Source organism: Mesorhizobium sp. NZP2234, assembly GCF_013170765.1.
In the GTDB taxonomy this organism is placed as follows: domain Bacteria; phylum Pseudomonadota; class Alphaproteobacteria; order Rhizobiales; family Rhizobiaceae; genus Mesorhizobium; species Mesorhizobium loti_D.
Genome location: NZ_CP033364.1, coordinates 1,835,001 through 1,946,663 on the forward strand (window position 1 = coordinate 1,835,001; position 111,663 = coordinate 1,946,663).

Annotated in this window: 106 protein-coding genes, 1 tRNA gene and 2 rRNA genes (2 of these 109 running past the window's edge); 55 read left to right on the forward strand and 54 right to left on the reverse strand. The window is 63.6% G+C overall.

Annotated features, from left to right (window positions below):
• From EB230_RS08985 to EB230_RS08995, 3 genes are all read left to right on the forward strand, one after another.
• Positions 1-1,013 (forward strand): 23S ribosomal RNA (locus EB230_RS08985); it begins 1,785 nt to the left of the window's first position.
• 153 nt (positions 1,014-1,166) lie between these two features.
• Positions 1,167-1,281 (forward strand): 5S ribosomal RNA (gene rrf / locus EB230_RS08990).
• A gap of 228 nt (positions 1,282-1,509) precedes the next feature.
• Positions 1,510-1,586: transfer RNA gene (locus EB230_RS08995), tRNA-Met, on the forward strand.
• Positions 1,587-2,134: 548 nt separating this feature from the next.
• Here EB230_RS08995 and EB230_RS09000 read toward each other — a convergent pair.
• Entirely contained in the window at positions 2,135-2,932 is a 798-nt protein-coding gene (locus EB230_RS09000; protein ID WP_172372089.1) for a hypothetical protein, read from the reverse strand.
• 165 nt (positions 2,933-3,097) lie between these two features.
• Between EB230_RS09000 and EB230_RS09005 the strand changes: the two genes are divergently transcribed.
• Complete coding sequence (locus EB230_RS09005; RefSeq protein ID WP_056568248.1) at positions 3,098-3,880, forward strand: DeoR/GlpR family DNA-binding transcription regulator; 783 nt, start codon at positions 3,098-3,100, stop codon at positions 3,878-3,880.
• A 438-nt stretch (positions 3,881-4,318) separates the two neighbouring features.
• On the opposite strand, the gene EB230_RS09010 is transcribed toward EB230_RS09005, so the two are convergent.
• The 6 genes from EB230_RS09010 to EB230_RS09035 all read right to left on the reverse strand — a co-directional run bounded on the left by EB230_RS09010 (position 4,319) and on the right by EB230_RS09035 (position 10,033).
• Positions 4,319-4,825 (reverse strand): L-2-amino-thiazoline-4-carboxylic acid hydrolase, encoded by a 507-nt coding sequence (locus EB230_RS09010; protein ID WP_056568253.1) that lies wholly within the window; start codon positions 4,823-4,825, stop codon positions 4,319-4,321.
• Positions 4,826-4,909: 84 nt separating this feature from the next.
• A complete protein-coding gene (locus EB230_RS09015) occupies positions 4,910-5,686 on the reverse strand; it encodes an ATP-binding cassette domain-containing protein (RefSeq protein ID WP_065005526.1) in 777 nt (258 codons plus the stop codon).
• Positions 5,683-6,480, reverse strand: a complete 798-nt coding sequence (locus EB230_RS09020; protein WP_065005527.1) for an ABC transporter ATP-binding protein — start codon at positions 6,478-6,480, stop codon at positions 5,683-5,685. The genes EB230_RS09015 and EB230_RS09020 overlap by 4 nt, the downstream gene beginning before the upstream one ends.
• Positions 6,477-7,307 (reverse strand): ABC transporter permease, encoded by an 831-nt coding sequence (locus EB230_RS09025; protein ID WP_056568261.1) that lies wholly within the window; start codon positions 7,305-7,307, stop codon positions 6,477-6,479. The genes EB230_RS09020 and EB230_RS09025 overlap by 4 nt, the downstream gene beginning before the upstream one ends.
• On the reverse strand, positions 7,304-8,290 hold the full coding sequence (locus EB230_RS09030; RefSeq protein WP_056568264.1) for an ABC transporter permease: 987 nt from the start codon (positions 8,288-8,290) through the stop codon (positions 7,304-7,306). Before EB230_RS09030 ends, EB230_RS09025 begins: the two co-directional genes overlap by 4 nt.
• Before the next feature lie 132 nt (positions 8,291-8,422).
• Positions 8,423-10,033, reverse strand: coding sequence for an ABC transporter substrate-binding protein (locus EB230_RS09035; RefSeq protein WP_172372092.1), 1,611 nt, complete (start codon positions 10,031-10,033; stop codon positions 8,423-8,425).
• A gap of 367 nt (positions 10,034-10,400) precedes the next feature.
• Between EB230_RS09035 and EB230_RS09040 the strand changes: the two genes are divergently transcribed.
• Complete coding sequence (locus EB230_RS09040) at positions 10,401-11,588, forward strand: Xaa-Pro peptidase family protein (RefSeq protein ID WP_056568270.1); 1,188 nt, start codon at positions 10,401-10,403, stop codon at positions 11,586-11,588.
• A 155-nt stretch (positions 11,589-11,743) separates the two neighbouring features.
• Here EB230_RS09040 and EB230_RS09045 read toward each other — a convergent pair whose 3' ends face one another.
• Genes EB230_RS09045 through EB230_RS09055 form a run of 3 tightly spaced genes read right to left on the reverse strand, consistent with a single transcriptional unit; the run spans position 11,744 to position 14,246 of the window.
• Positions 11,744-12,169, reverse strand: coding sequence for a cupin domain-containing protein (locus tag EB230_RS09045; RefSeq protein WP_056568274.1), 426 nt, complete (start codon positions 12,167-12,169; stop codon positions 11,744-11,746).
• A gap of 5 nt (positions 12,170-12,174) precedes the next feature.
• On the reverse strand, positions 12,175-13,038 hold the full coding sequence (locus EB230_RS09050; protein ID WP_056568278.1) for a phosphoenolpyruvate hydrolase family protein: 864 nt from the start codon (positions 13,036-13,038) through the stop codon (positions 12,175-12,177).
• Positions 13,039-13,049: 11 nt separating this feature from the next.
• Positions 13,050-14,246: a Tm-1-like ATP-binding domain-containing protein gene (locus tag EB230_RS09055; protein ID WP_172372094.1), complete on the reverse strand. Its 1,197-nt coding sequence runs from the start codon at positions 14,244-14,246 to the stop codon at positions 13,050-13,052.
• A gap of 51 nt (positions 14,247-14,297) precedes the next feature.
• On the opposite strand from EB230_RS09055, the gene EB230_RS09060 reads away from it, so the two are divergent.
• The 7 genes from EB230_RS09060 to EB230_RS09090 all read left to right on the forward strand — a co-directional run bounded on the left by EB230_RS09060 (position 14,298) and on the right by EB230_RS09090 (position 21,008).
• On the forward strand, positions 14,298-14,993 hold the full coding sequence (locus tag EB230_RS09060) for a TetR/AcrR family transcriptional regulator (protein ID WP_056568280.1): 696 nt from the start codon (positions 14,298-14,300) through the stop codon (positions 14,991-14,993).
• A gap of 357 nt (positions 14,994-15,350) precedes the next feature.
• Positions 15,351-16,667 carry an ABC transporter substrate-binding protein gene (locus EB230_RS09065; protein WP_172348494.1) on the forward strand — a complete coding sequence of 439 codons (1,317 nt, stop codon included), beginning with the start codon at positions 15,351-15,353 and terminating at the stop codon, positions 16,665-16,667.
• Positions 16,668-16,735: 68 nt separating this feature from the next.
• Positions 16,736-17,641 (forward strand): sugar ABC transporter permease, encoded by a 906-nt coding sequence (locus EB230_RS09070; RefSeq protein WP_056568286.1) that lies wholly within the window; start codon positions 16,736-16,738, stop codon positions 17,639-17,641.
• Between the two features lies 1 nt (position 17,642).
• Positions 17,643-18,602 (forward strand): carbohydrate ABC transporter permease, encoded by a 960-nt coding sequence (locus EB230_RS09075; RefSeq protein ID WP_172372097.1) that lies wholly within the window; start codon positions 17,643-17,645, stop codon positions 18,600-18,602.
• Positions 18,599-18,823, forward strand: coding sequence for a hypothetical protein (locus EB230_RS09080; protein ID WP_056568293.1), 225 nt, complete (start codon positions 18,599-18,601; stop codon positions 18,821-18,823). The genes EB230_RS09075 and EB230_RS09080 overlap by 4 nt, the downstream gene beginning before the upstream one ends.
• The gene (locus EB230_RS09085; protein WP_172372099.1) at positions 18,820-19,923 is read left to right on the forward strand and encodes an ABC transporter ATP-binding protein; all 1,104 of its coding nucleotides are present in this window, start codon (positions 18,820-18,822) and stop codon (positions 19,921-19,923) included. The genes EB230_RS09080 and EB230_RS09085 overlap by 4 nt, the downstream gene beginning before the upstream one ends.
• Positions 19,923-21,008, forward strand: a complete 1,086-nt coding sequence (locus tag EB230_RS09090; RefSeq protein ID WP_172372101.1) for an ABC transporter ATP-binding protein — start codon at positions 19,923-19,925, stop codon at positions 21,006-21,008. The genes EB230_RS09085 and EB230_RS09090 overlap by 1 nt, the downstream gene beginning before the upstream one ends.
• 48 nt (positions 21,009-21,056) lie before the next feature.
• Here the strand turns inward: EB230_RS09090 and EB230_RS09095 are convergent, their stop codons facing one another.
• Positions 21,057-22,043: an AraC family transcriptional regulator gene (locus EB230_RS09095; protein WP_172372104.1), complete on the reverse strand. Its 987-nt coding sequence runs from the start codon at positions 22,041-22,043 to the stop codon at positions 21,057-21,059.
• A 91-nt stretch (positions 22,044-22,134) separates the two neighbouring features.
• Here EB230_RS09095 and EB230_RS09100 point away from each other — a divergent pair, with 91 nt between their 5' ends.
• Positions 22,135-23,349 carry an MFS transporter gene (locus EB230_RS09100; protein WP_056568305.1) on the forward strand — a complete coding sequence of 405 codons (1,215 nt, stop codon included), beginning with the start codon at positions 22,135-22,137 and terminating at the stop codon, positions 23,347-23,349.
• A gap of 37 nt (positions 23,350-23,386) precedes the next feature.
• Here the strand turns inward: EB230_RS09100 and EB230_RS09105 are convergent, their stop codons facing one another.
• Positions 23,387-23,965: a TetR/AcrR family transcriptional regulator gene (locus tag EB230_RS09105; protein WP_210261340.1), complete on the reverse strand. Its 579-nt coding sequence runs from the start codon at positions 23,963-23,965 to the stop codon at positions 23,387-23,389.
• A 97-nt stretch (positions 23,966-24,062) separates the two neighbouring features.
• On the opposite strand from EB230_RS09105, the gene EB230_RS09110 reads away from it, so the two are divergent.
• Positions 24,063-24,971: an SDR family oxidoreductase gene (locus tag EB230_RS09110; RefSeq protein ID WP_056568311.1), complete on the forward strand. Its 909-nt coding sequence runs from the start codon at positions 24,063-24,065 to the stop codon at positions 24,969-24,971.
• A gap of 16 nt (positions 24,972-24,987) precedes the next feature.
• Here EB230_RS09110 and EB230_RS09115 read toward each other — a convergent pair whose 3' ends face one another.
• Complete coding sequence (locus tag EB230_RS09115; protein WP_056568314.1) at positions 24,988-25,335, reverse strand: GFA family protein; 348 nt, start codon at positions 25,333-25,335, stop codon at positions 24,988-24,990.
• A gap of 201 nt (positions 25,336-25,536) precedes the next feature.
• Here EB230_RS09115 and EB230_RS09120 point away from each other — a divergent pair, with 201 nt between their 5' ends.
• On the forward strand, positions 25,537-26,826 hold the full coding sequence (locus tag EB230_RS09120) for an amidase (RefSeq protein WP_172372108.1): 1,290 nt from the start codon (positions 25,537-25,539) through the stop codon (positions 26,824-26,826).
• 26 nt (positions 26,827-26,852) lie between these two features.
• On the opposite strand, the gene EB230_RS09125 is transcribed toward EB230_RS09120, so the two are convergent.
• The 5 genes from EB230_RS09125 to EB230_RS09145 all read right to left on the reverse strand — a co-directional run bounded on the left by EB230_RS09125 (position 26,853) and on the right by EB230_RS09145 (position 31,103).
• Positions 26,853-27,170 (reverse strand): hypothetical protein, encoded by a 318-nt coding sequence (locus EB230_RS09125; protein ID WP_244494007.1) that lies wholly within the window; start codon positions 27,168-27,170, stop codon positions 26,853-26,855.
• 101 nt (positions 27,171-27,271) lie between these two features.
• Positions 27,272-28,264: a hydroxyacid dehydrogenase gene (locus EB230_RS09130; RefSeq protein WP_246738927.1), complete on the reverse strand. Its 993-nt coding sequence runs from the start codon at positions 28,262-28,264 to the stop codon at positions 27,272-27,274.
• 2 nt (positions 28,265-28,266) lie between these two features.
• Entirely contained in the window at positions 28,267-28,983 is a 717-nt protein-coding gene (locus tag EB230_RS09135; RefSeq protein ID WP_172372112.1) for a FadR/GntR family transcriptional regulator, read from the reverse strand.
• A gap of 2 nt (positions 28,984-28,985) precedes the next feature.
• A complete protein-coding gene (locus EB230_RS09140) occupies positions 28,986-30,155 on the reverse strand; it encodes a mandelate racemase/muconate lactonizing enzyme family protein (RefSeq protein WP_056568326.1) in 1,170 nt (389 codons plus the stop codon).
• 60 nt (positions 30,156-30,215) lie between these two features.
• A complete protein-coding gene (locus EB230_RS09145; protein ID WP_010911615.1) occupies positions 30,216-31,103 on the reverse strand; it encodes a sugar phosphate isomerase/epimerase in 888 nt (295 codons plus the stop codon).
• A gap of 399 nt (positions 31,104-31,502) precedes the next feature.
• Between EB230_RS09145 and EB230_RS09150 the strand changes: the two genes are divergently transcribed.
• From EB230_RS09150 to EB230_RS09160, 3 genes are all read left to right on the forward strand, one after another.
• Positions 31,503-32,558: a sugar phosphate isomerase/epimerase gene (locus tag EB230_RS09150; RefSeq protein WP_056568335.1), complete on the forward strand. Its 1,056-nt coding sequence runs from the start codon at positions 31,503-31,505 to the stop codon at positions 32,556-32,558.
• A 144-nt stretch (positions 32,559-32,702) separates the two neighbouring features.
• The gene (locus EB230_RS09155; protein WP_172372115.1) at positions 32,703-33,890 is read left to right on the forward strand and encodes a Gfo/Idh/MocA family oxidoreductase; all 1,188 of its coding nucleotides are present in this window, start codon (positions 32,703-32,705) and stop codon (positions 33,888-33,890) included.
• 210 nt (positions 33,891-34,100) lie between these two features.
• Positions 34,101-34,952 (forward strand): sugar phosphate isomerase/epimerase, encoded by an 852-nt coding sequence (locus EB230_RS09160; RefSeq protein WP_056577920.1) that lies wholly within the window; start codon positions 34,101-34,103, stop codon positions 34,950-34,952.
• Positions 34,953-35,105: 153 nt separating this feature from the next.
• On the opposite strand, the gene phnE (EB230_RS09165) is transcribed toward EB230_RS09160, so the two are convergent.
• The 13 genes from phnE (EB230_RS09165) to phnG form a co-directional block, all read right to left on the reverse strand.
• The gene (phnE, locus tag EB230_RS09165; RefSeq protein WP_056577966.1) at positions 35,106-36,473 is read right to left on the reverse strand and encodes a phosphonate ABC transporter, permease protein PhnE; all 1,368 of its coding nucleotides are present in this window, start codon (positions 36,471-36,473) and stop codon (positions 35,106-35,108) included.
• 89 nt (positions 36,474-36,562) lie between these two features.
• A complete protein-coding gene (phnE, locus tag EB230_RS09170; protein WP_172372117.1) occupies positions 36,563-37,534 on the reverse strand; it encodes a phosphonate ABC transporter, permease protein PhnE in 972 nt (323 codons plus the stop codon).
• Positions 37,535-37,589: 55 nt separating this feature from the next.
• Complete coding sequence (gene phnD / locus EB230_RS09175; protein ID WP_056577916.1) at positions 37,590-38,498, reverse strand: phosphonate ABC transporter substrate-binding protein; 909 nt, start codon at positions 38,496-38,498, stop codon at positions 37,590-37,592.
• A gap of 100 nt (positions 38,499-38,598) precedes the next feature.
• Complete coding sequence (phnC, locus tag EB230_RS09180) at positions 38,599-39,456, reverse strand: phosphonate ABC transporter ATP-binding protein (RefSeq protein ID WP_056577913.1); 858 nt, start codon at positions 39,454-39,456, stop codon at positions 38,599-38,601.
• Positions 39,457-39,586: 130 nt separating this feature from the next.
• Positions 39,587-40,297 (reverse strand): DUF1868 domain-containing protein, encoded by a 711-nt coding sequence (locus EB230_RS09185; RefSeq protein WP_056577911.1) that lies wholly within the window; start codon positions 40,295-40,297, stop codon positions 39,587-39,589.
• 89 nt (positions 40,298-40,386) lie between these two features.
• Positions 40,387-41,004: a DapH/DapD/GlmU-related protein gene (locus tag EB230_RS09190; RefSeq protein WP_056577910.1), complete on the reverse strand. Its 618-nt coding sequence runs from the start codon at positions 41,002-41,004 to the stop codon at positions 40,387-40,389.
• A complete protein-coding gene (phnL, locus tag EB230_RS09195) occupies positions 41,001-41,708 on the reverse strand; it encodes a phosphonate C-P lyase system protein PhnL (protein ID WP_056577908.1) in 708 nt (235 codons plus the stop codon). The genes EB230_RS09190 and phnL overlap by 4 nt, the downstream gene beginning before the upstream one ends.
• A gap of 69 nt (positions 41,709-41,777) precedes the next feature.
• Positions 41,778-42,554: a phosphonate C-P lyase system protein PhnK gene (phnK, locus tag EB230_RS09200; RefSeq protein WP_056577906.1), complete on the reverse strand. Its 777-nt coding sequence runs from the start codon at positions 42,552-42,554 to the stop codon at positions 41,778-41,780.
• Entirely contained in the window at positions 42,551-43,450 is a 900-nt protein-coding gene (locus tag EB230_RS09205; RefSeq protein ID WP_172372119.1) for an alpha-D-ribose 1-methylphosphonate 5-phosphate C-P-lyase PhnJ, read from the reverse strand. The genes phnK and EB230_RS09205 overlap by 4 nt, the downstream gene beginning before the upstream one ends.
• Complete coding sequence (gene fosX, locus EB230_RS09210) at positions 43,447-43,866, reverse strand: FosX/FosE/FosI family fosfomycin resistance hydrolase (protein ID WP_056577902.1); 420 nt, start codon at positions 43,864-43,866, stop codon at positions 43,447-43,449. Before fosX ends, EB230_RS09205 begins: the two co-directional genes overlap by 4 nt.
• Entirely contained in the window at positions 43,863-44,975 is a 1,113-nt protein-coding gene (locus tag EB230_RS09215) for a carbon-phosphorus lyase complex subunit PhnI (protein WP_056577900.1), read from the reverse strand. The genes fosX and EB230_RS09215 overlap by 4 nt, the downstream gene beginning before the upstream one ends.
• A gap of 2 nt (positions 44,976-44,977) precedes the next feature.
• A complete protein-coding gene (gene phnH, locus EB230_RS09220; RefSeq protein ID WP_056577898.1) occupies positions 44,978-45,589 on the reverse strand; it encodes a phosphonate C-P lyase system protein PhnH in 612 nt (203 codons plus the stop codon).
• Positions 45,589-46,050, reverse strand: a complete 462-nt coding sequence (gene phnG, locus EB230_RS09225) for a phosphonate C-P lyase system protein PhnG (RefSeq protein ID WP_056577964.1) — start codon at positions 46,048-46,050, stop codon at positions 45,589-45,591. The genes phnH and phnG overlap by 1 nt, the downstream gene beginning before the upstream one ends.
• Positions 46,051-46,170: 120 nt before the next feature.
• Between phnG and phnF the strand changes: the two genes are divergently transcribed.
• Complete coding sequence (gene phnF, locus EB230_RS09230) at positions 46,171-46,920, forward strand: phosphonate metabolism transcriptional regulator PhnF (protein ID WP_056577962.1); 750 nt, start codon at positions 46,171-46,173, stop codon at positions 46,918-46,920.
• 15 nt (positions 46,921-46,935) lie between these two features.
• Here the strand turns inward: phnF and EB230_RS09235 are convergent, their stop codons facing one another.
• The 6 genes from EB230_RS09235 to EB230_RS09260 form a co-directional block, all read right to left on the reverse strand.
• A complete protein-coding gene (locus tag EB230_RS09235; protein ID WP_172372121.1) occupies positions 46,936-47,952 on the reverse strand; it encodes a zinc-binding alcohol dehydrogenase family protein in 1,017 nt (338 codons plus the stop codon).
• 123 nt (positions 47,953-48,075) lie between these two features.
• Positions 48,076-49,044 carry an ABC transporter permease gene (locus tag EB230_RS09240; protein ID WP_056577896.1) on the reverse strand — a complete coding sequence of 323 codons (969 nt, stop codon included), beginning with the start codon at positions 49,042-49,044 and terminating at the stop codon, positions 48,076-48,078.
• Complete coding sequence (locus tag EB230_RS09245) at positions 49,041-50,594, reverse strand: sugar ABC transporter ATP-binding protein (protein ID WP_056577894.1); 1,554 nt, start codon at positions 50,592-50,594, stop codon at positions 49,041-49,043. The genes EB230_RS09240 and EB230_RS09245 overlap by 4 nt, the downstream gene beginning before the upstream one ends.
• A 167-nt stretch (positions 50,595-50,761) precedes the next feature.
• Positions 50,762-51,757 (reverse strand): ABC transporter substrate-binding protein, encoded by a 996-nt coding sequence (locus EB230_RS09250; protein ID WP_056577892.1) that lies wholly within the window; start codon positions 51,755-51,757, stop codon positions 50,762-50,764.
• Positions 51,758-52,086: 329 nt separating this feature from the next.
• Positions 52,087-53,085, reverse strand: coding sequence for an aldo/keto reductase (locus tag EB230_RS09255; protein ID WP_056577890.1), 999 nt, complete (start codon positions 53,083-53,085; stop codon positions 52,087-52,089).
• Between the two features lie 124 nt (positions 53,086-53,209).
• Positions 53,210-54,715: an altronate dehydratase family protein gene (locus EB230_RS09260; protein WP_056577888.1), complete on the reverse strand. Its 1,506-nt coding sequence runs from the start codon at positions 54,713-54,715 to the stop codon at positions 53,210-53,212.
• Positions 54,716-54,971: 256 nt separating this feature from the next.
• Between EB230_RS09260 and EB230_RS09265 the strand changes: the two genes are divergently transcribed.
• The 6 genes from EB230_RS09265 (at position 54,972) to gndA (ending at position 60,940) form a co-directional block, all read left to right on the forward strand.
• A complete protein-coding gene (locus tag EB230_RS09265) occupies positions 54,972-55,883 on the forward strand; it encodes a GntR family transcriptional regulator (RefSeq protein WP_056577886.1) in 912 nt (303 codons plus the stop codon).
• 222 nt (positions 55,884-56,105) lie between these two features.
• Positions 56,106-56,462, forward strand: a complete 357-nt coding sequence (locus EB230_RS09270; RefSeq protein ID WP_056577885.1) for a hypothetical protein — start codon at positions 56,106-56,108, stop codon at positions 56,460-56,462.
• Between the two features lie 97 nt (positions 56,463-56,559).
• Complete coding sequence (locus EB230_RS09275; protein ID WP_056577883.1) at positions 56,560-57,096, forward strand: copper chaperone PCu(A)C; 537 nt, start codon at positions 56,560-56,562, stop codon at positions 57,094-57,096.
• Between the two features lie 39 nt (positions 57,097-57,135).
• A complete protein-coding gene (locus tag EB230_RS09280) occupies positions 57,136-57,654 on the forward strand; it encodes a YcnI family protein (protein WP_056577881.1) in 519 nt (172 codons plus the stop codon).
• 73 nt (positions 57,655-57,727) lie between these two features.
• Positions 57,728-59,335: a copper resistance CopC/CopD family protein gene (locus EB230_RS09285; protein WP_172372124.1), complete on the forward strand. Its 1,608-nt coding sequence runs from the start codon at positions 57,728-57,730 to the stop codon at positions 59,333-59,335.
• Between the two features lie 180 nt (positions 59,336-59,515).
• Positions 59,516-60,940, forward strand: coding sequence for an NADP-dependent phosphogluconate dehydrogenase (gndA, locus tag EB230_RS09290; RefSeq protein WP_172372127.1), 1,425 nt, complete (start codon positions 59,516-59,518; stop codon positions 60,938-60,940).
• 58 nt (positions 60,941-60,998) lie between these two features.
• On the opposite strand, the gene EB230_RS09295 is transcribed toward gndA, so the two are convergent.
• Positions 60,999-62,042 (reverse strand): LacI family transcriptional regulator, encoded by a 1,044-nt coding sequence (locus tag EB230_RS09295; protein ID WP_172372129.1) that lies wholly within the window; start codon positions 62,040-62,042, stop codon positions 60,999-61,001.
• 393 nt (positions 62,043-62,435) lie between these two features.
• Here EB230_RS09295 and EB230_RS09300 point away from each other — a divergent pair, with 393 nt between their 5' ends.
• The 7 genes from EB230_RS09300 (at position 62,436) to mgrA (ending at position 69,819) form a co-directional block, all read left to right on the forward strand.
• On the forward strand, positions 62,436-63,674 hold the full coding sequence (locus EB230_RS09300) for an ABC transporter substrate-binding protein (protein WP_056577872.1): 1,239 nt from the start codon (positions 62,436-62,438) through the stop codon (positions 63,672-63,674).
• Between the two features lie 82 nt (positions 63,675-63,756).
• The gene (locus EB230_RS09305) at positions 63,757-64,650 is read left to right on the forward strand and encodes a sugar ABC transporter permease (protein ID WP_056577870.1); all 894 of its coding nucleotides are present in this window, start codon (positions 63,757-63,759) and stop codon (positions 64,648-64,650) included.
• Positions 64,643-65,578 (forward strand): carbohydrate ABC transporter permease, encoded by a 936-nt coding sequence (locus tag EB230_RS09310; RefSeq protein ID WP_056577868.1) that lies wholly within the window; start codon positions 64,643-64,645, stop codon positions 65,576-65,578. The genes EB230_RS09305 and EB230_RS09310 overlap by 8 nt, the downstream gene beginning before the upstream one ends.
• Positions 65,579-65,580: 2 nt before the next feature.
• The gene (locus EB230_RS09315; RefSeq protein ID WP_056577866.1) at positions 65,581-66,684 is read left to right on the forward strand and encodes an ABC transporter ATP-binding protein; all 1,104 of its coding nucleotides are present in this window, start codon (positions 65,581-65,583) and stop codon (positions 66,682-66,684) included.
• A gap of 51 nt (positions 66,685-66,735) precedes the next feature.
• Positions 66,736-67,482: a sugar phosphate isomerase/epimerase gene (locus EB230_RS09320; RefSeq protein WP_172372131.1), complete on the forward strand. Its 747-nt coding sequence runs from the start codon at positions 66,736-66,738 to the stop codon at positions 67,480-67,482.
• A gap of 11 nt (positions 67,483-67,493) precedes the next feature.
• On the forward strand, positions 67,494-68,636 hold the full coding sequence (locus EB230_RS09325) for a Gfo/Idh/MocA family oxidoreductase (RefSeq protein WP_172372133.1): 1,143 nt from the start codon (positions 67,494-67,496) through the stop codon (positions 68,634-68,636).
• A gap of 136 nt (positions 68,637-68,772) precedes the next feature.
• Entirely contained in the window at positions 68,773-69,819 is a 1,047-nt protein-coding gene (gene mgrA, locus EB230_RS09330; protein ID WP_056577860.1) for an L-glyceraldehyde 3-phosphate reductase, read from the forward strand.
• A gap of 91 nt (positions 69,820-69,910) precedes the next feature.
• Here the strand turns inward: mgrA and EB230_RS09335 are convergent, their stop codons facing one another.
• On the reverse strand, positions 69,911-71,008 hold the full coding sequence (locus tag EB230_RS09335; RefSeq protein ID WP_172372136.1) for a trypsin-like serine protease: 1,098 nt from the start codon (positions 71,006-71,008) through the stop codon (positions 69,911-69,913).
• A 423-nt stretch (positions 71,009-71,431) separates the two neighbouring features.
• Here EB230_RS09335 and EB230_RS09340 point away from each other — a divergent pair, with 423 nt between their 5' ends.
• On the forward strand, positions 71,432-72,526 hold the full coding sequence (locus EB230_RS09340) for a serine protease (protein ID WP_172372138.1): 1,095 nt from the start codon (positions 71,432-71,434) through the stop codon (positions 72,524-72,526).
• Positions 72,527-72,815: 289 nt separating this feature from the next.
• Here the strand turns inward: EB230_RS09340 and EB230_RS09345 are convergent, their stop codons facing one another.
• The 3 genes from EB230_RS09345 to EB230_RS09355 all read right to left on the reverse strand — a co-directional run bounded on the left by EB230_RS09345 (position 72,816) and on the right by EB230_RS09355 (position 76,223).
• The gene (locus EB230_RS09345) at positions 72,816-73,526 is read right to left on the reverse strand and encodes a hypothetical protein (protein WP_056577854.1); all 711 of its coding nucleotides are present in this window, start codon (positions 73,524-73,526) and stop codon (positions 72,816-72,818) included.
• On the reverse strand, positions 73,523-73,903 hold the full coding sequence (locus tag EB230_RS09350; protein ID WP_056577958.1) for a hypothetical protein: 381 nt from the start codon (positions 73,901-73,903) through the stop codon (positions 73,523-73,525). Before EB230_RS09350 ends, EB230_RS09345 begins: the two co-directional genes overlap by 4 nt.
• A gap of 118 nt (positions 73,904-74,021) precedes the next feature.
• Positions 74,022-76,223: a caspase family protein gene (locus tag EB230_RS09355; RefSeq protein ID WP_172372141.1), complete on the reverse strand. Its 2,202-nt coding sequence runs from the start codon at positions 76,221-76,223 to the stop codon at positions 74,022-74,024.
• Between the two features lie 244 nt (positions 76,224-76,467).
• Here EB230_RS09355 and EB230_RS09360 point away from each other — a divergent pair, with 244 nt between their 5' ends.
• The gene (locus EB230_RS09360) at positions 76,468-76,872 is read left to right on the forward strand and encodes a Fur family transcriptional regulator (RefSeq protein WP_056577850.1); all 405 of its coding nucleotides are present in this window, start codon (positions 76,468-76,470) and stop codon (positions 76,870-76,872) included.
• A 234-nt stretch (positions 76,873-77,106) separates the two neighbouring features.
• Here EB230_RS09360 and polA read toward each other — a convergent pair whose 3' ends face one another.
• Positions 77,107-80,070: a DNA polymerase I gene (polA, locus tag EB230_RS09365; RefSeq protein ID WP_172375031.1), complete on the reverse strand. Its 2,964-nt coding sequence runs from the start codon at positions 80,068-80,070 to the stop codon at positions 77,107-77,109.
• A 421-nt stretch (positions 80,071-80,491) separates the two neighbouring features.
• Between polA and EB230_RS09370 the strand changes: the two genes are divergently transcribed.
• The 8 genes from EB230_RS09370 to EB230_RS09405 all read left to right on the forward strand — a co-directional run bounded on the left by EB230_RS09370 (position 80,492) and on the right by EB230_RS09405 (position 87,511).
• Complete coding sequence (locus EB230_RS09370) at positions 80,492-81,877, forward strand: M20/M25/M40 family metallo-hydrolase (RefSeq protein ID WP_172372144.1); 1,386 nt, start codon at positions 80,492-80,494, stop codon at positions 81,875-81,877.
• Between the two features lie 77 nt (positions 81,878-81,954).
• Complete coding sequence (locus EB230_RS09375; protein WP_172372146.1) at positions 81,955-82,575, forward strand: ribonuclease D; 621 nt, start codon at positions 81,955-81,957, stop codon at positions 82,573-82,575.
• An 86-nt stretch (positions 82,576-82,661) separates the two neighbouring features.
• Positions 82,662-82,865 carry a hypothetical protein gene (locus EB230_RS09380; RefSeq protein ID WP_056577956.1) on the forward strand — a complete coding sequence of 68 codons (204 nt, stop codon included), beginning with the start codon at positions 82,662-82,664 and terminating at the stop codon, positions 82,863-82,865.
• A 108-nt stretch (positions 82,866-82,973) separates the two neighbouring features.
• Complete coding sequence (locus EB230_RS09385; RefSeq protein ID WP_027056594.1) at positions 82,974-83,228, forward strand: GlsB/YeaQ/YmgE family stress response membrane protein; 255 nt, start codon at positions 82,974-82,976, stop codon at positions 83,226-83,228.
• A 25-nt stretch (positions 83,229-83,253) separates the two neighbouring features.
• On the forward strand, positions 83,254-83,400 hold the full coding sequence (locus tag EB230_RS09390) for a hypothetical protein (RefSeq protein ID WP_027031097.1): 147 nt from the start codon (positions 83,254-83,256) through the stop codon (positions 83,398-83,400).
• 284 nt (positions 83,401-83,684) lie between these two features.
• Entirely contained in the window at positions 83,685-84,065 is a 381-nt protein-coding gene (locus tag EB230_RS09395) for a hypothetical protein (protein ID WP_056577842.1), read from the forward strand.
• A gap of 353 nt (positions 84,066-84,418) precedes the next feature.
• Positions 84,419-86,677, forward strand: coding sequence for a transglycosylase domain-containing protein (locus EB230_RS09400; RefSeq protein WP_172372149.1), 2,259 nt, complete (start codon positions 84,419-84,421; stop codon positions 86,675-86,677).
• An 81-nt stretch (positions 86,678-86,758) separates the two neighbouring features.
• Positions 86,759-87,511: an SDR family oxidoreductase gene (locus EB230_RS09405; protein WP_056577838.1), complete on the forward strand. Its 753-nt coding sequence runs from the start codon at positions 86,759-86,761 to the stop codon at positions 87,509-87,511.
• 9 nt (positions 87,512-87,520) lie between these two features.
• Here EB230_RS09405 and EB230_RS09410 read toward each other — a convergent pair whose 3' ends face one another.
• Positions 87,521-88,441, reverse strand: coding sequence for a zinc-binding dehydrogenase (locus EB230_RS09410; protein WP_172372151.1), 921 nt, complete (start codon positions 88,439-88,441; stop codon positions 87,521-87,523).
• Positions 88,442-88,546: 105 nt separating this feature from the next.
• Here EB230_RS09410 and EB230_RS09415 point away from each other — a divergent pair, with 105 nt between their 5' ends.
• Positions 88,547-89,353 carry a helix-turn-helix transcriptional regulator gene (locus tag EB230_RS09415; RefSeq protein ID WP_172372154.1) on the forward strand — a complete coding sequence of 269 codons (807 nt, stop codon included), beginning with the start codon at positions 88,547-88,549 and terminating at the stop codon, positions 89,351-89,353.
• On the opposite strand, the gene EB230_RS09420 is transcribed toward EB230_RS09415, so the two are convergent.
• Together EB230_RS09420 and EB230_RS09425 are read right to left on the reverse strand one after the other, a co-directional pair.
• Positions 89,354-91,138, reverse strand: a complete 1,785-nt coding sequence (locus EB230_RS09420; RefSeq protein ID WP_056577832.1) for a cation:proton antiporter — start codon at positions 91,136-91,138, stop codon at positions 89,354-89,356.
• Positions 91,139-91,359: 221 nt separating this feature from the next.
• Complete coding sequence (locus EB230_RS09425; protein WP_056577830.1) at positions 91,360-91,809, reverse strand: host attachment family protein; 450 nt, start codon at positions 91,807-91,809, stop codon at positions 91,360-91,362.
• 429 nt (positions 91,810-92,238) lie between these two features.
• On the opposite strand from EB230_RS09425, the gene cysG reads away from it, so the two are divergent.
• From cysG to EB230_RS09460, 7 genes are all read left to right on the forward strand, one after another.
• A complete protein-coding gene (cysG, locus tag EB230_RS09430; RefSeq protein WP_172372156.1) occupies positions 92,239-93,705 on the forward strand; it encodes a siroheme synthase CysG in 1,467 nt (488 codons plus the stop codon).
• Positions 93,702-93,995, forward strand: a complete 294-nt coding sequence (locus EB230_RS09435) for a DUF2849 domain-containing protein (protein WP_140772068.1) — start codon at positions 93,702-93,704, stop codon at positions 93,993-93,995. Before cysG ends, EB230_RS09435 begins: the two co-directional genes overlap by 4 nt.
• Positions 93,996-94,040: 45 nt before the next feature.
• On the forward strand, positions 94,041-95,711 hold the full coding sequence (locus EB230_RS09440; protein WP_056577824.1) for a nitrite/sulfite reductase: 1,671 nt from the start codon (positions 94,041-94,043) through the stop codon (positions 95,709-95,711).
• Positions 95,686-96,450, forward strand: a complete 765-nt coding sequence (locus tag EB230_RS09445) for a phosphoadenylyl-sulfate reductase (RefSeq protein WP_172372159.1) — start codon at positions 95,686-95,688, stop codon at positions 96,448-96,450. Before EB230_RS09440 ends, EB230_RS09445 begins: the two co-directional genes overlap by 26 nt.
• 166 nt (positions 96,451-96,616) lie before the next feature.
• Positions 96,617-97,150: a DUF934 domain-containing protein gene (locus EB230_RS09450; RefSeq protein ID WP_056577820.1), complete on the forward strand. Its 534-nt coding sequence runs from the start codon at positions 96,617-96,619 to the stop codon at positions 97,148-97,150.
• A gap of 96 nt (positions 97,151-97,246) precedes the next feature.
• Positions 97,247-98,854, forward strand: a complete 1,608-nt coding sequence (locus tag EB230_RS09455; protein WP_172372161.1) for a GMC family oxidoreductase N-terminal domain-containing protein — start codon at positions 97,247-97,249, stop codon at positions 98,852-98,854.
• Between the two features lie 183 nt (positions 98,855-99,037).
• Complete coding sequence (locus tag EB230_RS09460) at positions 99,038-99,658, forward strand: DJ-1/PfpI family protein (RefSeq protein ID WP_172372164.1); 621 nt, start codon at positions 99,038-99,040, stop codon at positions 99,656-99,658.
• 171 nt (positions 99,659-99,829) lie between these two features.
• Here the strand turns inward: EB230_RS09460 and EB230_RS09465 are convergent, their stop codons facing one another.
• On the reverse strand, positions 99,830-100,852 hold the full coding sequence (locus EB230_RS09465) for a fatty acid desaturase (RefSeq protein WP_172372166.1): 1,023 nt from the start codon (positions 100,850-100,852) through the stop codon (positions 99,830-99,832).
• Positions 100,853-100,986: 134 nt separating this feature from the next.
• Positions 100,987-101,187 carry a hypothetical protein gene (locus EB230_RS09470; protein WP_056577812.1) on the reverse strand — a complete coding sequence of 67 codons (201 nt, stop codon included), beginning with the start codon at positions 101,185-101,187 and terminating at the stop codon, positions 100,987-100,989.
• 228 nt (positions 101,188-101,415) lie between these two features.
• Between EB230_RS09470 and grpE the strand changes: the two genes are divergently transcribed.
• Both grpE and EB230_RS09480 read left to right on the forward strand, forming a co-directional pair.
• On the forward strand, positions 101,416-102,048 hold the full coding sequence (gene grpE, locus EB230_RS09475) for a nucleotide exchange factor GrpE (RefSeq protein ID WP_056577811.1): 633 nt from the start codon (positions 101,416-101,418) through the stop codon (positions 102,046-102,048).
• A 113-nt stretch (positions 102,049-102,161) separates the two neighbouring features.
• Positions 102,162-102,794 (forward strand): trimeric intracellular cation channel family protein, encoded by a 633-nt coding sequence (locus tag EB230_RS09480; RefSeq protein WP_172372168.1) that lies wholly within the window; start codon positions 102,162-102,164, stop codon positions 102,792-102,794.
• Between the two features lie 58 nt (positions 102,795-102,852).
• Here EB230_RS09480 and EB230_RS09485 read toward each other — a convergent pair whose 3' ends face one another.
• The 6 genes from EB230_RS09485 to EB230_RS09510 all read right to left on the reverse strand — a co-directional run bounded on the left by EB230_RS09485 (position 102,853) and on the right by EB230_RS09510 (position 109,959).
• Positions 102,853-103,728, reverse strand: coding sequence for a GNAT family N-acetyltransferase (locus tag EB230_RS09485; RefSeq protein WP_056577807.1), 876 nt, complete (start codon positions 103,726-103,728; stop codon positions 102,853-102,855).
• A 286-nt stretch (positions 103,729-104,014) separates the two neighbouring features.
• A complete protein-coding gene (locus EB230_RS09490; RefSeq protein WP_056577805.1) occupies positions 104,015-106,303 on the reverse strand; it encodes a PAS domain-containing hybrid sensor histidine kinase/response regulator in 2,289 nt (762 codons plus the stop codon).
• 136 nt (positions 106,304-106,439) lie between these two features.
• Positions 106,440-107,429, reverse strand: a complete 990-nt coding sequence (locus tag EB230_RS09495) for an MDR family oxidoreductase (protein WP_056577803.1) — start codon at positions 107,427-107,429, stop codon at positions 106,440-106,442.
• Positions 107,430-107,487: 58 nt separating this feature from the next.
• A complete protein-coding gene (gene lspA, locus EB230_RS09500) occupies positions 107,488-107,985 on the reverse strand; it encodes a signal peptidase II (RefSeq protein WP_056577801.1) in 498 nt (165 codons plus the stop codon).
• A 13-nt stretch (positions 107,986-107,998) separates the two neighbouring features.
• The gene (locus tag EB230_RS09505) at positions 107,999-108,856 is read right to left on the reverse strand and encodes an RNA methyltransferase (protein ID WP_056577799.1); all 858 of its coding nucleotides are present in this window, start codon (positions 108,854-108,856) and stop codon (positions 107,999-108,001) included.
• A gap of 17 nt (positions 108,857-108,873) precedes the next feature.
• Positions 108,874-109,959 (reverse strand): class I SAM-dependent rRNA methyltransferase, encoded by a 1,086-nt coding sequence (locus tag EB230_RS09510; protein WP_056577797.1) that lies wholly within the window; start codon positions 109,957-109,959, stop codon positions 108,874-108,876.
• Positions 109,960-110,094: 135 nt separating this feature from the next.
• Between EB230_RS09510 and EB230_RS09515 the strand changes: the two genes are divergently transcribed.
• The 3 genes from EB230_RS09515 to EB230_RS09525 form a co-directional block, all read left to right on the forward strand.
• Positions 110,095-110,784: a YafY family protein gene (locus EB230_RS09515; protein WP_056577795.1), complete on the forward strand. Its 690-nt coding sequence runs from the start codon at positions 110,095-110,097 to the stop codon at positions 110,782-110,784.
• Positions 110,785-110,857: 73 nt separating this feature from the next.
• Positions 110,858-111,238 (forward strand): VOC family protein, encoded by a 381-nt coding sequence (locus EB230_RS09520; protein ID WP_056577793.1) that lies wholly within the window; start codon positions 110,858-110,860, stop codon positions 111,236-111,238.
• Positions 111,235-111,663 carry the 5' portion of an EVE domain-containing protein gene (locus EB230_RS09525; RefSeq protein ID WP_056577791.1) on the forward strand. The gene runs 9 nt beyond the window's last position, so only the first 429 of its 438 coding nucleotides appear in the window; it begins with the start codon at positions 111,235-111,237; its stop codon lies off the right edge, out of view. The genes EB230_RS09520 and EB230_RS09525 overlap by 4 nt, the downstream gene beginning before the upstream one ends.

Here is a 111,663-nt window from a genome sequence, read left to right on the forward strand (position 1 = left end):
GCAAGCTCTGAATCGAAGCCCCAGTAAACGGCGGCCGTAACTATAACGGTCCTAAGGTAGCGAAATTCCTTGTCGGGTAAGTTCCGACCTGCACGAATGGCGTAACGACTTCCCCGCTGTCTCCAGCATAGACTCAGTGAAATTGAATTCCCCGTGAAGATGCGGGGTTCCTGCGGTTAGACGGAAAGACCCCGTGCACCTTTACTATAGCTTTACATTGGCATTCGTAGTGGCATGTGTAGGATAGGTGGTAGGCTTTGAAACCTGGGCGCCAGCTCAGGTGGAGCCACCCTTGAAATACCACCCTTATTACTATGGATGTCTAACCGCGGCCCGTTATCCGGGTCCGGGACAATGTATGGTGGGTAGTTTGACTGGGGCGGTCGCCTCCTAAAGAGTAACGGAGGCGCGCGATGGTGGGCTCAGAACGGTCGGAAATCGTTCGCTGAGTGCAATGGCATAAGCCTGCCTGACTGCGAGACTGACAAGTCGAGCAGAGACGAAAGTCGGTCATAGTGATCCGGTGGTCCCGCGTGGAAGGGCCATCGCTCAACGGATAAAAGGTACGCCGGGGATAACAGGCTGATGACCCCCAAGAGTCCATATCGACGGGGTTGTTTGGCACCTCGATGTCGACTCATCGCATCCTGGGGCTGGAGCAGGTCCCAAGGGTATGGCTGTTCGCCATTTAAAGCGGTACGTGAGTTGGGTTCAGAACGTCGTGAGACAGTTCGGTCCCTATCTGCCGTGGGTGTAGGAATATTGAAAGGATCTGTCCCTAGTACGAGAGGACCGGGATGGACGGATCTCTGGTGGACCTGTTGTGGCGCCAGCCGCATAGCAGGGTAGCTATATCCGGACGGGATAACCGCTGAAGGCATCTAAGCGGGAAACCCACCTTAAAACGAGTATTCCCTGAGAACCGTGGAAGACGACCACGTTGATAGGCCGGGTGTGGAAGAGCGGCAACGCTTGAAGCTTACCGGTACTAATAGTTCGATCGGCTTGATCGTTCTCATTCCTTATGCTCATCACTCCCAATCGGGACGATGAAGGCACAACAAGACCAGCGAAAAAGCCCCGAGAGGCGACCGACAGCTCCGCTGCCGACGTCTCTCTATGCTTCTTCGCTCAAAAAGCTTCTCGAACAACGTGCGTTTTGCCGACCTGGTGGTTATGGCGGAGCGGCTGCACCCGATCCCATTCCGAACTCGGCCGTGAAACGCTCCAGCGCTGATGGTACTTCGTCTCAAGACGCGGGAGAGTAGGTCGCTGCCAGGTCTGCTAAACGCACGTTCGTCTCTCATCCAGGATCAAAATGATCCGGACGCAGAGAAATCTTCTCTTTATGAACAGGCCCGCCAACGGGATCTCGGGCCGCGAAAGCGGCCCTTTCATTTGGTGAGCCATCTACCTATCTGTAGGCCATCCTATTCGTAGGTGTGCGCTTACCGCCAAAGCAAGCAAACGCTTGCTAAGTTCGGCAAGCAAACGCTTGCCTAGGGTTGACGCGGGGTGGAGCAGCCCGGTAGCTCGTCAGGCTCATAACCTGAAGGTCACAGGTTCAAATCCTGTCCCCGCAACCAAATCAAAAGAGCCCGCCTTGTGCGGGCTCTTTTGTATTTGGCCGTGGTGGCCGACCGATTTTAACCCGTCATCAGAGCCCCGCAAGGCGGCAAAGCCGACGCCGCGGGACAGAAACCCAAATCCCGTCCCCAAAACCAGACAATAAACGGCCCGCCCGGCATCCCGCCGGCGGGCCGTTTTGCTATCCGGATGAACCACAACACCCAAATCAGCCCGCCTGGCTCACAGCCCGCGGGCCGCTCCCGTCCTGGAAGGCGGCCGCCGCCATCAACCCGCTCCCCGGATCCGGGTGCTCAGCCTCCGCTGACGCCGCCGCAAAGCGCAGACCCTTCCGAAGCCGGACCCAACGCCCGACCCAACGGCGAAAGCCGAATCAGAGCGACCATCCCAAACCAAGCCCAGACGAATCTAGCCGCTCAGGGTCTTTCCCTCCCGCCTTCACCGCGCGGAGAACCAGAAGATCGGCCCACCCAAACAATCGCAATCCAAGCTCCAAGACGGCGACAGCGTCACGCTTCTCGCCTCAGGCAAGGGCGGAAAGCCGGGCCTAACGGAGCCCGGCCGATGCCAGTCGCATCAAGGCTTCACGGACATCGACGCGCCGATAGGTTTCGGTGACGAGGCCGTCCCGTCTCAACTCTTGGCGGCGGCGTTCGACAAAGGTGCGTTCCTCGGCGGTCAAATCGTGCTCGCGCTTGCGAAGCCAGTCCTGGTAAGACGAGTCGAGTTCCTTGACCGGCTTGGCCGCCGTTGAAAAAGAAGCCGGCCGGCTCCCGGTGTAACGCGGTCGCAAGGCACTGTTGGGGTTGTATTCGGTTCGCTTGTCGTTGCCAGAAATGACGAGGTCGGGATCCGGGACCCGGCCCGACGGGCTGTAGACGAATGCCGAGGCGATGCGGTCCAGCGCGGCATCGACTTCCTTCGGCCGATGGACTACCTCGCGCGGCGGGCGGTCGGGAACGGCCAGCCTTGTGATGCCGCGATCATTGATGGCGTCGAGCACCTCGCGATGATCACGCGAGGTGATCACCTCACGCCTGGCCGGCCAGAAATCATACGGTGCATGCGCGCCATAGCCCTTGCCGATGTGGAAGGCATAGATCTCCGGATAGACCGTGAGTTCGGTGCGCCGGCTTGGCTTGGTGTCGTAGAAGGAGGTGATGGCGATCTGCAGCAGATGGGTGGCACCGATGCCGCCAAGCGCATCGTCGATCACCAGGCCGAACCGGTCATGCGGGGTCCAGTCCGGCAAGGCCTGCGAGATCGAAGCGGGCTTGCCATCGATCTCGACGTCGAACATATCAGCCTTCAGCAATGTCACGACATGCATTGCGATCTCCGTCATTTTGCGACGATTCGTCAGAATCGTCATCTGATCAGCAGCGCTTGCGCTTGTCAGCCGGCATCCGGCTTGACCCGTTCGAATCGAGGCAAATCAGCCGGGCCTCGCGAGACTCTTTCCCATCTGCTTCGGCATGGTTAATAGTGTCGACTTCGCGGAGGATCGATCATGGAACAAAGCCGGCTATCGAAGAAGGAGCGGCATGAGCTCATTCTGTCGGAAGTGCGGCGCTCGGCCTCCATCCGTATCTCCAGGCTCGCGACTCGCCTTGGTGTCGCCGGCGAGACGATTCGGCGCGATCTCATCGAGCTCGGCGACGCGGGGCTGCTCAATCGAACCTATGGCGGCGCGACGATCTCGCTGGTGACGTCCGAGCCGGTAATCGCCGAGCGCAGCCAGACCATGATCGAGGAGCGCGCCCGTATCGGGCGTGGCGTGGCCGGACTGGTTGAGAAAGGCCAGGTCGTGATGATCGACGGCGGCTCGACGACTTACGAGGCGGCGCGCAATCTCTCGCAGCTGAGGCGCGACTTGACCATCATCACCAACTCCATCGGCGTGGCCTCGGTGGCCGGCGCCAATCCAACCTTCCGGGTTATCCTGTGCCCCGGCACCTATGACAGTCGCGAAGCCAGCGTGCTCGGCGAGGACACGGTGGAATTCGTCAGGCGCTACAATGCCGATGTTGCGATCATCGGCGCCTCGAGCCTGTCCGTGGACGGGCCCAGCGACATGATCTCGGGGGCGGCCGCCGTGAAACGGGCAATGATCGCACGAGCGCTGTCGACAGCGCTTGTGGTGACCCACGACAAGTTCGGTCGCAACAGCCTCGAACGCGTATGCGCAATCGGCGAGCTTTCCGACATCGTCACCGATCGCGAGCCGCAGCCGGCGCTACGCGCCGTCATCGAAGCGGCTGGGACGGAACTCCACGTCCTGGGCGGCGGCTGAACGGGGCCGTCCGACTATCTAATGCGTCGCCAGCAATTTGGGTCGCAGCCAGGCCGTGATGGCGTCGAAGTCGATCGGCCTGGTCGTGTCGACGTCGAAGAGCGGCCCGCGCCGCAGCGGCTTGGCGCGCTTGGCGAGTTCGATCAGTTCGGGGATATAGGCCGCACCGGGATGGCCGGCGGGCGCCGGTCGAGCCTGGCGTGACTGGACAGGGCCAAGGGCTAAACCGGAATCGCTTGCGGCCCCGCCGCCAGCGCCTGCAGGCCAGCGCCGACCACACCGGCGTCGTCGCCGAGCTGGGCGGGTTCGACCTGACATTGATACCTGGGCGCCAGCGCCGGCGCGCGGCCGAGTTCTGCGTGTGCCGCCCGGCCGAGGCCTCCGCCTGCAAACGCTCGGCCTGACCTGAATCCCGCCGCCCCTTAGACTCTGGATCGCCTAGCCGGCATCGCGGTTGGTCAATGCGATGTGGCAGCAGCAGGAGCCGTGGCCGGGCGTCCAGGTGACGTTGTCGAAGCGCACGCCGGTCGTCTCGAACAGGCCACGGTCGAAGGCGCCGGCGATGCGGCAGAGCGTGGCGAGCTTTTCATCGCCAACGCCGGCCTCGACCCAGGCATCCTTCAGCGGGCAGCGCTTAACCTTGAAGGCGATGCGGTCATCGCCGCGCTCGACATCGGTCGGATACATCTGGCCGCCATCAGGGCTGACGGCCAGGAAGGCCTCGCCGATGGCGCGCGCGTCATTAGCGCCGAAGCTGGCGAAGGCCGCGGCCGCCACCTCCTTGCCGCGCTGTTCGATGGCGCGGATCATGATCGCCTCCGCCCTTTCCGGGCCCAGCTCTCCGGTCAGTTCGTCGAGGAAAAGGCGATAGAGATCGGCGCGGTTGCGGAAGGCGGTATCGAGTTCGCGCGACAGTTTCTCGGCTCTGGCTTGCGGATCAGTCATGATGTGTCCTGGTTTGTTGTTTGACCATGATCTCTGGACAAAACGGTTCCCGTCTGTCCGAGAAAACCGGGTCCCACTTTCGAATCATGGTCTGGTCCTGTTCAATCTCGGCGCCGCCGCCACCAGCGCCTTGCCGATGGCCGATTGCGGTGCATCGATGACGGCACGGGCGTCGCCGCTCTCGGCAATCCGTCCGGCATCGAGAAGGATGACGCGGTGGGCGGCGGCGCGGACGACGCCGAGGTCATGGGAAATGAAGAGATAGGCGATCCGTTCCTGCCTTTGCAGGTCAAGCAACAGATCGAGGATCTGTCCGCGCACCGAGACGTCGAGCGCCGAGACCGCTTCGTCAAGCACGATCAACGACGGTTTCGTGGCGATGGCGCGAGCGATGGCCACACGCTGCCGCTGGCCGCCGGAAATTTCATGGATGGCGCGGGGCGCCAGATCGGCCGTCAGCCCGACGCGCTCGAGCAAGGCGGCGATGCGCCGCGGGCGCTCGGTGCGGGAGGCGACTCCATGGATGCGCAAGGGGTCATCGAGAACACGCGCCACCGTGGCGCGCGGGTTAAAGGCGGCGAGTGGATCCTGGAACACCATTTGCAGGCGAGCGCGGCGTGCTCTCAGTGTCGCTCCGCGCAAGGCCAGGAAGTCATCGCCCTCGAATTCGATGCGGCCGGCATCCGGTTCGATCAGGCGCAGCACCAGCCGCGCGATCGTCGACTTGCCGCTGCCGGAGGGGCCGGCCAATGCCAGTGTTTCGCCGGGTTCGATATGAAAAGAGATATCGTCGGCCGCGATGACGGTCTTGCCGCCGCGACGGTAGCGTTTGGTGAGGTTGGACACCGAGAGCAAGCTCATCCGTGGAGCTCGCTTCGATTCAGTAGCGGTTCAGCGTCGAGCCCGATATGGGCGTCGAGCAAGGCGCGGGTGTAAGTTTGAGTTGGAGCGCCGACAATCCGTGCCGTCGCGCCAAGCTCGACCAGCTGGCCGTGGCGGAAGACGGCGATGCGCTCGGCGAGCTCTGCCGCCAGGGCGATGTCGTGGCTGATGAACAGCAGCGTCATGCCGTCCTCGGCCGCCAGCCGGCGGATCAAAGCGACGATCTCGGCCTGCACGATGGTGTCGAGCGCGCTGGTCGCTTCGTCGGCGATCAGCAGCTTCGGTCCGGCAGCGATCGCGGCGGCGATCGCCACGCGCTGCTTCTGGCCGCCGGAGAGCTGATGCGGAAAGGCACGCAGGGCCGAGTCCGGGTCGGGCAAGTGGACGCGTTGGAGCAAGGTTCTTGCCTTCGCGTATGCCTGAGGCCAGGCAAGGCCGAGATGAGTGCGGGCGACTTCGGCGATCTGTTTGCCGACGGTCATGACAGGATCGAGACTGGCGGAAGGGTCCTGAAAGACGAAACCGATGTCGCGACCGCCGAGGGGAGGTTGGCCATGGCCGGGCCATTCAAGTCTCCCACCAACCAATGATGAAGCCGGCAGCAACCCCGCGATCGCCAGCGCCAGCGTGCTCTTGCCGGAGCCGCTTTCGCCGATGATGGCAAGGCGCTCGCCGGCCATAATATCGAAGCTGACGTCCTTCAGCGCCGCCACCTCGCTGCCGTCGCGGCGGTAAGTCACCGTCAGGTCGCGGATCGACGCCAGCACGGTCACGACAGGCCTCTTCTGACCGCCGTCGTTTCGACGATGCCTTCGCCGGCCAGATAGACGCCGAGTACCGTCAACACCAGCGCTATTCCTGGGACGATCGACAGGAAGGGCGCGGTGCGCAGCACGGCGCGGCCTTCCGCGATCATCCCGCCCCAGGTGACGAGGTTGGGATCGCCGAGGCCGAGGAAGGACAAGGCCGCCTCGGTGAGGATCGCGGCGGCGACGATCACCGAGGACATTGCCAGAACCGGCGGCAAGGCGTTGGGCAGCACCTCGCGAAAGGCGATCGCCAGCGGATGCATGCCGATGGCGCGGGCGCTGGCGACATAATCGCGCTCGCGAATGGAGAGGACTTCGGCGCGGGCAATGCGAGCCGGTCCGGTCCAGGTGCCGAGCGCTATCGCCGCGACGACAATGCCGAGCGATGGTCCGACGACGCTGACGAAGGCCAGCGCGAGCAGGAAGCTCGGCACGGTCTGGAAGGCGTCGGTGATGCGCATCAGAACCTCGTCGGCGAGGCCACCGGCAAAGCCTGCCAGAGTGCCTATCACCGCGCCGATGGCGAGTGCCGCCGCCGCTGCTGCAAGGCCGACGGCCAGGGAGGTGCGGGCGCCATGGAAAAGCTCCGCCAGCACGTCGCGGCCGAGCCGGTCAGTGCCGAGCGGCAGCGACCAATCCTGGAAGGGTGGCAGCAGCGCCGGGCCGGCGATGGCTTGCGGGTCGCCGGGAAACAGCAGCGGCGAGAAGAGCGCCATCGCAATCAGCGCGGCCAGAAGGATGGCACCGGCGACGGCCTCGGGCGTGCGCAGGAAGCGGCGCAGCGGGTTCATGCGCTGGCCTCGCCAGCACCGACGCGCGGGTCGAGGAAGGCATAGGCGATGTCGACGAGAAGGTTGATGATGATGACCAGGACGGCGCTGGTGAGGATGATGCCGAGCAGCAGGGGCGTATCGCGCGAAGCCACCGCTTCCTGCGCCAGCCGGCCGAGGCCGGGCACGGAAAAGACGCTCTCGATAACAACGCTGCCGCCGAGCATCTGCGCCGACTGCAGGCCAAGCATGGTGACCAGCGGCAAGAGCGCATTGCGGGCGACGTGGGCGAGCACGATGCGGCGGCGCGACAGCCCCCTGGCGCGGGCGGCCAGCACGAAATCCTGGCGCCAGGCCTCGGCCATGCCGGCGCGCATCATGCGCAGGTAGAGCGCCAGATAGATGAAGCCAAGGGCGCAAACCGGCAGGACAAGATGGACGGCGATGTCGGCCGCACGGTCGAGACCGGTCTTGTCGGAGGCGAGGCTCTCAATGCCGCCGATCGGCAGCCAGCGCAGGTCGACGGCAAAGATCACGATCAGCACCAGGCCGAGCCAGAAACCCGGCACGGCATAGAGCGCCAGCGAGCCGATCGAGAGGAAGCGGTCGCGGAAACTGCCGGGGCGGGCACCGGCATAGATCCCCAGTGTCGAGCCGAGGCCGAAGGACAGCGCGGTAGCGCTGACCATCAAGAGAAGCGTGTTGGGCAGACGCTCGAGGATGACGTCGCGGATCGGCCTGGAGAAGGTTACCGACTGGCCGAGATCCAAATGCAGCAGCGCCCAGAGGTAGTTGGCGAGCCGCGTCAGTTCCGACTGGTCGAGACCCCAGCGATGACGCAGCAATTCGATCATGCCGGCGTCGCCGCCGGTCGAGACGATGTATGCGTCGACCGCATCGCCGGGTGCGGCCTCGAGCAAGAGGAAAGTGCCGATGACGACGATCAGCAGCACGAAGACACTGCCGAGGAGGCGGCGGCGGATGAGGGTGAGGGCGCGGGTCATGGTCGCCTTACCCTCTCCACAAGGGGGAGGGTGAGGTTGGCGCTGTCCGGCGGGACAGAGGGGGGCACGAAGGAACTCTCATTCTCGAACCTTGAGCACCCGGATTTGCGACGCGCAAGCCTGCAGGGAACGCTAGCCAGCCAGATATGTGTCCGCCCAGTTCGAGACAGCCCAGCGCGGATTGTTGGCGATGTTGCCCACCGTGTCGCGCGCGACGCTGATGAAGCTCCATTCGGCGACGTTGATCAGCGGCAGGTCGGCTGTCACCTCCTTCTGGAACTCCTTGTAGAGGTCGGTGCGGGCCGTGGTGTCGAGCGTTTCCGAGGCCTTGGTGATCAGCGCGTCGAGCGCATCGTTCTTGTAGCCGCCCTGGTTGGAGAACGGCACGCCATCGGGAATGCCGCTCTGCACCAGGATGGTGGTCGAGATCGCCGGGTCGCCGCGGAATACGGGCGGGCCGACGGCGAGATCGAAGGCATGGTCGGTGTAGACGGCCTTGATGTGCGCGGCGGAATCGTTGTTGACCAACTGCGCGTCGATGCCGATGGCTGCCAGTGCCTGGCGCAGATAGTCGCCGAACTGCTTGGTCTCGTTGAAATAGGGCGCCGGCAAAAGTTTCAGCGTGAAGCGCTTGCCGTCCGGGCCTTTCTTGTAGCCGGCTTCGTCGAGCAACGCGTTGGCCTTGGCGACGTCGAAGGCATAGGTCGGCACGTCGGCGGTGTAGAATTGCGGATCGTTCTTCGGCACCGGACCGGTGGCAGTCGCGGCATAGCCGAGGAACACCGTCTTGACGACGAAGTCCTTGTCGATGGCGTGCGCGATGGCCTGGCGCACTTTCAGATCGGCCAGTTCCTTGCGGCGATGGTTGATCTCGACGACGAGCTGATAGGTCAGTCCCTCATAGCCCTTGGAGATCACCTTCAGGCCGGGCACCTTGGAGATGCGGTCGAGGTCGGCCAGCGGCACGGCGGAGAAGGCGGCGAGCTGGATCTCCTCGGCTTCGAGCGCGCTCGCCGCCGAGGTGCGGTCGGGCAGAACCTGGTAGATGATCTCGTCGAGATAGGGCTCGTCCTTCCCCCAGTAATCGGTGTTCTTGATCAGCCGATAATACTGGCCGGCCTTGTACTCGCCGAACCTGAACGGGCCGGTGCCGATGGGGGCGGTGTTGGCCGGGTTGTCCTCGATCTTGCCGACTTCGTAGACGTGTTTCGGCACGACACTGCTCAGCGCCGGCAATGAGTTGCGGATCAGCTGGAACGGGGTCGGCCTGGCGAATTTGAAGACGGCGGTGAGATCGTCAGGCGTCTCCACGCTGGCAAGGTCCTTGAACACGGTGCGGCCGAGATTCTGCAGCGGCTTCCAGATCTGCAGCGCCGAGAAGGCGACGTCGGCGGAGGTGAACGGCTTGCCGTCATGCCATTTGACGCCTTCGCGCAGTTTGAACGTCGCCGAGAGCCCATCGGCGGAACCTTCCCAGCTCAGCGCCAGGCGTGGCGCGAGCCCGTCCTTGCCATCGAAGGAGGCTTCGGCCAGCGTTTCGACGATCTTGCTGGAGATGAAGAAGACGCCGTTGGAGGCGACGATCGCCGGGTTGAGGTTGCGCGGTTCGGAGTCCGCGGCCAATACCAGCCGTCCACCCTTCTTCGGCGTCTGCGTCCAGCCCAATGTCGGCATGGCCGTGGAGGCCAGAAGCATCGCCGAGCCGGCAAGCATCGTGCGTCTGGAAATCGTGGAACCTGGCATGATCGAACTCCGTCCTCTCCGCGACCCCTTCGGGCGCGACAACACCCCTCGAATGCCGGCGTCGGCATCCTTGCGGCGGCGATTATGAGCCTTGCCGAGGGTTTCGCCAGAGACGGAATTGGCGCATCCTCGCTTGGCTTTGAAATTTTCGTCCGCTGGACCAGTTTGACAGAACGGATCCAGGTTCGCCAATCTGGTAGGACCAGATTTGGCGCATATGCGACAGATGACGAGTTGGTGACCGTCCAGCAGCGCCGTTCGTGTATTTCTGGCTAGACCAGAGTGGGCGAAATGGTGCAGATTTGATCCACAGCCAAGGGATATGGGCGAAACAGCATCGATCCCAGGCAAATTCGGGGAGAGAGATATGAATATTGCGCCGGGCAAGAATGCCGTCAGCAATATCCCATTTGACCAGGCGAGGGTCGACCGGCTGATGGAGGAGGCCGGCATCGATGTGCTGCTCGCAACTTCCAAGCACAACACCCAGTACCTGCTCGGCGGCTACAAGTTCATCTTCTTCGCCGCCATGGATGCGATCGGCCACAGCCGTTACCTGCCCATCGTCGTCTACGAAAAGGGCGGCCCGGATCACGCGGCCTATATCGGCAACCGCATGGAAGGCGGCGAGCACCAGAACCATCCGTTCTGGACACCGACGCTGCACGCCGCCTGCTGGGGCACGCTGGACGCCGCCAATCTTGCCGTCGAACATCTGCAAAAGATCGGCAAGGCCGGTGCCCGCATCGGCATCGAGCCCGGCTTCCTGCCGTCGGATGCCTACACGCTGATCCGCAAGGCGCTGCCGGAAGCGAAACTGATCGACGCGACCGACATGCTGGAACGCATGCGCGCCATCAAGACCGACGCCGAACTGGAGAAGTTGCGCACCGCCTCCGAACTGATCACCGATTCCATGCTGGCGACCATCGGCTGGGCGCGCGAAGGCACGACCAAGGTCGAGATGATCGAACATTTGCGGCGCGAGGAAACCAATCGCGGCGCGCATTTCGAATATTGCCTGCTGACGCTGGGTTCAAGCCACAACCGCGCCGCCTCACCGCAGGCTTGGAAGAAGGGCGAGGTGCTGTCGATCGATTCCGGCGGCAATTACCACGGCTATATCGGCGACCTCTGCCGGATGGGCATTCTGGGTGAACCGGACGCCGAGCTGGAGGATCTGCTGGCCGAGGTCGAGGCGGTGCAGCAGGCGGCGTTCTCGAAGGTCAGAGCGGGCACGCTGGGCGGTGACATGATTTCGCATGCCGAAGGCGTGCTGAAGAAATCCAAGGTCGCGGCCTATACGGATTTCTTCGCCCACGGCATGGGCCTGATCACGCATGAGGCGCCATTCCTGATGACCAACCATCCGGTGACCTATGAAGGCACCTATGCGGCCAAGCCGCTGGAAAAGAACATGGTGCTGTCGGTCGAGACGACCATGCTTCACCCGACACGCGGCTTCATCAAGCTGGAGGATACGCTTGCGGTGACGGACGCTGGCTATGTGATGTTCGGTGATCGCGGCAGGGGATGGAACCGGGGTGGTCTTTAACGTCGAACGCCGCCGCCGCCCTCATCTGCCTGCCGGCATCTCTCCCCGTAGAACGGGAGAAGGGTGCAGCGTCGATAGCAGCGCTTTCTCCCAGTCACTATACGGGGAGAAATGTCCGGCAGGACAATGAGGGGCAGCGCTGCCCTCGCATAAATCTAGTCGGTCAGTTGCCCCGCTGGGATCAGCCTGAAATCCGGCAACTCACGCAGCACCAGTTCCGGCCCAGCCGGTGAATAGACAACGAAGAGCTGCATCGGTTCATCGCCAGTGTTCAGAGTCGAATGAAACCGGCTTTCCGGCACATAGATGGTGCAGCCGGGGCCGACCTTCGCCACCACCGGATTGCCGTTCTCGTCCTCGACCATCTGCTCGCCATGGCCCGAGATGACGAAGATGATTTCTTCCGCGCCCGGATGGTTGTGGCGGGTGTGGCCCTTGCCGGAAGGCAGGTCGACGACGCCGCCGGAAAAGCGGGTAGCGCCATTCACTTCCGGTGCCACCGTCAGCGCCAGCCTGCCCCAGTCGAAGCCGAAGGCGCTGACGTCCTTCGGATAGACAAACACCTTGCTCTTGTCCGTCATCTCTCTCATCCCTTCTTTTTCTTCGTGGTCGCTGTGTCGCCCAGTGTGACAGCCTTGAAATCGGCCGTCTGTCTGGCGATCGCGGCTTCCGCCGGCAGCCGCTCCATCGAACTCGCGCCGTAGAAGCCATGCAGGCCCTTGGCGCGAGACAGAATGTAGCGGGCGTCATCCGGCATCGAGATCGGGCCGCCATGGCAAAGCAGGATGACATCCTTGCGCACCGAGCGTGCCGCCTCGGCGATGGCGTCGATCGCGACCACGCAGTCGTCGAGCGACTTGGCCGAGGTGGCGCCGATCGAGCCGCCCGTCGTCACGCCCATATGGGCAACGACGATGTCGGCGCCGGCCTTGGTCATGGCGCGGGCCTCGTCGGGGTTAAAGACATAGGGCGTGGTCAAGAGGTCGAGCTTGTGCGCCTCGGCGATCATGTCGACCTCGAGCCCGAAGCCCATGCCGGTTTCCTCGAAACTCTGCCGCATGGTGCCGTCGAACAGGCCGATGGTCGGAAAGTTCTGCACACCGGAAAAGCCCATCGTCTTCAGCTCGGCCAGAAGCAGCGGCATGATGACGAAGGGATCGGTGCCGTTGACGCCGGCCAGCACCGGTGTCTTCTTGACCACCGGCAGCACCTCATAGGCCATTTCCTTGACGATCTCGTTGGCATTGCCATAGGCAAGCAGGCCGGCGGCGGAGCCGCGACCGGCCATGCGATAGCGGCCGGAATTGTAGATGATGATCAGGTCGATGCCGCCGGCTTCCTCGGCCTTGGCCGACAGGCCGGTGCCGGCGCCGCCGCCGACGATCGGCACGCCCTTGTCGATCATTCCACGGAATTTCTTCAGTATGTCCTTGCGCGGTATTGCGGGCATTTCTTGGAACCTCAGTGTCTGGCTATTTCGAGAAAAGCCGCGACCGCGGCCCTGGCGAATTCGGGGTCGTTGATGTGCAATGGCAAGCGCGTGACGCGGCGGTTGGCGCTTGGCTTGATCGAGCGCTCGATGGCTTCGAACAACACAGCGTCGGCCTGTTGATCGAAGAAGGCACCGCCCTCGATGTCGAGTGCCGAGACGCCTTTTTCAGGAATGAGAAAATGCACCGGCCCCTCGCAGAGGGAGAGCCTGGTGCCGATCCACTCACCGATCGCGCGGCATTCGTCCGCGCTTGTGCGCATAAGCGTGACGTTGGGATTGTGCTCGTAGAAAAGCCGGCCGCGATCGCGTTCCGGTATGGTCGACGGCGCCCAGAAGTTGACCATGTCGAGCGCGCCGACCGAACCGACATAGGGTAGCTTGCTGCGGGCGATCGCGCCGAAGCGATCCTCCGTTGCCGGCAACACGCCGCCGAACAGGAGGTCGCAAACCTCGGTCGTGGTGATGTCGATGACACCGGACAGCAGGCCGCTGTCGGCCAGCTTTTCCATGCTGCGGCCGCCGGTGCCGGTGGCGTGGAAGACCATGCAATCATATCCGGAGCGGAGCTGATCGGCGATCGCCGTCACGCAAGGCGTGGTGACGCCGAACATGGTGAGCCCGATCGACGGCTTGCCGTCGGGCGCCGGCGCCGGGCTTGTCGCCATGCCCGATATCGCCTGGGCGGCGTTGTGCAGCACGACGCGGGAAAGCCTATTCAGCCCCGCCATGTCGGTCACCGATGGCATCATGATGATGTCGGAGACGTCGACATAAGGCGCCGTGTCACCGGAGGCGAGCGTCGAGACCATGAGTTTCGGCAGACCGAGCGGCAGCGCACGCATGCCCGACGTGATGATTGAGGTGCCGCCGCCGCCGCCTATGCCGATTACGGCGGCGATGTCGCTTCGCGATCGGACGAAGCGGGTGAAGGCGGTGCCCATGGCGGCAACCGCGGCGCCACGGTCATCGCCGCCGAGCACGGCCGCGCTGCCGTCAGGATGATGACCGGCCACCTGCTTCGCGCTGATGTCGACGGGAACGCTTGAAGCACGTGTTCCGACATCAACGCGAGAAACGGCAGCGCCCGTGGCGGCGATAGCGTCCGCCAGGAAGGCAAGTTCCTCGCCCTTGGTGTCGGCGGTGCCCACGACGTAGATGCGCTTCATGGGCGGTTCCCAGGTCATTGCAAATTTTTGAGACGCGCGTATCATATTGATATGGATATCTCACGTCAACGAGCCACTGCACGCGACGACACGGAGCGGGGAAGCGGCCAGGCCGCCGAGCGTGGACCCCGGGCGCGCACGAAACGCCTGATGCTTGAGACGGCGATACGGCTGATGCAGGCGGGCGTCACGCCGTCGGTGAGCGAGGTGGCGGAAGCGGCGCAGGTTTCCCGCGCCACGGCCTACCGCTATTTCCCCAGCCAGGCGGCATTGGTGCAGGCCGTCGTCGACGAGGGGCTGGGACCAATCCTGACCTGGCAATCGACCTCTGCCGACGCCGAGCGCAGGGTCGCGGATCTGTTCGACACGGCGATGCCGCGCATCGAGGCTTTTGAGGCGACGTTCAAGGCGGCGCTGAAACTGTCGCTCGATCAATGGGCGCGACGCCAGGCCGGTACGCTGGGCGGCGAGCCGGCCTTCACGCGCGGTCATCGCGTCGATTTGCTGCAGCAGGCGATCGCGCCGCTCAAGGGCCATTTGCCGCCGCGCGACTTCAAGCGTCTGGCGCAGGCGCTGTCGCTGATCTTCGGCGTCGAGGTGCTGATCGTGCTCAAGGATATCTGGGGTCTGGACAGCCGCAAGACGCGGTCCGTCGCGCAATGGGCGGCAGGCGCCCTGGTGCGCGCGGCGGTGGCGGAATCGATTGGTGATGGAGGCGACGACGGCTCAGGGGTGGCCATGAAGTAGGATCTATCTGGTTCGACCAGATTTGCATGTCGACTATCAATATTATCCCTGACGCAGGGAGCTGTGCAACACCCTTGCGTATCATTGAGTAGGAAAATCATTGGAAAACAGGCAGATAAAGCCTGGATTCCGTCGGAATGGCCAGCCCCGTCTTCCAAGAAAGGGCTTGACGACGACGCAAAATTGGTAATACCAGATTAGAAAAGAAAAGTGGATCAAGTGAGGGCTGCGATCCATTTTCCGGCAGGGCGAGGAGGCCCGGAACCGGAAAGGTGCGATCACGGGAGGAACTACCAGGGCCGGCTTCGTCGCCGGCTCGTACGACAAGGTAGAATGCGCACAAGGGAGGAAATCATTATGCGCAAGTTAGTGACCAGCATGCTTGCTGGTATCGGCTTAACGCTTGCCTGCGGAACGTCCGTCTACGCGCAGGAAAAGTCGCTCACCATCTTCTGGGCGGAATGGGATCCGGCCAATTACCTGCAGGAACTCGGCAACGAGTACGAGAAGGAAACCGGCGTCAAGATCACGGTGGAGACCACGCCGTGGGCCGACTTCCAGACGAAGGCCTTCACCGAGTTCAACGCCCATGGTGACGCCTATGACCTGGTCGTCGGCGACTCGCAATGGCTGGGCGCCGGCTCGACCGGTGGCCACTATGTCGACCTGACGGACTTCTTCAAGAAGCACGATCTCGGCAATGTCATGGCGCCGGCGACGGTGAAATATTACGCCGAATATCCCGGCAACAGCGGCAAGTACTGGGCCATTCCGCTCGAAGGCGACGCCGTCGGCTGGTCCTACCGCAAGGACTGGTTCGAGGATCCCAAGGAGAAGGAAGCGTTCAAGGCCAAGTATGGCTACGACCTCGATGTGCCGAAGGATTTCAAGGCGCTGCGCGACATAGCCGAGTTCTTCTATCGGCCCGACCAGAAGCGCTACGGCATCGCGATCTATACCGACAATTCCTATGACGCGATGGCAATGGGCTTCGAGAACGCGCTGTTCTCCTACGGCGGCGAGCTGGGTGACTATGCGACCTACAAGGTCGATGGCCACATCAATTCCGACAAGGCCGTAGCCGCGCTCGACGCCTACAAGGAACTCTACAAGTTCACGCCTCCCGGCTGGGCCAAATCGTTCTTCGTCGAGGACAACCAGGCGATCACCGAGAACCTGGCGGCGATGAGCATGAACTTCTTCGCTTTCTTCCCCTCGCTGATCAACGAGGCCTCGAACCCGAACGCCAAGAACACCGGCTTCTTCGCCAACCCGCCGGGACCGAATGGCGACCAGTTCGCCGCACTCGGAGGTCAGGGCATCTCCGTCATCTCGTACTCGAAGAAGCAGGACGAGGCGATGAAGTTCCTTGAATGGTTCATCAAGGACGAGACCCAGAAGAAGTGGGCGGCCCTTGGCGGCTACACCTGCAGCGCGGCGGTGCTCAAATCGCCGGAATTCCAGAGCGCAACGCCTTACAACAAGGCCTTCTACGAGACCATGTTCAAGGTGAAGGACTTCTGGGCTGTGCCGGAATACGCCGAACTGCTGCAGCAGCTCAACCAGCGCATCTACCCCTACATGATCGGCGGCGACGGTACCGCCAAGGAAACGCTGGACGCGCTGGCCGCAGACTGGAACGCGACGTTCAAGAAGTACGGCCGCGTTCAGTAACAATCATGCCTCACGGAGGGGGCGGTGGTGCCTCCTCCGTTTCTTTTTCTGCAAATGGGAGAGGGGTCTTGGCGACCACGATGATCACAACGCTGGACAGGTCCTCGCGGGCGGCCACGCGCGGCCTGAGCGACATTTCGATCCGCAACCTCTTCATTGTTCCGACGGTCCTGTTCCTGATCGTCTTCAACATCTTTCCGCTGATCTATTCGCTTGGCTATTCCTTCACCGACTTCCGGGCCTCGACCAACGCGCCGGCGAATTTCGTCGGGCTGCAGAATTATCGCGACCTGCTCAACGATCCCTATGTCTGGTCCAACTTCGCCATCACGGCGAAATACGTCATCATCTCGGTCGCCGGTCAGCTGCTTGTCGGTTTCGGCGTGGCGATGCTGCTCAACCGCGACATCCCGCTAAAGGGCCTTATCACCACGCTGCTGCTGCTGCCGATGATGCTGTCGATGGCTGTTGTCGGCTTGTTCTGGAAGCTTCTCTACGACCCGTCGTGGGGCGTCATCAACTATGCGCTTGGGCTCGGCAATTTCGAGTGGCTGGCCGATCCCAAGATGGCGCTCTACGCCGTCGCGCTGACCGACATCTGGATGTGGTCGCCCTTCGTCATGCTGTTGTCGCTGGCAGGGCTCTCGGCGGTGCCGAAGCATCTCTACGAGGCCGCCGCGATCGACCGCGCCGGGCCGTTCTATACGTTCTTCCGCATCACGCTGCCGCTGGTGGCGCCGATCCTGATGATCGCGGTCATTTTCCGCACCATGGAAGCGTTCAAGACTTTCGACCTCGCCTACATCCTGACCAGCCAGCCGACGGCTGAACTGATCTCGATCCGGCTCTACAAGATGGCGTTCCAGGAATGGCAGACCGGGCGCTCCTGCGCGATGGCCTACATCGTGCTGATCATGGTGCTGGCCATCACCAACATCTACGTCAAATACCTCAACAAGGTGAAGGAGCGCTGAGATGGCTGCCGTGCGCACCTCTTCCGAGATCGGCTTCAACCGCGTCGCCATCGTCGCCGTGCTGGTGGTGACGATCATCTTCCTCGCTCCAATCTACTGGATCGCCTCGACGGCATTCAAGCCGCGCAACCTGGCCACGACCATCCCGCCGACGGTCGTCTTCCAGCCGGAAATCTCGCCTTTCGTGAAGCTGTTCACCAAGCGCTCGCAATTGCGCAGTCCGCCGACGCCCGAAGAGTATGCGGCGGCGCCATGGTGGGAGCGGGTTGTTTTCGATGGCGGCGAGAAGATCGTGCGCGACGGCAAGGGCCAGGTGCAGTGGTCGGGCTATCCGAGCCGTTTCCTGAATTCGCTGATCATCGCCATCACCTCGACGGTGCTGGCGGTCGGCATGGGAACGTTCACCGCCTACGGCTTCTCGCGCTTCAAGGTGAAGGGGGAGGCGGATCTGCTCTTCTTCATCCTGTCGACACGCATGCTGCCGCCGGTGGTGGTGGCGATCCCGATGTTCCTTATGTACCGAGCGGTCGGCCTCAACGATACCCATGTCGGCCTGATCATCCTCTACACCGCCTTCAACCTGTCCTTCTCGGTGTGGCTGATGAAGGGGTTCATGGACGAGATCCCGAAAGAATATGAGGAAGCGGCCCTCGTCGACGGCTATACGCGCATGGAAGCCTTCTTCAAGATCGTGCTGCCGGAGGCCGCCACCGGCATCGCCGCCACCGCGGTGTTCTGCTTCATCACGGCATGGAACGAATACGCCTTCGCGCTGATCATGACCAATCGCCGTGCGCAGACAGCGCCGCCCTTCATCCCCAGCCAGGTCGGCTCCGGCCTGCCCGACTGGACGGTGATCGCCGCCGGGACGTTCCTGTTCCTGCTGCCGGTCGCGATCTTCACCTTCCTGCTCCGCAATCATCTGTTGCGCGGCATGTCCTTCGGAGCGATCCGCAAATGAGCTTTCGCGCCATCAATCAGAAATATCTGGAGCCTGGTTCGCAGGTGCTCATGGTGCTTGGCATCGTGGCACTGTGCCAGCCCTGGAACATGCTGCTGCACACATACGGCCTGACCATCATCCTGATCGGGCTGATCGGCTTCAACATCACCTCGAAGATCGCGCCTGAGGAGGAGGCCGGCACCGGCCATGCAGTGCGAAATCCGGGAGCAGAGCATTGACCCAGATCGAGCTTCGCGGCGTCCAGAAATTCTTCGGCGCCGTCCAGGTCATCAAGGACCTCAACCTCAAGATTGCCGACAATGAGTTCATCGTGCTGCTCGGCCAATCGGGCTGCGGCAAGACGACGACGCTGCGCGCGATCGCCGGGCTGGAGACGATCGACGAGGGCGACATCCTCATCGACGGCAAGCCGGTCCAGCATCTGAAGGCCGCCGACCGTGACATCGCCATGGTGTTCCAGTCGTTCTCGCTCTATCCGCATATGAGCGTCTACGAGAACATCGCCTTTCCCTTGCGCGCCACGCGCAAGAGCAAGGCCGAGATCGACAGCGAGGTGCGCTCGGTCGCCAAGACGCTGCAGATATCGGATTTGCTTGGCAAGAAGCCATCGGCGCTGTCGGGCGGCGACATGCAGCGCGTCGCCATCGGCCGGGCGCTGGTGCGGCGGCCCAAGGCGATGCTGATGGATGAGCCGATCGGCGCGCTCGATGCCAAGCTGCGCGAGGAGATGCGGGCCGAGATCAAGCGGCTGCACATCAAGCAGGGCTCAACCACGATCTATGTCACGCACGACCAGATCGAGGCGATGAGCCTCGCCGACCGCATCGTCATCATGCATGAAGGCGTGCTGCAGCAGGTGGGCACGCCCGACGAGGTCTATTCGCGCCCGGCCAATCTGTTCGTGGCGCAATTCGTCGGCAGCCCGGTGATGAATGTCGCCGACGCGGCGGTGGCTGAAAAAGCCGCGTCCGCATCGGTGACGGTCGGCGACGCGGCCACCGGCTTCGAGTTTCCGCGCGCGCTGCTGTCGAAGCTCAACGGCCATGCTGGCGGCCAGCTGGCGCTCGGCATCCGTCCGGAAGGCGTGCTCATTCGCCGTGACGCGGCCGACGGCTTCATGCCCGTCGAGACGCAGATCGTCGAACCGCTCGGGTCCTTCGATATCGTCGACCTGAAGGTCGGCTCCAAGATGCTGCGCGCGCGTACCAAGAGCGGCTTCATCTCGGGGCCCGGCGAGAAGGTCTTTGCGCGCATCGATCCGACGCAGGCGCATTTCTTCGACAAGGCAAGCGGCAAGTCGCTGGAAGTGAGATTGTGATGGCCCATATCCAGCTCAAGAATATCTCCAAGAGTTTCGGTAATCACACGGCCCTGACCGGGCTCGATCTCGACATCGCCGATGGCGAGTTCTTCGTGCTGCTCGGCGAGACGGGCGCCGGCAAGACGACGACGCTGCGGCTGATCGCGGGCCTCGAGAAACCGAGCGAGGGGCAGGTCCTGATCGACGGCGTCGACGTTGCCGACTGGGGCGCGGCCGAACGCGACGTGGCGCTGGTGCTGCAACAATATTCGCTCTATCCACGCTACACGGTGCGGGAAAACCTCGAATTCCCGCTGAAGCCGAAGATCCGCCGGCTGCCCGATGCCGAGATCAAGGATCGCGTCGACCGCGCTGCCCGCACACTGCGCATCGAGCACCTGCTCGACCGCAAGACCGACCGCCTGTCCGGCGGCGAGATGCAGCGTGTCTCGATCGGCCGCGCCATTGTGCGCAAGCCGCGCGTGTTCCTGATGGACGAGCCGCTGTCGGCGCTCGATGCCAAATTGCGCGAGGCGCTGCGCACGGAACTGAAGAACCTGCAGATACAGCTGGGCGCCACATTCCTGTTCGTCACCCACGACCAGATCGAGGCGATGTCGATGGGTGACAAGGTTGGCGTGCTCAACCATGGCCGCATCGTCCAGACCGGCACGCCGCACGAGATCTACAACAATCCCCGCGATACCTATGTGGCGAGCTTCGTCGGCTCGCCGCCGATGAACCTCATCGATGGCAGGCTGGTCAACAACCGCGCGGTGATGGCGCCGATGAATTTCGAGCTGCCGCTTTCTGGGGGAGCCAAGACGAGTGCGGCGACCGACGGTCGCCCGCTCGTCTTCGGCATCCGTCCCGAAGATGTCTATCTGGAAAGCGGCGCTCCGGTCGAGGCGCGTGTCCATGACGTGGAAAATCATGGCGTCGAGAAGATCCTGACGCTGCGCGTCGGCGAGACAACACTGCGCGCCACGGTGCCGGCCAGGACCGATGTCGCGATCGAACAGCCGGTGCGTTTTGCCTGGAACCCGGACAAGGTGGTGCTGTTCGACAAGGGCAGCGGTGTCAGCTTGCGCCACGCCGGGTGAAGCGCTGTTTCTGATCAGCCGGGTAGCCTTGCAACGAAGGACATCGGCTCAACTGGCCTGGCGGATTTCGGCCTGTTCCTCGGCGCGCAGATGGCTGGGCGCCGCGCCGATGACGCGCTTGAAGGCACGGCTGAAGGCGGCGTCCGATTCATAGCCAAGGCGGGCCGCAACGACTGATATTTTCATCCGGTCGCGGACCAGCCACTGACGCGCCTGATGCATCTTGACCTGGGTGACATATCTTGCCGGCGTTTCGCCGACGATGGTGGCGAAGCGTTCGGCAAAGCCCGAGCGCGAGGCGCCCATCATCCGGGCAAGCGACTCGACCGTCCAGTCATGGTCAGGTTCGAGATGGATGGCGGCCAGCACGCGACCAATGTCGCGGTCCTTGACCGCGGCGATCCAGCCGGAGGAATCGCCGCAACCACGTTCGACCCAGGAGCGGATGACGGTGGCGGCAAGCACATCGGCCAGCCGTGCCAGGATGCCGCCGGAGCCGACACGCTCCATCGTCACTTCGCGCGCCATGGACTCCAGCAAATGTGGAATGCCGGGCTCGTAGGCTTCCAGCTCGTGCGTGCGCATCACGTCCGGCATCATGCCGAGCAGGGGGTGCAGGCCGTCGATGTTGAAATACATCGCGGCGCAGAACAGCAGCGTTCCGGGCTGGCAATTCTTGTCGCACATCTCCGCGTTTGACGTGCAATAGACGTCCTTGCAGACCTCCTCGAGCTCGTAGCCATGGATCGGCCAGGCCCGCGCTCCGGGTTCGCTGGCCAGCACATGCGCCTCGCCTCGTGGAAGCAGCACAGCGTCGCCAGCATTGAGCTGCACCCATTCGCCGGATGGCTGCTTGAGCCAGCAGCCCTTGCGGCCGATGAAATGAAACCGGGCTCCGGGCTGAGCCGGGAACTGGATACCCCAAGGCTCCTTCATTTCGCAGCGGCCATACTCGACACCGTCGAGACGCAGGCCCCGCAATATGTCTGTCAGTGGGTCGCCGGTAATCGGGATTTTGGACGAATGGTCATGCATGATGGGGTTTCTAGCATGGAAACTCCAACCCGTCACTCCCTATGTTGCATCGCAGCCAAATGTTGCGCTGCAAACAAATCGGAGACTGACCATGGCCGAACCCGCGACAGGCGTCATCGACGCCGCACTTCTGAACTCCACAGAATCCGATGAACGAGCCGAGCCGGCATGGGGTGCCGTGGTTTCGTTGGCGCTTGGCGTTTTCGGTCTCGTCACCGCCGAATTCCTGCCCGCCAGCCTGCTGACGCCGATGGCGCGCGATCTCGGTGTCAGCGAAGGCGTGGCCGGTCAAGCGGTGACGGCAACAGCCATAGTCGGCGCCATCGCAGCGCCCACCATGGCCATCATCACAAGGCGCATGGACCGCAGGCTTGTCATGTGGATGCTGACGGCATTCCTCATCCTGTCCAACCTCCTGGCAACCTTTGCCTCATCGCTGTCCATGCTTCTGCTTGCCCGCGTCGTGCTCGGCGTTGCGCTAGGCGGTTTCTGGGCGATGTCGGCGGCAATGGCCTTGCGGCTGGTGCCGATGCGGCTGATGCCGCGCGCCATGTCGATCATCCTCACCGGCGTCTCGCTGGCCACCGTCACCGCCGCTCCGGTCGGCGCCTATGTTGGCGACATCTGGGGATGGCGCACGGCGTTCATGATTGCGACCATCGTCGGCGCCTTGGCGCTGCTGGTGCAATTGGCCACCATTCCAAAGCTGCCACCGGTGGGCGTCGCAAGCTTCCGCACCTTGCTCGATGTGCTGGAGCGGCCGTCGATCCGGGTGGCCCTGCTGGTCGTGCTGCTGGTCGCGTCCGGGCATTTTGCCGGCTTCACCTATGTGCGCCCGTTCCTCGAAAAGGTGCCGGTGCTCGACATCGAGACGATCTCGCTGGTGCTGCTGGCCTATGGCGTCGGCGGTTTCTTCGGCAATATCGCCGGCGGCATCCTGGCGGAGCGTAATCTCAAGGCGGCCGTTGCCCTGGCGCCCTTGCTGATTGCGCTGGCCGCCGCCTCGATGCTGATCTTTGGCGCCTCGCCGACGATTGCCGCCACCGCCGTCGCCGCCTGGGGTTTTGCCTTCGGCGCGGTGCCGGTCGGGCTGCAGAGCTGGCTGGTGCGGGCAGCACCGGACCAGGCCGAAAGTGCCGGCGGCTTGATGGTGGCAACCTTCCAGGTGGCGATCGCGCTGGGCGCCGTCTTCGGCGGCTTGCTGGTCGACCATACCGGCGTGGCCAGCGCCTTCGCTTATTGCGGCATTGCAACGCTGCTGGCGGCGATCGTCGTGTTCCTGCGCGGCCCGAAGCGGGCCGAATGATCTCCCATCCCTGACCTGCCCAGCGGCCCGAGAGCCATTATGGTTCTCGGGCCGCTGCCGTTGTGATGGCGGCAACGAAGCGGTTGAGACTGTCCTCGATATAGGTGGCGACTTCAGTCGTCGGGTCGAAGCTCCACCACAGGAGGGCGCCTTGCCAGTGCGACGCCATCAGCAGGCCGATGTCCGGGGGCGGTGTGGGCGTTGCCGCGAAACAAGCCGCCAGTGCCTTGCAAAGGGCTGTCTTCCAGGCCGCGCCGCGCGTCCTGAGCACGGGGTCACGCAGATCCTCGCGCAAGACGAGCAGGCCTTCGGCATAGGCTTCGATGCCGCCATAACCTTGCGACAGAGCCACCAGCAATTCAATGGCGCCGGCCGGGGTCTTGGGCACGCTGGCGGCCAGCGTCCTGGTCCTGTCGTCGAGACCGTCCCAGGCATGCAGCAAAGTGCGCTGATTCAACCGCGCCTTGTTTCCAAAGCGCTGCACCAATGTTGCACCGGAGAGGCCACAGGCCTTTGCCAGACGCTCGAAGGTAAGCGCCTCCGGGCCATGCTCGTGGATCAGCCGCAATGCGCTCTCCAGCACCTGCTCGTCGGATTGGGTCTTGGGGCGGGTCATCTTGACATTCCAATATAACCGAATGATCATTTATATATGATGGACGTGGCGCAAGCCATCCCCATTTGATCGATGGTGCTGTTTTTGGGAGCGTTCAATGACGTTGCAAGGAAAAGTTGCCCTGGTTGCCGGTGGCACACGAGGTGCCGGGCGCGGCATAGCGGTCGAGCTCGGCGCTGCCGGCGCCACTGTCTATGTCACTGGGCGAAGCACGCGCGCGCGGCAATCCGAGTATGCCCGGCCCGAAACAATCGAGGAGACGGCGGAAATGGTTACGGCGAGCGGCGGCAGGGGCATCGCCGTGCAGGTGGATCATCTCGTGGCCGACGATGTGCGCAGTCTGGTCGAGCGCATCCGCACCGAACAGGGCCGTCTCGATATCCTAGTCAACGACATCTGGGGCGGTGAAAAGCTGTTCGAATGGGACAAGCCAGTCTGGGACCACAATCTGGAGAACGGTTTGCGCATGCTGCGTCTGGCCATAGACACGCATCTGATCACCGCCCACCATGCGCTGCCTCTCATGATCGAGCAGCCAGGCGGGCTGCTGGTCGAAGTCACGGACGGCACCGCCGAATACAATGCCGATCACTACCGCCTGTCGCCTTTCTACGATCTCGCCAAGGTCGCCGTGAACCGCATGGCTTGGGCCCATGCCAAGGACCTTGCGAAACACGGAGCCACCTCAGTCTCGCTGACGCCCGGCTGGTTACGGTCGGAGATGATGCTGGAAGCCTTCGGGGTGCGCGAGGAGAACTGGCGTGATGCGACCGCCACGGTGCCGCATTTCGTCATTTCGGAGACGCCGCGCTTCGTTGGGCGCGCCGTTGCCGCGTTGGCTGCGGATCCCAATCGCTCACGCTGGAACGGGCAGTCGCTGTCCAGCGGCGGGCTGGCGCAGGTCTACGGCTTTACCGATCTCGACGGTTCGCGGCCCGACGCCTGGCGCTACGTGCCGGAGGTCCAGGACGCCGGCAAGCCAGCCGACGCAACGGGCTACCGGTGATGCGGCATGGGAGCGCTCAGGCCGAACGCCCGTCGAAATCGAAGACCGGCAAGGTGGACGGGTCGATATCGGCGACGCAGTTGAGGTTGATGTAGGCGGTGCGTTCACCGCTTTCGCGGATATCCTCGGCGAAAGGGTGGATGCCGCAGGTGCGGCAGAAGCGGTGCGCCATGGTGTGGTTGCCGAATGTGTAAGTGCCCAGATCATCGCCCCAGGCCAGGACGGTCAGGCTCTCATGCGGGATGGCGCACAGCAAGGCGCCCTTGCGTGAGCAGATCGAACAATTGCACCTGATGGCACCGGTCAGTTCCGCCTTGAATTCGAGGCCGACCTTGCCGCAGTGACAGCTGCCTTTGTACAGCATCAGTATCTTCCTATCGCTGGCAGGTGCAAAGGCACGCTAGCCGGGCTATGCCTTTCGCAGGCCCAACCGGCTGCGTTAAGTCCTTGTTTTTTCGCAATTCCGAAGGGCAAAAGCGCCATGCGCTTTGCCCGGGGAAAACCGCACGCACTTTTCCTGAAATTGCTTTAAAGACGTTGCATTCTGACGGAGTCCGACATCGACATGCAATCCATCCGCGACCGTCTCGAAATCATCCTGTCACGTCTTGCCAATCGTGCTGCCGACGAGATGGTTTTCACCAGGCTCTATGTCGAACCCGCGCGGGCCGCGGCGGACGCCAGCGACGCCCGTAAGCGCGCCGGTGTGACGCTCGGACCGCTCGACGGCACCGTCGTCTCGATCAAGGATCTGTTCGATGTCGCCGGCGAGCCAACCAGGGCCGGCTCGCTGATGCTCGGAACCGGCGCGCCCGCTTCGGGTGACGCCGCCATTGTCCTTCGTCTGCGGCAGGCCGGTGCGGTCATCATCGGCAAGACCAACATGACCGAATTCGCCTTCACCGCGATCGGCGACAACATGCACTACGGCACGCCAGGCAATGCCGTTGACGCCACACGCATCCCCGGCGGCTCGTCGTCCGGTGCCGGCGTTTCCGTCGGCGAGGGAACGAGCGACATCTCGATCGGATCCGACACCGGCGGGTCGATCCGCATTCCCGCCGCGCTCAATGGCGTCGTCGGCTTCAAGCCGACGGCGCGGCGCGTGCCGCTGGCCGGCGCCTTTCCGCTGTCTGGCACCTTGGATTCGATCGGGCCGCTTGCCCGAACCGTCGTGCAATGCGCCGCCGCCGACGCCGTGATGGCCGGCGAGGCGCCGACCGAGCTGGTGGCCATGTCGCTCGCGGGACTTCGCGTTGGTGTGCCGCGGGGCGTTCTTTTCGGCGACACGGACGGTGAGGTCATGACGTCGTTCGAGCGTTGTCTCGGCAAGATCGAGCAGGCTGGCGCGCGCATTGCGGATCTGTCGATCGACGACATGATCGCCGATCTGCGCGCGGCGACCAAACGTGGCTCGATCGCTGCCATGGAGGGGGCCGAGGTGCATGCCGACTGGCTGGCGACAGGCGCATCGGTGCCGGTCGACCCGCACGTCAGCGGGCCTTTGTCGCGAGCGGCAATGCTGCCGGTGCCGGTCTACATCAGGGCCTTGCGCCGCCGCCGCGCGCTTGTCGCCGCCATGGATGAGCGGCTGGCGTCGGTCGATGTGCTGGTGCTGCCGACCACGCCGGTGACGGCGCCGACCATCGTCTCCATGGCTGAGAATGCCGAGTTGCGCGACCACGTCGAAGGCCTGCTGTTGCGCAACACACAGGTCGCCAACCAGTTCGACCTCTGCGCGATCTCGCTGCCGATGCCTGATATGGCGCTGCCGGCCGGACTGATGCTGGTCGCGCGCAATGGCCACGACCGGCATCTGCTGCGGATTGCCGCCGAAGTGGAGCGCCTGTTCTGACGGGGCGGTGTGCCTCAGATAGGCAATCAGTGCGCCGCGCAGCGCTTGCGTTCGCCTGTCTTGGAAGCGCGTTCGACATTGGTAACGACCAGCATCGGCGGGTCGTTTGGCTCACCGCGATGCTGGATGGATCCTCGGATGACGAGCTTTCCCGCATGGAGCTTGTCGGAGAAGCCAGGTTCGGATCTGTTCAGCGGCGACAATTCGGTGGTGTTCAGCGCCACGCCCTTGATGATCTTGCCAGTGACCAAGTCGAGTGCATTGCCCGACGGGCAGGGGTCCCTGATGCAGACGATCCCATTGCTGCAGTAGACATAATCGCTGCTTTGTGCCGCAGCGAGCACGGGCAAGCCCGCAGTCAAACATGCGGCAAGACCAAGAAATGCAAGGCGAAGACCGGACATGGCCGCACCGTCGCGAAGAATTGGGGCGAAACCGCGATGCTCTAGATGTCGACCGGAAACCGTCTCCGGTAATGATCGACAACTTCGGGATTGCGCAGATTGACCGGCAGCTTGCCGGCCAGCACGAGCAAGGCTTCGCTCGCCGCGCCGACGCCCATGCGCATCATCGATTCCTCGGTAATCCCTGCCATATGCGGGGTGATGATGACGTTGTCGAAGCCGAAATAGGGATGATTGGACGGCAGCGGCTGCGTCGAGAACACGTCGAGCGCGGCGCCGCCGATGCGGCGCTCCCGCAAGGCCTCGATCAGGGCGTCGTCATCGACGACCGGCCCACGCGAAACGTTGATGAGCAGCGCGTTGGGTTTCATGCGCGCGATACGCTCGCGGCTGATCAGGCCACGCGTCTCCGGCGTCAGCGGACAGCAGAGCACGATGATGTCGCTCTGCTCGACCAGCGCGTCGATCGACAGGAAGCCGACCTTGTCCGGCGCCGGCTGCATGCTGCGCGTCGTTGCCACCACTTTCAGGTCGAAACCATGCGCCGCGATATGACCGACGGCCTGGCCGACGGCGCCGAGGCCGACGATCCCGATGGTCTTGCCGGCAAGCTCGACATTGGTGTTGGCATGCTCGCGTCCGGCGAGCCAGCCTTTTGCGCGCAGGTCGCGGTCGACCCTGCGGAATTGCCGCAGCAGCGCCAGCGCGGTGAACATGACGTGCTCCGCGACCGAGCGCGCGTTGACCGCCGGCACGTTGGCCACCAGCACGCCGGCGGCGGCCGCCGCTTCCATTGGTATCATGTCGAGCCCGGCGCCATGGCGGATCGCCGCCCGCAGCTTCCAGGCACCCTCGAACAGGGCTGGTGGCAGCGGCGCGCGCACGATGACGATGTCGGAATCCTTCGCCTCCCGGGTCAAGGTGGCGGCATCGAGGGCCGAAGCGATGACGAGTTGACCGGCGCCGGCGAGCTTGGCCGAGGCGCGCGGGTGCAGCGGATGGGTCGACAGGATCTTTGGCACGGACTGGACCACGGTCAGGCCTTTTCGAGCGCCGGGCTCGCGGCAACCGCGTTGCCGCCCTCGATCAGTCCCTTCCAATAGCTCTCCGCGCCTTGAAGGTGGGCACTCATCAGCGCCTGGGCGAGATTGCCGTCGCGGCGCAGCAAAGCCTCGTAGATCTGCACATGCTCGGCATGCGAGCGCACGCTGCGTTCGGGATCGTTGAAGTAGATCGGCAGGCGCTGTTCGCCCATCAGATAGTAGACGCTGCAGATGTTGTGGAAGACGCTGTTCTTGGTGGCGCGAACGATCTCGAGGTGGAACTCGCGGTCTTCCTTGGCGAGGCCTTCGCCGGCGGCGATGCGCTCCTCGGAAGCCTTGAGGATCTCGCGCAGCCGTTCGAAATTCTCCTCGGTGGCGCGCGAACAGGAAAGCTCGGCGGCCTTGATCTCATGGATCTTGCGCAACTCGACCGTCTCGTAGATCTGCAACGGATCGAGCGGCAGCCCGGCGCGCGCGAACAGGGCCAACGCCTCGACGCTCGCCTGCTTGGTGTCGATGTAGATGCCGGACTTCGCCCGACGCTCGACGATGCGCATGGCTTCCAGAATGGCCAGCGCCTCGCGGATCTGGCCGCGGCTGACGCCGAAATGCTCGGCCAGTTCACGCTCCGACGGCGTGCGGCCGGTCTCGCTGTCCGAGTGGGAGAACAGATAGGCGGCGAGTTCCGCGAGGAGGTTCTTTTCTTTCATCGTCAACTGCGTTGCGCGTGCGCCTCCAGGAATCGCTCCGAAATGGTGAACCCCAATCCGGGCTTTTCCGGGATCGCTATCATACCGTCCGTTGCTTCGACAGTCTCTTCGATCAGATCATGGATCATCGGGTTGGCGCCTAGCGAATATTCGACGATGAAACTCGACGGCGAGGCGGCGCAGACATGCAAGCCGGCGAAGAAGCACGGCGCGCCGGCCCACAGATGTGGCGCAAAGCGCAGGTTGAAGGCGCTGGCGATGGTGCCGATCTTCATCGCCTCGCTGATGCCGCCGCAGAAGGCGGGATCGGGCTGGAAGATATCGGCTGATTTGAGCACGGCAAGATCGCGGAAGGCATAACGCGTCGCCTCGCTCTCGCCGGTGGCGATCGGAACAGCGCCGGAGGCCCGCACTTCCGCCATGCCCGGTTTGTCGTCGGCAATGATCGGCTCCTCGAACCAGGCGAGATCGAGGTCGTTGACAAGGTGAATGAAGCGCTTGGCTTCCGCCACCGTATAGGTGCCGTGGGCGTCGACCATCAGTTCGACATCGGGGCCGAGCGCCTGGCGTGCGGCGCGCACACGCGCGGCGGAGACGTGTGCTGCCCCATCCATGGCGCCGACCCGCATCTTCAGCGCCTTGAAGCCGCCCCGGGCGATGTAGGATTTCAATTGCTCGCCGATGGCATCCGCGGACGCCCAGCCGCCCGAGGCATAGGCCTGCATGCGGTCGACCTTGCGGCCGCCGAGCAGCCGCCAGACCGGCACGCCGAGCGACTTGCCCAGGATGTCCCAGAGCGCGATGTCAATCGCGCTGATGGCGGCGATGCTCATGCCGCGCCGGGCCAGCTGCGGCATGGCGTGGCCGGTGCGCGCGGCACTGTCGTGGCGCACGCCATTGTAGAGCATCTCCCAGATGATTCCGATATCGGCCGGATCGCGGCCGATCAGCTGCGGACCGACCTCATGGTTCAGCATGTGGACGAGGGCGCCGTAGCTGCCGGCGCTGCCGGCGGCGTTCTTGCCTTCGCCCCAGCCGACCAGCCCGTCATCGGTTTCGATGCGCAGGATGGCGGCGTCGAAGGTCGTCACCTGGCCGAAATCGCTGCGGTGCTGCCGAGCGGCTTCGATCGGGATGCGGACCCACCAGGCTTGGACGGTCTTGATGCGCATGTCTTTCCCCAGCCCTGCCGCCGGTCAGGGCGGGAGGGCAAATTTCCCAAAAGCTATCGACTACTTGATCAGCGGCAGCAGCGTTTCGGCGGTGATGCGCATCTGGTCGGTGTAGAATTTCTCGGTGAGCACGCTGGAGCCGTGATCCTGGATGAACTTCAGCTGCTCCGGCGAGATATCGACCGGGTGGCGCTCGACCATTTCGGGATAGGGCGCCGCCGGCGTGCGGTCGACCGGGGCGACGAACTCGTTGGTCAGCGCGCCGTCGTAGCCCACTTCCTTCAAGGTGGCGACGATCTTCGGCCAGTCGATTTGGCCAAGGCCGGCGGCGAAGCGGTTGTTGTCGGCGACATGGAAGTCGAACAGGCGCTTTCCGACCTTACGGATGGCGTCGTAGACGTTAAATTCCTCCATGTGGATGTGGTAGGCGTCGAGGCAGACGCCGCATTCGGGGCTCACGGCATCGGCCAGCGCCAGCGCCTGGGCGCCACGATTGAACAGGTAGGTCTCGAAGCGGTTGAGCGGCTCGACCGCGATCTTGACGCCGACCTTCTTGGCATGGGTGAAGCACTCGCGGGTCGCGTCGACCACCCACTTCCATTCCTCTTCCTCGGTGCCGTCCGGCACTACCTTGCCGACCGTTGCCGGAACCAGCGTGATGATCTCGCCGTCGAGTTCGCTGACCATGGTCAGGACGTCCTTGACGTACTGCACCGAGCGCTCGCGCTGGCCCTGGTTCTTGGCGGCAAGGTTGCGTTCGCCCAGCATCAAGGTCACCGCGCCCCAGCAGCGGATGCCATGCTCCTTCAGCAGCGCCCGCGTCTCCTTGGTCTTGTACTGTTCGGGCTCACCGGAAATCTCGATCGACTCATAGCCGAACTTCTTGATGCGCTTTAGGGTCGTCTCCAAGGGTTCCGCGCGCATCCAGTTGTGCGTCGAAAGATGCATGGTCTGTCCTTCCCAATTCGTCCGTATGGTTTGCCTGCGACATGCATCGCCGAAAGGCGACGCAAGGGTTCCTCCCCAAGGCACCCCCAGCCTTTTCCTGCAAACTGGTTCGACCAATTGGGCCTGAAGTGAGGTCTACAGCAAATTTCCTGGAACGGCAAGAAGCGCGGAAGCGCAACTTCGTGTGCGAATTATTCCATTGATTGTATTGTGATATATGGCGATATTTCGAGCTTGCCGACGGCTTTGATGATACGTTGCGAGGCTTGACCAAATTCCGCTATTTGGTAATACCAGAATGGCAGTGCCTGCAAAGCGCCTGGTGCGAAAGACCAAAATGGCTGGCCCTGCTTCCAATCGGCGCTATGCTTGGTCGCGACAAAATGAGGGAGGATGCCGATGCCAACGACAATGAAGGGCCCTGGGCTGTTTCTGGCGCAGTTCGCGGGTGATGCGGCGCCATTCAATTCGCTGGCCTCGATCACCAAATGGGCCGCCGGTCTCGGCTATAAGGGCGTGCAGATCCCGACCTGGGACGGGCGCCTGTTCGACCTCAAGAAGGCAGCTTCTTCCAAGACCTATTGCGACGAGGTCAAGGGCATCTGTGCCGATGCCGGCGTCGAGATCACCGAACTGTCGACGCATCTGCAGGGGCAGTTGGTGGCGGTCCATCCGGCCTATGATACGCAGTTCGACGGCTTCGCGCCGGCCTCGGTCCACAACAATCCCAAGGCGCGGCAGAAATGGGCGGTCGAGCAGATGAAGTTCGGCGCCAAGGCATCGCGCAATCTCGGGCTGAATGCCTCGGTGTCGTTCACCGGCTCGCTGGCTTTCCCTTACCTCTATCCCTTCCCGCAGCGGCCGGCCGGACTGATCGAGGAGGCCTTTGGCGAACTCGGCAAACGCTGGAAGCCGATCCTCGATGTGTATGAGGACAATGGCGTCGATGTCGGCTACGAAATTCATCCTTCCGAGGACGTGTTCGACGGCGCCACCTTCGAGATGTTCCTCGATGCGGTCGGCGGCCACAAGCGCTGCAACATCAACTACGACCCGTCGCACTTCCTCTTGCAGCAGCTCGACTATCTCGAATTCATCGACATCTACCACGAGCGCATCAAGGCGTTCCACGTAAAGGATGCCGAGTTCAACCCGACCGGCCGGCAAGGCGTCTATTCCGGCTATCAGAGCTGGACCAACCGCGCCGGCCGCTTCCGCTCGCTTGGTGACGGGCAGGTGGATTTCGGCGGCATCTTCTCCAAGCTGACGCAGTACAATTATGATTCCTGGGCGGTGCTGGAGTGGGAGTGCTGCCTGAAGCATCCGGAAGACGGCGCGGCCGAAGGCGCGCCCTTCATCCAGCACCACATCATCCGCGTGACGGAAAAGGCATTCGACGACTTTGCCGGCGGCACCACCGACAAGAAGCTGCTGCGCTCGATGATGGGCATCTAGCGCGACTTTTCCCTCCCCCTCGAGGGGAGGGTGCTCCGAGTGGCTGGGTCGGTTCATCCCGAACTCCGCCCTTTACGACCCATCAGATCCGCTGCGCGGATCGACCCCTCCTCGAGGAGGGGTAATAGCACGAGGGAGAGAGACATGGTCGGCGCATCGAAGGCGGAAGCGGGAGGCGGCCCGATCCGCTACGGCATGGTGGGTGGCGGGCAGGGCGCCTTCATCGGCGCGGTGCATCGCATCGCGGCGCGCATGGACAATGATTTCGTGCTGGTCGCGGGCGCCCTGTCGTCCGATCCGGCGCGTGCCAAGGCGTCGGCGGTCGAACTCGGCCTCGATCCGGAGCGCAGCTACGCGTCCTATGCCGAGATGGCCAAGGCCGAGGCGAAACGCCCCGACGGCATCGAGGCGGTGGCGATCGTCACGCCCAACAACGTGCACGTGCCTGCAGCCAAGGCCTTTCTCGAGGCCGGCATCCACGTCATCTGCGACAAGCCGCTGGCAACGACACTGGCCGAAGCGAAGAAGCTGGCGGCGATCGTCGAGAAGACCGGCAAGGTGTTCGTGCTCACCCACAATTACACCGCCTATCCGATGGTGCGGCAGGCGCGCGAAATGGTGGCCAAGGGCGTGCTCGGCGACATCCGCATCGTGCAATCGGAGTACCCGCAGGACTGGCTGACCGAGGACCTTGCCGCGACAGGCCAGAAGCAGGCGTCATGGCGAGGCGATCCCAAGCAGGCGGGCGCCGGCGGCGCGCTGGGCGACATCGGCACGCATGCCTACAATCTCGCCCGCTTCGTTTCCGGACTGGAGCTGGATTCGCTGTCGGCCGATCTCGACGCCTTCGTGCCGGGTCGGCAGCTCGACGACAATGTCAACGTCATGCTGCGCTTCAAGGCGCCGGGCAAGGCGCATCCGGCCAAGGGCATGATCTGGGCCAGCCAGGTGGCGCCCGGACACGAAAACGGGCTGAAGCTGCGCATCTATGGTTCGAAGGGCGGGCTGGAATGGGTGCAGGCCGACCCGAACTATCTCTGGTACACGCCGTTCGGCCAGCCCAAGCAATTGATCACCCGCAATGGCGCCGGCGCGCTGCCGGTGGCGGGCCGTGTCAGCCGGGTGCCGTCGGGCCATCCCGAGGGCTATCTCGAAGGCTTCGCCAACATCTATCAGGAGGCCGCGCGCGCCATCCGCGCGGCGCGCCGCAAGGGCGGCAAGCCGGCTAGGGATGTGGTCTTCCCGACCATCGAGGATGGCGTCGAAGGCATGGCCTTCATCGAGGCCTGCGTGAAGTCTTCCAAGAAGAATGGGGCGTGGACGAAGCTTTAGGCGCGCGCCCCTCACGCTGATTGCCAGCCGAATTGCAAAGGGTAATTCGGGGCAATCCGACCTCTCCCCACGGGAGAGGAGGTGACCGGCGCCAGTGCCAAGTCTTTTCTCCCTTCGGGAGAGGGTGGCCGCGAAACGGCCGGATGAGGGGACTGCCTGGCGCAGAGCTGGAGGCAACAGCCGGCGCGCCATCAAAAAGGGGAGGCGTCGATGAAAATCGGCATGTGCATGTTTTTGTGGACCACGGCCGTATCGAAGAAGCACGAGCCGCTGCTGCGCGACATCAAGGCAACCGGCTTCGACGGCGTTGAGATACCCATCTTCGTCGGTGCGCCGGACGACTACAAGAAGCTCGGCGACCTGCTCGATCGCATCGGTCTGGAACGCACGGCCGTCTCCGCCATGGGCGATCCCTCGATGAACCTGATCTCAGCCGACGCCGCGACGCGCAGGGCCGGCGTCGATTACATGAAATGGGCCATCGATTGCTCCGATGCGCTTGGCGCAAGGACGCTGAGCGGGCCGCTGCATTCGACACTCGGCGCCTTTTCGGGTTCCGGGCCGACGGCGGCGGAGAAGAAGCGCTCGGTTTCCTCGCAGCGCACCATCGGCGACCATGCCGGCAAGAAGAATGTCGCCATCGGGCTCGAGGCGCTGAACCGCTTCGAATGTTATCTCCTCAACACGATGGCCGATCTCTCGGAACACATCGACGCCATCGACCGGCCGCACATCAAGGCGATGTACGACACTTTCCACGCCAATATCGAGGAGGCCGATCCGATCGGCGCCTATACGAAGCACCGCAGGAATGTCGTGCACATCCACATATCGGAAAACGATCGCGGCGTGCCGGGGCGCGGCAATATTCCGTGGAAAGAGACGTTCGCGGCGATCCGCAAGAGCGGCTATGACGACTGGCTGACGATCGAGTCGTTCGGCCGCTCGCTAAAGGATTTGGCGGCCGCGACCAAGGTGTGGCGCGATTTCTCGGAAACGCCGGAAGCGGTTTATCGCGAGGGCTACAAGCATATCAGGAACGGGTGGAAGAAGGCCGCTTAGGGTCGATATTCGGGTGAGGCCGGCCTGCAGATGCGGGGTTCCTGCGCTTCCGGTGCTCACGTACCCAAAAGTACGCTCCGCTCCGGTTCTCGTAACCCAGCCTTTTCGACGCGGCCTGACCCGAATCTCAACATGCCTGAGATGCCGAGATCGCTACCCCTGCTCGGCCTGGATCCGGTTGTAGTCGTGGATGGTGCGGCTCAGCCGCCGGCGCAGGAAGTTCGAGATGTTGTCGAAGATGAAGACGACCAGCAGGATCAAAAGCACCATGTAGAAGACATTGGCCCAGTTGGAGTTGGTGCGCATGGCTTCCCAGAGTTTCAGGCCGATGCCGCCGGCCCCGACCGCGCCGATGATGGTGGCGCCCCTGGTGTTGGATTCCCACTGGTAAAGCGTCTGGCTGATGAACACGGGGATGACTTCCGGCATGACGCCGTAGCGCTGCACCAGAAGGCCGTTGGCGCCGGTTGAAACCACGCCTTCGCGCGGCTTGTCGTCGATATTTTCCAGGGCCTCGGAATAGGTTTTGCCGAGCGTGCCGATCTCGGTGAAGAAGATCGCCGCACTGCCGGCCAGCGGGCCAGGGCCGAAGGCGCGGGTGAAGAACAAGGCCCAGATCAGCATGTCGACCGAGCGCATGAAGTCGAAGAAGCGCTTGAGGACCTGGCCGAGCACGCCGCTCGGCGTGATGTTGCGGGCGGCGAAGAAGGCAAGCGGAAAGGCGACGATGCCGCCGAGCAGCGTGCCCAGAAACGCCATGACGATGGTCTGCAGCAGCTTCGTCCAGACGTCGCCATGCTGCCACTGGGCATTGTTCCAGATGTTGTCGGCGGCGAGCGCAAGGTTCGAGGTGCCGGGCTTGAGTTCGGGGCCGGACATGAGGAGCGAGATCACCTCGCCGGCCGGCTTGCCGAAGAAGGGTGAGCGGGTGTCGAAAACGAAGTTCGCCCAGCCGAGGAAGCGCTTGCGCACCTTGACGCGGTCGACGGTGACGCGGACCTCGCCGACGAAGCCCATCTTAGCGACCACTTCGTCGTCATGCGCCGTCACCCATTCGGGCACCGGACCCTGGACGACCGGCTTACCGCTGGTCAACAGGACGGGAACCGTCTGGCCGTTGGCCGTGATCGTCGCCCGAGTCTTGTCGAAAGTGACGGATTTCGCCGGCCCGTCGATCAGGATCGTATAGGTGCCGTCCGGATTTTTCATCACCCAGTCGGGGTTGGGATTCTCGCCGAGTGCCGAGAAGCGCGGATATTTCGGCGTGATCTCAGGCTGGTCGAGGCGGAATTCCGGCTGCAGGTCGTAGCTGATCCACTGCGTCAGGAAGAGCGGCAGGCGCTCCCAATGCGACTCCCGCAGCACCTGCGGCAGGTTGAAGAACCAGAGGACATAGACGAGGTAAAGCAGGATGCCGGCGAACAGGAACAGCGGCGAGAAGCGCTTGTACAGCGGGCGCCGGAACACTTGAGGGTAGCGCTCCTCGATCGACAGGATCTCGTCTGCGGTCATGGAAGCCATGATTTCTCTTTCCATTTGACCATGATCTCTTGGACAAAACGGTTCCCGTTTGTCCGGGAAAGCCGGATGCCACTTTTCGGGATCATGGTCTAAGCGCCCATCATGAAGGCCTGTTCGCCAACCAGCTTGCGGCGCAGCCAGGCGGAAAACTGGTCGATGATGAAGATGGTGGTGAACAGGAGAAGCACCAGCGCCAGCGTCTTGGCGCCGAAGCCGCGTGAGATGGAAAGCTTCAATTCCTCGCCGATGCCGCCGCCACCGACGGCGCCGATGATGGTGGAGGCGCGGACGTTGATCTCGACGCGCAGCAATGTGTAGGACATGAAATTGGGCAGGACCTGCGGCAGGTCGGCGAAGCGCACCCGCTCGAACCAGTTGGCGCCCACTGCGCGCAGGCCTTCCTCGGCCCGCATGTCGATGTTTTCGTTGATCTCGTAGAACAGCTTGCCGAGCGCGCCGATCGAATGCAGGCCGATGGCGATGATGGCCGCGATCGGGCCGATGGAGACGATTGCCGCGAACAGGCCGGCGATGACGATCTCCGGAAAGGCGCGCAGCAGTTCCATGACGCGCTTGACGACCAGCCGCAGCAGCGGGTGCGGCGTCAGGTTGCGCGCCGCGATGAAGGAGAATGGCACGGCGAGGACGAAGCCGATGACGGTCGAGACGAGCGCCACGTTGACCGTGGTCAACATAAGCTCGAAATATTCGGGGACGTAGAAACCGCCCCAGACATAGACGCGGCCAAGCGGAAAGTTGAATTCCTGTGAGCCGTTGTCGTGCGGCGAGGCAATATCGAAGAGCGCCCGCCAGACGTCGTTCCAGTCCTTGGGGACGAGCCAGCTCAGGAAATCCAGAATATGCGGCAGCCGGTCGAAGAAATGGCCGGCATTGGCTTCGTCGGCGAACCACATGCTTGCCAGCATCGCGGCGAGAAGCAGGCCGACGCCGAGCACGGTATAAAACCGGCGCAGCGACGTCTGGCGTCGCCAGGCATCGGCCATCTGATGGGCGGCGCCAGACGGCGTTGTCAAAGAGGGGGCTGTCACGGAGAGGGTCATGGTCGGAGATGCAAAAAGGGCGGTACCTGAGGTACCGCCCCCTGCAATTTCGCCGTTAGCCGCCGATGGCTGCCTTACGGGCTTCGACGATGACGTTGTAGAAGTCCGGCTTCACCGGCACATAGCCGGTGAAATCGCCGCCTTCGACGCCTTCGAAGCAAGCCTTGTCCTTGGTCGGGAGTTCGGTGAAGAAGGCGGCGAGCTTGGCGGTCATGTCCTCACCGATCGCCGTGCGCACGACCAGCGGGCCATTCGGAATCAGGCCCGAGCGCCAGACTTCGACGAAGTCGTTCGGGTCGACGGCGCCCTTGGCGACGACCTTGTGGAAGGTGCCCGAGGTGAAGCCGTTCTTGAAATCGCCGATGCCGGAGGAATCGTCCACCGCCACGTCAACCTTGCCGTCGCGTACGGCCAGGATGTTGTTCTCGTGGCCGCCGTTGAACTGGGTCGAGGCGAAGAAGGTTTCGTTCGACGCGCCGGTGTCCTTCGGGATCTGGGTCAGCGGGATCAGGTAGCCGGAGGTGGAGTCCGGATCGGCATAGCCGAGCTTCTTGCCCTTCGCGGACTTGATGTCGGTGATGCCCGAGGTCTTCAGCGCCAGGCCGATCGAGTAATAGCCGGTGGAGCCGTCGGTCTGCTTGGTGGTGAGGATCGGGGTGACCGCCTTGGGGTCCTTGAGATAGACGCTGGCATAGCCGGAGGCGCCGAGTTCGGCGAAGTCGAGGGTGCCGCCGAGCAGGCCCTGGATGACGCCGTCATAGTCGGCGGCCGGGAACAGCGAGACCTTCTCGAAGCCGAATTCGGCCTTCAGGTGATCGGCCAGGCACTGGTAGTTGCGCAGGCGGTCGGTTTCGTTCTCGCCGCCGAGGATACCGACACGGAATTCCTTCATGTCGGCCGCGTGGGCCATGTTGGTCGCCATCGCGAGCACCGAAACGGCGCTCAAAACCATCTTCCTGAACATTGATGTCTCTCCTGTAAGTTCCGGCCCCGCGCCGGCAGCGTTCTTGATCTTGACAAGTGCCCTTGACGCGGGCGGACGATCCAGCCGCTCTTTCTTGAACTCAGTAACCTGGGAAAGCAGGTTCGAGCGGTCCGGCGGATGCTGCGATCTTTTGCTTGAAGGCAACGCTGGTGGAGGTGATGGCCTCCGATATCTCTGCGCCGTTGCTGTCGGCGCCATAGACGAGGCGCACGGCCTCGCGGTTCAGTTCCTCGGGTGGACCGTCGAAGACGACCTTGCCGGCGGCCATGCCGATTATGCGGTTGCAATAGGCGCGCGCGGTATCGAGCGTATGCAGATTGGTGACGACGGTGATGCCTTCGCGCAGATTGATGTCCTGCAGGGAATCCATCACCACCTTGGCGTTGAGCGGGTCGAGCGAGGCGATCGGCTCGTCGGCGAGGATAACCTTGGGCTGCTGCATCATGGCGCGGGCGATAGCGACGCGCTGCTGCTGTCCGCCGGACAGCGTGCCGGCGGGCTGCAAGGCGGTACGGGCGATGTCGAGCCGCTCCAGGGCCGCGACCGCCTCGGCGCATTCGGCGCGCGAGAACATGCCGAGAAGGTTGGACAGGGTCGAACGATGGTTCAACTTGCCGAGCAGCACGTTGGTCAGCACGTCGAGGCGCGGCACCAGGTTGAACTGCTGGAAGATCATGGCGCAATCGCGCTGCCAGCGCCGCAGCGGTGAGCCGCGCAACTGGGAGACCTCGGCGCCGTCAAAACAAATCGACCCCTGGCTGGGGTCGACGAGACGGTTGATCATGCGAAGAAGGGTCGATTTGCCAGCGCCCGAACGGCCGATGACGCCGACCATCTGACCCTGCGGGATCGAGATGGTGACGTCGCTGACGGCGGTGTTCTTGCCAAATCGTCGGCTGACACCGCGGATTTCGAGCGTGGCAGGGCTTGCTGACATGGGCTGGTTCCAGTCCGGTCCATATTGATCGTCAGGCATTCGCCTAACGCAGCCACATGAACCTGCCGTGTCGCCAGCATGTCAGTTTTGTTACACTCCACAGGCTTGGCGAACGGCGACTTGCGGGCAATCAGCCGAGCACCAGCAATTCCTCGAAATGCTTCATGTCGCGGAAGGCGCAGAGGGCGGGCGCCTTGATCTCGATTATCGGAGCCTGCCTTGCGAAAAGCGCCAGGCAATCGTCGAACAGTGCCTGCCAGGCCGCGGCCCTGTCGTCGGCGAGACGCTGGATCTGGTAGGCGAAGGTGATGTGGAAGACGTATGTGTCGTGATCGGGATGCCGGTAGCCGAACGGCACCGCCAGCGCATCGCGCCATTGACGCATGATGCGCACATCCTCGTCCGTCGCGCCGGCAACGGTGAGGCCGGTCGGCACGACCTCGATCACCTTGATGTTGAAGGGGCCGAAGCCCTTGAAGCCCTTCAGGCGCTCCAGATAGAGGCGAGTCATCGCATCGATGCTGGTGTCTAGCGGCACGTCGTGCGGCCAGAAGGGCAGGCGGCGGCGATATTCGATGATGCCCTGGAACAGCGTCATGTGCAGGCTGGAGACGGGCGTGAAGGCGAGCCGGTGGGCGTCAGGCATCGCCAGCATCTTCTCACGCACGCCAAGCACCACGGCCTCGGATGGCGAACCTCCGACCAGATGGCTGACGACGGTGTTGCCTGGCTCGGTCAGGAAATTGCCCGATGTGTCGTACCGGGTACCGAGATGCGTCGGTGGGGTCGGATTGGAGCCGGCAAAGAATCCGGCGAGCGAGGGTCTGAGGGTGTCGGGCATGGCTATCTCCTTGGGGAGATGGCGTCCTGTCCGAGTCCTGTGTCAAGGATGTGAACAGGCTCCCCGATGACGATGATGTGGGGATTCACCTACCCCTCGTATTTCTCCAGGAAGGCCTCGGCCGAAAGCTCGCGAAAATCATCAAGTGACGCGCGCAGCCTGGCATGGTCCCAGTCCCACCAGGCAAGCGCCTGGTAGCGTTCGGCGGTGCGGCGGTCGAAGCGCTCGCGGATCGGCCTTGCCGGCACGCCGGCGACGATGGTGTAGGGCGCGACATCCTTCGACACGACGGCGCCGGCGCCGACCGCGGCGCCATCGCCGACACTAACGCCGGGCAGGACGGTCGAACCGTGACCGAGCCAGGTGTCGTGGCCGATGCTGACGCGCTTGGCGCGGCGCTGGGCGAAGAACTCGCTCTCATGCTCGGCATCGTCCCAATAGTCCGAGGCGCGGTAGGTGAAATGGTGCAGCGTCGGCCGCCAGGTCGGGTGATTGGTGGCGTTGAGGCGCACGCTTGCGGCGATGTTGGCGAACTTGCCGATCGTCGCGCACCAGACGGCGCAATCCTGCATCATGTAGGAATAATCGCCGAGCTCGCTTTCCGAAACCCGGCTGCGGTCGGCGATCTCGGTCCAGCGGCCAAGCGTCGAGTTGTGCACCTCCGCCGTCGGGTGGACCAGCGGCGTCTCCGACAATTTCCTGGTCATGCGGCGAGTTTTCCCGGAGCAAAGGCGGTGACGTCGATGATGCGGTCGGCAACCGCCTCGCGCACATCGTGATCGTGGAAGATGCCGAGGAGGGCGACGCCAGCCGCCTTCTTGGCGGCGATGAGTTCGATCACCACGTCGCGGTTGGTGGCATCGAGCGAGGCGGTCGGCTCGTCGAGCAGCAGGATCGGGTGTTCGGTGATGAAGCCGCGCGCGATGTTGACGCGCTGTTGCTCACCGCCGGAGAAGGTCGCTGGCGGCAGCGCCCAGAGTTTTTCCGGCAGGTTGAGCTTTGCCAACAGTGCGCGCGCCTTGCCTCTGGCCGCCTCGCGCTCCTCGCCGCGTTCGACCAATGGCTCCGCGACGACATCAAGCGCCGAAACGCGCGGCACGGTGCGCAGGAACTGGCTGACATAGCCGATCGTTTGCCGGCGCACGGCAAGCACGGTGCGCGGGCTGGCATTGGCGAGATCGATCAGCCCGTCCTCGTGACTGACGATGATCTGACCTTCATCGGCGGCATAGTTGCCGTAGAGCATTTTCAGGATCGAGCTCTTGCCGGCACCGGACGGACCGCCGAGCACCGTGCATTCGCCAGCCTTGATCGAGAATGAGACACCAGCGACGACGGGCAGCTTGATGCCGTCGCGCAGGTGCATGGTGAAGCTCTTGGCGACGTCGGAAACAACGAGCGGGGTTGGCATGATCAGTGTCCTTTGTCTTGCCGCATGATCCGGTCCGAAAACCGGCTTCCACTTTTCGGGATCATGCGGCTACACCTGCAGAATCGAGGAAACGAGAAGCTGCGTGTAAGGCGCGCGCGGATCATCGAGCACGCGGTCGGTGAGTCCGCTTTCGACGACGCGGCCGTCCTTCATCACCATCATGCGCTGGGAGAGAAGACGTGCGACGGCAAGGTCGTGGGTGACGACGATGGCCGCGAGACCAAGATCGGTGACCAGTCCGCGCAGGAGATCAAGCAGTCGCGCCTGCACCGAGACATCGAGGCCGCCCGTCGGCTCATCCATGAACACCAGCCGTGGGCCGGTGACGAGGTTGCGGGCGATCTGCAGGCGCTGGCGCATGCCGCCGGAAAAGGCGCGCGGCTCGTCGTCGATGCGGTCTTCCTCGATCTCGACGCGTGACAGCCAGTCGACGGCCGTGGCGCGGATCTTGCCGTAGTGGCGGTCGCCGACCGCCATCAGCCGTTCGCCGACATTGGCGCCGGCCGACACCGTCATGCGCAGGCCATCGGCCGGGTTCTGGTGGACAAAGCCCCAGTCGGTGCGCATCAAGAAGCGGCGCTCGGCCTCGCTCATGCGGTAGAGCTCACGAAACTGGCCGTCGCGCATGCGGTAGCTGGCGGTGCCGGAGGAAGGTAAGAGCCGCGTCGACAAGCAGTTGAGCAGCGTCGTCTTGCCGGAACCGGATTCGCCGACGACAGCCAGGACCTCGCCCGGCCACAGGTCGAAGGTGACGTTGTCGCAGCCGACGCGCGAACCGTAGAATTTGGAGAGCGCCGAGACGCGCAGCAACGGTTCGTCGGTCATTGTGCCGGCTCCATTTTTTCCGAGGCATGATCGGCATCGGGGGCAAGGTGGCCGCGATGGCCGTCGGCTCGCCGCTTCTCGCAGTGGTCGGTGTCGGAGCAGACGAACATGTGGCCGCCGTGGTCGTCGAGGATGACCTCGTCGAGATACACGTTCTCGGCGGCGCACAGCGCGCAGGGCTGGTCGAAGGTCTGCACCTCGAAGGGGTGGTCCTCGAAGTCCAGGCTGACAACATCGGTGAAGGGCGGCACCGCGTAGATACGCTTTTCGCGACCGGCGCCGAACAGCTGCAGGGCAGGCGAGCGGTGCATCTTGGGATTGTCGAATTTCGGCGTCGGCGAGGGATCCATGACATAGCGGCCTTCGACCTTCACCGGATAGGCATAGGTGGTGGCGATGCGGCCATGCTTGGCGATGTCCTCGTAAAGCTTCACATGCATGAGGCCGTATTCCTCCAGCGCATGCATTTTTCGCGTTTCGGTCTCGCGCGGCTCGAGGAAGCGCAGCGGCTCGGGGATCGGCACCTGGTAGACCAGCACCTGGCCCGCGGTCAGCGGATGTTCGGGAATGCGGTGGCGGGTCTGGATGACGGTGGCGCTGGCGGTATCGGTGGTGACAGCGACATTGGCGACCTTCTTGAAGAAGGCACGGATCGACACCGCGTTGGTGGTATCGTCGGCGCCCTGGTCGATGACCTTCAGCACATCATCCGGACCTATGATCGAAGCGGTGACCTGGACGCCGCCGGTGCCCCAGCCATAGGGCATCGGCATCTCGCGCGAGGCGAACGGCACCTGATAGCCGGGGATGGCGATGCCCTTGAGGATCGCGCGGCGGATCATCCTTTTGGTCTGCTCGTCGAGATAGGCGAAGTTGTAGGTGGCTATGTCGGTCATGATGCTATCTCCAATCCCTTGGCATAGCGCGCCAGCCGGTCCGCAAGCGTGCCGGTGTGCAGTTCGAACATGTGGTTGTCGTCGTCGTAGAAATAGATCGAGCGGCCCTCGCCCTCGACGCGCGGACGCGGCGGGCGCATGTGGAGGCCTAGCTTGGCGACACGCTCGGCGTAACGGTCGAAATCGGCGTCATCGATCTTGAAGGCGATGTGGTTATAGCTGCGCTCCGGCAATGCCTCGCCTTCCATGATGGCGATCCAGATGTCGCCGATCAGGAAGAATTTTTCGCGCGACAGCGAGAACTGGTCGGCGTCGCTGGCATAGACCTCGCGCGCGTCGAAGACGCCCTCGAGGATGGCGCTCATCCGGTCGAGGTCGCGGACGATGAAAGTCATGTGGGACAGGCCTTCGATCATTCCGCGGCCTCCCGCTTTTCGTCCACCTTTGTGGGGTGCTCCCGAGCGTCGTACTCGGCGCGCATACGGCGCACGAGGTCGAGTTCGGCCTGGAAGTCGACATAGTGCGGCAGCTTCAGATGCTCGACGAAGCCGGTCGCCTGGACATTGTCGGAGTGCGAGATGACGAACTCCTCGTCCTGGGCGGCGGCGACAATGTCCTCGCCGAGTTCGGAGGCGCGCAGAGCCCGGTCGCAGAGCGCCATGGCCATCGCCTTGCGCTCGCTCTGGCCGAAGACGAGGCCGTAGCCGCGGGTGAATTGCGGCGGCGCCTTGGCCGATCCCTTGAACTGATTGACCATCTGGCATTCAGTGACCCGCACCGTGCCGAGCGGGGCGGCGAAGGGCAGTTCGGGAGTGTCGAGTTCCAGTTCAACCTCGCCGATGCGGATTTCGCCGACAAAGGGATGGTTGCGGGCATAGCCGCGCTGGGTGGAATAGCCGAGCGCCAGCAGGAAACCCTCGTCGCCGCGCGACAGCGCCTGCAGGCGGATGTCGCGCGCCATCGGGAATTCCAGCGGCTCGCGGGTGATGTCGCCAGGCACGTGGTCCTGCGGCATCTCGCCATCCGGTTCGATCAGGCCTTCGCGGGCAAGGATCGCCGAGACGCGCGGCATGGCCTGCGCTTCCGTCTCGCGCTGCAACGGCTCGGCGACATCGGCGCCGGCGGCAAGCTCGGGATCGAGCAGCCGGTGGGTGTAGTCGAAGGTCGGGCCGAGAAGCTGGCCGCCGGGCAGGTCCTTGTAGGTTGCCGACACGCGCCGCTCGACCCGCATCGTGCCGGTGTCGATCGGCTTCGAATAGCCGAAGCGCGGCAGCGTGGTGCGATAGGCGCGCACCAGGAAGATCGCCTCGATCATGTCGCCGCGCGCCTGGACGATGGCGAGTGCGGCCAGTTCACGATCATAGAGCGAGCCTTCGCTCATCACCCGATCGACGCCGAGCGACAGTTGCTCGACGATCTGGTCGAGGCGCAGGGCGGGCACCGAACGGTCGCCGCGCCGGCGGTCGGCGAGAAGGCTGTGGGCATTGGCGATTGCGGCCTCGCCGCCCTTTACCGCGACATACATCTTCAAGCCTCCATCGTCTTGATACGCGTCGTGCGCGGAAGGCAGGCTATGCCTTGCGATGTGGCGAGGATGATGTCGACGCCGCGCGGAAAGCGCTTGTTGTTCTGCTTCCACTGCTCGATGAAATGACGCGGCATCTGTGCCGGCGCGATCACGGCGCTGGTTTCGATGCCGGGGCCTTCAAGCAAGAGCGGCGCACCTGAAGCGAGGTCGCTGACCTGGAGGATCAGTGTGGTCGATCTGTCGGGATAATCTTGCGTGCCTTGCGCAAAGCCGTCGAGCGCCATCATCTCGGCCGGTGTTGCGACAAACGCGAAATGCGCGTCGGCCGGCGTGTTGGCGAGCGGCGCGCCGGTGTGGAAACCAAGCCAGGAGCCGATCGCGGAGGAGGTGTGAAGGGCCGGGTCGAGCCAGAGCGGCGTGTCGTTGTCGCACAGCGCCAGTGCCACCGCGCCTGACGTTGCCGAGAGCGGCGCCGGCGGACGGGCCAGGACAGGCAAAGCCTGCACGCTGCCTGGCCGCGCCATCGCATCCATGATTGCGCGGAACACGGTCTGGGCGTTGAACACCGGATCGGCGAAGCCGCCCTCGATCGATTGTGCTGCGATATCCATCAGTCCTCTCCGCGAACCATGGTGAAGAAATCCACCTTCGTTGCCGCCGTCTCGGCGCGGCGTTTTTCGTTGGCAGCGGCAAGCGCCGACCTCAGAGGCGCAATCAGCCTGGTCTCGACTTCGGCGCGGCTGGCAGGGTCCTGCCACAGCGCGTCGGCTATTGCCGCCAGCCTTGCCTTCTGCTTGTCGCGACCAAGCGCGTAGCAATGGCCGACCTGACCGGACGGCAACCGGACGGTGGCGCGGGTGACGGTCGCCTCGCCGACATTGAAGGGCGCACCGCCGCCGCCGATACGGCCGCGCAGCGTCACCAGGCCGGTCTCGGGGCCACGCAGCAGTTCGGCCTGCGAGGGCAGGCCGGCCTCGTTCCAGAGCCGGACGATGTCGTCGCCGCTCGATTGCGCCAAAGTCGCCATGGCGGCCTTGCGCTCGGCCTGGTCGCGGGCTTCCTGTCCTCGCATCAGCAGCATTCCTCTTTGCCAAATTTGTCTATTGATATAGACAACTATACAAATTATACATATTACCTAACGCGAGTCCATGACGCGTGGATGACAGGCGATGAAGGGCGGGGCAAATTCATGACCGGACGACAGGAAGCCGACAGTATCGAACGGCGCAGCGGCGTCTCGCTGTGGCGCCAGATTGCCGACAGGATCCTGCAGGCGATCGCCGCCGGGGATTTCGCCGAGAATGCCGCGCTGCCGCCGGAGGTGGCGCTCGCCGAGCGCTATGGCGTCAACCGTCACACGGTGCGCAGCGCCATATCAACGCTCGTGCAGGAAGGGGTGCTGCGGGCCGAGCAAGGGCGCGGCACCTTCGTCTTGTCGCGCAAGCGGCTGTCCTATCCGATCGGCGCGCGCACGCGCTTTTCAACAGGCCTGCAGGGGCAGACATCGGAACGGCATATCGTGCTGCTCGCTTCATCGGTCGAGCCCGCAAGCCAGCGTGTCGCCGAGGGTCTTGGGTTGGCCAGGGGTGCCGAGGTGATCCGGCTCGAGACACGCGGTGAAGCCGATGGACGGGCGGTGTCGCGTGCTGCCGGCTGGTTCGATGGCAGACGTTTCGCCGGCATCGACAGGGTGATGGCCGAGACCGGGTCTGTCACCGCGTCGCTGGCTCGTTTCGGGATAGACGATTATCTCCGGCAATCGACCGTGCTGTCGGCGCGCCATGCCGATGCCGCCGATCTTGCCGACCTGGACCTGCAACCGGGCGCTATCGTGCTGGTCACGGTGGCCGTCAACGTCACCCCGGACGGCCAGCCGATCCAGTTTTCCGAATCGCGGTTTCCGGCCGAGAGGGTGGAGTTGAAGCTGTCGGCGCTGTGAGTCGACGGCGGCGGGCTACCCCACCTCGATCATAGCCTTGATCAGGCCGGATTTCTCGTGCGCCCAGCGGGCGAGATCGCGCGGGGTGCCGCCGAGTGTGGTGCGGTGTGTGACGAGCTTGGCCAATGGCACGGCACCATTGCGGATCGAGGCAGCGACATGGTCGAAGTCGGCGCGCAAGGCGTTGCGGCTGCCGATCAGCGTCATTTCACGCTTGTGAAATTCAGGGTCGGAAAAGACGATGTCGTCCTTGACGACGCTGACCAGCACCAGCGTCCCGCCATGGGCGACATGGGCGAAGGCCGACTGCACCGATTGGGTGTTGCCGGTGGCGTCGAAGACCACGTCGAAGCCTTCGCCTGATGTCGCTTCCCTGACCAGATCCGGCGCCGCGCCGCGCGAGCCATCAAGGGTCTTGAAGCCGAGTTCGGTTGCGGCGAAGGCGAGCCTCTCGCTGCTCATGTCAAGCAGGGTCACGTCAAGCCCGGCGATGCGGGCGAAGATGGCGGTGCCGAGCCCGATCGGGCCGGCGCCAATAACCAGCGTGCGGGCACCGGGATCGGCGCGGGCGCGCCGCACGGCGTGCGCGCCGATGGCCAGGAATTCGACGGCGGCGGCGTCGGCCAGCGACAGGCCATTGGCCGGATAGAGATTCTGCGCCGGGACGAGAATATCTTCGCACATGGCGCCGTCGCGGTGGACGCCTAGCACCTCGATCCTGACGCAGCAGTTCGGCTTGCCGTGCCGGCAGGCGATGCACTTGCCGCAGGACAGGTAGGGGTTGATGACGACCGGCTCGCCAACGGGAAGGTCGACACCCTCGCCGGTCTCGACGATGGTTCCCGACACCTCATGGCCCATGATGCGGGGGTACGCGAGGAAAGGGTGCTTGCCCTCGAAGATGTGGTAGTCGGTGCCGCAGATGCCGACATGGCTGACGGCGACCAGCGCCCAGCCGGCCGGTGGCGCGCCAGGCTCGGGACGGTCTTCCAGGACGAGTTCGCCGGGCGAGCGGCAGACGACGGCTTTCATGTTTTCAATCCAGTCTCCAATGAAATCGCCGGCCTGAAACGATTGACGCAATTCCGCACGGAAAACCGTTTCACACTTTCCTGGAATGCTTCAGACAGGCCGGCGATCGCTTTCGGTTTGTTGCTATTTACCGCCGCGGCGGCGCAGACCGTCGAAATAGACGATGACGATGATCAGCGCGCCGGTGATGATGCGCTGCCAGAAGGCGTTGACGTTGAGCAGGTTGGCGCCGTTGTTGATGGTGGCGAGAATGAACGCGCCGAGCAACGGGCCGTGCACCGAGCCGACAGCGCCGAACAGCGAGGTGCCGCCGATCACCGAGGACGCGATCGCCTGCAGCTCCCAGCCCTCCGCCTGGGTCGGGTTGCCGATGCCGATGCGCGAGGCCAGGAGCACGCCGACAAAGGCCGCGCAGAGGCCCGACAGCGTGTAGGCCATGTAGATGGTGCGCTGGACGTTGACGCCGGAAAGGCGCGAGGCCTCGGCGTTGGAGCCGACCGAGAAGAGATAGCGGCCCCAGCGGCTGTGATGCAGGAAGATGTAGGCCGGAATGCCGACCAGGATCACCATCCAGAACAAATTGGGGACGCCAAGGAAGGAGTTGCGCGAGAATTCCTGGAAGGCATCGTTGTTGATGGAGATCGAATTGCCGTTGGTCATCAAAAGGCCGATGCCGCGCAGCGAGGTCAACGTCGCCAACGTGATGATGAAGGGCGGCAGGCCCATCTTGACGATGCCAAAGCCGTGGAACAGGCCGATAGCGACGCCGACCAGCAGCGTGATCAGGATGGCGAGGAAAACCGGTATGCCGGCATTGATCAGCATCGCGGCGATGACGGTGGCAAAACCGACCACGGCACCGACCGACAGATCGATACCGCCGGTGATGATGACGAAGGTCTGACCGACCGCCAGGATGGCGATCATCGAACCCTGACGCAGAAGGTTCGAGATGTTGTTGGCCGAGGCGAAGCTCGATGTCGACAGCGACAGGATGACCCAGAGCAGTACCAGCAGCGCCAGCAGCGTCAGCCCGAAAAGGGCGTTGTAGTTGCGCTTGGGTTTTTCGGCAGGAATCGCCTCGGTGCTCATATCTTTCCTCCCAGCTTTTCTTGTTTCTCGGCGAGCGCCTGTGTGAGAATTTCCTCGTGATCGGCGGTGCGGAACCCATGTGTTGCCACCAGTTTGCCGCGGCGGAACACATGCAGCGTGTCGGCCAGCTCATAGACTTCGGGCAGATAGGACGAGATCAGGATGATGCCTGCACCCTTCGACAAGAGCGCACCGAACAGGCGGTAGATCTCGGCCTTGGTGCCGACATCGACGCCGACTGTCGGCTCGTCGAAAATGAACAGCTTGGCGCCATGCGCCAGCCATTTGCCGATGACGATCTTCTGCTGGTTGCCGCCCGACAGGCTGGAGGCCAGCGCATTGCGTGTCGGCGTCTTGATGCGCAGATCGGCGATCTGGCGGTCGGCCTGGGTCTTTTCCTGCGCGCCGGAGATCAGCAGGTTGTTGGAGATGCGCTTGTAGATCGGCAGGTTGAGATTGAGGCCGACCGGCAGGTTGAGACAGAGGCCCTGGTCGCGGCGGCTTTCCGGCGCCAGCGCCATGCCGAGCTTGATGGCGTCGTGCTCGGAGTTGATCTGAACCGGCTTGCCTTCCCACAAAATCTCGCCGGCCGATTTGCGATGGCGGCCGTAGAGCGTGGTGACGAACTCGCTGCGTCCGGCGCCGATCAGGCCGTACAGCCCGACGATCTCGCCGGCGCGGACCGTCATCGAGACATTTTCGAAGCCCTTGCCCGACAGGTTCCTGGCCTCGACGATCACGGCGCCGGGGGTGAAATGTTCCTTGTGGTAGACCTGCTCGATCGAACGGTTGATCATCAGCTTGACCAGTTCGGCGTCGTTGGTCTCACCGATGTTCCTGGTGCCGACCAGCGTGCCGTCGCGCAGCACGGAGACGCGATCGGCCAGCTCGAACACTTCCTCCATGCGGTGGCTGATGTAGATGATGGTCACGCCTTCGGACTTCAGCCGGCGGATCAGGGTGAAGAGCTGGTCGGCCTCCTTGCGGGTGAGGTAGGCGGTCGGCTCGTCGAAGATCAGGAATTTGGTGCCGCGCACGGTGGCGCGGGCGGCGGCGATCAGCTGCTGCTGGCCTATGGTGAGGTCGCCGAGCACGACATGCGCCGGCAGATCGAAGCCGAGATCGTCGATGATCTTCTGCGCTTCCTTGACCATGGCGCGCTGCTGCAGGATGCCGAAGCGCGAATTCTCCTCGCCGAGGAACATGTTGGCGGCGACGGTCAAATGCCGGCAGAGCACGACTTCCTGGTGCACGGCGTTGATGCCGAGCGCCATCGCTTCATGCGGGGTCGCCAGCGCCGCCGGTTTGCCTTCCCAGACGACCTCGCCGGAGGTGCGCGGCATGACGCCGGTCAGGAGCTTGATCAGGGTGGATTTGCCGGCGCCGTTCTCGCCGACGATGGCGTGGATTTCGCCCGCCTTGAAGGCCAGCGTCACCGGCTTCAACGCATGGGTGCCCGGATATTTCTTCTCGAGGCCACGCAGTTCGAGGATCGTCCTGCCGGGCTCCAGCACGGGGGCAGGATGCAGGTCTTGCGCCGTCGATGTCATGACAATCCTCCCAGATTGGCCTCCCAGATTTGTCTTACAATCCGGTGCGCGGCAAGGCTCTTAAAACGCCCGCCGGAGCAGCCTAGCCCAGGCTGGCGGATTTCCAAGCGATATGGCTGTCGTTTCCGGGGCACGAGGCCCCGGAAACCGTGCGGCTGCGCCTAGGCTTAGTTGAGCTTCGGGTTGAGCAGCGCGTCAATCTTGGGATCCTTCATGTTGGCCTTGGTGACCAGGTTGGCGCCTGTGTCGACATTGGCCTCGACCTTCTCGCCCTTGGAAGCGGCGAGCGCGGTCTTGATGCCGTCATAGCCCATCCGGTAGGGATCCTGGACGACGAGGCCGGAAATGACACCGTCATTCAGGAACTTGATCAGCTTCTCGTCGCTGTCGAAGCCGATCAATCCAACCTTGCCGGCAAGCTTGTTCTCGGCGATCGCCTGGCCGACGCCCTGCGCCATGATCAGGTTGGAGGCGAAGATGCCCTTCAGGTCGGGATTGGCGGTGATCAGGTCGGTCGCGATGTTGAGGCCGGTCGTGGCCTGACCGTCGGCATATTTGTCGGCGACCAGTTCGAGACCGGGATACTTGGCCTTGAGCTGTTCCTTGAAACCCTGGGCGCGCTGCTCGAGCGAGCCGGCGCCAGGCAGTGCGGTGATCAGCGCAACCTTGCCTTCGACCTTGCCGCCATTGGCCGCGCCGATGGCCGCCGCGAGACCATCCGCGGCGACGCGGCCGCCCTGGACGTTGTCGGTGGTCAGGAACGAGGTGAAGGCCTTGGAGTCGGCGCTGGAGTCGATGCCGATGACCTTGACCTTGCTTGCTGCCTCGTCGATCGGCTTGCCGAGCGCCTTGGCTTCAGTCGGCGCGATGACGACGGCGGCCGGGTTGCCGGCGACGGCGTTCTCGAGGATGGAGATCTGGCCGTTGACGTCGGTTTCAGCCTGGGCGCCGAGTTCCGGCACGTTGACGCCAAGATCCTTGCCGGCCTTGCGGGCACCGGCGAGCACGATCTGCCAATAGAAGGACGTGGTGTCCTTGACGATGATCGGAATGGTCACATCCGCCGCCGAAACCGGCGCCGAATGCATGACGCCGGCGAGCATCGAGGCTGCTGCCATCGCCATCACGGCACGGCGGTTGAGAATGCTGGTCACGAATTTCATAGGATTCCTCCCTAAGTCGCCCGGTGAACGTTACGGAAGTTCCGTTCGGATAGGCGCGGCCCAAACGGAACTTTATCAATAAAAAACATTTACGCTGTTTTGATAGTGCATCGATCTGGACGATGCAAGCGGTGTTTCGCGCCCGACCTCCCAATGGCAGGCACAGACTCATGCCGCTCCTCCCCGGACGCAGCCAACGCTCCCGTTCCGTTCTGTAGACGCATGGAATATTAATTCCATGTATTAGTCAATATGGAACATTCATTCTTTCTTAGATGTCGCGGATTTGTGAAGGGGAGCCCCTCCCATCAAGCTGATGGATGCCGGCGTCACGCCAGGCTCTGCACCACCGTGTAGGGACGATATTTTTGATATTCCGTCTGCGGCACGTCGATGTCGAGCAGGTCGAGGTTGCGTGTCAGGTTCGCAAGTTTTGCGGTCCCGGTCAGCACGGTGGCGACCGTCGGCTCGTGCAGGGGAAACTGGAAGGCGGCGGCCGCCAGCGGATAACCGCCTTCGCCGGCGATCTTCTCCATGGCATCGACCCGGCCGAGCACATCGCGGCTGGCGGGCTGGTAATCGAAATGCGCGCCCTGCACCGGTCCGGTCGCCAATATGCCGGAGTTGAAAACGCCGCCGATCACCAGCGACGTCCGCTGCGCCCGGCATAGCGGCAGCAATTCGGCCTCCGCGCTGCGGTCGAGCAGGGAATAGCGGCTCGCCAGCAGGATGCAGTCGAGCGGCGCCCGGCGCATCACGTCAAGGCAGATCTGGACTTCGTTGACGCCCAGTCCATAGGCGGAAATCGTGCCGGCCCGCTTCAGGTCCTCGAGCGCCTTGAGCCCGCCGTCCATCAGCTGGCGAAAGTGCAGTTTTGTCTTCTCGACGCCATGCGTGTAGACGCCGATGTCGTGCACATACAGGATATCGATCTTGTTCAGGCCAAGCCGCGCATAGCTGAAGTCGACCGACCGCATGATGCCGTCATAGGAATAGTCGTAGTCGAGTGCGAACGGCAGCGGATCGACATAGGAGTGATCGGGTACCTGGTCCTCAGGCACCGGACGGAATAGGCGTCCGACCTTGGTGGACAGCACGTAGGAATCGCGCGGCTTGTAGCGCAGGAAATCGCCGAAGCGTCGCTCCGACAGGCCGAAACCATAGAAGGGCGCGGTGTCGAAATAGCGCAAGCCGGCCTCCCAGGCGCCTTGCAGCGTCTCCATCGCCGCCTCACGCGAGCAGGTGCGGTAAAGGCCGCCAATCGCGGCGCCACCGAAGCTGACCTCGGTGACCTCGAGCGCCGTCTGGCCGATGCGGCGTTTTTCCATGCAAACCCTCCCCGTTGCCGGCCGCTGTCTCGCCCGGCAGTCTACCACATGTCAGGTGAATGCTGAGCAATTCCAGGGAAAGTGTGTAGCGGTTTTCCGTCCGGAATTGCGCAGAAACAAAGAGTTAGAGCGTCGCGCCGAGATGCCAGGGCACGAACTCGTTGTCGCCATAGCCAAAATCCTCGCTCTTGGTCTTGCGGCCCGAGGCCGTCTCGACGATGAGTTCGAAGATCTCGCGGCCCATGCCGGCGATGGTCTTTTCACCCGAGGCGATGACGCCGCAATTGACGTCCATGTCCTCTTCCATCTGGTGATACATGGTGGAATTGGTGGCGACCTTGATCGAAGGGGTGGGCCGGCAGCCGAAGCAGGAACCGCGACCTGTGGTGAAGACGATGACATTGGCGCCACCCGCGACCTGGCCCGTGGCCGAGACCGGGTCGTAGCCGGGAGTGTCCATGAACACCAGTCCGTTGCCGGTGACCTTTTCGGCATAGCCGAACACGCCGTTGAGCGGCGTCTGGCCGCCCTTGGCGACCGCGCCAAGCGACTTTTCCAGGATGGTGGTGAGGCCGCCCCGCTTGTTGCCGGGCGAAGGGTTGTTGTCGATCGAGGCGCCATGCTTGGCGACGTGATCTTCCCACCATTTCACATAGCCATCGAGCTTCTTGGCGATTTCTGGCGTCGCCGCGCGATAGGCGAGCAGATGCTCGGCGCCGTAGATTTCCGTGGTCTCGGAGAGGATGCCGATGCCGCCGACGCCGGCCAGTATGTCCACCGCAGCACCCAGCGCCGGATTGGCCGTGATGCCCGACATGCCATCGGAGCCGCCGCATTGCAGGCCGACGACGATCTCGCTGACCGGGATCGGCTCGCGTTTCAACTGGCCGACTTCCTCGGCGATCTCGGCCAGCACGCCCATCGCCTTTTCCACCGATTTGCGCGACCCGCCGGCGTCCTGGATGTTGAAGTGGCGCTTGCCGGCGGCGACGCCCTTCTGGCCGTAAAGGGTGAGCTGGTTGACCTCGCAGCCGAGGCCGACCATCAGCACGCCGCCGAAATTCGGATGGCGGGCATAACCGGCGAGCGTGCGGTGCAACACCATCATGCCGTCGCCGGTGCCGCTCATGCCGCAGCCCTGGCCGTGGACGATCGGCACGAAGCCGTCGATGCCGGGATATTTCGGCAGCAAGGTCCGGTTGGCTGTGTCGGCGATCGAATGGCAGACGGTGGCCGAACAATTGACGCTGGCGATGATGCCGATGAAATTTCGCGTGCCGGCGCGGCCGTCGGCACGGCGGTAGCCCATGAAAGTGCGAGCGCGATCGGCCTCGGTCGCGTGCTCGGCCTCGCTCGGCGGCACCACCGGCAAACGGCCGGCCTCGAAAACCAGATTGTGCGAATGGACATGCTCGCCGGGCGCGATGTCCTGCGTGGCGCGGCCGATTGCCTGGGCATATTTCACCACGGCTTCACCGGCGGCAATCGGCTTGATCGCGACCTTGTGGCCGGGCTCGATGAGGGCGGTGGCAAGCGCGCCGCCCGGCAGGACGGTGCCGATCTCGATGCGGCCATTGGCAACGGCGACATTGTCGGCGGGGGACAGAAGGATGGTGTTCGACACGTTCACGGGCGGTTTCCTGGGTGATCCTGGGATGCGCGCGGATTGACACGCGCCTGTTAAGAGTTAATGTCTTTTATCGTGAAAAAACAATTTTGCGTCAATTGTTTTTTCGCGGCGGTACCGGGTGCTCCTCGGCAAATGGTAGCGCCGCAAACAATGGATCGGATCCCGGCGAAAGCAATTCCTGCTTTTCAGGGTCATGGGAACGTCATATTGCGCTTCAAGCCGGCCGCCGCAAGCGCCGGCATGAATGGGTCAGGGGATGTCGAAGAGCAACAACGTCTACAAGGACGCCTATAACAGGTGCCTCAGGCTGCTTGACGAGACGCGCAGCCTGCCGTCGGAGCCGGAACTGGGCGCGCTGCTCGGGGTCAGCCGCACCACCGTGCGCAGTATCCTGGCGCGCATGGAGGAAACCGGGCTGATCGCCTGGAACAAGCGCGCCAAGACGGTGCTGCGGGACCCAGGCCCCGGCGATTTCTTCCCCGAGGAAGAGACCGACACGCTGGCCGAGATCATCGAGCGATCGTTCATGCGCAGGCTGCTCGCCGACGGCGCCGAGGCCGGCATGCAGATCAACGAGCTCGAACTGGCGCGCGAGATCGGCGTCGGCACGACCAGCGTGCGCGAGTTCCTGATCCGTTTTTCGCGCTTCGGCCTGATCGAGAAGCGCCGCAACAGCCATTGGGTGCTGAAGGGCTTTACGCGGGCCTTCGCGCTCGAACTGACCGAGATCCGCGAAATGTTCGAATTGCGCTCGGCGGCAGCCTTTGCCGCTCTGCCGCCAGACAGCTCGGTGTGGGCCGATCTGGACAGGCTGGAGGACGAACATCGCCAGCTGGCACGCGAGATCGCCACGCGCTTCAACGAGTTTTCGGAACTGGACGAGCGCTTCCACCGGCTGATCCACCGCGCCTCGCGCAACCGCTTCATCGTCGATTTCTACGACGTCATCGCCATGATCTTCCATTACCACTATCAGTGGAACAAGGCGCAGGAGCGCGAGCGTAATGAAGTCGCGGTCGGCGAGCATCTTGCCTATATCGAGGCGCTCAAGTCGCGCGACCTCGGCAAGGTCGACGCCGCCTGCCGCAAGCACCTGAAGTCGGCGCGCCAGACATTGCTGACCTCGATTCCCGAAAGCCGTTCGCCGCAAAAACCTGAGCCGCGCTGAAGGCCGCATCACGGCTCGAATTTCCGTTTATGCGTGTCGTTGTCCTAAAACCACTGCGCGGGCTCTTGGGCGACATGCATCAGTCGCGCCGCGTTGCCGCAGCCTCGAATTGGCGATTTTCCGGTCGCCGGTTGCGTGATAGGTATCCTTTCGAGGACTGCTCGAAGAGGCAGATGGTTTGAACAGGCAAGTCATTTGAGCAAGAAGGCGAGACGCTGGAGCATGCCGGCCGCGCTTGTTGCGGCCTGTCTGCTGCTGCTCCAGTCGACGCTCGGCGCGTTCGCCTTCGGCACCGGCCCGAATGCCGCGCAGCTCGACGCTTTCGGCAACGTCATCTGTACCCGCGACGGCGCCACCCAACTCCCCGGCGGTGACCAGCACCCGTCCCATCTGCCGGCCTGTTGCTCGCTTGGCTGCGGCATGTTTTCATCGGCCTTCGCGCCGCCATCCAATGCCGGGCTGGCCCTGGGCGGCCTGTCCTTTGAAACGGTCGCCTTCGTTTTTCCGGCGAGCATTCATCTCGACTTGGCGCGCGAACGCTCGCCGTCGAACCCGCGCGCGCCGCCGTTGGCCGTCTGAGCCTTTTTGCCCGGCGGAACCTTTCGCGGGCGCACCCATCCAAAGACCAAACGGCTCGCGACCGGTGACGGCGCGATCATCCCCTCATGGAGCAACCATGTCCCATTTTTCCCCCAAAGCGGCGGGTACTCTGTTCGGCCGCACTCTGTCCCGTTTCCGGGAGCATCTCGGCCGTGTCGCGCTGGCTTTTGCGATCATGTTCGCCGGCGCCCAGTCCGTCCTGGCGCATGAGTTCAAGGTCGGCGATCTCGAGATCGAGCATCCCTGGTCGCGCGCCACGCCGGCAGGCGCCAAGGTTGCCGGCGGCTATTTCACCATCATCAACAAAGGCAGCGCGCCGGACCGCCTCGTGTCGATTTCCTCCGACATTTCGGACAAGGCCGAACTGCATGAGATGGGCGTCAAGGACGGTGTCATGACCATGCGGCCGGTTACCGGCGGCCTGGACGTCCCCGCCGGCGGTAAGGTGGCCCTGGCGCCAGGCGGCTATCACCTGATGTTCATCGGCCTGAAGCGGCAACCCAAGCAAGGCGAGAAATTCGCCGCCACGCTGACCTTTGAGAAGGCCGGCACGGTCAATATCGAGTTCGCAGTGGAAGGCATGGGCGGCGGCATGGACGACCACGCCAATTGACCGGGCCAATTCTAGAATTTTGAAATCAGAGGGACCATCATGAACAAGTATCTTTTGGCGGCTGGCGCGCTTGTCGCGCTGGGGACGAATGCCGCCTTCGCGCATATCACGCTCGAAACCCAGGAGGCGCCAGTCGGCTCGACCTACAAGGCAGTGCTGCGCGTGCCGCATGGCTGCGACGGCAAGGCGACGACCGCCGTGCGCGTGCAGATTCCCGAAGGAGTGATCGCGGTGAAGCCTATGCCGAAGCCGGGCTGGACGCTGCAGACCAAGAAAGGCAAATATGAAAAATCCTACCAGCTCTATGGCCAGGCGGTGAGCGACGGCGTCAAGGAAGTCGACTGGAGCGGCGGCAATCTGCCGGATGAATTCTACGACGAGTTCGTCTTCCGCGCGACGCTGACGGCGGATCTGCCTGTTGGCCAGAAGCTCTATTTCCCCGTGGTGCAGGAATGCGACGGCGCCACCGACCGCTGGATCGAGATTCCGGCAGCCGGGCAGGATGAGGACGCACTGGAGAATCCGGCGCCCGGCATAAAGCTGACGCCGAAGAAATAACTTTCCCTGGTGCGCTCTGCTTGCCGGAGCGCACCGCATCCCATGGCATGGCATGACCGCAATACCGTTTCGGATGGCCGATACCACCAGCAGGCTCGTAGGCTGGATTGCCTGCGGGCTGCTGGCCGTGGCGTTCATTGTCATTGCTTCGACAAGTCAGGCCTTTGCCCATGCGGCGCTGATCAAGACCGACCCGGCAGACGGTGCGGTGCTGGCGCAGGCTCCGGCGCAGTTCTCGCTGACCTTCAGCGAACCGGTTTCGCCCCTGGTGCTGACGCTGGTGAAGCCCGACGGCACGCCGGTTGCGCTGACGTCCTTCCGCCTCAGCGACCAGACGGTCGAGGTCGACAATCCGCAGGCCCTCAAATCCGGCACGCATGTGCTGAGCTGGCGTGTCATTTCCGCCGACGGCCATCCGGTCGGCGGCTCGCTCTTGTTTTCCGTCGGCGCGCCAAGCGAGCCGCCCGTCGTGTCCGAAGCGGTCGACTGGCCGCAGCGATCGGCGATCTGGATCGGCAAGGTCCTCCTCTATGCGGGCCTTTTCCTCGGTGTCGGCGGCGCTTTTGCCCTTGCCTGGCTGGCCGGGGATGGCCGCGCCGGTCAGCGATTTGTCATGGCCGCGATCCTGTGGGGGCTGGTAGCGGCACCCTTGTCGCTCGGCTTTCAGGGGCTCGATGCGCTGGGAGCGCCGCTCAGCCATCTGGCGCAGCCGGTGATCTGGCGAAACGGGCTGGGCACTAGCTTTGGCTGGACCGTGCTGGTCGCCCTGATCGCGCTGGGTCTCGGTCTGCTGTCGCTGGCCGGACCGCGTGTGGCCGCCAAGCCGTTTGCCCTTGCCGGCCTTGCCGGCGTCGGCGTCGCCCTCGCCGCCAGCGGCCACGCCAGCGCGGCCGAGCCGCAATGGCTGACGCGGCCCATGGTGTTTGTGCATGGCGCCGGCATCGCCTTCTGGGCCGGCGCCCTGGTGCCGCTCGGTCTCGCGCTGAAGCATCGGACGACCGACGCTGTCGGTTTCCTGCGTCGCTTCTCCCGGGCGATCCTGCCTGTCGTGGCCATGCTCGCCGTAGCCGGGATCGTATTGGCCGTCATCCAGGTGCAGACGCCCTCGGCGCTGATCGGCACCGCCTATGGCCGGCTGCTGCTGGTCAAGCTCGTGCTGCTGATCTTCCTGTTCACGCTGGCCGCCATCAATCGCTGGAGGCTCACCGCCTCGGCCGAGGCGGGATCAACGGAGGTGCAACGCAGGCTCACCCGCTCGATCGGCGCCGAAATGCTGATCGTGCTGGCAATCTTCGGGGTTGCTGCCGGCTGGCGCTTCACGCCACCACCGCGCGCGCTGGCGATTGCGGCAGCGCAGCCGGTCTCGATTCACATCCACACGCTGCAGGCGATGGCCGATCTCAGCATCACGCCGGGCCATGCCGGTCCGGTCGCCGCCTCGATGGTCATCATGACCGGCGATTTCGGGCCGCTTGACGCCAAGGGGGTGACGCTGGTGCTGTCGAAACCGGATTCCGGCATCGAACCGCTGAAGCGCGCGGCGACCAAACCCGGCGACGGCAGCTGGCGCGTGGACAACCTCGTCATCCCGATTCCCGGCCGCTGGACGGTGCGCCTCGACATACTGGTCTCGGACTTCGAGATCGTGAAGATCGAAGCGCCGGTGGACATCAGGCCATGACGGTCTATATGGCCGCTTGCGACGCGGCCCGGTCTTGCAGGCAGCACAAATAGGCGAGGCGGTTGACGCGGCCCGAAAGGCCCGTCAATCATCTTGGGAAGAATGGGCATCTCGGAAAGAGTGGACATCCCACCCAATCGCGGGCTCCAACCAACAAGATCCGAAAGCAGGGAAGAAACGATGGAACAAGCCGAAATCGGTCTGATCGGCCTTGGCACGATGGGCTCCAACCTGGCGCTGAACATCGCCGAGCACGGGCACCGCATCGCCGTCTTCAACCGCACCCGGGCGCGCACCGACGCTTTCGTCGAGAATGCCGGCGCGCTCAAGGACATGGTTGTCCCCTGCTACAGCCTGGAGGAACTAGCCGCGGCGATCCGGCCGCCGCGTCCGATCATCATCATGGTGCTGGCCGGCAAGCCGGCCGACGAACAGATCGAAGCCTTGCGCGGCGTGCTGTCCAACAACGACATCGTCATCGATGCCGGCAATGCCAATTTCCGCGATACGATGCGGCGCTTCTCCGAGCTGTCCGGCTCGGGTCTGACCTTCATCGGCATGGGCGTGTCCGGCGGCGAGGAGGGCGCGCGCCATGGCCCGTCGATCATGGTCGGCGGCACGGAAGATAGTTGGAAGCGTGTCGAGAAGGTGCTGACCGCCATCTCCGCCAAGTTCAAGGACGAGCCCTGTGCCTCCTGGCTCGGCACCGACGGTGCCGGGCATTTCGTCAAGACCATCCACAACGGCATCGAATATGCCGACATGCAGATGATCGCCGAGATCTACGGCATTCTGCGCGACGGCCTGGGCATGGGGCCGAAGGAGATCGGCACGGTCTTTGAAAACTGGAACAAGGGCCGGCTCAACTCCTACCTGATCGAGATCACCGCCAAGGTGCTGGCGGCCGACGATCCCAAGACCGGCAAGCCCGTGGTCGACATCATCCTCGACCGCGCAGGCCAGAAGGGCACCGGCAAATGGTCCGTCATCGAGGCACAGCAGCTCGGCATTCCGGCAACCGCGATCGAGGCCGCGGTGGCGGCGCGCGTTCTGTCGTCGATCAAGGATGAGCGGCTGGCGGCGGAAAAAGCCTATGGCGCTATCGGCGTGTCGAAGATTTCCGGAGACAAGGACGCGCTGCTGAAAGACCTCGAACTGGCGCTGTTCGCCGGCAAGATCGCCGCCTACGCGCAGGGTTTTGCCGTGATGAGCGGCGCCTCTAAGGAGTTCAACTGGAACCTGCCGATGCCGACCATCGCCAAGATCTGGCGCGCCGGCTGCATCATCCGTTCGCAGATGCTGGATACGATGGCGGAGGCCTTCAGCAGCGGCGCTTCGACCAACCTTTTGATGGCGCCGGCTTTCATCGGCTTGATGCAGGAAGCGCATCCGTCGCTGCGGCGTATCGTGGCAAGGGCTTCCGAAGCCGGCGCGCCGGTGCCGGCACTGTCTTCCGCGCTTGCCTATTTCGACAGCTATCGCCAGGGCCGCGGCACCTCGAACCTGATCCAGGCGCAGCGCGATTTCTTCGGCGCGCACGGCTTCGAACGCATCGGCGAGCAAGGTGCCTTCCACGGTCCCTGGGGCAGCGGCGCGGCTGGCTGAAGCAGGGCCGGCCCGGACATTGCGGTTTGGCCTGGCCGGATGCTCAGGTCGGGCCAAGTCAGCCGCGATAGGGCAGAACCTCGCTTGGCTTGCTCAGCGTCTGCAATGAGCCGGGTGCGGCGCCGCCGATCCAGCCGAGCACGGCACGGGCAAGCTCGGAGCCGGCCAGCCGGAAGCTCTCGTTGACGACGAGCAGTTCGCGCCGGAACAAATGCAGCAGCTCCGAGGATTGTTTCGACACCACGTCGACGTCGCGGCCGAGCTTGAGACCGGAATCCTCGATGCCGGCCACGATGGCGAGCGTGGCGGCGGCGGCGCTGCTGACAAAACCGTCCGGCCGGTCCTTGCGCCGCATCAACTGCGCGGTCCTCATCCTGATCTGCTCGATCGATTGATCGATGGAAACGGTGTTGAACGGCACCTCGCTGGCGCCGACTTCACTCAGAGCATCGACGAAGCCGTTCACCGTATGGCCGTAATAGGTGAGGCCAACGGGCGGCGTGACAAGGGCAAGGCGGCTGCGGCCCTTGCCGGCGAGATAGCGCACAGCCTCGTTCGCAAAGGCGTAGTTGTCGAAGTCATGATAGGGATGCACCAGCCCCATGTCGGTGCGGCCATGCGTGGCAAAGGGAATGCCGCGCTCCAGCATGTAGCGGGCCCGGGGATCGTTCGGCTGCGTGCGGGAGATGATGACGCCGTCGGCCGAGCCGGTCTCGACCAGATAGCGCACCGGATCCAGCGGATCCTGCGAACGCGAATATGGCGTGACGATCAGATGGTAGGGCGTGTCGGCGATGACCTCGGTCACGCCATAGATGATATCCGAGACGAAGCTCATGAGCTCGTGCTCGGTGTTCAGCACAAGACTGATCACATTGGTCTTGCCGGTCCTGAGCCTGACGCCGGCGCGGTTCGGGCGGTAGCCGATCTGCTTGGCGACGAGCTGGACACGCCGCCTGGTCTCGGCGCCGATCTCCGGCGCGTCCTTCAGCGCACGAGACACAGTGGTGACGCCGAGCCCGGTCATGAAGGCGAGCGTCTTCAACGTCGGCCGTTCCTGCGCCGACGCTTCCTCGTTCTTGTCCGTACGCTGTCTGTCCATTCGTCCCGCCCGTCAGGCGCATAGCAGTCGCCGGGCGGCCCGGCAATCTTCGCGATTGCCGCGAAGCACGATTTCAAGCCCGGCAGTGCGTCAATATACTGAAACGTTACAGATTGCCAATCGCGTTGCGCCGATGACGAATTTGGACGCCCGTGAAATTCCCTTGAGAATCCAAGGTCAAACGCCATTTCGGCATGTTTCCGGCGATTTTCATGAGCCACGGCCTGTTTTGCTCTGCGATTGCTCATATTGCGACGCACAATGAAGCAGCCGATCGAGGTATTTTATTCGCGACTCGAAAAAATATCCGACGGCTTCACGCCTGGGGTTGCGCCATCCGCGCAATTGCCGTATCGAAAATCTGTAACGTTTCAGATTCTGGGAGGAACCGAAATGCGATACAAATTTCTGACCGCCGCGCTGGCGGCAACGGCCGCGCTGCAGTTCGCCGGCCCGGCAGCGGCGACGGACCTGGAAGTCACTCATTGGTGGACTTCCGGTGGCGAGGCGGCGGCGGTCGCCGAACTCGCCAAGGCTTTCGATGCCACCGGCAATCACTGGGTCGACGGCGCGATTGCCGGGTCCGGCGGCACCGCGCGGCCGATCATGATCAGCCGCATCACGGGCGGCGACCCGATGGGCGCCACCCAGTTCAATCACGGACGGCAAGCGGAGGAACTGGTGCAGGCCGGCCTGATGCGCGACCTGACCGATGTCGCCACCAAGGGCAAATGGACCGAGGTCGTGCGGCCGAAGAGCCTGCTCGACAGCTGCACCATCGACGGCAAGATCTACTGCGTGCCGGTCAACATCCATTCCTGGCAGTGGCTGTGGCTGTCGAACGCCGCGTTCGAGAAGGCGGGCGTGCCGGTGCCGAAGGACTGGAATGAGTATGTGGCGGCCGCGCCGGCACTGGAGAAGGCAGGCATTGTCCCGCTGGCGGTGGGCGGGCAGGCCTGGCAGTCGTCCGGCGCCTTCGACGTGCTGCTTGCCGCGGTCGGCGGCACCGACACCTTCCTCAAGGTCTACAAGGACAAGGACGCCAAGTTCGCGGCCGGTCCGGAAGTCGCCAAGGTGTTCAAAGCGGCCGACGATGCGCGCAAGATGGCCAAGAACACCAATGTGCAGGACTGGAACCAGGCCACCAACATGGTCATCACCGGCAAGGCCGGCGGCCAGATCATGGGCGATTGGGCGCAAGGCGAGTTCCAGGTCGCCGGCAAGACCGCCGGCAAGGACTATACCTGCCTTCCCGGCCTTGGCCTGAACGAGGTCATCGCCACGGGTGGCGATGCCTTCTACTTCCCGTTGCTCAAGGATGGCGACAAGGCCAAGGCGCAGGAAGTGCTGGCCGAGACCTTGCTCGATCCCAAGACCCAGGTCGCCTTCAACCTCAAGAAAGGCTCGCTGCCGGTGCGTGGCGACGTCGACCTCAACGCGGCCAACGATTGCATGAAGAAAGGCCTCGCCATCCTGGCCAAGGGCGCGGTCATCCCCTGGACCGACCAGCTGCTTTCGCAGGACAGCCAGAAGCAGAAGGAGGACCTGTTCTCCGAGTTCTTCGCCAAGCCGGAGATGACCGTGGAAGAGGCGCAGAAGCGCTTCGCCGCCATCATCGCCTCGGCTGACTGACCGCCCGGGTCCTCCCGACTCCCGGTCTTGCAAGCGCAGGACCGGGAGTGACCACCTTTCCCTTTTCAACGCGGCTGGCGAGATGAGCAAGAGCGAACGCCCGAACCAGCTTTTTCGCAATCTCAATGCGAAGATCGCTTCGATCCCGATGATCCTCACCGCGCTGGTGGTGTTCGTCGGCGGCACGGCGTGGACGGTGCTCTATTCCTTCACCAATTCGAAGCTGCTGCCGCGGCTGAATTTCGTCGGCCTCGACCAGTATTACCGATTGTGGGCGACGCCACGCTGGCTGATTTCGATCGAGAACCTTCTGATCTACGGCGTGATCTCGCTGGTGTTCTCGCTGGTGATCGGCTTCATCCTGGCGGCGCTGCTCGACCAGAAGATCCGCTTCGAGGACACGTTTCGCACCATCTTCCTCTATCCCTTCGCGCTGTCCTTCATCGTGACCGGCCTTGTCTGGCAATGGCTGCTCAATCCGGATTTCGGAATCCAGGGCGTGATACGAAGGCTTGGCTGGACGAGCTTCAATTTCGATCCGCTCTACGATTCCAGCATCGTCATCTACGGCATATCGATCGCGGCGCTCTGGCAAGGCACCGGGCTCATCATGTGCCTGATGCTGGCCGGCCTACGCGGCATAGACGAGGATATCTGGAAGGCCGCCCGGGTGGACGGGATACCGATGTGGAAGACCTATCTGTTCATCATCATCCCGATGATGCGGCCGGTCTTCATCACCACGCTGGTCATCATCGCGTCGGGCATCGTCAAGGTCTATGACCTCGTCGTCGCCCAGACCAGTGGCGGGCCGGGCATCGCCTCCGAAGTGCCGGCAAAATATGTCTACGACTACATGTTCTTCGCCCAGAATCTCGGCCAGGGCTTTGCCGCCTCGACCATGATGCTGCTCTCGGTGATGATCGTCATCGTCCCGTGGGCCTATCTCGAATTCGGAGGCAGGAAGCGTGTCTGACCATGCCGTCTCCCTGTCCGCGCCGTCCGGCGCCATTCGCGCCGATGCCTCGGGGCCGAGCGGGTCGAAGCCGCGCCACATGTTCTCTCGCCGCAACATCTTTCTCTATGGCACGCTCATCGTCGTGGCGCTCTACTACCTCTTGCCGCTCTATGTGATGATCGTCACCTCGCTCAAGGGCATGCCGGAAATCCGCCTCGGCAACATCTTTTCGCCGCCGCTCGAGATCACTTTCGAGCCGTGGGTCAAGGCGTGGTCGACGGCTTGCACCGGCCTCAATTGCGACGGGCTTTCGCGCGGCTTCTGGAACTCCGTCCGCATCACCGTCCCCTCGGTGATCCTGTCGATCGCGATTGCGTCCGTAAACGGCTATGCCCTGGCAAACTGGCGCTTCAAGGGCGCCGACACTTTCTTCATCATCCTGATCGTCGGCGCCTTCATCCCCTACCAGGTGATGATCTATCCGATCGTCATCATCCTGCGCGAGATCGGGCTCTATGGCAGCCTGAGCGGACTGGTGGTCGTCCACTCGATTTTCGGCATGCCGATACTGACACTTCTGTTCCGCAACTATTTCACCTCCATGCCGGAGGAGCTGTTCCGGGCGGCGCGTGTCGACGGCGCCGGCTTCTGGGGCATCTATCTGCGGATCATGCTGCCGATGTCGCTGCCGATCTTCGTCGTCGCCGTCATCCTGCAGGTGACAGGCATCTGGAACGACTTCCTGTTCGGTGTCGTCTACACGCGCCCCGACACCTATCCGATGACGGTGCAGCTCAACAACATCGTCAATTCGGTGCAGGGCGTGAAGGAATACAACGTCAACATGGCGGCCACCATCCTGACCGGGCTGGTCCCGCTCGTCATCTACTTCATTTCCGGCAGGCTTTTCGTGCGTGGCATCGCTGCTGGCGCGGTGAAAGGATAAGGATGGCCGAAATCGCAAACCCCAGCGTGTCGATCCAGGACCTGTCGCTGAACTATGGCGCGGTGTCGGTTCTGCAGACCCTCAATCTCGATATCGCCGAGGGCGAGTTCATCGTGCTCTTGGGCCCCTCCGGCTGCGGCAAGTCGACCTTGCTCAACTGCATTGCCGGGCTGCTCGACATTTCGAAGGGCCGCGTCTTCATCAAGGGCAAGAACGTCACCTGGGAAGAGCCCAAGGATCGCGGCATCGGCATGGTGTTCCAGTCCTACGCGCTCTATCCGCAAATGACGGTGGAGAAGAACCTGTCCTTCGGCCTGCGTGTCGCAGGCGTGCCCAGGGACGAGATCGCCAGGCGTATCGCGCGTGCCGCGGAGATCCTGCAGATCGAGCCGCTGCTGCAACGCAAGCCCTCCGCGCTTTCCGGAGGCCAGCGCCAGCGCGTTGCGATCGGGAGGGCACTGGTGCGCGATGTCGACGTCTTCCTGTTCGACGAGCCGCTGTCCAATCTCGATGCCAAGCTGCGCTCGGAACTGCGCGTCGAGATCAAGCTCTTGCACCGCAAATTGCAGAACACCATGATCTACGTCACCCACGACCAGATCGAGGCGATGACGCTCGCCGATCGCATCGCGGTGATGAAGGGTGGCGTCATCCAGCAACTGGACGCGCCGCAAACCATCTACAACCGGCCGGTCAACCGGTTTGTCGCCGGGTTCCTGGGGTCGCCGGCGATGAATTTCATCGAGGGCCAACTGGAAGCGGGCGACAGCCCTGTATTCGCCGCCGATGGCGTTTCGATACCGCTCGACCGATATGAGTTCGACAAGGATGGCGGCAGCGCCGGCAAGTCCTGCGTGTTCGGCATCAGGCCCGAGCACATAGCCTTTGGAGATGCGGCCAGGGCAATGCCTTTCACGGCCGAGTCGGCGGTTGAGATCGTCGAGCCGATGGGCTCCGATACACTGGTGTGGACAAAGCTCGGCGGCCGTAATTTTTCCTTCCGCGTCGAGGCGGAAAAGACGCTGCGCACCGGCGATCCGGTCCGGATCGGCTTCGACCCGGCCCGCGCCTCGCTGTTCGACACCCCATCCGGCGGCCGCATGTAGCTTCCAAAGCCATCCTTCCAAAGACACTCCACAAGCAAACGGACAGAGACGATGAACTGGTCATTTCAACTTTACAGCGCCCGCAATTTCCAACCCTGGGAGGGCGTGCTCGCCACACTCGGCAAGCTCGGCTACACGCAAGTCGAAGGCTTCGGCGGCGTCTATGAAAATCCCAAGGCCTTCCGCGCCGAACTCGACAGGAATGGCCTTTCCATGCCGACCGGGCATTTCTCCATCGATGCGCTGGAGAAGGATTTCGACGGCGTGCGCAGGATCGCCGAGGCGCTCGGCATCAAGCTTTTGATCTGCCCCTATCTGGTTGCGGAGGACAGGCCGTCGGACGCCGCCGGCTGGCGCGGCTTCGGCGAGCGCCTGGCCAGGGTTGGCGAGGCGGCCTCAAAGGCCGGTTATGGCTTTGCCTGGCACAACCATGATTTCGAGTTCAAGGCACTTGCCGACGGCTCGGTGCCGCAGGATCACATCCTGTCTTCCGCGCCCGGTGTCGGCTGGGAGATGGATCTCGCCTGGGTGGTGCGCGGCGGCGCCGATCCAGTGCCGTGGATCGAAAAGCATGGCAAGCGCATCGTCGCCGTGCATGTGAAGGACATCGCCAGACAGGGCGAAGGCCTGGATGAGGACGGCTGGTCGGATGTCGGCCATGGCACCATCGACTGGGCCGGCCTGATCAAGCTGCTGCGGGCCAGCAGCGCGGCAAAATACTTTGTCATGGAACAGGACAATCCAAACGACATCGAGCGTTTCGCCCGACGTTCGATCGCAACCGTCAAGAATTACTAGGACCGATCACCATGGCAAAGAAACTGGGTATTGGCGTTATCGGCTGCGGCAACATCTCGAAGGCGTATTTCACGCTGGCGCCGCTGTTCCGCGGCATCGAGATGCGCGCATGCGCCGACATCAACATGGACGCGGCCAGGGCGCGAGCGAAGGAGTTCAAGCTGCGCGCCGAGACTGTCGAGGATCTGCTCAAGGCCGAAGACATCGACATCATCGTCAACCTGACGATCCCGGCGGTGCACTACGAGGTGTCGAAACAGGTGCTCGACGCCGGCAAGCACGTCTATTCGGAAAAGCCGTTCGTGCTCTCGCTCAAGGAGGGCCAGGACCTCAAGGCGCGCGCCGAGAAGAAGGGGCTGCGCATCGGCTCGGCGCCCGACACTTTCCTCGGTGGCGCGCACCAGCTGGTGCGTGAGCTGATCGATGAGGGGAAGCTCGGCAAGATCACCAGCGGCACCTGCCATGTGATGGGCCACGGCATGGAACACTGGCACCCCAATCCGGATTTCTTCTTCCAGCCGGGCGCCGGACCGGTGCTCGATATCGGGCCGTACTACATCACCAATCTGATCCAGCTGATCGGGCCGGTGAAGCAGGTGGCGGCCTTCGCGACGACGCCTGCCAAGGAGCGGACGATTTCATCGAAACCGCGCGCGGGCGAAAAAATCCCGGTCAACACGCCGACCACCATTCATGCCGTTCTGGAATTCGAGAACGGCGCCGTGGTGACGCTCAACACCAGCTGGGATGTCTGGGCCCATGGCCACGCGCCGATGGAGCTCTATGGCGAGGCGGGCACGGTGTTCGTGCCGGATCCGAACTTCTTCGGCGGCGACGTACGCTTCACCGAAGAGGGCAAGCCGGTCAAGAAGCTGCCGAAATGGAAGCACCCGCTTGGCGTCCCGAATGAAATGCACGGCCAGGGCATGATGGCCAATTACCGCACGTCAGGCCTCGCCGACATGGCGCTGGCGATCGTCGAGGGGCGGCCGCACCGCTGTTCGATGGAACTGGCGCTGCACGCCGTCGATGTCATGACCGGCATCCTGCGCTCCGGCGAGACGGGAAAATTCGTCGTCATGCAGACGACCTGCGAGCGGCCGGCCGCGCTTGGCGTCAAGGCAGCCAAGGAACTGCTGGCGAAGAAGAAGTAGGTCACGAGATTATCGATAATTTTGATCGGTCCCTCTCCCCGTTTTCTTGGGGAAAGAATAAAGGGTAGGGCGCCGGGCCAGCTTACCGCGGTTGCGATGAGGCTGGCCGGTCTGTTCAGATTCGAGGATATTTCCCATGCCCTATGTCGCCGCCGAAAATCGCTATGAAAAAATGATCTACAACCGTTGCGGACGCTCCGGCCTCAAGCTGCCGGCGATCTCGCTCGGTCTGTGGCACAATTTCGGCAATGACACGCCGCACCGGACCAAGCAGGCGATCGTGCGCAAGGCCTTCGATCTCGGCATCACCCATTTCGACCTCGCCAACAATTACGGACCACCGCCCGGTTCGGCCGAGACCGCCTTCGGCGAAATCCTGCGCACCGATTTCGCCGGCTACCGCGACGAGCTGATCATCTCGACCAAGGCAGGCTATGAAATGTGGGCGGGGCCTTACGGCGAATGGGGCGGGCGCAAATACTTGCTGGCCAGTCTCGACCAGAGCCTGAAGCGGATGGGGCTCGACTATGTCGACATCTTCTATTCGCACCGCTTCGATCCCGACACGCCGCTTGAAGAAACCATGGGGGCGCTCGACCATGCGGTGCGCTCAGGCAAGGCGCTCTATGCCGGCATCTCGTCCTACAACTCGCAGCGCACCCGAGAGGCGGCGGACATATTGAGGCAGCTCGGCACGCCCTGCGTCATTCACCAGCCGAGCTATTCGATGCTGAACCGCTGGGTCGAGGAAGACGGGTTGCTCGACACGCTTGAGGGGCTCGGCGTCGGCTCGATCGTGTTCTCGCCATTGGCCCAGGGCATGCTGACCGACAAATATCTCGGTGGTATCCCCGAGGGCAGCCGCGCCACGCAGGGCAAATCGCTGAAGACCGCTTTCATCAATGACAAGACCGTCACCAACATCAAGGCGCTCAACGTCATTGCCGGCAGGCGCGGCCAGACGCTGGCGCAGATGGCGCTGGCCTGGGTGTTGCGCAAGGGCAAGGTAACGTCGGCACTGATCGGCGCCAGCCGGCCGGAACAGGTCGAGGACTGCGTCGGCGCGCTGAAGGTGCTCGACTTCAGCGATGCCGAACTGGCCGAGATCGATAGCTACGCGCGCGAATCCGACATCAATCTGTGGGCGGCCTCTGCCGAGCGCAAAGGCCCTGCGAGAAAGTAGCCTCGCCAGGAGATAGGCTGGCCTGGCAAGCCGGCAAACAAAACGGCGGGACATGTCCCGCCGTTTTCACGTTGACGCACATGGCCGGGCTTCAGGGCGTCGCTGGTTTCTGGGCCGTACCCAGCCCTGCCTTCGGCTTTGCCGGCGCGGGAGCCGCGGTCTTCATCTTCGCCTCGATCCAGCCGCTGTAATTGGCCAGCCGGGTATAGATGCCATAGGCGTCCTTGTGGCCGCAGGCCGCGCTGCCGTCGGCCGGGCCTTCGCCCCAGCTGACGACACCGACCTGGACCGGGCCGTCGGCGCCAGTCATGAACAGCGGGCCGCCGCTGTCGCCGTTGCAGGCATCACGCACACCACTGGTGGTACCGGCGCAGATCATGTTGCCGGTCAGCGGATCGGTCATGTCGGCGGCGATCGCATCGGCGGCGGCATCGATGCCTTTTTCGGAATAGCGCATGCGGTGGGACAGATCGCCAAGTGCCGCCTTCAGATCATGCGCGTAGATGGCCTTGATGCCGCTGTTGCAGGTACTGTTCGGCTGCAGATCGAGATCGGCGACCATCAGCGTGGTCGGGAACGTTCCGTCCTGCATCTTGCCCCAGCCGGTTACGGTGGTCTTGCCGTTGTCGGGGGTCGCCTCGCGCGTAAGCTTGATGGTCGGCGCGTCGGCCGGCTCGGCAAGCCGGAGCAGGCCGAGGTCGTTGTCGAGCGTCTGCTCGCTGTAACCCTCGTTGACGATGACCTCCACCACCTTGTGGCGCGTGCCTTCGCTGAGGTCGGTGGCGCCGGTCAGCACTGTGACCGAGTCCGGCGAGATCGGCTCGCCCTTGTCGTTGAGGCAGTGCGCCGCCGTCAGCACCCATTGCGGCGCGATCAAGCTGCCGCCGCAGAATTGCGCATTGGCCTGCGAGGCCGGGTTCTCGTCCAGCCTGGCGGTGGTGAGGAGTGCGACCTGGAACGGATAGGCGCCCTTTTCGGCCTGGTTGCCGCCATAGACGCGGTCGGCGCCGTCGGGGTTCTCCGACTCTGCCTTGGCCCTGGCATCGGTCACCCGCTGCATCGGCGAGACGGCCGCCTCCGGCCTGACGCCGCTCTCGTCCGCCCGGACGGTGTTGATGAATGCAACCGCAGCAGCAACGCCGAGCAGCGACGCGGCAGCGATTGGCCCGAACAGATTTGTGATGTGCACCTGAACCTCCTGAGCAACTCTCCCATGCGGATCGGCCCAGGGCATTGTGCAAGGAGGTGTTGCCGGTTCGACGATCCGCATGCGCGCCGCATCGAAACGGCGCGCGATCGGTCACAAAACCGAATCCCACTTTTGCTAACCGTGCCCGCGAGCAGAACCCGCACAAAATCGTATAGCCCCCCACGGGCTACGTGGAAGCGATTTGTCATTGCCAATCTTGGATTATTTTAGGCAGTATATCCGCGCAGAATTTTTTTGGCGGGGGCCTTGAAAATGACAGCCTAGAAGAACGCTCGCAGGAGATGCTGGCGAGCAAACTCATTTTTCCGACGTCGCCACGATCTCGTTTCCGGCGTCACCACGATCTCGACAATATTTCTGTATTTTGATCCAGTCCTTGCTGACTTTTGGGAGAGTCTCACCATGACAAAACTGACAAACCTCATGATGGCGTCCGCATTGCTTTCCACTGCAATGTGGACGGTCCCGGTTTTCGCCGCCGATCCTGGCTCCGCCAGTGCCGGTAGTGGCGAAAGTATGCGGGATGTATCTTCAGGCGACTTCAAGGCCGGTCGGGCAAAACCGATCACCACGCCGAAGCTTACCGACGAAGACAGCCGCGCCGCGCCGCTTGCTGATGAGGCGACGGCTGTCAAATCCTATGGCATCGTCGGACGGTCCGCCGATGGCAAGGAGATCAAGATCGAGCCGAGCGAAGCTCTGCGCGATCTCATCATCAAGGAGCTGAACGCTCCGGCCAATGGAGCGGATGGGGTCGAGCGCAAGACCGAAGATCCCGGGCTCGGAGAAGGCGAAGCCGGCCGACAGGTTTTCGGCCCTGATGACCGAGAGCAGGTCAGGAACACCAAGACCTATCCGTTCTCGGCAATCGGCTATCTCGAAGCCAAATCGCCAAAGACCGGCAGCTATGGCAGCTGCTCGGCAACGCTGATCGGCCCGCGCACGGTGCTCACCGCGGCGCACTGCCTCTACAGCCATGAGGACAAGGACTGGCTCTCGGAATATCTGTTCGTGCCGGGCCTCAATGGCAGCACTGCCGACGACGCCCCCTTCGGTGCCTTCTCCTATGAAAGCGCCTATGTGCTGCAGGGCTTCATCGACAACTACCAGGGCTATTACGGCTCGGTGATTCCGTGGGACCTGGGCATCATCACGCTGAAGCAGGATGTCGGCACCAACCTTGGCTGGCTTGGCTATGCCAATTATGACGATCTCGGCGACTTCACCGCCAATCTCGTCGGCTACCCCGGCGACAAGCCGATGGGCACGATGTGGAAGACAAGCTGCGAAGTGCGTGCCGAGAACATCGCTCCGGAATATTTCCAGTATGACTGCGATACGTTCCCGGGGTCGAGCGGCAGCTCGGTCTATGCCTATGACACGAACTCCAAGCAGCGCATCATCACCGGCGTCAACGTGGCGGAAAGCCCCGACGCGAATACCGCCGTGCGCCTGAACGCCGCGAACGTCCAGTGGATCAACAGCCTGTATAAATAACACGCGCCCGCGCGGTTGCGAAAAAGAGGCGGCGGGTCAATCCCGTCGCCTCGTGCCGATCGTTCCGCACGGGCTTCTCTTGCACGAGGCAGGCTCGCCAATTACGCGTGGCTTGCCAAGGGGGCGAGGCATCCTGGGGATCAATGCTGGGCGCGTTGATGCTTTCGACGGTTTTTGCCGATCCCGCCCCTGTCGGCGGTGCCTGGGCGGAGCGGGTGCAGTTCCTCTCCAGCCATGGCCAACCAGCAGCAGGCACGCATGAGGCGGACGCTGATCCTGGCTTTTCCCATCACTGTTTGGCTTCAGGCGCCGGTTGCCCATTGCGAACATAAGCCTCGATCGCCGTGGCGAAAGTAGGCGAACCCGCCTTGCGCTGCTTGTCGATATAGCCGGCAAAATAACTCCAGAACGAGACGGCATAATCACGAAAATAGGCATCGGTCACCTTGCGCGAGCACAGGTCGCCATCGACGCAAAAGGACAGACGGTTGAGGAAATAGACGATGCGGTCGAAATTCTCGCCGAAATCGGCGAGCGGCATGTCGCCACCGGAGGCTGTCATCGCCTCGATACCGATGCGTTGCCGGAAAACCTGTTCTTCCGTCGGCGAGGGGTTGGCGCTGAGCAGATTGTCGTATTTGGCGTTGAGGGCGGAGAGACGATCTTTCAAGGCCCGCTGCGCCTGCTGGTAGTCCTTGGTTTCCCAGAGCTCGACCAGCGACATGGTCTGTTCGACGCGCTTCTGTTCCTGGTTGGCCAGGAACTGGTAGACCGAGAATGCCAGGGTGAAGATGATGGCGAAACGCACCAGCATGCCCGACCAGGCATAGACGAGCATGCGCCAGTCGCGATCGGTAAAGGGATTGCTCTCCTTCTTGATCTCATGGCTGCTTGGCCAGGGGAAACCTTCCGTGGTCTCCGGCAGCGTCTGCTTCGCCTCCGGCGCCTTGGCGGGCGCGGCCGCCTGTGTCTGTTTCGTCGTGCCCCCCGGCTTCTTCATTTGCAGCTGTCCAGTTCGATGGTGGCGGAGGGATCAAGCACGATGCCGGGCGCCTCAAGCTGCTTTTTCAGGCATGCGAGCTGCGGGCGCGAAACAATGAACTGCACGTCCGGCTCCGCCGGCGCCTTGTTGGGCGACGGCAAGGCTTCGACCACGCCACGTGAGGCGCAGCTCGAGAGATCGACCACCACCGCGTCACTGCTGGTCTTGGCGAACTGGTCGTACTGGTCGAGGAAGCACGTTGCCAGTTCCGAATTGATGATCACCTGCTTGGCGCAGAGGCCACAGCTGTCCTGGGCAGAGGCATTGGCAATCAGCAACAGGCCGCCGGCAAGTCCGGCAACCGTTCCGCGCCAGGAGAAAATAGACTTCGTCACAATCGATCCTATCTGCTTCATCCTGCCGCTGGGCTCTTGGGTTGCGGCTGGGAATGTTCTCATATCGCGCCAATCACGCAAGAGCCGGCACCAGGGCCGTGCGGCCCGGCGGCGGAGCTCAGGCGCGCGGCACCGTCTCCATCGGGAAGATCATCACCGCGCCCTTCGGGCCGCCCTTGTCGGCAAGCCGCATCACCGAGCGGGTCGGCGGCGCCATGCCGATATCGGCGAGCATGTCGGAGAAGCTGGCGGGACCGAGGCCGCGCGTTATCGACGTGACGCCCTCCTGTGCCAGGAAGCTCAGATCTTCCTTTTCGCTTTCCGGCGGCGCCTCGGTCAGCACCGCGATCATCCGCTCCATGCCGAAGCTGGTGTCGGTGAAGGCGAGCAGCCCTTCCTCCAGCGTGGCCCGCGGCGCGAGGCGCTCGGCGACGATGTGGGTGATCGAATAGTCGCTGCCGACATAGAGCACGTTGATGTCGACCAGTTGGTCCGAGCTGTTTTTGGCCAGCACATGCACTTCATCGCCGGGCGAGACGCGCGGCACCACCGACGCCTGCAGCGGCTCCAGGCCATCCTTGTCAAGGCGTTTGACCTGGAACTGGACGTCGACGTCCTCGGGCTTGTAGTCGGAGGCCGCCGCCAGCCGCGAAAGGCCGGTGGCGCGGAAGATGGTGCGCAAATTCCTGGTCGTGGCGTCGACCAGCTTCTGGCGGTCGTCCCGATGGATGATGACCAGCGGCGGCTTGCCGCCGTCCTTCAAGGTCACGTCACCGGACGCCGGCAGGAACCACAGCGCCGGTTTGCCGGTGGCGTCCCCGGCGGCGCCTGCAATGGCGTTCTCGCGCATCACGGCGAAGCGCAACTCGGCGCTCTTGCCGGGATCGACCAGCTCTATATTGAAGCCGGTTTCCTTGGCCGCGGCCAGTTCGTCCAGAACCGAATTGACCAGCGTGGTTTCCTTCTCCAGCTCCTTGGCCGCGGCCGGCCGCGCGACGGTGAGCTTGTAGTCGACGGCGATCTCCGCCACCCGCGCATAGGCGTTGGCGGGAATGTCGGCGAGCTTCAGCGCAGGCTTGTTCTCGAACTCGACCGGCTTGACCTGGCTCTCCAGGTTCTTTGCCGACCGCACTTCGAGATAGCCGACCGCGTCGGACAGCGACGACAGTGCCGAGGGCAGGATGGCAAGCTTGCTGCCGGGCGTCAGGCGATGCAGCAGCCCGGCGCCGATCGTCGCCTCACCGTCCTTGACGACGATGGGCCACTGCATGACCGCTTCTGTCTTGTCGGTGCCGAAGACGCGCGCGTCGAGTTCGCCCTCGAACAGCGGCGTCGGCCGGGTGCGGCTGTCGGCGGAATATTGCTGCAGAACGGCCTGGCCAAGCTGGCGGTAGGTGACGTTGGGGTTTTCGGCGAGCTTCGACAGGATGGTGAAGGTGAAAAGGCCAAAGCGTGGCGCGTCCGCCGTACCCTTGGGCAGCGGCATCTCCGGCGTCGTCTCCACCGTCTGAGCGGCGTAGAAGGCGACCAGCTTGCCCTTGGTGATCGGCTCGGCGCCGGTCGGCGTCAGGTTGAAGGCGGGCTTGCGCGTGCCATTCTCGTCAAGGCCGCGCGATGCGCTTGCGACCGTGTCCTCATAGGTCTTGACGGCCGCCGCCCTTGCGGCCTCGTCGCCGCCGACCAGATCGGCGAATTCGACCTTGCGCTCCAACTCGTCATCGACCTCGACGGCACGGGTCGCGGTGCCGGAATGGCAGCAGTCGAACACGGCCCAGACAAACGCGCCCTTGTCGCGGATGGCGTCGAGCGCGTCGCCGATCTCATTGTCGACCAGCGCGTTCGGCACGCCGGCGTCGCGGTTGACCCACTTCTCGATGTCGACCGGCAGGAAAATCTCGTCGAGCCCGTCGGTCTCGTCGCCCTTGACCATTTCAGGCTGCTGGGCGCCGTGGCCCGACAGATGCAGATAGACGAAGTCGTCGCGCTGAACCTTGGCCGCAAGGTCGGCGAGTGCCGCCTTGATCGCCCCGTGGGTCGGCAGTCCTTTGGCGCCGGGTACATCCTTGGCGAGCAGCGTGACGTTCTCCGGCGCGAACCGCACCGGGTCCGGCACGTTTTTCAGCAGATACTCGTGCACCAGGCCGGCATCGTTCTTCGGCCCGATCAGCCAGTTCCTCTGCGGCAAGGCAGGATATTCGGTGCAAGCCACCAGCAGCGCATGATAGGTGCGCGATGCCGCAAGTGCCCGGAACGAAACCGTAGCGGCCGCTATCAGCGCGGACGTGCCGACAAGCAGCGTCCGGCGTGTCAATTTGATCATATTGCTTCCCCAAGCCCGATCGAATTTCCCAAGCGAGATTACCCTCGTCGAGGATTTTGTCAGTATTTTGAATGTTGCCGCTGATCAGGCCTGCCATAATCAAATGTGCCGGAACGCCGTCGATTGGTCCCGGACAACAACAGAAGAGTAGCAAAGACGACGGTTCGTCGCTATTTGAATGGGATCGGGCCGTTTGCACCGGCAAACAGCCTGGGGATGGCGCAGAACAAGTTGGAACAGGACCATGGCCGCGAGGGATGTGCTGACGAAAAACCAGTTGTGCGTGCTCGAGAAGCTCGAGACCGCCAGCGGGCCGCTCAGCGCCTATACCTTGCTCGACCAGTTGCGTGAGCGCGGCTTCCGCGCGCCGCTGCAGGTCTATCGCGCGCTCGACACGCTGGTGAAGTCCGGCTTTGTGCACCGGCTGGAAAGCATCAATTCCTTCGTTGCCTGCGCCGAGCCGCATGACCACAGTCATTCGATGACCGCTTTCGCGATCTGCGACACGTGCGGGCAGGTGACCGAAATGTCGGATCACGACGTCGACCACCGGCTGAACGAATGGGTCAGTTCGACGGGCTTTGCCGCGAAGAAGGCGGTGATCGAGTTTCGTGGCGTGTGTGCGAAGTGCCGGGCCGAGGCTGCCTGAAGTCTAGTCAGTGATAAGAAAATCTTCGATGCTGGAGGGGCAGCCCCTCTGTCCTGCCGGACATCTCCCCCGCAAGTGGGGAGATCAGCTGTCGTTTCTGCCTTCGCCAATTACCCTATGCTGAAATAAAAGCGCTGCCCGCGAAGATGCCGATCTCCCCCTGTGGGGGAGATGCCCGGCAGGGCAGAGGGATGTGAAGGAACGCGACCTGGTGGCCGCGGGCGCCTCACAGCCTCAATGAGCCTCGTCCCAGTTGTTGGCGGCCCGCGCGTCGACGTGCAGCGGTACTGACATTGACACCGCGGGCATCGCCGCGTTCTCCATGACGTGGCGCACGACGGGGATCGTCGTGTCGACTTCCGCTTCGACCGTTTCGAAGATCAGTTCGTCATGCACCTGCAGGAGCATGCGGGCCGACAGTTTGGCCTTCTCCAGCGCTTCCTCCATGCGCACCATGGCGCGGCGGATGATGTCGGCGGCGGTGCCTTGCAGGCGGGCGTTGATCGAGGCGCGCTCGTTGAAAGCACGCAGCGACGGGTTGGACGAGCGGATATCGGGATAATGGATGCGGCGGCCGAAGATCGTTTCGACGAAGCCGTGCTCGCGGGCATAGGCCTTGGTCTCCTCGATGTAATCGCGGATGCCAGGGAAGCGCTCGAAGTACTTCTTGATATAGTTGCTGGCTTCCTCACGCGGGATCGACAGCTGGTTGGCGAGGCCGAAGGCCGAGATACCGTAGATGATGCCGAAATTGATCGCCTTGGCGCGGCGGCGTATCTCGGAAGGCATGCCTTCCACGGGAACGTTGAACATTTCCGATGCGGTGATGGCGTGGATATCGGCGCCATCGGCGAAAGCCTGCCGCAGCTGCGGGATCTCGGCGACATGGGCAAGCACGCGCAGTTCGATCTGGCTGTAATCAGCCGAGACCAGCCGGTTGCCCTTGTCGGCGATAAAGGCGGTCCTGATCTTGCGGCCTTCGGCGGTGCGCACCGGAATGTTCTGCAGGTTCGGGTCGGATGATGACAACCGCCCGGTCGTCGTCGCGGCCAGCGCGTAGGAGGTGTGGACGCGTTTTGTGTCGGGGTGGATGAAGCCGGGCAGCGCATCGGTATAGGTCGATTTCAGCTTGGTGAGCTGGCGCCAGTCGACGATCTTGCGCGGCAGTTCGTGGCCCTCGGCGGCAAGGTCTTCCAGCAGCTGCGCCGAGGTCGACCATTGCCCGGTTTTGGTCTTGGAGCCGCCGGGCAGGCCCATGCGGCCGAACAGGATGTCGCCGAGCTGCTTGGGCGAGCCGATGTTGATGCGTTCGCCGATGAGCTGGTAGATTTCCTCTTCGAGCCGGGCGGCACCTTGCGCCAATTCGCCCGACAGCCTGGACAGGATCTGCCTGTCGACCGAGATGCCGCGCTGTTCCATCCGCGCCAGCACCGGCACCAGCGGCCGCTCCAGCCGCTCATAGACCGAGACCAGGCCCTTGGCGGCAAGCCGGGGCTTCAGCACCAGCCAGAGCCGCAGCGTCACGTCGGCGTCCTCAGCGGCGTGCGCGGTCGCCTTGTCGATGTCGACCTGGTCGAAACCGACCGAGCTCTTGCCGGAGCCGGTGACGTCCTTGAGCTGGAGCGGGGTGTGGCCAAGCCATTTCTCGGCCAGCGCGTCCATGCCGTGGCCATGCGGGGTGCCGGCGTCGAGCACATAGGAAATCAGCATGGTGTCGTCGAACGGCGCGACGTCGATGCCGTAGCGGCTCATGATGACCAGGTCGTATTTCAGGTTCTGCGCGATCTTGAGGACCGATTTGTCCTCGAGCAGCGGTTTCAGCACCGCCAGCGCCTCGCGAAGCGGGATCTGGTTCTCGAGCGTGCCGCCGCCGAGCAGGTCACCATTGCCGCTTTTGTGGGCGAACGGAATGTAGCCGGCGTGGCCGGGCGCCGTGGCTATCGCCATGCCGATCAGTTCGGCCTGCATGGGATCGGCCGATGTCGCCCTGACGTCGAAGGCGGCGACGCCGGCCTCCCGCGCCTCTGCGACCCATGCCTTCAAGGTCGAGATATCGCGAATGCAGGTGTAGGCCGAGGTGTCGATCTTGCGGGTTGCCGCGCGCTCCAGCCGCAAGGCCGAGAGCAGGGAAGGGGTATCGCCTTGCTTCGCGACGTCCGTCGCGGGCGCCGTTGCGTCCTCGGCTTGACCTGGCCCAGTGGCGGCACCGCTCCGGGCCATAACCGGCGATCCGGCGCCCACATCGGGGCCATGTGCGTTGTCGGCGCGCTCGACGGTCACCGCGACGGCCTGGACGTCGCCGGCCTCGGTGCCGGTCGCTTCCGCCACGCGGCGGGTCAGCGAGGTGAATTCCATTGTCTTCAAGAAGCCGATCAGCTTCGGCCCGTCGGGCGCGTGGAGGACGAAATCGTCCAACCCCTCGGCCACCGGCACGTCGTTCTTCAGCGTCACCAATTGGCGTGAGATCAGCGCCTTGTCGGTATTGGCGATGATCGATTCGCGCCTCTTTTCCTGCTTGATCTCGCCGGCACGGGCCAACAGGCCATCGAGGTCGCCGAACTGCTCCAGCAACTGCGCCGCCGTCTTCGGCCCGATGCCGGGCACGCCAGGCACATTGTCGACCGAGTCGCCGGTCAACGCCTGCAGATCGACCATCTTTTCCGGCGGCACGCCCCATTTCTCGATGACCTCGGGAATGCCGATCTGGCGATCCTTCATCGGGTCGTACATGCCGACCGTATCGCCGACCAGCTGCATCAGGTCCTTGTCGGAGGAGATGATGGTGGTGTCTCCGCCGGCTTCGCATGCCAGCCGGCAATAGGTGGCGATCAGATCGTCGGCCTCGAAGCCTTCCATCTCGATGCATGGCAGGTTGAACGCCTTGGTCGCCTGGCGGATCAGGCCGAATTGCGGGATCAGGTCCTCGGGCGGCGCCGAACGGTTGGCCTTGTATTCGGGGTAGAGATCGTTGCGGAAGGTTTTGGAGGAATAGTCGAAGATGACCGCGAGATGCGTCGGCACGATGCCTACATCGGTGTTGCGGGCATCCTGCATCAGCTTCCACAGCATGTTGCAGAAACCGGAAACAGCGCCGACCGGCAGGCCGTCGGATTTGCGGGTCAGCGGCGGCAGGGCGTGATAGGCCCGGAAGATGTAGCCGGAACCGTCGATGAGGAAGAGATGGTCGCCTTTTTTCATGCCGGCAGGGATAGCGCGGCGCGATGGCTTGGTCCATGCCAAAGACATCCCCGGATATCGGTTCCGTCAACACCCTGACAGATTGGCTTATAAAGCTCCGCTCACGGGCACGTTACAAAAGTGTAACGTTGATGCCCTTGAATCGCCACCTTCACAGACCCAAATACACCTCATCGGCAGTTTTCGCCGAAGTCCGGAGCAAGGCCCGTCCCCCGCCTATCCCGGGCAACTGCGGCAGCCTATCCCCCCTCTCCGGGCTGCCGCATCGTTTCGAGTATGAGGCCGCCGTGGTTCCCCCTCCACCACGGCGGTCTTTTTTTGCCTTGCGGCGGCTGTTGCGGGCCGTGGTCCAATGGTCCCGGGCTTTTCGTTTCGCCGCTCTGCCTTTACGGTTCCGGCACTGAATCGAAAGGCTTGCCAAATGTCCGCAGTTTCCCCCGTCCTCGACCGCCTCGACCAGAATCTCGACCAGAGCCTGGAACGCCTGTTCGGCCTGCTCAGGATCAAGTCGATCTCCACCGATCCCGCCTATGCCGCCGACTGCCGCAAGGCGGCGGAATGGCTGGTGGCGGAGCTCAAGCTGATCGGCTTCGATGCCAGCGTGCGCGACACGCCAGGACATCCGATGGTGGTCGCGCATCATGACGGGCCGGCTGGTTCGCCGCATGTGTTGTTCTATGGCCATTACGACGTGCAGCCGGTCGATCCGATCGAACTCTGGGAAAACGATCCGTTCGCGCCAGCGATCAAGGAGGTTGGACCCGACCACAAGGTGATCACAGGGCGTGGCTCGGCCGACGACAAGGGCCAGTTGATGACTTTTGTCGAGGCTTGCCGCGCCTGGAAGCAGGTGCATGGCAATCTGCCGTGTCGTATCACCATCCTGTTCGAGGGTGAGGAGGAATCGGGCTCGCCGTCGCTGAAACCGTTCCTCGAAGCCAACGCCGAAGAGCTCAAGGCCGACTTCGCGCTGGTCTGCGATACCGGCATGTGGAACCGCGATACGCCGTCGATCTGCGTGGCACTGCGCGGGCTGGTCGGCGAGGAGATCACGGTGAAGGCCGCGGACCGCGACCTGCATTCGGGGCTCTATGGCGGTGCCGCCGCCAACCCGATCCGCATCCTGGCCAGGGTGCTGGCCGACATCCACGACAAGGATGGCCACATCACCATTCCGGGTTTCTATGACGGTGTCGAGGAGACGCCTTCGCAGGTGCTGAAATCCTGGGAGACGCTGGGCGAGACGGCCGAGACCTTCCTTGGACCCGTTGGCCTGTCCATCCCGTCCGGCGAAAAGGGCCGCTCGGTGCTGGAATTGACCTGGGCGCGGCCGACAGCCGAGTTCAACGGCATCATTGGCGGCTACACCGGCAAGGGGTTCAAGACAGTGATCGCGGCGGAGGCCTCCGCCAAGGTGTCGTTCCGCCTCGTCCACAAGCAGGATCCCAAGAAAATCCGCGCCGCCTTCCAGAAATTCGTCGAGGAGCGAATTCCGGCCGACTGCTCGGTAGAATTCCATCCGCATGGCGGCTCGCCGGCAATCCAGCTTTCCTACGACTCGCCTTTCCTGGCCAAGGCCAAGGATGCGCTGTCCGACGAATGGCCCAAGCCCGCGGTGACGACCGGCAGCGGCGGCTCTATTCCCGTGGTCGGCGACTTCCAGACCTATCTCGGCATGGAATCGCTGCTGGTCGGGTTCGGCCTCGACGACGACCGCATCCACTCGCCCAACGAGAAATACGAGTTGAGCTCCTTCCACAAGGGGCAGCGCTCCTGGGCCCGCATTCTGGACGCGCTGACGCGCTGAGCGCGGAAAAGTCGTTTTCCTGTTGATTTTTCACCGGATCGCGGCGAGGACGGGATACGCCGCGACCGGAGAAGACAATGGCCGAGATCCGTTTCCACAAGCATGATCTGCCCGACCTCATGCATTACAATGTCGGGGCAGTGGCCATCGACACCGAGACGCTGGGGCTGAACCCGCATCGCGACCGTCTCTGCGTAGTGCAGATTTCGCCTGGCGACGGCAGCGCCGACGTCATCCAGATCGCACCCGGCCAGAAGAAGGCGCCGAACCTCGTCAGCCTGCTCAGGAACCGCGGCGTGACGAAGCTGTTCCACTACGGGCGCTTCGATCTCGCCGTGCTTTACAATGCCTTCGGGGTGATGCCTGAGCCGGTGTTCTGCACCAAGATCGCGTCGCGGCTGACACGCACCTATACCGACCGGCACGGGTTGAAGGACATCTGCTTCGAGTTGCTCGGCGTCGGCCTGTCCAAGGCGCAGCAATCATCGGACTGGGCGGCCGAGACGCTGTCTCCCGAACAGCTCGAATATGCCGCTTCCGACGTGCTCTATCTGCACCGGCTGCGCGACGTGCTGGCCGAGCGGCTGGCGCGCGATGGGCGGGCCAAGGAAGCCGATGCCTGCTTCCGCTTCCTGCCGACTCGGGCCAAGCTTGACCTGATGGGCTGGGACGAAGAGGATATCTTCGCACACAGCTGACCGCCTTCGCGACGATCCGCGCCTGACGGACGGTTGGGAACCAGATGCCGGCCGTGGCGTTCTGTGGGCTGAAAAAGGGGGACGAAATGGTGGACAGGAAGCCGATATCGACCGCGCCGACCGATGGCTCCAAGGTCACCATCACCTGGAAGGACGGCGACGGCGTTCTCAACGAATCCATCGGGCAATACCGCGATGACGGCTGGTGGGTCTATACCGACAGCCATACGCAAAAGAAGGTCGAGCCGACCAGCTGGCGGCCGACTTCCGGCGACGACAACGATCAATGAGCGCCGCTGGCGGGGCCAGCTGCTTTCGAATAGCCTGAAGCCGTTGATATCGGGGCCGATTCGGAGCCTTCCGCTCCGCGCTCGCCCTCTTGCTCGGAGGAAATCGCCATGGGCGTCGAAAGCCTTCTCGTCTTCATCATCATTGGTGCCATTGCCGGCTGGCTTGCCGGTCTCATCGTTTCCGGTTTCGGCTTCGGCCTGATCGGCAACATCATCGTCGGCATCGTCGGCGCCTTCATCGCCGGCTGGCTGTTCCCGCGGATCGGTTTCTCCATAGGCGGCGGCATCATCGCTTCCATCATCCATGCCACGATCGGCGCCATCATCCTTTTGGTGCTGGTCAAGGTTCTGAAGCGAGCCTGAGGCTCGAAACGACAAAGGGCGCGCCGTGAAACAGAACACACTCTACCTCCTCATTGGCGCGCTCGTCGTCGTCGTCATCGCGCTTGGCGCCTATGTCTACCGCGAGCAGACGAAGCCGAAAGGCGTCGAGCTCAAGATCGACGACAAGGGCATTTCGATCCAGCAGAACTGAGCCAGCCGCCGATTTGGGATGCGTCATGCCGCTTGATTTCCGGATGGCGGGCAGACTCGATCGAGGAGGGCGATGACCTGCGAGGAGCGGACGCTGGCCCTTTTCGCGCTGCCGTCGATGCGCGGTGGCGTTGAAAATTGCCGGAAGGCGGGGCCGTTGCTTCGGCGTAGTGCCGGAGGCGTGATCAAACCCCGATATGGAATTAGATGACGGATCGGCGCTTCGGCGCTATGATGTCGACACAGGGCGTTTGGGGTCAACCAACCTATTGCTAGGAGGTTGCCATGAAACACCAAACACTGGACCAACTGCATGCAGTGGCCGAGGTCAACAAACAGCCGGTAATGAGCCGAACCCAACGTCTCGTGCGTTGGGCCGAGCTTCTTGAACGTGAGCCCAGCCGGCTGCTCACCGCGCTTGCCGGGACCGAATACCGTGCGCCGCCCGAGCGCGATGTCATGCGAGGCGATGACTCGCCGATAGCGGTTGCCTTCACGGACCCGATATTGCACGACGAAGGTCTGAAAGACGACAGCTATGGTGAAGCCAAGCGCTTCTTCGAACTGACCGACCACCAACTGCACGAGATCGTCTGCTACTGCCATGTCGGCGAGGTTATGCAATCGTCCAGGGCAGCGCTCTCGGTTCGTGCCGCGATCGGCTGACGCATGTCCACCAGGTGATCACCTGGTGCCGGGTGATTTAGGGCGCGATCGAACGCGAAGTTGCAACCATTGCGATCGCGCCCTAACGAGGAACATGTCCGCGACCGCTTGGCTCGCGGTCGGGGGCGGCTTGGGCTTGGCGCCCCCGAAAAAAATGCCCCGCCAGGATTGTTCTGTCGCGGCGGGCCGGTTGCCAGCGCCAAAATCAGGACCTCGAACCGAGCGCCGACTGCCGGACCCCAGGCATTTGATTATCAATCGCCTTGAATTTTTCCGACTTAACCCGCCCTTAAATCGCCGCATCTACTCTTCAACTCGGACGCCATTGGCCCCGGGGATATCAAACACAGCGCATGGCGAACCGCAGAGACAGCCGCATCGAGCCCAGTTTCGAGGGACCGCCAAAGGCGCGATCCCAACCGGGTCTTTCGGTGAGCGAGGAGGACCGCGTCGTGCCAAGCAACCGCAAAGCCTCCGCCAAGCGCAAATCGTCGAAGGCGAAATCGTCGCGCGGTGGGCGTGGCAGAAGCCGGCGTGGCCTGTTCGGCGTGCTCGGACGGCTGGTCTACTGGTGCTTCGTGCTCGCCATCTGGGGCGGCATCGCGGTGGCCGGCGTCGTCATCTACTACGGCGCCAAGATGCCGGCGGCCACCACCTGGTCGATCCCCGACCGTGCCCCCAACATCAAGATTGTTTCGGCCGATGGTCAGTTGCTCGCCAATCGCGGCATGAGCGGCGGTGAAGCCGTCGGCCTGCACGAAATGTCGCCCTATATTCCAGAAGCCGTCATCGCCATCGAGGATCGCCGGTTCTATTCGCATTTCGGTGTCGACCCGATCGGCCTGTCGCGCGCCATGGTGACGAACCTGCTCGGCGGGCATTTCTCGCAAGGCGGCTCGACGCTGACGCAGCAATTGGCGAAAAACCTGTTCCTCAAGCCCGACCGCACACTGGAGCGTAAGGTGCAGGAGGTGCTGCTGGCGCTGTGGCTGGAGCACAAGCACACCAAGGACCAGATCCTCGAAATGTACCTCAACCGGGTTTATTTCGGCTCCGGCGCCTATGGCGTGGAAGCGGCTTCGCGCCGCTATTTCGGCAAGAGCGCGCGCGACGTCACCCTGTCGGAAGCAGCCCTGCTGGCCGGCTTGCTGAAAGCACCGTCGCGGTTGTCGCCGGCGCGCGATCCGAAGGCCGCCGAGGAGCGTTCGCAACTGGTACTCGCCGCCATGCGCGAGGAGGGCAAGATCAGCGACAAGGAGCTGAAGACGGCGCTCAGCGCGCCGGCGACGCGCTCGCCGTCCTACTGGACGGGCTCGGAAAACTATGTCGCCGACGCCATCATGGAAGAACTGCCCGACCTGATCGGCGATGTTCGCGGCGATATCGTCATCGATTCTACCGTCGACCTGAACCTGCAGAAACTTGCCGAGCAATCGATCCGCAAACTGATCGACGACAGCGGCAAGAAGCTCAACGTCACCCAGGGCGCGCTGGTGTCGATCGACGATTCCGGCGCGGTGCGTGCCATGGTCGGCGGCTATGACTATTCGACCAGCCAGTTCGACCGCGCCTCGGAAGCGCGCCGCCAGCCCGGCTCGGCGTTCAAGCCGTTTGTCTATATGGCCGCCCTTGAGGCGGGCCGCACGCCCGACAGTGTGCGCAACGACGCGCCGATCAAGATCGGCAATTGGACACCCGACAATTACGGCGGCAAGTACTTTGGCAAGGTGACACTGGCGACGGCTCTGGCCAAATCGCTGAACTCGGTCGCCGCGCAGCTGACGATGGAGGTGGGGCCGAACGCGGTGGTCGAGGCCGCGCACCGCATGGGCATCCAGTCCGATTTGCAGGCCAACACCTCGATTGCGCTCGGCACTTCGGAAGTGACGCCGCTTGAGTTGACCTCGGCCTATGTGCCGTTCGCCAATGGCGGCTACAAGCCGGACATCCATTTCATCCGCCGCATCACCACCGCCGACGGCAAGGTGCTCTATGACAGCGGTGGCGGCAACGCGCCGCGTGTCGTCAAGCCCGAGATCGTCGGCATGATGAATTCGATGATGATGGGCACGGTCGAGTTCGGCTCGGCAAAGAAGGCGGCTTTCGCCTGGCCGTCGGCCGGCAAGACCGGCACCAGCCAGAATTCGCGCGATGCCTGGTTCGTCGGCTACACCGCCAATCTCACCACCGGCGTGTGGTTCGGCAATGACGACGGCACTGCGATGAAGAAGGTGACCGGTGGCGCTCTGCCGGCGCAGGCCTGGCATGAGTTCATGGTCGCCGCGCATGAAGGCGTACCGGTACGGCCGCTGCCCGGCACCTGGAAGTCGACGCCGGCCGATACGATCGTGCCCGACGACATACCTTCGGCCGACAACAACCAGCAGGCGCCGGTTCCGTCGGTATCCGTTGGCCAGCAGGCGCCGGCCGCGCAGCCGGCGGCGCCGGCCCGCGTGGCGCGGCCTGCCCAGACCGTCGATGCCGACGGCTTCAACATGCCCGCGGACGACGGCACCACCGCTTCGGTCGGCCATCCCGTGCCGCCAGGCAGCGTCGGCGGCCCGCTCAAGAAGCGGCAGACCTCGATCCTGGATATTCTTGGCGGCGGCTGAGACTGTCTTCCCTAGCGGCGTCAATCCGCCTCTCGCCAGCGCCACGGTGTTCGGCTACATCTCCGGCCCGGAGACCGTGACATGGCTGAACCCGACACCAGAAAAACCATCGTGCTGACCGGCGCCAGCCGCGGCATCGGCCACGCCACGGTCAAGCGCTTTTCGCGCGAGGGCTGGCGCGTCATCACCTGTTCGCGGCAAGCCTTTGCCGAGGATTGTCCCTGGCCTGCCGGCCCGGAAGACCACATCAAGGTCGATCTCGCCGACCAGGAAGATGTAGGCATTGCCGTCTCGGAAATCCGCCACCGGCTGGAAGCGCATGGCGGCCAGCTGCATGCCCTGGTCAACAATGCCGGCATCTCGCCCAAGCTCAAGGACGGCAACAGCCGCATGAACTCGATCGACACGCCGATGCATGTCTGGCGCGACGTCTTCCAGGTCAATTTCTTCGCGCCGATCATGCTGGCGCGCGGCCTGTTCAAGGAACTGGCGGCGGCCAAGGGCTCGATCGTCAACGTCACCTCGATCGCCGGCACGCGCGTGCATCCTTTTGCCGGCACCGCCTATGCAACCTCAAAGGCGGCCCTCGGCTCGCTGACGCGCGAGATGGCGCATGATTTCGGCCCGCACGGCATCCGCGTCAACGCCATCGCGCCGGGCGAGATCGACACCGCGATCCTGTCGCCGGGCACGGACAAGATCGTCGAGACCATTCCGCTCAGACGCCTCGGCACCACGGCCGAGGTCGCGGACATCATCTTCTTCCTGTGCTCGCAGCAGGCCTCCTATGTGACCGGCTCGGAAATCCACATCAATGGTGGCCAGCACGTGTGAGGCGGGTGCTCATCCCGCGATGTTGAGAACGGCCTTGCCGCTGAAGCTGCGCTGCCGTAGGGCGTCCAGGGCCTGAGCGATATCAGTCCACGGCACGGTCAGGGCGACACGGGTTTCCAGCCGGCCAGCCGCGACCAGGGCGAGCAGCGTGGCGATATCGGCGCCGATGCCCGAGCCGGATGTGTAGTAGGCGAAGGTCTGAAGCCTCGCTCCCTCGTGGCCAGGAACGAATTGGCGGAAGCCAACCGGGGTGAGTTCGCCACTGCTCGAGCCGAACATGACGATGGTCCCGCCGGGTGCGACGCGTTCGATCGCGTGGGCGAGGCTTTCGCCGCCGACCGATTCGGTGATCAGCGCGAAAGGGCCTTCGGCCAGTTCGATCGCCTCGACCACCTGCTCGGCGCCGAGATCGCGGAGATCCCCTGCATGCCGGGCGGCTGCGATCGCGGTCACCGAGGCGCCTTGTTCGCGGGCGATCTGGATCTGGAACCGGCCGACCGCGCCGCTCGCGCCGGTGATCAGCACCTTCAGGCCAGCGAGATCGCCGCCATGGCGCAGCGTCCTCAGCGCCGTCGTGCCCGCCACCGGAAGCGTGGCCGCCGAGACGAAGCCGATCTCATCGGGCAGGACGGCGAGACGGTCGGTCGGAACGGCGACACGTTCGGCCCAGCCGGCTTCGTCGACCAAGGCCACGACCCTTGTGCCCACGGCCGGCCCGGAGCCATCGGCCGCCGCCCGCTCCACGATCCCAACGACGTCCTGGCCAGGTATCCAGCCGTTCGGGCGTATGGTCAGCAGGCGCAGTTCGCCGCGGTTCAACGAGGTCGCGTGGACGGCGATAAGAGCTTCGTTCGCGCAGGGGGGTGGCTCGTTCACCTCGGTAAGTTTCAATCTGGCTGCGTTGTCGGAACAGACGGTGAGCGCGAGCATGGGGTACACCTTTGCCAATTGCGGCGAGAACGACCCCGAGCCTACCGATTTGCGCGATCGAATAATCTAGATATAAAATCAATCAATCGCTAAAAATAGGCAATCATGAGACAACCTCTGAGCTACCCATGGCTCGATTTCGATGTCGATGACGTTCTTGCTCCGGCGATCGCCGTGCGCGTCGACGTAACCGAGACCAAGGCCGAGGTGTCGCAGCATTGGCACCGCAAGGGGCAACTCGTCTTCGCGCTCGGCGGTGGCGTCACCTGCCGCGTTCCCAGTGGCCTCTGGATGGTGCCGCCACATTGCGGCGTGTGGGTGCCAAGCCGCATGCAGCACAGCAACATCGCGACGGCCAATGCGCGGATTTTCTTCGTTTACATCGAGCCCGGTGCTGCCGAACTGCCGGATCGGTGCTGCACGCTTTCGATCTCGCCGCTGCTGCGCGAGCTCATCATCGAACTGTCCGACTGCGCGCCTGACGACGCGAGGTGCGCTTTCCTGGGAAAGGTCCTGCTCGCCGAACTGCCCGATATGCCGGTCCAGCAATTGCATCTGCCCCTATCTTCCGAGCCGCGCTTGCGGCAGATCGCCGAAGCGTTGGCGGACGATCCGGCTGACCGCAGCACGCTGGCGGAGTGGGCCAACCGCGTCGCACTCAGCGAGAGCAGTCTTGCTCGTCTCGTCGTAAAGGAGACTGGCTTAAGTTTCGGCCGCTGGCGCCAGCAATTGCATTTGATCGTTGCGATAAGGGAGCTGGCTTCCGGGGCAAGCGTTCAGCGGGTTTCGGGCGATCTGGGCTATGAGTCCGTCACCGCCTTCATTACCATGTTCAAAAAGGCGCTCGGCAAGCCTCCCGCACGGTATCTCAGCAGCATCGCACGGAATAGCGGGTCTGCATTCGCTGCATGATCAGGCGGCGGACGGTTCAGTCGCGAATGGCTTGTGACCGAGCACCTCTTCCACGATTCCGCGCGCGATCTCCCGTTCGCCCATGATCACCGTGTCGGCGCCGAGCCCTTTGAGATGCTCGACCTCGGCATCGGAATGGGCGCGGGCGACGACGTTGATGCCGGGTTTGGCGGCGCGCGCGCGCAGAACGATCTGGCCGGCTTCGAACGCGTTGGGGATGGCGAGGATCAGCCGGCTGGCGCCTTCGGGATTGGCGGCAGCGAACACTTCGGCGTTGGCCGCATTTCCGGCGACGGTTTCGATGCCGTCGGCTTTCAGCCTGGCCAGCGTCTTGTCGGCGTCCTCGATGACGAGGAAGGGCAGCGCAGCGTCTTTCAGTGCGGCACCGACAAGGCTGCCGACACGGCCGTAGCCGATCAGGATGGCATGGCCGGCAAGTGTCGTCCTCGGCGGCGGGCCGTCTTCCTTCCTGGAGGCGGCGGCGACCGAAGCCACCTGGCCTGGTTCCGTCGCCGGGCCGACCGGCTTTGCGTCCGCCGATGGTGTCGTCTTGGCGGCGCGGGCTTCCAGCCAAGGTCTCATCCAGTCGATGATCAGGAACATCAGCGGGTTGAGCACGATCGACAGGATGGCGCCGGCCAGGATCAGGTCACGGCCTTGCTCGGGCAGAAGTTTCAGCCCGACGCCGAGCTCGGCCAGGATGAAGGAGAATTCGCCGATCTGGGCAAGGCTTGCCGAAATCATCAGGGCCGTGGCGACGGGATAGCCGAAGGCGACGACGATGACGAACGCGGCCAGCGACTTGCCGATGACGATGATGGCCAGCGTCGCCAGGATCGGCAGGCCGTTGCTGATCAGGCTGAATGGGTCGAACAGCATGCCGACCGAGACGAAGAACAGCACCGAGAAGGCATCGCGCAGCGGCAGCGATTCCTCCGCCGCGCGGTGGCTGAGTTCGGATTCGCTCATGATCATGCCGGCGAAGAAGGCGCCAAGCGCCAGCGAGACGCCGAACAGTTTTGCCGCGCCGAAGGCGACGCCGAGCGCTATTGCGAGTACGGAGAGACGGAACAGTTCGCGAGACCCGGTATGGGCCACGTAGTGCAGGATCCAGGGAATGACCCGGCGGCCGACCACCAGCATGACGACGACGAAGGCGGCGACCTTGGCCAGCGTCATGCCGACGATGCCCCAGATGCCGTAGCTGGCCGGCAACGACAGCAGGCCGCTGACATGGGCTTCGGCCTGTTCCTGGCCACCCAGCACGCCGGCAAGGGCAGGCAGCAGCACCAGCGCCAGCACCATGGCCAGATCCTCGACGATCAGCCAGCCGACGGCGATGCGGCCGCGCTCGGTCTCGATAAGCCGGCGCTCCTGAAGCGCGCGCAGCAGCACCACGGTCGAGGCGACCGACAGCGCGAGGCCGAACACGAGGCCCGCTCCCATCGACCAGCCGAGCATCCAGGACAGCCCGGTGCCGAGCGCCGTGGCGAAGCCGATCTGGACGATGGCGCCGGGTACGGCGATGGCGCGCACCGACAGCAGGTCCTTGAGCGAGAAATGCAGGCCGACGCCGAACATCAGCAGGATGACGCCGATTTCTGCCAGTTCATTGGCAAGGCCGGCATCGGCGACGAAACCGGGCGTGTTCGGCCCGACCAGCACGCCGGCTATGAGATAACCGACCAGCGGTGGAATTCGGAACCGATTGGCCAGAGCCCCGAAGACGAAAGCCAGCCCCAGACCGGCGACGATGGTGGCGATAAGGGGCGTGTCATGCGGCATTGTCTATGGAGCGCCTTTCAAGCTAGCGATGTCGGATGTGCGCCGCCCGAAGCCGTCGCCTGTTTTGCAATATGGTGGAAGGGGTGACGTTGATGCAACCCGCAGGCCGCGAAAATCGACGGTGCGGCGGCAAATACTCGGCCGGCGGCTGAAAAGCAGCCGGCCTGCCGGACGTCCCGCAATGTTGTCGCCCCGGTGTCGTGCTAGTCGGCCGCCGGCGATCAGGCGGCCCGCAGCAAGGCCTCGATCTCGAATATGGCGTGGTTGGTCAGCGTCTTGGGAATTTCGGCGGTCACTTTGCCCTCGACCTCCTTGTGCAATTTCTTGCGCATGGTCCCGAGCACCATTGGCGGTGCGACAAGGACGATCTCGTCGAACGCCCCGCCATGCGAGAGCTTGTAGAGCCGGGCGGCAATGTCATCGGCGAAGCGCTCCTTGCCGATCCGATGCCAGTCCGTCTCCTCGACGGCGCTGCGATGCACGGACGGGCCGTCATTGTACCGGCCTGGACTGTCGGTCCCTTGTTCGCGGGTAGGCGGATTGTCCTGCTCCATCATCTGCACGACCTCCAGGTTGGGAAACTTGTTGTCGCCGATATTCTTGAGGAAGAGCGCTTTTTCGCCATCGGCCACCATGATCCAGATGCCGTGCTTCAGCTTGATCGTGCCCATGATGACGGGTTCCTTTCCCTGCTGTGTCACGCCCTGCGCGGCACCCCGCCGCGGTTTCGGTTTTGGATAGCGGACGAGACGGGAACGCCTTGCGAAGCGGTAATGTTCCCGCCGCCAAGGTCACTTGAACGCGTGCTGCCCGAGGCCGGAGGTCGATGATCGTCGGCCGGCGGCTTTAATCTACTAAATTGGTAGAAATTAGAAAAAACTGTTTTGCGCGACGGCGGGCCGGCGGCTAAAAAGACCTGAAATCAAGGCCTGCCTCAGCCGCTTGAGTTCGCCCATACAAAGGATGTGGAATATTTTTCTCCTGCCTTTCGCGGTTGCGAAAAAGCGATTGCCTGCCATCACAGGATGCGCGAGTGCTTTGCTTCTGGTTTTTCGCGCCCGGGCGTAAAACTGCGACACTGTTCCCGGATTGCTTTTCACATGCCGCAGGCCAATGCCAAGCTCAATGCCTTCCCCGTCTTCGTGCGGGTCGAGGGCGAAGCCGTGGCCATCGTCGGCGGCGGTGAGGAGGCCTTGGCCAAAGCACGGCTGATCGGACAGTCGAGCGCGGTCTTGCGCATCATCACCGAAAACGCCGAGCCGGAACTGCTTGCCTTCATCGCTCAGTCCGGCGCCAGCCAGGTCGCGGCGGCCTACGATGCCTCGCAGCTCGACGGCGCGGTCATGGTGTTTGCCGCCAGCGGCGACGAGACGCTCGACCGCCGCGTCGCCGCCGACGCGCGCAAACTGGGCATTCCTGTCAATGCCGTCGATCGGCCGGAGCTCTGCGATTTCTTCACCCCGGCCCTGGTCAACCGCGCGCCGGTCGCCATCGCCATCGGCACCGAGGGTGCGGGCCCGGTGCTGGCCCAGATGCTGCGTGGCCGCATCGACCAGATGCTGTCGCCGTCGCTTGGATCGCTGGCGACGCTTGCCGCTTCACTGCGTGGCGCCGCCGAGACATTGCTGCCGAAAGGCAATGCCCGCCGCCGCTTCTGGAGCAGTTTTTTCCAGGGTGCGCCTGCCCATGCGGTGGAAGCCGGCCAGCTGTCGCGGGCGCATGACGCCGCCGTGGATCTTCTGTTGTCGAACGCGCCGGCTTCGGGTCACATCTCCCTGGTGGGCGCCGGTCCGGGCGCCGAGGACCTTCTGACGCTGCGGGCGCACCGCCTGCTGATGGAGGCCGACGTCATCGTCCATGACGCGCTGGTGCCGGAGGCGGTGGTTGCGATGGGCCGCCGCGATGCCGAGCGCTTGGGCGTCGGCAAGCGCAAGGGCTGCCACACCAAGAGCCAGGCCGAAATCAATGCGCTGCTGGTCGAACTTGGCCGGCAGGGCAAGCGTGTCGTGCGGCTGAAGTCGGGCGATCCGCTGGTCTTCGGCCGGGCCGGCGAGGAAATGGCGGCGCTGCGCGATGCCGGCATCGCCTATGAGGTGGTTCCCGGTGTCACCGCCGCCTTTGCCGCCGCCGCCGATTTCGAACTGCCGCTCACCTTGCGCGGGGTGTCCTCGTCGATGGTGTTCACCACCGGCCACGACCTCAAGGGCAATTCGCTGCCCGACTGGGCCAAGCTTGCGATTTCCGGCGCCACCGTTGCCGTCTATATGGGCCGCTCGGTCGCGGCCGAAGTCGCCGGCCGCCTGATCGAGGCCGGTCTGTCGCCGGACACGGCGGTCGCCGTGGTCGAGAATGCCAGCCTTGCCAATCGGCGCCGGTTCCACGGCACGCTGGCCGACCTGCCGTCGCTGGAAGCGCGCGGCGATCTTTCCGGGCCGGTCATGACCATTATCGGCGATGCCGTCGCCGGCGCCAATTTCGAACGGTCCGAGCCGCTCGCGGCACACAGGCACGAAGATTTGGGGCACGAAAGTGCGGCTACAGCCGCCACCGAGAGAGTTCAGCCATGAAGATACTGACCGCCAACCGCCTGACCGATGGCATCGCCGTCTGGTACGCCGATGGCGGCTGGGCAGAGACGGTGGGCCACGCCGACCTTGCCCATGACAAGGCGGCCGAGGACCGCCTGGAGGCGATCGGCGCCAAGGCCTATGCCGACAATGAAGTGGTCGACGTCAATCTGATCGACGCGGACGTCGTCGACGGCGTGGTCGAGCCGGTGCGATTGCGCGAGAAGATCCGCGCCGCCGGGCCGACCATTCGCGGCGATCTCGGCAAGCAGGCCGAGCGGGCCGCATAGCCAGGATTTAGATGAAACGGGCGGACGCGCCCTGAAAGACAAAGCATGTACCGTTACGATGAGTTCGACCACGATTTTGTCCAGGCCCGCGTCGCCGAGTTCAGCGACCAGGTCCAGCGCCGGCTGTCCGGTGAGATCACAGAGGACCAGTTCCGGCCGTTGAGGCTGATGAACGGCGTCTACCTGCAACTGCACGCCTACATGCTGCGCATCGCGGTGCCCTATGGCACGCTGAACAGCAAGCAGTTGCGCATGCTTGGCCACATCGCGCGCAAGTACGACAAGGGCTACGGCCATTTCACCACGCGCCAGAATATCCAGTTCAACTGGCCGGCGCTGTCGGACATTCCGGCGATCCTGGCCGATCTGGCAAGCGTCGAGATGCATGCCATCCAGACCAGCGGCAACTGCATCCGCAACGTCACCGCCGATCATTTCGCCGGTGCCGCGGCCGACGAAGCCGCCGATCCGCGCCCCTATGCGGAAATCCTGCGGCAATGGTCGTCGGTGCATCCGGAATTCTCGTTCCTGCCCCGGAAATTCAAGATCGCGGTGACGGGCGCCGAACGCGACCGCGCCGCCATCCAGACGCATGACATCGGCCTGCACCTGAAGAAGAATGCTGCCGGCGAGCTGGGCTTTGCCGTCTATATCGGTGGCGGCCAGGGCCGGACACCGATGGTGGCGAGGAAGATCCGCGACTTCTTGCCGGAAGCCGACCTGCTGTCCTACTGCACGGCGATCCTGCGCGTTTACAACCTCTATGGCCGCCGCGACAACAAGTACAAGGCGCGCATCAAGATCCTCGTCCACGAGACCGGCGTCGATGAGATCACCCGTCAGGTCGAGGCCGAGTGGCAGGAGTTGAAGGACGCCGAGCTGAAGCTGCCGGACGCTGACATCCGTGCCATCGAAGCCTATTTCGCGCCACCGGAACTGACCGAGCGGCCGGAAGGTGATGCCGCCGTCAAGCTGGCGCGTCTCGATTCCAAGGGTTTCTCGGAATGGCTCGACCAGAACGTGGTGACGCACCGCCATCCAGACTACGCGGCGGTGACGATCTCGCTCAAGGGCATCGGCGAGGTGCCGGGCGATGCGTCGGACAGCCAGATGGAAGCGGTCGCCGACATCGCTGAAAAATACGCCTTCGACGAGCTGCGCGTCAGCCATGAGCAAAACCTGATCCTGCCGCATGTGGCGCGCGCCGACCTCAAGGCGGTCTATGACGCGCTGGTCGATATCGGGCTGGCGACGGCCAATTCCAATTTGATATCGGACATCATCGCGTGCCCCGGCCTCGACTATTGCGCGCTGGCCACTGCACGCTCGATCCCGATCGCGCAGGAAATCTCGCAACGCTTTGCCTCGCTTGAACGGCAGCGCGAAATCGGTGAGTTGAAGCTGAAGATCTCCGGCTGCATCAATGCCTGCGGCCATCACCATGTCGGCCATATCGGCATCCTCGGCGTCGAGAAGAAGGGCTCCGAACTCTATCAGGTGACGCTGGGCGGCTCGGCCGACGAGAACACGTCGGTCGGCGAGATCATCGGCCGGGGCTTTTCATCGGAAGAGATCACCGACGCCATCGAGCAGATCGTCGAGACCTATCTCGGCCTTCGGCTCAACCCACAGGAAAAGTTCATCGACGCCTACCGCCGTGTCGGTCCCGCGCCGTTCAAGGAGGCGCTCTATGCTGGCGAAGCCAAGGCCGCTTGACCGTATCGCCGCTGTCGATGACGGCGTCGCCGCCAAGGCGGCGGGGTTCGATGCGCTTTACGGTCATCTGAAGCCGCTCGAGATCATCGAACGCTCGGTTCGCGAACTGTTTCACGACGAGATCGCCGCCGTGTCGTCGTTCGGCGCGGATTCGGCTGTGTTGCTGCACATGATCGCCGAGGTCGACCGGTCGCTGCCCGTCATCTTCCTCGATACCGGCAAGCATTTCGAGGAGACGCTCGGCTACCGCGACGCGCTCGTCGCCGATTTCGGGCTGACCAACATCCAGGTGATCAAGCCCGAGGAAGCCGCACTGGAGCGGATCGACCCGGCAGGCAATCTGCACCAGAGCAACACCGATGCCTGCTGCGACGTGCGCAAGGTCGAGCCCTTGGCGCGCGGCGTGGCACCGTTCCGGGCCTGGTTGACCGGGCGCAAGCGCTTCCAGGCCTCGACGCGGGCGGCGCTGCCGGTGTTCGAGGCGGTCGGCGCGCGCATCCGCATCAATCCGCTGGCGCACTGGACGACATCGGACCAGGCTGAATACATGCGGGCGCACGCGCTGCGCGAAAATCCGCTGGTCGCCTATGGCTATCTGTCGATCGGCTGCTTTCCGTGCACGCAGCCGGTACAGCCGGGCGAGGACGCGCGCAGCGGCCGCTGGGTGGGTCACGCCAAGACCGAGTGCGGCATTCACCTGTCGGGGCTGGAGAAGTCGCTGACCGACGCATCCCTGTAGGATATGCTGATAATCAGGTGAGGCTGGCCTTCCAGGCTTCCCGTGCTTCCGGTGCTTATGTACTTCAAGTACGCTCCGCCCCGGTTCTCGGAAGCCGTCATTCTCGGTGCAGCCTGGCTTGAGTCTCGACACATCCTTGGCTCCTTTGAATATTTAGGAATTCTTGATGACCGAAACGACGACACCGGAGACACGGCTCTGGACTCCGGAGGGGTTCCGCGAGGACGAATGGGCTCATGCCGAGAATGCGGACGCGCTCTCCGGCAATGGCCGCTTCATCCTGCCGCTGCAGGCATTCCTTGACCTTGATCCCGAGGTGCGCCGGTCCGCCAAGGAGCGGCTCGGTGTCGTGCTGCAGCCAGGCGATCAGCTCGAGAAGATCGCCGACCTGCTCGACCAGCTGTCGCTGGTGGCGCTGGTTTTCCCGGCCTTCAGCGATGGGCGCTCCTTCTCCAAGGCTGAACTGCTGCGCAGCCGCTATCATTTCGAAGGTGCCGTTCGCGCCACCGGCCAGGTGCTGGTCGATCCTCTGCCGCATATGCTGCGCCTTGGTTTCGACGAGTTCGAGATCTCGAATCCGGTGCTGCTGAAACGCCTGGAAGAGGGCCGCACCGGCGGGCTGGGTCTTTACTATCAGCCAGCCGCCGTGCCGGAGCCCAAGGGCCCGAAATATTCCTGGCGGCGCCTTCGCAACAGCTGACGTTGGGGTAATTCCGCACATCTTTACATAGGCCGTAATCGAGCTTTCTCTTGGGCATCCGGACGGAAACATCCGCCGGGTGCAAGGGAGGACGTCATGGATTTCGACTATGTCATCGCCGGTGGTGGGTCCGCCGGCTGCACGCTTGCCGCGCGGCTGTCCGAGGATCCATCGACAACGATCTGCCTGATCGAGGCCGGCGGCGCGGGCAGCAACCTGCTTGTCCGCGCGCCGGCAGGCATCATCGCCCTGTTGCCGGGGCGGCCGAAGATCAACAACTGGGCGTTCGAAACGGTGCCGCAGCAGGGGCTTGGCGGCCGCAAGGGCTACCAGCCGCGCGGCAAGGCGCTGGGCGGATCCAGCGCCATCAATGCCATGCTCTATACGCGCGGACACCGCGGCGACTATGACGAATGGTCGGACCTCGGCTGCGACGGCTGGTCATGGGACGAGGTGCTGCCCTATTTCAGGCGGGCGGAAGGCAATCAACGCGGCGCTGATGCCCTGCATGGCGGTGACGGCCCGCTGCGGGTTGCCGAGCAGCAAGAGCCACGTCCGCTCTCCCGGGCCTTTGTCGAGGCCTGCGGTGAAAACCAGATTCGCCGCAACGATGATTTCAACGGAGTCGAACAGGAAGGTGCCGGACTTTATCAGGTGACGCAATTCTGGGGCGAACGCCGCAATGGCGAGCGCTGCTCGGCGGCCGCTGCCTATCTGCAGCCGGCCATGAACAGGTCGAACCTGACCGTCATCACCGGAGCGCATGCCACCGCGGTCATCCTCGACGGCAAGCGCGCCACCGGCGTGCGGTATCGCACGGGGAAGGGCGAAGCCGTTGCGAAAGCCAGGCGCGAGGTGATCGTCTGTGGTGGCGCCTTCGGTTCGCCTCAGCTCCTGCTGCTGTCGGGCATTGGCCCGGCCGCCGAGCTAGCCATGCATGGTATTCCGGTCATTCATGAACTGCCCGGTGTTGGCAAGAACCTCCAGGACCACCTCGATTTCATCATGGGCTGGACGTCGAAGGACGCCGACATGATGGGCATCGGCCTGCGCGGCCTGCCTGGCCTGCTACGGCACATGCTGCGCTGGCGGAAAGATGGGGGCGGGATGATCGCCACGCCCTATGCCGAAGGCGGCGCCTTCCTCAAATCCGATCCGGCGATGGAACGGCCCGACCTGCAACTGCATTTCTGCATAGCCATCGTCGATGATCACGGCCGCAAGCTGCATATGGGATATGGCTTTTCCTGCCATGTCTGCGTGCTGCGGCCGCATTCGCGCGGTGAGGTCGGGCTGTCGACTCATGATCCCATGGCACCACCGCGCATCGATCCGCGCTTTCTTTCGGACGAACGCGACGCAGAGCTTTTGCTCAAGGGGGCCAGGATGATGCGTGGTATCCTGGAGGCGCCGGCGCTGGCCAGATATCGCCACAAGGAAATCTACACCGCCGGTGCTTCGAGCGACGCGGAGTTGATGTCCCACATCCGTGCCCGCGCCGACACGATCTATCACCCGGCCGGCTCTTGCAAGATGGGCGTCGACGAGATGGCGGTGGTCGATCCGCAATTGCGGGTGCGCGGACTGCAGGGGTTGCGGGTGGTCGACGCCTCGGTGATGCCGACGCTGATTGGCGGCAACACCAACGCGCCGACCATCATGATCGCTGAAAAGGCGGCGGATATGATCAGAGCAGCCGCTTGACTCCGGTCCAGGTCGACCCGGGATACTGTTTTCGTGTGCCATGAAGGGCTTGCTCCGCCCTCCGGGAAGAAAACTGGTCGTACCAATTGTGCGATTTGCGCTTTTCCTTTTGTCGTCCTGCCCTTAGGATAAGCTATTATTTCATGACCCGAAATAAATAAGGCCACAAGGGAGGAACCGGGAATGGCTGGCAAGAAAATATTGATGCTCGTTGGCGAGTTCAGCGAGGAGTACGAGATCTTCGTCTTTGAACAGGCCATGCATGCCGTCGGCCACACAGTGCATGTCGTCTGCCCGGACAAGAAGGCCGGCGATGTGCTGAAGACCTCGCTGCATGACTTCGAAGGCCACCAGACCTACACGGAAAAGCCCGGCCACGACTACATCCTCAACAAGACGTTCTCCGAGGTGGATCCGGCCAAGTACGACGCCGTCTACGCAGCGGGAGGACGCGGTCCCGAATACATCCGCATCGACAAGCGCGTGCAGGCGCTGGTGCGGCATTTCCACGAGGCCGGCAAGCCGATCTTCACCATCTGCCATGGCGTACAGATCCTGATTGCTGTCGACGGTGTGGTCCGGGGCAGGGAAGTCGCGGCACTGCACTATTGTGAGCCGGAGGTGACATTGGCCGGGGGCATCTACATCGATGTCGCGCCGACCGGTGCCCATGTCGATGGCAATCTCGTTTCAGCCAAGGGCTGGCCGGGCCTGTCCAACTTCATCCGGGAGTGCCTGAAGGTGCTGGGCACCGAGATCCGCCACGGCGAGATCCTGATGCGCAATGAGCGCCAAGCAGCATGAACAGGGAAACGGCCGCCGCGCATCATCGCGTGGCGGTCTTGCTATTTTCTGGTTTTGACGCAATTCCCTGGGGAAAGCGGCCACGCGCCTCCCCAGGAAAACCGTTTCACACTTTTCCTGGAGTTGCCTAGAGCACTTCACCATTTCACGGAAACGGCGAACCACTCTAGTCTAGGCCGAGGCTCGTGCCTCACCGAACGACACCAGCTTGCGGCGGTTTTCGTCCCACAATGCCAGTTTGACGCAGCGCAGGCTGTCGAGCAGAGTGACGCGGCCAATGCCGCGCAGTTCCGGATAATCCCGCAACACTTCCTGCAGCCGGTAGCCAGGCACCTTGGCGGAGAGGTGATGGACGTGGTGGACGCCGATATTGCCGGTGAACCAGTTCAGCACCGGCGGCAGGTCGTAATAGGACGAGCCATGCAGGGCGGCATGCTGGAATTCCCAATCGTCATCCTTTGCCCATTCCGTCTCCTCGAACTGGTGCTGGACATAGAACAGCCAGATGCCGGCCGAGCCGGCGAGAACGACGATCGGCAGATGGACCACCAGGAACGCACCGGGGCCGACGGCCCAGATAAGCAGGGCCGACGCAAGCGTGATGGCGAGATTGGTGGTCATGGATGATACCCAGGGCGTCAAGCCGCCGCGCATCATGCCGACGGGCAGCCTTTGCGAAAAGATGAACAGCCAGATCGGTCCCAGACCGAACATCACCAGCGGGTGGCGATAGAGACGATAGCCAAGGCGCCCACGCCAGGACAATCGGCGGTATTCGGCAACGGTCAGCGTCAGGATGTCGCCCATGCCGCGCTCGTCGAGATTGCCGGCGCTGGCATGATGGGTCGCGTGGGCGCGCCGCCAGCAATCGTATGGAGTCAGCGTCAGGACGCCGAGCGCGCGGCCGATCCAGTCGTCGGCATAGCGGTTGGCAAAGAAGGACCCATGGCCGCAATCATGCTGGATCATGAAGATGCGCACCAGGAACCCGGCCGCCGGAAGGACCAGGATCAGCCCCCACCAATGGCCGTAGGCATAAGCGGCCGCGGACATGGCCCAGAGCGTGGCGAAAGGAATGAGGGTGATCGCGAGTTCTATGGCGCTGCGCCGCCGGTCCGGCTTCTTGTAGCGCGCCAGGATCTTCAGCCAGGCTCGCTTGCTGTTGGCGGCCGCGTCGGGAGAAATCATGTTCATCAGGAAGCATAGGCGGAGGTGCTGCCCTCCCGCAAGATGGCAATCACGCGAAATTACTGTGTGTAATTGTCGCGCGACAGGCCATCCCGGCCTGGTCTTCCGAATTCCGCAATGCAGCGAAGCCTGCCAGATGGCTATCGGCGGCCGTCACCAAGGCTGTTTCTCTCCACCCGGTCCAGCCGGTCAAGCAACTCGCTGAACCGGGTGGGAATGTCGGCCTCGGCGCGGAAAGCCGGCAAGGTGCGCAGAAAGCGTGTCATCGCCTCGGCACCGAACTGGCGCCTGACTTCGGTGGCGAGCTTTTCTCCTTTTTCTGCCTTGTCGCGAGTCATCATTTTCAAAATCCTGTGTCGGCTTCGAAACTCCTCCAGCAAGGGAATGGTTCCCGCATCACGCTTCCGTGGCAAGCGAAGCCGGCAGGTAAGGTAAAGTTTGAATTAAAATCAAAGTAACGCCATTGGTCGCGGTTCAGGCCGGTCCGGTGGCTTACCCCTTGATTTTTGGCCGCCAAACCTCGATATCGGGCACAAAATCCATACCATTCGAGATGACGGGAAACGGCGATGAGCGACCAGGCAAAAGACGAACGCGCGCCCAGTGAAGTCGAGGCGGCAGAGGCCAATGCCGAGCGCACGGAAGGCAGTATCGACGGCGATTATGAAGCGCTTGTGCGGCTGCTGAAGGAAAATGAAGAGCTGAAGGACCGCGCGCTGCGCGTCGCGGCCGAGATGGAGAACCTGCGCCGCCGCACCGCACGCGACGTGCACGACGCGCGCACCTATGCGGTTGCGAATTTCGCCCGCGACATGTTGTCGGTGTCGGACAATCTGCGCCGCGCGCTGGACGCCATTCCCGCCGAGGCCAAGGCGTCGGGCGATGCCGGCTTCAAGGCGCTCATCGAGGGCGTCGACCTGACCGAGCGCGCCATGCTGTCGGCGCTGGAACGGCACGGGGTCAAGAAACTCGCGCCGGAAGGCGAGAAGTTCGACCCCAATTTCCACCAGGCAATGTTCGAAGTGCCCAATCCCGACGTTCCGGCCAACACGGTGGTCCAGGTCGTGCAGCCGGGCTATTCGATCGGCGAACGGGTGCTGCGCCCGGCCATGGTCGGCGTCGCCAAGGGCGGCCCGAAAATCGCCGCCGAGGCGCCGGTCGAGCCGGGGCCGGTGAATGAGCAGGCGGAGAAGGATGCTTGATAGGGGAGTAGGGCAGTAGGGCAGTAGGGCACACTGAGAGCCGTATCAATCGTCTGGCTTCGTGTTATCTAATAGATACTGCCCCATTTCCTTACTCCCCTACTGCCTTAGCCATGCATCCCATCGCCCTTCTCGACTATGCCGGCGTTGCCGTTTTCGCGGCGACCGGGGCGTTGGCTGCGTCGCGCAAGCAACTCGATATTATCGGTTTCCTGTTCCTGGCCAGCGTCACCGGTATTGGCGGCGGCACGTTTCGCGACCTCATCCTCAATGTGCCGGTGTTCTGGGTGGCAAACCGCGACTATGTGCTCATCTGCGCTGTCGTTGCGGTCCTGGTCTTCTTCACCGGGCACCGTGTCGAATCCCGTTACAAGCTGTTGCTGTGGCTCGACGCCATCGGGCTGGCCGCCTTTTCGGTGATGGGCGCGGCAAGGGGCCTCGCAATCACCGGTTCGCCCGTGGTTTCGATCATCACCGGCATGCTGACCGCGACCTTTGGCGGCATATTGCGCGATCTCCTGGCCGGTGAGCCTTCCGTGCTGCTGCGGCCGGAAATCTACGTCACGGCGGCCCTGGCCGGCGCCACCATCTTCACTCTGGGCGATGTCGCCGGATTGCCGCAGATTGTCTCGGGGTTGGCCGGCTTCGTCGTGGCGCTCGCCGTGCGCGGTGGCGCGCTGCGTTTTGGCTGGTCGTTTCCGTCGTACAGGAGCCGGCCGGGAAGGCGGCCGGAGGATATTCCGTGAGTGAGCAGGAAATAGTCAGTGGTCAACAGGCAGTCCGTGATGTCGCGGCGTACTCGCTTCAAGCCGCGAAACGCTGCGCTTCCCCGCCATAGTAGTTGACGTAGCGGGCGCCGATCTCCTTGACCGGCATCACCACGAACACGTCGACCGTCGAGAATTCACGGTCGATGACGCAGCCGTCGCCGATGCGGGCGCCGACCCTCAGATAGCCCTTGACCAGAGGCGGCATCGCCGCGATCGCCGCTTTGGCGTTGACCGCCTCGATCGGCATCAAATCCATGGAGCAGTAGCGATCGGAAACCGCGCGCACGTCCCAGGCGGAGTTGGTGCGGCAGTGATGGGCGAGATAGGTGAGCGCCTCCGCGTGAGCGGCCGGCACGGTGCCATGGAAGGAAGCGCAGCCGGTCATCACGCCGATTTCGTAGTGGTTGATGTAGGCCCAGATGCCTTGCCACAGCGCCTCGATGGTGCGCTTCGAGCGGTATTGCGGCAAAACGCAGGAGCGGCCGAGCTCGAGAAAGCGCTGGCCGGGATGACGGGCGATGAGCTTGGTCAGTTCGAACTCGCCTTCGGAATAGAAGCCGCCGGCGGTGGCCGCGATTTCTTGCCGCAGCAGGCGATAGGTACCGACGATGCGGCGATGTTCGGGGCCGGAAAGCGTCGTATCCAGCACCAGAAGATGGTCGCAGAGCGGATCGAAGCGATCGGCGTCGCGACGGTCCTGCGCCTGGAACAGGTCCTTCCTGGCGCCAAGCTCGTCGTAAAATACCCGGTAGCGCACTTCCTGCGCGGCCGCGATCTCGGCCTCGTTGCGGGCGAGCCGCACTTCGAGGTTGCCGATACGACCGAGCGCCGCGCCTTTTATGACGGAATCGACATTACGCCCGGCAAGCAAGGCGCTGCTGGCGTTTGGCCGAGTGTCACATTCCGGCATAACTGTATGCACGAGTGATTCTCCTTCGAGCCATCCCTCTTGGCACGGGGATACGGTGTAGGTGCAACAGGATTGTGACAGTACCGTGATACGGCGTCGCGGGCAATACTTCGTCGGCTGGCGAAAACGGTCAACCGGCTACGCTAGATGAGAAAACATGAAGCGTCTCGCGCCCACGCGGGGCGCGGCGATGCGCTCCAGGCTCCTTGTTTTCATGCATGTCCTGCCGGCAAAGCCAGGGGTCACTTTTGGTTGAAATGCATTGGCCGCGCGCCAGAAAACCGGTTCAAGCGGCGACCTGGCCCTCGACGGCGTTGACCAGCGCATCGGGGTCGAGCGGCTTGGTGACGAAGCCGCTGGCGCCGTGGGCGAGCACCGCATGGCGGGTCTTTTCCTGGCTGTCGGCCGACAGCACCATGATCGGCACCGGCGGGACCGACGTTTCCTCCTCGTGGCGGCGTATCGCGGCGATCGCGTCCAGCCCATCCATGATCGGCATGTGGAGGTCCATCAGCACCACGTCGAAGCGATGCTTGTGCCCGGCGCTGGTGACGGCCTCGACGGCGGCCTTGCCATTGCCGACCACCTTGACGCGGTGTCCCGCCTTCAACAGCGTGGCGCGGGCCAGCATGGCATTGATGTCGTTGTCCTCGGCGATCAGCACGGACAGGCCCTGCTGTCGGCCAGTCGACGTGCGAAGCGCCGGGGCGCGGCGCTTTTCCGGCTGCGGCTGCGCTAGCGCCGGCGCATGGCTGGTCAAAAGGACACGCAGAAGTGTTCCCCCGCGCACCGGCCGGGCAAGGAACGTCGCGTAGCCGCTGGCGCGGAACTCGCCAAGCATGCCGCGGTCCGTCGGCGCTATCAGCGTGACGGCTTCGCAATCGGAAAAGCCGCTTAGGCGCAGCCGCTTGAGCAGCCTCCCGTCGCTTTCTTCCATGGCCGCGTCGACCAGGAGCACGTCACAGCCGTTGGCCAGGGACGCGGCCTGCGCCGCGGTGGCGGCGATACCGGCCGTACCGCCATTGGCGCGGATGGTGCGGGCGATGGCGTCGGCCTCGACGGCGTTCCTGGACAGGATCACCGCGTGCCTGCCGGCAAGCGCATTCTGCCGGCCCTGCGGTGCCTCGGTGGCCTCCGTGGCCGGGATTTCGAAGACGAATTCCGACCCTTGGCCAAGCCGGCTGGAGACCGAAATCGTGCCGCCCATGGCAGTCACCAGGCGCTTGGAGATGGCAAGTCCCAGTCCCGCCCCGCCATGCGTGCGCGTCGAGGTGCCGTCGGCCTGCTCGAACTCCTCGAAAATGCGCTCCATGTCCTCGTCGCGCAGGCCGGGACCAGTGTCGGCGATGGTGAAGCAGATGCGATCACTGGTCTCGGTGCGGGCGCGCGCGACGCTGACCAGGACGCCGCCGCTGTCGGTGAACTTGATGGCGTTGCCGATGAGGTTGAGCAACACCTGCCTGACCCGGCCCGGGTCGGCGGTGATCATCTGCGGGACATCCGGCTCGACATGGCAGCCGAGGCCGATATCCTTGGCGAAGGCGCGCGCGGCGAGCAATTCGATAATGTTGTCGGCGATCTCGCGCACCGACATCGGCTGCGGTTCCGGATCGAAGCGACCGGCCTCGATCTTGGAATAGTCGAGCAGATCCTCGATCAGGGCGAGCAAGGCGCTGGCCGAGGTCGAGATGGCGCCGACATAGGTCTGCTGCTCCGGCGACAGGCTGGTGTCGGCGAGCAGCCTGGCCATGCCCATGATGCCGTTCATCGGCGTGCGGATTTCATGGCTGACGGTGGCGAGAAAGCGCGATTTCGCCTGGCTTGCGAATTCGGCTCTTTCGCGCGCTGTGATCAGCGAGGATTCGGCGCGCTTGCGGGCTGTGATGTCGCGGGCGATGGCGCGATGCGAGGCCGCGCCGCTGTCCTTGTCGCGCACCGACAGTTCGATCCACGAGAACCAGCGCGGGCCGCCCGGCGTGCGGATGGCGACATCGGTGGAACTCAGGCACTCGTGATCGGAAAAGGCGGCATCGGGAACGATGCCGACCTCGATGCCGAGTTCGGCCAGGGTCTTGCCGGCAAGGTCGCGGTGATCCGCTCCGACGAGATCGGCGAACACCTTGTTGGCATAGACGATATTGCCGTCGCGATCGCGATGGATGACGAGATCGCCAAGCGCGTCGATGAGACCGCGAAAGCGCTCCTCGCTTTCCTGCATCTCCCACATGCGGTCGGCCAGCGTCTCGATCTCGGCGCGGCTGCGCGCGGTGGTCTCGTCCAGCAGCACCGCGGTGCGATGGACGCTGCGTCTGGCGTGCAGATGCAGCGCAAGGCCGGCGAGGCCGGTTGCCAGCAATGCGAGGCTGATGAAGATCGGCGCCCCGGTCAGATGCGCAATGCCCGCCAGTATAATGATGGCAACGAAGGTGAGCAGCGGCAGTCCTTCGCGCCTGGCCAATCGCTGCTCGGGCACCAGCGGCGGCGCGGCGATAAAGCGCCGCGCCGCCGTCGGCGCGGCCACCGCATCGACGTCGTCGCCCTTGCTTGCCTGCCGGCTGTCGGATTCCGCGATCATGCGAAACCCTTGCCAGACAGAGATTATGGAAAATTGCGGCGGATCGTTCGAATTTTAGCGGATAGGGCGTTTTTGTCCTGGTGGCGGCGGATTCGCCACCGGATCTGGCAATTCAGTCCACTGATCCGCGAGGACGTTACATGTCGACGACGACGCGTCCGCGGATCTTGCCGTCGACGATGTCGCGTGCCGTCTCGACGATGCCGTCGAAGCCGATGGTCGTGGACAGGCTGGCAAGCTTCCGCAGGTCGAGATCGGAGCCAATACGGCGCCAGGCCTCGAGGCGCACGGCCTTCGGCGCCATCACCGAATCGATGCCAAGCAGCGAGACGCCGCGCAGGATGAAGGGGGCGACGCTCGACGGCAGATCCATGCCGCCGGCTAGGCCGCAGGCCGCCACGGCGCCGCCATAGGAGGTCATCGACAGGACGTTGGCCAGCGTATGGCTGCCGACCGAATCGATGCCGCCGGCCCAGCGCTCCTTGGCCAGCGGCTTGGCGGGCTGGCTGAGCTCGTCGCGCGAAATCACCTCGGCGGCGCCGAGGTTGATCAGATAAGGGCTTTCGGCGTTGCGGCCGGTCGATGCAATGACATGGTAACCGAGGCTGGACAGGATGGAGACCGCGACCGAACCAACGCCGCCGGCGGCACCCGTCACCACGACCGGGCCGCGGTCGGGAAGGATGCCGTGCCGCTCCAGCGCCATGACGCAAAGCATGGCGGTATAACCGGCGGTGCCGACCGCCATCGCGTCGTGCGCGCTGAGGCCATCCGGCAACGGCACCAACCAGTCGCCCTTGACGCGGGCGCGCCCGGCATAGGCGCCGAAATGCGTTTCGCCGACGCCCCAGCCGTTGAGGATGACCTTGTCTCCCTTGCGCCAGTCTGGATTGGAGGACGAAATCACTGTTCCGGCAAGATCTATGCCCGGCACCAGGGGCCAGCGGCGGACCACCGGCGCCTTTCCGGTGATGGCCAACCCGTCCTTGTAGTTCACCGTCGTCGCCTCGACCGCGACGGTGACGTCGCCCTCCATCAGGTCGGCTTCGGTGAGATCCGTCACGGCGACCGACTGTTTCTTGTCGGCGTCGCGCGAAATCAGGATGGCTTTGAAGGTTTCGGACATCTTTTTCTCCGCGAGCTTGCTTGTCGGTCTGGGACTGTGCGGCGATGGCCGCGCGGGGTCAATCTTTGGAGGGCTTGGCGTTCGAAGGCTTGGGCTCGCGCCGCCAACCGATGAGTTCGTCGAAGACGACCAGTGCCGCGCCCACGGAAATGAAGGCGTCGGCGAGATTGAAGACGGCAAACGACCAGACCGGCGTGTGAAACAGGATGTAATCGATGACGTGGCCGTAGACGGCGCGGTCGATCAGATTGCCCAGCGCGCCGCCGATGATCAGGGCGAAGCCGGTGCGGGCGATGACATGGGCCGATGGCGTGCGGGTGGCGAGACAGAGCACGAAGGCAACGACCAGCACGGCGATGACCACCAGGCCGGTGTCGCCGAAGGAGGAAAACATCGAGAAGGCGATGCCGGTGTTGTAGGTGCGAAACAGCGCCAGGAACGGCACCAGATCGACCTTTTCCTGAAACGGCAGGCCGGTCTCGACCAGATGCTTTATCCATTGATCGAGCGCTATGGCCGCGACGACGAGCATCGCGTAGGGGGACCATGATCTCACGGGCTGGCAACCTTCATTGCTGGTCGGCGGTCGGCTCGAGCTTCAGCGCGCCGCGCCTGATCTCGAACAGCATGATGCCGGTGGCGACGGCTAGATTGAGCGAATCGGCACGGCCCGCTTGCGGGATCCTGAGCAATCGGTCGCAGCTCGCCGCCAGGTTTTCGGGCAGGCCCTGCTGCTCATTGCCCATCATCAGCAGAACCGGCCCACGGGAAAAATCGACCGAGCGGTAATCGACGGCACCCTTCAGGTGCGTGCCGGCGACGAGGCCTGAAAACCCGCCGCGCCAGGCCAGGAAAGCCTCTGTCGTCGCCTTGGCCACCGGCACGGCGAAAATGGAGCCCATGGTGGCGCGCACCGTTTCCACGGAAAACGGATCGGTGGTGTCGCCGACCAGGATGATGCCCTTGGCGCCGACGGCGTCGACGGTGCGGATGACGGTGCCGAGATTACCGGGATCGCGCACCCTGTCGAGCGCCACCCAGACGTCGCCATTGTCGGCGCGGATGTCCTTCAGGGCCAGGAATTTCTGCGAGAAGACGCCGACCACCATTTGCGGATTGTCGCGGCGGGTGATGGCGACAAGCACCTTTTCCGACACTTCGAGCACTGTGCCGCCGGCGGCAACCGTACGTGCCGCGACCTTTTCCACGGCCGCATTGCCGCGCCCTGCCTTGGCGAACACAAGCGTCCTGATCTGCCAGCCAAGGTCGAGCGCATCGATGACCAGCTTCAGCCCCTCGGCCATGAAGGCGTTCTGCTGGTCGCGGAATTTCTTCAGGGCGAGCGCCTTGATGTCCTTGATCAGCGGGTTGGCGAGGCTGGTGACTTCCTTCACCTGGCCGGGTGCGCCTGCGTGCCGCTCGTTCATTCAGGACTCCGGGGCATTCAGGCCACCCAACGCGAAAACAGTGAGGTCGAAAGCGCCCTGCCGGCGGACTTTTCGCGGATGATCAACTCGCCCGATTCGACCTTGCCGCCCATGCCGGCAAACGTGTCGCGCATCAAAGCGTGGATGGCGAAGAAGGAGGCGCGGATCGAATAAGCGGTCAGTACCACGGCAAGCGGCTTCGGCGTCAGGATCGCGCGGCAAAGGTCGGTGAGCGCCGGCAGATCCTCGAACAATTGCCAGACCTCGCCCTTGGGGCCGCGGCCATAGGCTGGCGGATCGAAAAGCACGATGTCGTAGCGGCTGCCGCGGCGCTCCTCGCGCTCGGCGAATTTCACCGCGTCGTCGACGATCCAGCGGATCGGCTTGCTGCCGAGTCCGGCCATCTCCTGGTTTTCACGTGCCCAGCCAATCGCCTTCTTCGAGGCATCGACATGGGTGACCTCGGCGCCGGCGCGGGCCGCCACCAAGGAGGCAAGGCCAGTGTAGCCGAACAAGTTCAGCACCTTGACCGGCCGCTTGGCCGCCGCGATCAACCCGGCCATGTGGTCCCAGTGCGAGGCCTGTTCGGGAAACACGCCGACATGGCGAAACGAGGTGAAACGGCCGAGATAGTCGATGCCATCATGCTTCATCGGCCAGGTCTCGCCAAGCGGCGTCCTGGGGAAGCGCCAGCGGCCGATGCCTTCCTCGTCGGTGTCGCCGGTGAAGATGGCGTCGGCCCGTTCCCAGTCCCTGGCTGGCAGGGCCTTCTGCCAGATCGCCTGCCCCTCGGGCCGCACGATGCGGTAGGGGCCGTATTGTTCAAGTTTCTGGCCGGCACCGCTGTCGAGCAGTGCATAATCGGCATTCGGCGCCACTTCGAGGATGAGCGGCAGCTGCTCGGCCGGCAGGACGCCGTCACGACGGGCGAGGATGCGCGGCGCCGATTTCGGTGCGGGTTGGCTATCCGGCTTCACGTCTCGCGCTTCGCGCGGCCTGGCGTCCGGCCGTGCCGCGCCACGCGCCTCGTGCGGACGTACCTCTCCGGTTCCGCCCTTGGCGGGCGGGCGGCTGTCGCGGCGTTTGTCGCGAAAAGACTTCAAGCGGGGGCATCTCCGAGCGGCGTGCCGCTTTTGGCATAGGGCAACCAGCTTCGCAACCAAGTCCGGAGCTGCCGCCTCTCCTGTTCATGTCGGTCCGAGATAGACCGATGTCAAAGAAACAGGCAAATCTGCTGGATGTCCCGCTCCGAACGTCTCCTCGACCTCATCCAGTGCCTGCGCCGGCATCGCCGGCCGGTGAGCGGACAGACGCTGGCCGATGAACTCGGGATTTCCATTCGAACGCTTTACCGCGACATCGCCACGCTGCAGGGGCAGGGCGCGCCGATCGAGGGGGAAGCGGGCCTGGGCTACGTGCTCAAGCCCGGCTTCATGCTGCCGCCGCTGATGTTTAGCGACGACGAGATCGAGGCGATCGTGCTCGGCTCGCGCTGGGTCGCCAAGCAGCCGGACCAGCGTCTCTCGGCCGCAGCCGCCAATGCGCTGGCCAAGATCGCGGCCGTGCTGCCAGATGATCTGCGTGAGGATCTCGACGCCTCCACCCTGCTGGTCGGGCCGCCGGCACACGCCATGGAGGGCATCGATCTCGGCATGGTGCGGCAGGCCATCCGCAACGAGCGAAAACTCGGCTTTCTCTACCGCGATGCCGGCGGTGTGGCTTCGCAACGCGTCGTCTGGCCGTTCGCGCTCGGTTTCTTCGACAAAGTGCGGGTGGTGGTGGCGTGGTGCGAGATGCGGCAGGATTTCCGGCATTTCCGCGCCGATCGCATATCAGGGCTCAATCCCATCGATACGCGCTATCCGCGTCGCCGCCAGGTGCTGCTCATGGAATGGCGGGCGACGCTCGACAAGCCGCGTGGGTCATAAGGCTACTGCCAGAATCTGACAGTAGCCTATTCTAGGTTCGGGGCATCGAAACGCTGAACCGCGGAGAGTACACATGACCACGCCGAATTTCGTCATCCTCTATGTCGACCAGCCGCTGCGGAGCGGTGCCTTCTACAGCGCGCTGCTTGGTCGCGAGCCGGTCGAAAGCGCGCCGACCTTCGTGCTGTTCGTGCTCGACAACGGCTTCAAGCTCGGCCTCTGGTCGCGCCATACCGTGGAGCCGGCGGCAGAAGCGGCGGGCGGCGGTGCCGAGATCGTGTTCGCACTGGAGACGCCGGAAGCGGTCGACGCGACCCATGCCGACTGGTCGAGGCGGGGCCTGAAGATCCTGCAGGCGCCGACCGACTTGGATTTCGGCCGCACTTTCGTTGCGCTCGATCCCGACAATCACCGCCTGCGTGTCTACTGGCTGTCGGATGGGGCACATAAATGAGGGCGTACTGGATCGCTGTGGCGTCGGCGGAACATGTCCGGCGCGGCCGCAAGGACGGCTTCATGCAGGTCAACCACGGCAAGGCAGCGCCGTTGCGTCGCGTCAAGCCCGGCGATGGTGTCATCTACTATTCGCCGACCACGGTTCTGGGCGAAAAGGATGGCCTGCAGGCCTTCACCGCAATCGGCACCGTGCGGGAAGGAGAGCCCTATCAAGGCGAAATGGGCGGCGGCTTCACGCCGTTCCGCCGCGACGTTGAGTGGATGGCGGCTGAAGAAGCGCCGATCAAGCCGCTGCTCGAACGGCTGGACTTCACCGCCGGCAAGGCGAACTGGGGATATCAGCTGCGCTTTGGCCTGTTCGAAATCACCGATCACGATTTTCGTCTGATCGCCGACGCGATGGGCGCCGAAATGCGGGGGACG

Excerpts from the sequence above, each read along its gene's own strand:
- phnL (WP_056577908.1), bottom strand. The coding sequence starts at position 41,708 with ATGCCAACCCCGCTCGTTGTTTCCGACGTCGCCAAGAGCTTCACCATG.
- EB230_RS09075 (WP_172372097.1), top strand. The coding sequence starts at position 17,643 with ATGGCTGCCGTGCGCACCTCTTCCGAGATCGGCTTCAACCGCGTCGCC.
- EB230_RS09270 (WP_056577885.1), top strand. The coding sequence starts at position 56,106 with ATGCCGGCCGCGCTTGTTGCGGCCTGTCTGCTGCTGCTCCAGTCGACG.
- EB230_RS09490 (WP_056577805.1), bottom strand. The coding sequence starts at position 106,303 with ATGATCGCGGAATCCGACAGCCGGCAGGCAAGCAAGGGCGACGACGTC.
- EB230_RS09300 (WP_056577872.1), top strand. The coding sequence starts at position 62,436 with ATGCGATACAAATTTCTGACCGCCGCGCTGGCGGCAACGGCCGCGCTG.
- EB230_RS09355 (WP_172372141.1), bottom strand. The coding sequence starts at position 76,223 with ATGATCAAATTGACACGCCGGACGCTGCTTGTCGGCACGTCCGCGCTG.
- EB230_RS09480 (WP_172372168.1), top strand. The coding sequence starts at position 102,162 with ATGCATCCCATCGCCCTTCTCGACTATGCCGGCGTTGCCGTTTTCGCG.
- EB230_RS09275 (WP_056577883.1), top strand. The coding sequence starts at position 56,560 with ATGTCCCATTTTTCCCCCAAAGCGGCGGGTACTCTGTTCGGCCGCACT.
- gndA (WP_172372127.1), top strand. The coding sequence starts at position 59,516 with ATGGAACAAGCCGAAATCGGTCTGATCGGCCTTGGCACGATGGGCTCC.
- EB230_RS09460 (WP_172372164.1), top strand. The coding sequence starts at position 99,038 with ATGGCTGGCAAGAAAATATTGATGCTCGTTGGCGAGTTCAGCGAGGAG.
- EB230_RS09360 (WP_056577850.1), top strand. The coding sequence starts at position 76,468 with ATGGCCGCGAGGGATGTGCTGACGAAAAACCAGTTGTGCGTGCTCGAG.
- EB230_RS09245 (WP_056577894.1), bottom strand. The coding sequence starts at position 50,594 with ATGACATCGACGGCGCAAGACCTGCATCCTGCCCCCGTGCTGGAGCCC.
- phnH (WP_056577898.1), bottom strand. The coding sequence starts at position 45,589 with ATGGATATCGCAGCACAATCGATCGAGGGCGGCTTCGCCGATCCGGTG.
- EB230_RS09515 (WP_056577795.1), top strand. The coding sequence starts at position 110,095 with ATGTCCCGCTCCGAACGTCTCCTCGACCTCATCCAGTGCCTGCGCCGG.
- EB230_RS09030 (WP_056568264.1), bottom strand. The coding sequence starts at position 8,290 with ATGACCCGCGCCCTCACCCTCATCCGCCGCCGCCTCCTCGGCAGTGTC.
- phnD (WP_056577916.1), bottom strand. The coding sequence starts at position 38,498 with ATGTTCAGGAAGATGGTTTTGAGCGCCGTTTCGGTGCTCGCGATGGCG.
- EB230_RS09045 (WP_056568274.1), bottom strand. The coding sequence starts at position 12,169 with ATGACGGACAAGAGCAAGGTGTTTGTCTATCCGAAGGACGTCAGCGCC.
- EB230_RS09505 (WP_056577799.1), bottom strand. The coding sequence starts at position 108,856 with ATGAACGAGCGGCACGCAGGCGCACCCGGCCAGGTGAAGGAAGTCACC.
- EB230_RS09150 (WP_056568335.1), top strand. The coding sequence starts at position 31,503 with ATGCCAACGACAATGAAGGGCCCTGGGCTGTTTCTGGCGCAGTTCGCG.
- EB230_RS09455 (WP_172372161.1), top strand. The coding sequence starts at position 97,247 with ATGGATTTCGACTATGTCATCGCCGGTGGTGGGTCCGCCGGCTGCACG.
- EB230_RS09435 (WP_140772068.1), top strand. The coding sequence starts at position 93,702 with ATGAAGATACTGACCGCCAACCGCCTGACCGATGGCATCGCCGTCTGG.
- EB230_RS09445 (WP_172372159.1), top strand. The coding sequence starts at position 95,686 with ATGCTGGCGAAGCCAAGGCCGCTTGACCGTATCGCCGCTGTCGATGAC.
- EB230_RS09265 (WP_056577886.1), top strand. The coding sequence starts at position 54,972 with ATGTCGAAGAGCAACAACGTCTACAAGGACGCCTATAACAGGTGCCTC.
- EB230_RS09080 (WP_056568293.1), top strand. The coding sequence starts at position 18,599 with ATGAGCTTTCGCGCCATCAATCAGAAATATCTGGAGCCTGGTTCGCAG.
- EB230_RS09410 (WP_172372151.1), bottom strand. The coding sequence starts at position 88,441 with ATGCTCGCGCTCACCGTCTGTTCCGACAACGCAGCCAGATTGAAACTT.
- EB230_RS09470 (WP_056577812.1), bottom strand. The coding sequence starts at position 101,187 with ATGATGACTCGCGACAAGGCAGAAAAAGGAGAAAAGCTCGCCACCGAA.
- EB230_RS09100 (WP_056568305.1), top strand. The coding sequence starts at position 22,135 with ATGGCCGAACCCGCGACAGGCGTCATCGACGCCGCACTTCTGAACTCC.
- phnF (WP_056577962.1), top strand. The coding sequence starts at position 46,171 with ATGACCGGACGACAGGAAGCCGACAGTATCGAACGGCGCAGCGGCGTC.
- EB230_RS09250 (WP_056577892.1), bottom strand. The coding sequence starts at position 51,757 with ATGAAATTCGTGACCAGCATTCTCAACCGCCGTGCCGTGATGGCGATG.
- EB230_RS09000 (WP_172372089.1), bottom strand. The coding sequence starts at position 2,932 with ATGACGGAGATCGCAATGCATGTCGTGACATTGCTGAAGGCTGATATG.
- EB230_RS09060 (WP_056568280.1), top strand. The coding sequence starts at position 14,298 with ATGGATATCTCACGTCAACGAGCCACTGCACGCGACGACACGGAGCGG.
- EB230_RS09185 (WP_056577911.1), bottom strand. The coding sequence starts at position 40,297 with ATGCCCGACACCCTCAGACCCTCGCTCGCCGGATTCTTTGCCGGCTCC.
- cysG (WP_172372156.1), top strand. The coding sequence starts at position 92,239 with ATGCCGCAGGCCAATGCCAAGCTCAATGCCTTCCCCGTCTTCGTGCGG.
- EB230_RS09395 (WP_056577842.1), top strand. The coding sequence starts at position 83,685 with ATGAAACACCAAACACTGGACCAACTGCATGCAGTGGCCGAGGTCAAC.
- EB230_RS09485 (WP_056577807.1), bottom strand. The coding sequence starts at position 103,728 with ATGCCGGAATGTGACACTCGGCCAAACGCCAGCAGCGCCTTGCTTGCC.
- EB230_RS09050 (WP_056568278.1), bottom strand. The coding sequence starts at position 13,038 with ATGCCCGCAATACCGCGCAAGGACATACTGAAGAAATTCCGTGGAATG.
- EB230_RS09450 (WP_056577820.1), top strand. The coding sequence starts at position 96,617 with ATGACCGAAACGACGACACCGGAGACACGGCTCTGGACTCCGGAGGGG.
- EB230_RS09495 (WP_056577803.1), bottom strand. The coding sequence starts at position 107,429 with ATGTCCGAAACCTTCAAAGCCATCCTGATTTCGCGCGACGCCGACAAG.
- EB230_RS09325 (WP_172372133.1), top strand. The coding sequence starts at position 67,494 with ATGGCAAAGAAACTGGGTATTGGCGTTATCGGCTGCGGCAACATCTCG.
- EB230_RS09405 (WP_056577838.1), top strand. The coding sequence starts at position 86,759 with ATGGCTGAACCCGACACCAGAAAAACCATCGTGCTGACCGGCGCCAGC.
- EB230_RS09440 (WP_056577824.1), top strand. The coding sequence starts at position 94,041 with ATGTACCGTTACGATGAGTTCGACCACGATTTTGTCCAGGCCCGCGTC.
- EB230_RS09380 (WP_056577956.1), top strand. The coding sequence starts at position 82,662 with ATGGTGGACAGGAAGCCGATATCGACCGCGCCGACCGATGGCTCCAAG.
- EB230_RS09520 (WP_056577793.1), top strand. The coding sequence starts at position 110,858 with ATGACCACGCCGAATTTCGTCATCCTCTATGTCGACCAGCCGCTGCGG.
- grpE (WP_056577811.1), top strand. The coding sequence starts at position 101,416 with ATGAGCGACCAGGCAAAAGACGAACGCGCGCCCAGTGAAGTCGAGGCG.
- EB230_RS09120 (WP_172372108.1), top strand. The coding sequence starts at position 25,537 with ATGCAATCCATCCGCGACCGTCTCGAAATCATCCTGTCACGTCTTGCC.
- phnG (WP_056577964.1), bottom strand. The coding sequence starts at position 46,050 with ATGCGAGGACAGGAAGCCCGCGACCAGGCCGAGCGCAAGGCCGCCATG.
- EB230_RS09305 (WP_056577870.1), top strand. The coding sequence starts at position 63,757 with ATGAGCAAGAGCGAACGCCCGAACCAGCTTTTTCGCAATCTCAATGCG.
- EB230_RS09425 (WP_056577830.1), bottom strand. The coding sequence starts at position 91,809 with ATGGGCACGATCAAGCTGAAGCACGGCATCTGGATCATGGTGGCCGAT.
- EB230_RS09005 (WP_056568248.1), top strand. The coding sequence starts at position 3,098 with ATGGAACAAAGCCGGCTATCGAAGAAGGAGCGGCATGAGCTCATTCTG.
- EB230_RS09465 (WP_172372166.1), bottom strand. The coding sequence starts at position 100,852 with ATGAACATGATTTCTCCCGACGCGGCCGCCAACAGCAAGCGAGCCTGG.
- EB230_RS09090 (WP_172372101.1), top strand. The coding sequence starts at position 19,923 with ATGGCCCATATCCAGCTCAAGAATATCTCCAAGAGTTTCGGTAATCAC.
- EB230_RS09340 (WP_172372138.1), top strand. The coding sequence starts at position 71,432 with ATGACAAAACTGACAAACCTCATGATGGCGTCCGCATTGCTTTCCACT.
- EB230_RS09370 (WP_172372144.1), top strand. The coding sequence starts at position 80,492 with ATGTCCGCAGTTTCCCCCGTCCTCGACCGCCTCGACCAGAATCTCGAC.
- EB230_RS09065 (WP_172348494.1), top strand. The coding sequence starts at position 15,351 with ATGCGCAAGTTAGTGACCAGCATGCTTGCTGGTATCGGCTTAACGCTT.
- EB230_RS09095 (WP_172372104.1), bottom strand. The coding sequence starts at position 22,043 with ATGCATGACCATTCGTCCAAAATCCCGATTACCGGCGACCCACTGACA.
- mgrA (WP_056577860.1), top strand. The coding sequence starts at position 68,773 with ATGCCCTATGTCGCCGCCGAAAATCGCTATGAAAAAATGATCTACAAC.
- phnC (WP_056577913.1), bottom strand. The coding sequence starts at position 39,456 with ATGTCAGCAAGCCCTGCCACGCTCGAAATCCGCGGTGTCAGCCGACGA.
- EB230_RS09420 (WP_056577832.1), bottom strand. The coding sequence starts at position 91,138 with ATGCCGCATGACACGCCCCTTATCGCCACCATCGTCGCCGGTCTGGGG.
- EB230_RS09160 (WP_056577920.1), top strand. The coding sequence starts at position 34,101 with ATGAAAATCGGCATGTGCATGTTTTTGTGGACCACGGCCGTATCGAAG.
- EB230_RS09190 (WP_056577910.1), bottom strand. The coding sequence starts at position 41,004 with ATGACCAGGAAATTGTCGGAGACGCCGCTGGTCCACCCGACGGCGGAG.
- EB230_RS09255 (WP_056577890.1), bottom strand. The coding sequence starts at position 53,085 with ATGGAAAAACGCCGCATCGGCCAGACGGCGCTCGAGGTCACCGAGGTC.
- EB230_RS09320 (WP_172372131.1), top strand. The coding sequence starts at position 66,736 with ATGAACTGGTCATTTCAACTTTACAGCGCCCGCAATTTCCAACCCTGG.
- EB230_RS09415 (WP_172372154.1), top strand. The coding sequence starts at position 88,547 with ATGAGACAACCTCTGAGCTACCCATGGCTCGATTTCGATGTCGATGAC.
- EB230_RS09205 (WP_172372119.1), bottom strand. The coding sequence starts at position 43,450 with ATGACCGACATAGCCACCTACAACTTCGCCTATCTCGACGAGCAGACC.
- EB230_RS09140 (WP_056568326.1), bottom strand. The coding sequence starts at position 30,155 with ATGCGCATCAAGACCGTCCAAGCCTGGTGGGTCCGCATCCCGATCGAA.
- EB230_RS09015 (WP_065005526.1), bottom strand. The coding sequence starts at position 5,686 with ATGAGCTTGCTCTCGGTGTCCAACCTCACCAAACGCTACCGTCGCGGC.
- phnE (WP_172372117.1), bottom strand. The coding sequence starts at position 37,534 with ATGACCCTCTCCGTGACAGCCCCCTCTTTGACAACGCCGTCTGGCGCC.
- EB230_RS09295 (WP_172372129.1), bottom strand. The coding sequence starts at position 62,042 with ATGGACAGACAGCGTACGGACAAGAACGAGGAAGCGTCGGCGCAGGAA.
- phnE (WP_056577966.1), bottom strand. The coding sequence starts at position 36,473 with ATGGCTTCCATGACCGCAGACGAGATCCTGTCGATCGAGGAGCGCTAC.
- EB230_RS09135 (WP_172372112.1), bottom strand. The coding sequence starts at position 28,983 with ATGAAAGAAAAGAACCTCCTCGCGGAACTCGCCGCCTATCTGTTCTCC.
- EB230_RS09375 (WP_172372146.1), top strand. The coding sequence starts at position 81,955 with ATGGCCGAGATCCGTTTCCACAAGCATGATCTGCCCGACCTCATGCAT.
- EB230_RS09115 (WP_056568314.1), bottom strand. The coding sequence starts at position 25,335 with ATGCTGTACAAAGGCAGCTGTCACTGCGGCAAGGTCGGCCTCGAATTC.
- EB230_RS09035 (WP_172372092.1), bottom strand. The coding sequence starts at position 10,033 with ATGCCAGGTTCCACGATTTCCAGACGCACGATGCTTGCCGGCTCGGCG.
- EB230_RS09110 (WP_056568311.1), top strand. The coding sequence starts at position 24,063 with ATGACGTTGCAAGGAAAAGTTGCCCTGGTTGCCGGTGGCACACGAGGT.
- EB230_RS09055 (WP_172372094.1), bottom strand. The coding sequence starts at position 14,246 with ATGAAGCGCATCTACGTCGTGGGCACCGCCGACACCAAGGGCGAGGAA.
- EB230_RS09280 (WP_056577881.1), top strand. The coding sequence starts at position 57,136 with ATGAACAAGTATCTTTTGGCGGCTGGCGCGCTTGTCGCGCTGGGGACG.
- EB230_RS09315 (WP_056577866.1), top strand. The coding sequence starts at position 65,581 with ATGGCCGAAATCGCAAACCCCAGCGTGTCGATCCAGGACCTGTCGCTG.
- EB230_RS09215 (WP_056577900.1), bottom strand. The coding sequence starts at position 44,975 with ATGTATGTCGCGGTAAAGGGCGGCGAGGCCGCAATCGCCAATGCCCAC.
- EB230_RS09345 (WP_056577854.1), bottom strand. The coding sequence starts at position 73,526 with ATGAAGAAGCCGGGGGGCACGACGAAACAGACACAGGCGGCCGCGCCC.
- EB230_RS09235 (WP_172372121.1), bottom strand. The coding sequence starts at position 47,952 with ATGAAAGCCGTCGTCTGCCGCTCGCCCGGCGAACTCGTCCTGGAAGAC.
- EB230_RS09400 (WP_172372149.1), top strand. The coding sequence starts at position 84,419 with ATGGCGAACCGCAGAGACAGCCGCATCGAGCCCAGTTTCGAGGGACCG.
- polA (WP_172375031.1), bottom strand. The coding sequence starts at position 80,070 with ATGAAAAAAGGCGACCATCTCTTCCTCATCGACGGTTCCGGCTACATC.
- EB230_RS09145 (WP_010911615.1), bottom strand. The coding sequence starts at position 31,103 with ATGCATCTTTCGACGCACAACTGGATGCGCGCGGAACCCTTGGAGACG.
- EB230_RS09385 (WP_027056594.1), top strand. The coding sequence starts at position 82,974 with ATGGGCGTCGAAAGCCTTCTCGTCTTCATCATCATTGGTGCCATTGCC.
- fosX (WP_056577902.1), bottom strand. The coding sequence starts at position 43,866 with ATGATCGAAGGCCTGTCCCACATGACTTTCATCGTCCGCGACCTCGAC.
- EB230_RS09155 (WP_172372115.1), top strand. The coding sequence starts at position 32,703 with ATGGTCGGCGCATCGAAGGCGGAAGCGGGAGGCGGCCCGATCCGCTAC.
- EB230_RS09010 (WP_056568253.1), bottom strand. The coding sequence starts at position 4,825 with ATGACTGATCCGCAAGCCAGAGCCGAGAAACTGTCGCGCGAACTCGAT.
- EB230_RS09040 (WP_056568270.1), top strand. The coding sequence starts at position 10,401 with ATGAATATTGCGCCGGGCAAGAATGCCGTCAGCAATATCCCATTTGAC.
- EB230_RS09285 (WP_172372124.1), top strand. The coding sequence starts at position 57,728 with ATGGCCGATACCACCAGCAGGCTCGTAGGCTGGATTGCCTGCGGGCTG.
- EB230_RS09105 (WP_210261340.1), bottom strand. The coding sequence starts at position 23,965 with ATGACCCGCCCCAAGACCCAATCCGACGAGCAGGTGCTGGAGAGCGCA.
- EB230_RS09240 (WP_056577896.1), bottom strand. The coding sequence starts at position 49,044 with ATGAGCACCGAGGCGATTCCTGCCGAAAAACCCAAGCGCAACTACAAC.
- phnK (WP_056577906.1), bottom strand. The coding sequence starts at position 42,554 with ATGACCGACGAACCGTTGCTGCGCGTCTCGGCGCTCTCCAAATTCTAC.
- EB230_RS09025 (WP_056568261.1), bottom strand. The coding sequence starts at position 7,307 with ATGAACCCGCTGCGCCGCTTCCTGCGCACGCCCGAGGCCGTCGCCGGT.